This window comes from Marinobacterium sediminicola, assembly GCF_022343685.1.
Lineage (GTDB): Bacteria > Pseudomonadota > Gammaproteobacteria > Pseudomonadales > Balneatricaceae > Marinobacterium > Marinobacterium sediminicola.
In genome coordinates this window covers 2,304,315-2,418,406 of the sequence record NZ_CP092123.1, presented here as the reverse complement: position 1 = coordinate 2,418,406, position 114,092 = coordinate 2,304,315, and the positions used below count along the sequence as shown (strand labels likewise).

At 56.0% G+C, this 114,092-nt stretch carries 106 protein-coding genes and 1 other RNA gene (2 of these 107 cut by a window edge); 62 read left to right on the top strand and 45 right to left on the bottom strand.

Going from position 1 to position 114,092, the window contains the following annotated elements:
• The 6 genes from LN244_RS11140 to LN244_RS11115 form a co-directional block, all read left to right on the top strand.
• On the top strand, positions 1-147 hold the 3' portion of the coding sequence (locus tag LN244_RS11140) for a TonB-dependent receptor (protein ID WP_239039859.1). Its footprint begins 1,695 nt before the window's first position; 147 of the gene's 1,842 nt are visible here — the last part of the coding sequence; its start codon lies beyond the left edge, outside the window; its stop codon occupies positions 145-147.
• A gap of 83 nt (positions 148-230) precedes the next feature.
• The gene (locus tag LN244_RS11135; RefSeq protein ID WP_239039858.1) at positions 231-2,453 is read left to right on the top strand and encodes a heavy metal translocating P-type ATPase; all 2,223 of its coding nucleotides are present in this window, start codon (positions 231-233) and stop codon (positions 2,451-2,453) included.
• A gap of 98 nt (positions 2,454-2,551) precedes the next feature.
• The gene (locus LN244_RS11130) at positions 2,552-4,225 is read left to right on the top strand and encodes a methyl-accepting chemotaxis protein (RefSeq protein WP_239039857.1); all 1,674 of its coding nucleotides are present in this window, start codon (positions 2,552-2,554) and stop codon (positions 4,223-4,225) included.
• 75 nt (positions 4,226-4,300) lie between these two features.
• A complete protein-coding gene (locus LN244_RS11125) occupies positions 4,301-5,005 on the top strand; it encodes a DUF6134 family protein (RefSeq protein WP_239039856.1) in 705 nt (234 codons plus the stop codon).
• A complete protein-coding gene (locus tag LN244_RS11120; RefSeq protein ID WP_239039855.1) occupies positions 5,002-5,781 on the top strand; it encodes an SDR family NAD(P)-dependent oxidoreductase in 780 nt (259 codons plus the stop codon). The genes LN244_RS11125 and LN244_RS11120 overlap by 4 nt, the downstream gene beginning before the upstream one ends.
• Complete coding sequence (locus tag LN244_RS11115) at positions 5,778-6,221, top strand: nuclear transport factor 2 family protein (RefSeq protein WP_239039854.1); 444 nt, start codon at positions 5,778-5,780, stop codon at positions 6,219-6,221. Before LN244_RS11120 ends, LN244_RS11115 begins: the two co-directional genes overlap by 4 nt.
• 52 nt (positions 6,222-6,273) lie before the next feature.
• On the opposite strand, the gene LN244_RS11110 is transcribed toward LN244_RS11115, so the two are convergent.
• From LN244_RS11110 to LN244_RS11090, 5 genes are read right to left on the bottom strand one after another with little or no spacing between them, the layout of a single operon-like run.
• Positions 6,274-6,831 (bottom strand): DUF3833 domain-containing protein, encoded by a 558-nt coding sequence (locus LN244_RS11110; RefSeq protein ID WP_239039853.1) that lies wholly within the window; start codon positions 6,829-6,831, stop codon positions 6,274-6,276.
• A gap of 21 nt (positions 6,832-6,852) precedes the next feature.
• Complete coding sequence (locus tag LN244_RS11105) at positions 6,853-8,127, bottom strand: MFS transporter (RefSeq protein WP_239039852.1); 1,275 nt, start codon at positions 8,125-8,127, stop codon at positions 6,853-6,855.
• Positions 8,127-9,392 carry an SAM-dependent methyltransferase gene (locus LN244_RS11100; protein WP_239039851.1) on the bottom strand — a complete coding sequence of 422 codons (1,266 nt, stop codon included), beginning with the start codon at positions 9,390-9,392 and terminating at the stop codon, positions 8,127-8,129. The genes LN244_RS11105 and LN244_RS11100 overlap by 1 nt, the downstream gene beginning before the upstream one ends.
• Complete coding sequence (locus tag LN244_RS11095; protein ID WP_239039850.1) at positions 9,379-10,176, bottom strand: DUF1365 domain-containing protein; 798 nt, start codon at positions 10,174-10,176, stop codon at positions 9,379-9,381. Before LN244_RS11095 ends, LN244_RS11100 begins: the two co-directional genes overlap by 14 nt.
• On the bottom strand, positions 10,173-11,549 hold the full coding sequence (locus LN244_RS11090) for an NAD(P)/FAD-dependent oxidoreductase (RefSeq protein ID WP_239039849.1): 1,377 nt from the start codon (positions 11,547-11,549) through the stop codon (positions 10,173-10,175). The genes LN244_RS11095 and LN244_RS11090 overlap by 4 nt, the downstream gene beginning before the upstream one ends.
• Before the next feature lie 145 nt (positions 11,550-11,694).
• On the opposite strand from LN244_RS11090, the gene LN244_RS11085 reads away from it, so the two are divergent.
• From LN244_RS11085 to LN244_RS11070, 4 genes are all read left to right on the top strand, one after another.
• Entirely contained in the window at positions 11,695-12,315 is a 621-nt protein-coding gene (locus tag LN244_RS11085; protein ID WP_239039848.1) for a sigma-70 family RNA polymerase sigma factor, read from the top strand.
• Positions 12,312-12,962 (top strand): ChrR family anti-sigma-E factor, encoded by a 651-nt coding sequence (locus LN244_RS11080; protein WP_239039847.1) that lies wholly within the window; start codon positions 12,312-12,314, stop codon positions 12,960-12,962. The genes LN244_RS11085 and LN244_RS11080 overlap by 4 nt, the downstream gene beginning before the upstream one ends.
• Before the next feature lie 13 nt (positions 12,963-12,975).
• A complete protein-coding gene (locus LN244_RS11075) occupies positions 12,976-13,944 on the top strand; it encodes a YbgA family protein (protein ID WP_239039846.1) in 969 nt (322 codons plus the stop codon).
• A gap of 115 nt (positions 13,945-14,059) precedes the next feature.
• The gene (locus LN244_RS11070; RefSeq protein ID WP_239039845.1) at positions 14,060-15,478 is read left to right on the top strand and encodes a cryptochrome/photolyase family protein; all 1,419 of its coding nucleotides are present in this window, start codon (positions 14,060-14,062) and stop codon (positions 15,476-15,478) included.
• A gap of 71 nt (positions 15,479-15,549) precedes the next feature.
• Here the strand turns inward: LN244_RS11070 and LN244_RS11065 are convergent, their stop codons facing one another.
• The 5 genes from LN244_RS11065 to pilB are packed head-to-tail and all read right to left on the bottom strand — an operon-like array spanning position 15,550 to position 20,192.
• Positions 15,550-15,774: a DNA gyrase inhibitor YacG gene (locus LN244_RS11065; RefSeq protein ID WP_239039844.1), complete on the bottom strand. Its 225-nt coding sequence runs from the start codon at positions 15,772-15,774 to the stop codon at positions 15,550-15,552.
• A complete protein-coding gene (coaE, locus tag LN244_RS11060) occupies positions 15,767-16,390 on the bottom strand; it encodes a dephospho-CoA kinase (protein ID WP_239039843.1) in 624 nt (207 codons plus the stop codon). The genes LN244_RS11065 and coaE overlap by 8 nt, the downstream gene beginning before the upstream one ends.
• Positions 16,390-17,244 carry a prepilin peptidase gene (locus tag LN244_RS11055; protein ID WP_239039842.1) on the bottom strand — a complete coding sequence of 285 codons (855 nt, stop codon included), beginning with the start codon at positions 17,242-17,244 and terminating at the stop codon, positions 16,390-16,392. The genes coaE and LN244_RS11055 overlap by 1 nt, the downstream gene beginning before the upstream one ends.
• Positions 17,245-17,246: 2 nt before the next feature.
• Entirely contained in the window at positions 17,247-18,479 is a 1,233-nt protein-coding gene (locus LN244_RS11050; protein ID WP_239039841.1) for a type II secretion system F family protein, read from the bottom strand.
• Positions 18,480-18,491: 12 nt separating this feature from the next.
• On the bottom strand, positions 18,492-20,192 hold the full coding sequence (gene pilB / locus LN244_RS11045) for a type IV-A pilus assembly ATPase PilB (RefSeq protein WP_239039840.1): 1,701 nt from the start codon (positions 20,190-20,192) through the stop codon (positions 18,492-18,494).
• 299 nt (positions 20,193-20,491) lie between these two features.
• On the opposite strand from pilB, the gene LN244_RS16510 reads away from it, so the two are divergent.
• Together LN244_RS16510 and LN244_RS16440 are read left to right on the top strand one after the other, a co-directional pair.
• Positions 20,492-20,872: a pilin gene (locus LN244_RS16510; RefSeq protein WP_275424723.1), complete on the top strand. Its 381-nt coding sequence runs from the start codon at positions 20,492-20,494 to the stop codon at positions 20,870-20,872.
• A 109-nt stretch (positions 20,873-20,981) separates the two neighbouring features.
• Complete coding sequence (locus LN244_RS16440) at positions 20,982-21,356, top strand: type IV pilin protein (protein ID WP_275424680.1); 375 nt, start codon at positions 20,982-20,984, stop codon at positions 21,354-21,356.
• 397 nt (positions 21,357-21,753) lie between these two features.
• Here LN244_RS16440 and LN244_RS11030 read toward each other — a convergent pair whose 3' ends face one another.
• Genes LN244_RS11030 through LN244_RS11005 form a run of 5 tightly spaced genes read right to left on the bottom strand, consistent with a single transcriptional unit; the run spans position 21,754 to position 25,182 of the window.
• Positions 21,754-22,230: a type IV pilus modification PilV family protein gene (locus LN244_RS11030; RefSeq protein ID WP_239039839.1), complete on the bottom strand. Its 477-nt coding sequence runs from the start codon at positions 22,228-22,230 to the stop codon at positions 21,754-21,756.
• Positions 22,223-23,479, bottom strand: coding sequence for a pilus assembly PilX family protein (locus LN244_RS11025; RefSeq protein ID WP_239039838.1), 1,257 nt, complete (start codon positions 23,477-23,479; stop codon positions 22,223-22,225). Before LN244_RS11025 ends, LN244_RS11030 begins: the two co-directional genes overlap by 8 nt.
• 19 nt (positions 23,480-23,498) lie before the next feature.
• Positions 23,499-24,254, bottom strand: a complete 756-nt coding sequence (locus LN244_RS11020) for a PilW family protein (protein ID WP_239039837.1) — start codon at positions 24,252-24,254, stop codon at positions 23,499-23,501.
• Positions 24,245-24,763 (bottom strand): GspH/FimT family pseudopilin, encoded by a 519-nt coding sequence (locus LN244_RS16435; RefSeq protein ID WP_275424679.1) that lies wholly within the window; start codon positions 24,761-24,763, stop codon positions 24,245-24,247. Before LN244_RS16435 ends, LN244_RS11020 begins: the two co-directional genes overlap by 10 nt.
• Before the next feature lie 2 nt (positions 24,764-24,765).
• Positions 24,766-25,182: a type IV pilin protein gene (locus LN244_RS11005; RefSeq protein WP_239039836.1), complete on the bottom strand. Its 417-nt coding sequence runs from the start codon at positions 25,180-25,182 to the stop codon at positions 24,766-24,768.
• 423 nt (positions 25,183-25,605) lie between these two features.
• Between LN244_RS11005 and LN244_RS11000 the strand changes: the two genes are divergently transcribed.
• From LN244_RS11000 to LN244_RS10990, 3 genes are all read left to right on the top strand, one after another.
• Complete coding sequence (locus tag LN244_RS11000) at positions 25,606-26,952, top strand: deoxyguanosinetriphosphate triphosphohydrolase (protein ID WP_239039835.1); 1,347 nt, start codon at positions 25,606-25,608, stop codon at positions 26,950-26,952.
• Between the two features lie 76 nt (positions 26,953-27,028).
• On the top strand, positions 27,029-27,403 hold the full coding sequence (locus tag LN244_RS10995) for a translation initiation factor Sui1 (RefSeq protein WP_239039834.1): 375 nt from the start codon (positions 27,029-27,031) through the stop codon (positions 27,401-27,403).
• Between the two features lie 19 nt (positions 27,404-27,422).
• Positions 27,423-28,166 carry a retropepsin-like aspartic protease gene (locus LN244_RS10990; protein ID WP_239039833.1) on the top strand — a complete coding sequence of 248 codons (744 nt, stop codon included), beginning with the start codon at positions 27,423-27,425 and terminating at the stop codon, positions 28,164-28,166.
• On the opposite strand, the gene LN244_RS10985 is transcribed toward LN244_RS10990, so the two are convergent.
• On the bottom strand, positions 28,157-29,119 hold the full coding sequence (locus tag LN244_RS10985; RefSeq protein WP_239039832.1) for a methylenetetrahydrofolate reductase: 963 nt from the start codon (positions 29,117-29,119) through the stop codon (positions 28,157-28,159). The two genes, LN244_RS10990 and LN244_RS10985, sit on opposite strands and share 10 nt — an antisense overlap.
• Before the next feature lie 135 nt (positions 29,120-29,254).
• Between LN244_RS10985 and LN244_RS10980 the strand changes: the two genes are divergently transcribed.
• Positions 29,255-29,812: a DUF1285 domain-containing protein gene (locus LN244_RS10980; RefSeq protein WP_239039831.1), complete on the top strand. Its 558-nt coding sequence runs from the start codon at positions 29,255-29,257 to the stop codon at positions 29,810-29,812.
• Here the strand turns inward: LN244_RS10980 and LN244_RS10975 are convergent, their stop codons facing one another.
• On the bottom strand, positions 29,813-31,150 hold the full coding sequence (locus tag LN244_RS10975) for a magnesium transporter (protein ID WP_239039830.1): 1,338 nt from the start codon (positions 31,148-31,150) through the stop codon (positions 29,813-29,815).
• A 235-nt stretch (positions 31,151-31,385) separates the two neighbouring features.
• Between LN244_RS10975 and LN244_RS10970 the strand changes: the two genes are divergently transcribed.
• Genes LN244_RS10970 through LN244_RS10960 form a run of 3 tightly spaced genes read left to right on the top strand, consistent with a single transcriptional unit; the run spans position 31,386 to position 34,662 of the window.
• The gene (locus LN244_RS10970; RefSeq protein ID WP_239039829.1) at positions 31,386-33,002 is read left to right on the top strand and encodes a TolC family protein; all 1,617 of its coding nucleotides are present in this window, start codon (positions 31,386-31,388) and stop codon (positions 33,000-33,002) included.
• Positions 33,002-33,730 carry an efflux RND transporter periplasmic adaptor subunit gene (locus tag LN244_RS10965; RefSeq protein ID WP_239039828.1) on the top strand — a complete coding sequence of 243 codons (729 nt, stop codon included), beginning with the start codon at positions 33,002-33,004 and terminating at the stop codon, positions 33,728-33,730. The genes LN244_RS10970 and LN244_RS10965 overlap by 1 nt, the downstream gene beginning before the upstream one ends.
• A 53-nt stretch (positions 33,731-33,783) precedes the next feature.
• On the top strand, positions 33,784-34,662 hold the full coding sequence (locus LN244_RS10960) for a DUF4347 domain-containing protein (protein WP_239039827.1): 879 nt from the start codon (positions 33,784-33,786) through the stop codon (positions 34,660-34,662).
• Between the two features lie 34 nt (positions 34,663-34,696).
• Here LN244_RS10960 and LN244_RS10955 read toward each other — a convergent pair.
• A protein-coding gene (locus tag LN244_RS10955) for an IS3 family transposase (RefSeq protein ID WP_239039826.1) occupies positions 34,697-35,772 on the bottom strand; the annotation gives its coding sequence in 2 pieces (ribosomal slippage) (positions 34,697-35,523 and positions 35,523-35,772; 1,077 coding nt in all).
• Between the two features lie 221 nt (positions 35,773-35,993).
• On the opposite strand from LN244_RS10955, the gene LN244_RS10950 reads away from it, so the two are divergent.
• From LN244_RS10950 to LN244_RS10925, 6 genes are all read left to right on the top strand, one after another.
• The gene (locus LN244_RS10950; protein ID WP_239039825.1) at positions 35,994-39,653 is read left to right on the top strand and encodes a VCBS domain-containing protein; all 3,660 of its coding nucleotides are present in this window, start codon (positions 35,994-35,996) and stop codon (positions 39,651-39,653) included.
• A gap of 9 nt (positions 39,654-39,662) precedes the next feature.
• Positions 39,663-41,003 (top strand): efflux RND transporter periplasmic adaptor subunit, encoded by a 1,341-nt coding sequence (locus LN244_RS10945; RefSeq protein ID WP_239039824.1) that lies wholly within the window; start codon positions 39,663-39,665, stop codon positions 41,001-41,003.
• Complete coding sequence (locus tag LN244_RS10940) at positions 40,997-43,108, top strand: HlyD family efflux transporter periplasmic adaptor subunit (RefSeq protein WP_239039823.1); 2,112 nt, start codon at positions 40,997-40,999, stop codon at positions 43,106-43,108. The genes LN244_RS10945 and LN244_RS10940 overlap by 7 nt, the downstream gene beginning before the upstream one ends.
• An 8-nt stretch (positions 43,109-43,116) precedes the next feature.
• Positions 43,117-45,048: a sensor histidine kinase gene (locus tag LN244_RS10935; RefSeq protein ID WP_239039822.1), complete on the top strand. Its 1,932-nt coding sequence runs from the start codon at positions 43,117-43,119 to the stop codon at positions 45,046-45,048.
• A complete protein-coding gene (locus LN244_RS10930) occupies positions 45,045-45,758 on the top strand; it encodes a response regulator transcription factor (RefSeq protein ID WP_239039821.1) in 714 nt (237 codons plus the stop codon). The genes LN244_RS10935 and LN244_RS10930 overlap by 4 nt, the downstream gene beginning before the upstream one ends.
• 73 nt (positions 45,759-45,831) lie before the next feature.
• Positions 45,832-46,380 carry a YaeQ family protein gene (locus LN244_RS10925; protein WP_239039820.1) on the top strand — a complete coding sequence of 183 codons (549 nt, stop codon included), beginning with the start codon at positions 45,832-45,834 and terminating at the stop codon, positions 46,378-46,380.
• A 1-nt stretch (position 46,381) separates the two neighbouring features.
• On the opposite strand, the gene rfaH is transcribed toward LN244_RS10925, so the two are convergent.
• A complete protein-coding gene (gene rfaH / locus LN244_RS10920) occupies positions 46,382-46,876 on the bottom strand; it encodes a transcription/translation regulatory transformer protein RfaH (protein WP_239039819.1) in 495 nt (164 codons plus the stop codon).
• 290 nt (positions 46,877-47,166) lie between these two features.
• Here rfaH and LN244_RS10915 point away from each other — a divergent pair, with 290 nt between their 5' ends.
• Positions 47,167-48,357, top strand: coding sequence for an SPOR domain-containing protein (locus LN244_RS10915; RefSeq protein WP_239039818.1), 1,191 nt, complete (start codon positions 47,167-47,169; stop codon positions 48,355-48,357).
• A 65-nt stretch (positions 48,358-48,422) separates the two neighbouring features.
• Here LN244_RS10915 and gcvP read toward each other — a convergent pair whose 3' ends face one another.
• Positions 48,423-51,329, bottom strand: a complete 2,907-nt coding sequence (gene gcvP / locus LN244_RS10910) for an aminomethyl-transferring glycine dehydrogenase (protein WP_239039817.1) — start codon at positions 51,327-51,329, stop codon at positions 48,423-48,425.
• Between the two features lie 233 nt (positions 51,330-51,562).
• Here gcvP and LN244_RS10905 point away from each other — a divergent pair, with 233 nt between their 5' ends.
• The 11 genes from LN244_RS10905 (at position 51,563) to LN244_RS10855 (ending at position 63,342) form a co-directional block, all read left to right on the top strand.
• Positions 51,563-52,750, top strand: coding sequence for a methyl-accepting chemotaxis protein (locus LN244_RS10905; RefSeq protein WP_239039816.1), 1,188 nt, complete (start codon positions 51,563-51,565; stop codon positions 52,748-52,750).
• 31 nt (positions 52,751-52,781) lie between these two features.
• A complete protein-coding gene (locus LN244_RS10900; protein ID WP_239039815.1) occupies positions 52,782-53,147 on the top strand; it encodes a response regulator in 366 nt (121 codons plus the stop codon).
• A 30-nt stretch (positions 53,148-53,177) separates the two neighbouring features.
• Entirely contained in the window at positions 53,178-53,513 is a 336-nt protein-coding gene (locus LN244_RS10895) for an STAS domain-containing protein (RefSeq protein WP_239039814.1), read from the top strand.
• Complete coding sequence (locus tag LN244_RS10890) at positions 53,506-55,650, top strand: chemotaxis protein CheA (protein WP_239039813.1); 2,145 nt, start codon at positions 53,506-53,508, stop codon at positions 55,648-55,650. The genes LN244_RS10895 and LN244_RS10890 overlap by 8 nt, the downstream gene beginning before the upstream one ends.
• 13 nt (positions 55,651-55,663) lie before the next feature.
• On the top strand, positions 55,664-56,200 hold the full coding sequence (locus tag LN244_RS10885; protein ID WP_239039812.1) for a chemotaxis protein CheW: 537 nt from the start codon (positions 55,664-55,666) through the stop codon (positions 56,198-56,200).
• Between the two features lie 32 nt (positions 56,201-56,232).
• A complete protein-coding gene (locus LN244_RS10880; RefSeq protein ID WP_239039811.1) occupies positions 56,233-58,188 on the top strand; it encodes a methyl-accepting chemotaxis protein in 1,956 nt (651 codons plus the stop codon).
• Between the two features lie 11 nt (positions 58,189-58,199).
• The gene (locus tag LN244_RS10875) at positions 58,200-58,730 is read left to right on the top strand and encodes a chemotaxis protein CheW (protein WP_239039810.1); all 531 of its coding nucleotides are present in this window, start codon (positions 58,200-58,202) and stop codon (positions 58,728-58,730) included.
• Positions 58,731-59,540 (top strand): CheR family methyltransferase, encoded by an 810-nt coding sequence (locus LN244_RS10870; RefSeq protein ID WP_239039809.1) that lies wholly within the window; start codon positions 58,731-58,733, stop codon positions 59,538-59,540.
• Between the two features lies 1 nt (position 59,541).
• A complete protein-coding gene (locus tag LN244_RS10865; RefSeq protein ID WP_239039808.1) occupies positions 59,542-60,120 on the top strand; it encodes a chemotaxis protein CheD in 579 nt (192 codons plus the stop codon).
• A gap of 27 nt (positions 60,121-60,147) precedes the next feature.
• Positions 60,148-61,224, top strand: coding sequence for a protein-glutamate methylesterase/protein-glutamine glutaminase (locus tag LN244_RS10860; protein ID WP_239039807.1), 1,077 nt, complete (start codon positions 60,148-60,150; stop codon positions 61,222-61,224).
• A gap of 111 nt (positions 61,225-61,335) precedes the next feature.
• On the top strand, positions 61,336-63,342 hold the full coding sequence (locus LN244_RS10855; protein WP_239039806.1) for a TonB-dependent copper receptor: 2,007 nt from the start codon (positions 61,336-61,338) through the stop codon (positions 63,340-63,342).
• 85 nt (positions 63,343-63,427) lie between these two features.
• On the opposite strand, the gene LN244_RS10850 is transcribed toward LN244_RS10855, so the two are convergent.
• From LN244_RS10850 to LN244_RS10815, 8 genes are all read right to left on the bottom strand, one after another.
• On the bottom strand, positions 63,428-64,888 hold the full coding sequence (locus LN244_RS10850) for a diguanylate cyclase domain-containing protein (protein ID WP_239039805.1): 1,461 nt from the start codon (positions 64,886-64,888) through the stop codon (positions 63,428-63,430).
• Positions 64,872-65,495, bottom strand: coding sequence for a hypothetical protein (locus LN244_RS10845; protein ID WP_239039804.1), 624 nt, complete (start codon positions 65,493-65,495; stop codon positions 64,872-64,874). The genes LN244_RS10850 and LN244_RS10845 overlap by 17 nt, the downstream gene beginning before the upstream one ends.
• A gap of 1 nt (position 65,496) precedes the next feature.
• A complete protein-coding gene (locus LN244_RS10840; RefSeq protein ID WP_239039803.1) occupies positions 65,497-65,865 on the bottom strand; it encodes a response regulator transcription factor in 369 nt (122 codons plus the stop codon).
• Between the two features lie 80 nt (positions 65,866-65,945).
• Positions 65,946-66,995, bottom strand: coding sequence for a lipid A deacylase LpxR family protein (locus LN244_RS10835; protein WP_239039802.1), 1,050 nt, complete (start codon positions 66,993-66,995; stop codon positions 65,946-65,948).
• On the bottom strand, positions 66,992-67,330 hold the full coding sequence (locus tag LN244_RS10830) for a YdbL family protein (protein WP_239039801.1): 339 nt from the start codon (positions 67,328-67,330) through the stop codon (positions 66,992-66,994). Before LN244_RS10830 ends, LN244_RS10835 begins: the two co-directional genes overlap by 4 nt.
• A gap of 9 nt (positions 67,331-67,339) precedes the next feature.
• The gene (locus LN244_RS10825) at positions 67,340-67,534 is read right to left on the bottom strand and encodes a YnbE family lipoprotein (RefSeq protein ID WP_239039800.1); all 195 of its coding nucleotides are present in this window, start codon (positions 67,532-67,534) and stop codon (positions 67,340-67,342) included.
• Positions 67,535-67,666: 132 nt separating this feature from the next.
• Positions 67,667-69,985, bottom strand: a complete 2,319-nt coding sequence (locus LN244_RS10820) for an intermembrane phospholipid transport protein YdbH family protein (RefSeq protein ID WP_239039799.1) — start codon at positions 69,983-69,985, stop codon at positions 67,667-67,669.
• Positions 69,986-70,026: 41 nt separating this feature from the next.
• Positions 70,027-70,668: an O-methyltransferase gene (locus LN244_RS10815; RefSeq protein WP_239039798.1), complete on the bottom strand. Its 642-nt coding sequence runs from the start codon at positions 70,666-70,668 to the stop codon at positions 70,027-70,029.
• Between the two features lie 202 nt (positions 70,669-70,870).
• Between LN244_RS10815 and LN244_RS10810 the strand changes: the two genes are divergently transcribed.
• From LN244_RS10810 to LN244_RS10785, 6 genes are all read left to right on the top strand, one after another.
• The gene (locus LN244_RS10810) at positions 70,871-71,224 is read left to right on the top strand and encodes a hypothetical protein (RefSeq protein WP_239039797.1); all 354 of its coding nucleotides are present in this window, start codon (positions 70,871-70,873) and stop codon (positions 71,222-71,224) included.
• A gap of 4 nt (positions 71,225-71,228) precedes the next feature.
• Positions 71,229-71,855: a gamma-glutamylcyclotransferase gene (locus tag LN244_RS10805; RefSeq protein WP_239039796.1), complete on the top strand. Its 627-nt coding sequence runs from the start codon at positions 71,229-71,231 to the stop codon at positions 71,853-71,855.
• 143 nt (positions 71,856-71,998) lie between these two features.
• Entirely contained in the window at positions 71,999-73,801 is a 1,803-nt protein-coding gene (locus LN244_RS10800) for a methyl-accepting chemotaxis protein (protein ID WP_239039795.1), read from the top strand.
• 64 nt (positions 73,802-73,865) lie between these two features.
• On the top strand, positions 73,866-74,312 hold the full coding sequence (locus LN244_RS10795) for a phosphatase PAP2 family protein (RefSeq protein WP_239039794.1): 447 nt from the start codon (positions 73,866-73,868) through the stop codon (positions 74,310-74,312).
• On the top strand, positions 74,309-74,998 hold the full coding sequence (locus LN244_RS10790) for a response regulator transcription factor (protein ID WP_239039793.1): 690 nt from the start codon (positions 74,309-74,311) through the stop codon (positions 74,996-74,998). The genes LN244_RS10795 and LN244_RS10790 overlap by 4 nt, the downstream gene beginning before the upstream one ends.
• Entirely contained in the window at positions 74,995-76,197 is a 1,203-nt protein-coding gene (locus LN244_RS10785; RefSeq protein WP_239039792.1) for a sensor histidine kinase, read from the top strand. Before LN244_RS10790 ends, LN244_RS10785 begins: the two co-directional genes overlap by 4 nt.
• Here the strand turns inward: LN244_RS10785 and LN244_RS10780 are convergent.
• Positions 76,194-77,891 (bottom strand): phosphoethanolamine transferase, encoded by a 1,698-nt coding sequence (locus LN244_RS10780; protein WP_275424678.1) that lies wholly within the window; start codon positions 77,889-77,891, stop codon positions 76,194-76,196. The genes LN244_RS10785 and LN244_RS10780 overlap by 4 nt on opposite strands.
• A 463-nt stretch (positions 77,892-78,354) precedes the next feature.
• Between LN244_RS10780 and ftsA the strand changes: the two genes are divergently transcribed.
• On the top strand, positions 78,355-79,593 hold the full coding sequence (gene ftsA, locus LN244_RS10775) for a cell division protein FtsA (RefSeq protein WP_239042408.1): 1,239 nt from the start codon (positions 78,355-78,357) through the stop codon (positions 79,591-79,593).
• Between the two features lie 56 nt (positions 79,594-79,649).
• Positions 79,650-80,864, top strand: a complete 1,215-nt coding sequence (gene ftsZ, locus LN244_RS10770) for a cell division protein FtsZ (RefSeq protein ID WP_239039790.1) — start codon at positions 79,650-79,652, stop codon at positions 80,862-80,864.
• A 135-nt stretch (positions 80,865-80,999) separates the two neighbouring features.
• Here ftsZ and LN244_RS10765 read toward each other — a convergent pair whose 3' ends face one another.
• The 3 genes from LN244_RS10765 to folE2 all read right to left on the bottom strand — a co-directional run bounded on the left by LN244_RS10765 (position 81,000) and on the right by folE2 (position 84,361).
• Positions 81,000-82,529, bottom strand: a complete 1,530-nt coding sequence (locus LN244_RS10765; protein WP_239039789.1) for a carbon-nitrogen hydrolase family protein — start codon at positions 82,527-82,529, stop codon at positions 81,000-81,002.
• A 79-nt stretch (positions 82,530-82,608) separates the two neighbouring features.
• On the bottom strand, positions 82,609-83,364 hold the full coding sequence (locus tag LN244_RS10760) for a TlyA family RNA methyltransferase (protein ID WP_239039788.1): 756 nt from the start codon (positions 83,362-83,364) through the stop codon (positions 82,609-82,611).
• A gap of 55 nt (positions 83,365-83,419) precedes the next feature.
• Positions 83,420-84,361: a GTP cyclohydrolase FolE2 gene (folE2, locus tag LN244_RS10755; RefSeq protein ID WP_239039787.1), complete on the bottom strand. Its 942-nt coding sequence runs from the start codon at positions 84,359-84,361 to the stop codon at positions 83,420-83,422.
• Between the two features lie 157 nt (positions 84,362-84,518).
• Here folE2 and LN244_RS10750 point away from each other — a divergent pair, with 157 nt between their 5' ends.
• The 4 genes from LN244_RS10750 to alr all read left to right on the top strand — a co-directional run bounded on the left by LN244_RS10750 (position 84,519) and on the right by alr (position 88,514).
• Positions 84,519-85,217 carry a response regulator gene (locus tag LN244_RS10750; protein ID WP_239039786.1) on the top strand — a complete coding sequence of 233 codons (699 nt, stop codon included), beginning with the start codon at positions 84,519-84,521 and terminating at the stop codon, positions 85,215-85,217.
• A gap of 468 nt (positions 85,218-85,685) precedes the next feature.
• Positions 85,686-86,942 carry a D-amino acid dehydrogenase gene (locus LN244_RS10745; protein ID WP_239039785.1) on the top strand — a complete coding sequence of 419 codons (1,257 nt, stop codon included), beginning with the start codon at positions 85,686-85,688 and terminating at the stop codon, positions 86,940-86,942.
• 83 nt (positions 86,943-87,025) lie between these two features.
• Entirely contained in the window at positions 87,026-87,415 is a 390-nt protein-coding gene (locus LN244_RS10740) for a RidA family protein (RefSeq protein ID WP_239039784.1), read from the top strand.
• A gap of 22 nt (positions 87,416-87,437) precedes the next feature.
• Positions 87,438-88,514, top strand: a complete 1,077-nt coding sequence (gene alr, locus LN244_RS10735; RefSeq protein WP_239039783.1) for an alanine racemase — start codon at positions 87,438-87,440, stop codon at positions 88,512-88,514.
• Here the strand turns inward: alr and LN244_RS10730 are convergent.
• Together LN244_RS10730 and LN244_RS10725 are read right to left on the bottom strand one after the other, a co-directional pair.
• The gene (locus LN244_RS10730; protein ID WP_239039782.1) at positions 88,505-89,305 is read right to left on the bottom strand and encodes a response regulator; all 801 of its coding nucleotides are present in this window, start codon (positions 89,303-89,305) and stop codon (positions 88,505-88,507) included. The two genes, alr and LN244_RS10730, sit on opposite strands and share 10 nt — an antisense overlap.
• A 94-nt stretch (positions 89,306-89,399) precedes the next feature.
• Complete coding sequence (locus LN244_RS10725) at positions 89,400-89,942, bottom strand: DUF2058 domain-containing protein (RefSeq protein WP_239039781.1); 543 nt, start codon at positions 89,940-89,942, stop codon at positions 89,400-89,402.
• A 109-nt stretch (positions 89,943-90,051) separates the two neighbouring features.
• On the opposite strand from LN244_RS10725, the gene LN244_RS10720 reads away from it, so the two are divergent.
• Positions 90,052-90,654 carry a LysE family translocator gene (locus LN244_RS10720; RefSeq protein ID WP_338037893.1) on the top strand — a complete coding sequence of 201 codons (603 nt, stop codon included), beginning with the start codon at positions 90,052-90,054 and terminating at the stop codon, positions 90,652-90,654.
• Positions 90,655-90,738: 84 nt separating this feature from the next.
• Positions 90,739-90,835: signal recognition particle sRNA small type (gene ffs, locus LN244_RS10715), an RNA gene on the top strand.
• Positions 90,836-90,870: 35 nt separating this feature from the next.
• On the opposite strand, the gene LN244_RS10710 is transcribed toward ffs, so the two are convergent.
• The 4 genes from LN244_RS10710 to LN244_RS10695 all read right to left on the bottom strand — a co-directional run bounded on the left by LN244_RS10710 (position 90,871) and on the right by LN244_RS10695 (position 96,083).
• Positions 90,871-92,163 carry an MFS transporter gene (locus tag LN244_RS10710; RefSeq protein WP_239039779.1) on the bottom strand — a complete coding sequence of 431 codons (1,293 nt, stop codon included), beginning with the start codon at positions 92,161-92,163 and terminating at the stop codon, positions 90,871-90,873.
• Between the two features lie 165 nt (positions 92,164-92,328).
• Positions 92,329-93,639, bottom strand: coding sequence for an MFS transporter (locus LN244_RS10705; protein ID WP_239039778.1), 1,311 nt, complete (start codon positions 93,637-93,639; stop codon positions 92,329-92,331).
• Between the two features lie 128 nt (positions 93,640-93,767).
• Positions 93,768-95,117 (bottom strand): alanine/glycine:cation symporter family protein, encoded by a 1,350-nt coding sequence (locus tag LN244_RS10700; RefSeq protein ID WP_239039777.1) that lies wholly within the window; start codon positions 95,115-95,117, stop codon positions 93,768-93,770.
• A gap of 477 nt (positions 95,118-95,594) precedes the next feature.
• Positions 95,595-96,083, bottom strand: a complete 489-nt coding sequence (locus tag LN244_RS10695) for an Lrp/AsnC ligand binding domain-containing protein (RefSeq protein WP_239039776.1) — start codon at positions 96,081-96,083, stop codon at positions 95,595-95,597.
• A gap of 175 nt (positions 96,084-96,258) precedes the next feature.
• On the opposite strand from LN244_RS10695, the gene dnaX reads away from it, so the two are divergent.
• The 6 genes from dnaX to LN244_RS10665 are packed head-to-tail and all read left to right on the top strand — an operon-like array spanning position 96,259 to position 101,033.
• Positions 96,259-98,142 carry a DNA polymerase III subunit gamma/tau gene (dnaX, locus tag LN244_RS10690; RefSeq protein WP_239039775.1) on the top strand — a complete coding sequence of 628 codons (1,884 nt, stop codon included), beginning with the start codon at positions 96,259-96,261 and terminating at the stop codon, positions 98,140-98,142.
• Between the two features lie 30 nt (positions 98,143-98,172).
• Positions 98,173-98,499, top strand: coding sequence for a YbaB/EbfC family nucleoid-associated protein (locus tag LN244_RS10685; protein ID WP_239039774.1), 327 nt, complete (start codon positions 98,173-98,175; stop codon positions 98,497-98,499).
• A gap of 2 nt (positions 98,500-98,501) precedes the next feature.
• Positions 98,502-99,116, top strand: a complete 615-nt coding sequence (recR, locus tag LN244_RS10680) for a recombination mediator RecR (RefSeq protein WP_239039773.1) — start codon at positions 98,502-98,504, stop codon at positions 99,114-99,116.
• The gene (gene rnd, locus LN244_RS10675; protein ID WP_239039772.1) at positions 99,109-100,290 is read left to right on the top strand and encodes a ribonuclease D; all 1,182 of its coding nucleotides are present in this window, start codon (positions 99,109-99,111) and stop codon (positions 100,288-100,290) included. Before recR ends, rnd begins: the two co-directional genes overlap by 8 nt.
• Before the next feature lie 3 nt (positions 100,291-100,293).
• Positions 100,294-100,584, top strand: coding sequence for a YcgL domain-containing protein (locus LN244_RS10670; protein ID WP_239042407.1), 291 nt, complete (start codon positions 100,294-100,296; stop codon positions 100,582-100,584).
• Positions 100,585-100,586: 2 nt separating this feature from the next.
• Positions 100,587-101,033, top strand: coding sequence for a YcgN family cysteine cluster protein (locus LN244_RS10665; protein WP_239039771.1), 447 nt, complete (start codon positions 100,587-100,589; stop codon positions 101,031-101,033).
• A gap of 29 nt (positions 101,034-101,062) precedes the next feature.
• On the opposite strand, the gene LN244_RS10660 is transcribed toward LN244_RS10665, so the two are convergent.
• A complete protein-coding gene (locus LN244_RS10660) occupies positions 101,063-102,010 on the bottom strand; it encodes a LysR family transcriptional regulator (protein ID WP_239039770.1) in 948 nt (315 codons plus the stop codon).
• Positions 102,011-102,160: 150 nt separating this feature from the next.
• On the opposite strand from LN244_RS10660, the gene LN244_RS10655 reads away from it, so the two are divergent.
• Both LN244_RS10655 and oadA read left to right on the top strand, forming a co-directional pair.
• The gene (locus LN244_RS10655; RefSeq protein WP_239039769.1) at positions 102,161-103,576 is read left to right on the top strand and encodes an acetyl-CoA carboxylase biotin carboxylase subunit; all 1,416 of its coding nucleotides are present in this window, start codon (positions 102,161-102,163) and stop codon (positions 103,574-103,576) included.
• Between the two features lie 24 nt (positions 103,577-103,600).
• On the top strand, positions 103,601-105,394 hold the full coding sequence (gene oadA, locus LN244_RS10650) for a sodium-extruding oxaloacetate decarboxylase subunit alpha (protein WP_239039768.1): 1,794 nt from the start codon (positions 103,601-103,603) through the stop codon (positions 105,392-105,394).
• 241 nt (positions 105,395-105,635) lie between these two features.
• On the opposite strand, the gene rpsA is transcribed toward oadA, so the two are convergent.
• A complete protein-coding gene (gene rpsA / locus LN244_RS10645; protein WP_239039767.1) occupies positions 105,636-107,318 on the bottom strand; it encodes a 30S ribosomal protein S1 in 1,683 nt (560 codons plus the stop codon).
• On the opposite strand from rpsA, the gene LN244_RS10640 reads away from it, so the two are divergent.
• Positions 107,317-107,457, top strand: a complete 141-nt coding sequence (locus tag LN244_RS10640) for a hypothetical protein (RefSeq protein WP_239039766.1) — start codon at positions 107,317-107,319, stop codon at positions 107,455-107,457. The two genes, rpsA and LN244_RS10640, sit on opposite strands and share 2 nt — an antisense overlap.
• Positions 107,458-107,512: 55 nt before the next feature.
• On the opposite strand, the gene LN244_RS10635 is transcribed toward LN244_RS10640, so the two are convergent.
• On the bottom strand, positions 107,513-108,304 hold the full coding sequence (locus tag LN244_RS10635; RefSeq protein WP_239039765.1) for a hypothetical protein: 792 nt from the start codon (positions 108,302-108,304) through the stop codon (positions 107,513-107,515).
• A 3-nt stretch (positions 108,305-108,307) separates the two neighbouring features.
• The gene (locus tag LN244_RS10630) at positions 108,308-110,404 is read right to left on the bottom strand and encodes a carboxy terminal-processing peptidase (RefSeq protein ID WP_239039764.1); all 2,097 of its coding nucleotides are present in this window, start codon (positions 110,402-110,404) and stop codon (positions 108,308-108,310) included.
• 194 nt (positions 110,405-110,598) lie between these two features.
• Here LN244_RS10630 and LN244_RS10625 point away from each other — a divergent pair, with 194 nt between their 5' ends.
• A complete protein-coding gene (locus tag LN244_RS10625; protein WP_239039763.1) occupies positions 110,599-111,123 on the top strand; it encodes an FKBP-type peptidyl-prolyl cis-trans isomerase in 525 nt (174 codons plus the stop codon).
• Positions 111,123-112,430, top strand: coding sequence for a M18 family aminopeptidase (locus LN244_RS10620; protein WP_408904442.1), 1,308 nt, complete (start codon positions 111,123-111,125; stop codon positions 112,428-112,430). Before LN244_RS10625 ends, LN244_RS10620 begins: the two co-directional genes overlap by 1 nt.
• On the opposite strand, the gene LN244_RS10615 is transcribed toward LN244_RS10620, so the two are convergent.
• The 3 genes in view from LN244_RS10615 to LN244_RS10605 are tightly spaced (at most 28 nt apart) and all read right to left on the bottom strand, a layout consistent with a single transcriptional unit that may run on beyond the window.
• Complete coding sequence (locus tag LN244_RS10615) at positions 112,421-112,816, bottom strand: DUF3429 domain-containing protein (RefSeq protein WP_239039762.1); 396 nt, start codon at positions 112,814-112,816, stop codon at positions 112,421-112,423. The two genes, LN244_RS10620 and LN244_RS10615, sit on opposite strands and share 10 nt — an antisense overlap.
• Positions 112,813-112,968, bottom strand: a complete 156-nt coding sequence (locus tag LN244_RS10610) for a DUF2256 domain-containing protein (RefSeq protein ID WP_239042405.1) — start codon at positions 112,966-112,968, stop codon at positions 112,813-112,815. Before LN244_RS10610 ends, LN244_RS10615 begins: the two co-directional genes overlap by 4 nt.
• Positions 112,969-112,996: 28 nt before the next feature.
• Positions 112,997-114,092 carry the 3' portion of an FAD-binding domain-containing protein gene (locus LN244_RS10605; protein ID WP_239039761.1) on the bottom strand. 419 nt of this gene lie beyond the right edge of the window, so the window shows 1,096 of its 1,515 coding nt (coding positions 420-1,515); its start codon lies beyond the right edge, outside the window; its stop codon occupies positions 112,997-112,999.

Below are 114,092 nucleotides of genomic sequence, written 5' to 3'. Positions count from 1 at the left end.
AGCTGGCAGCTGTCACGCGATACAAGGCTGATGGCCTCAATCGAGAATGTAACCGATGAGCAGTACGTCAATTATGTTGCGGCCGCCGACTTTGTGCGCTTTGGTGCTCCGCGGAACCTGATGCTGGGGTTGCGTCATCACTGGTAAGTCGGAACCTCTTGACCCTGTATCCGACTTCAGGGTTTATCATTCAGTTATAGAAAACCTCGAAACAGTATTAGAGGGTCGTTATGGCTATTTATCAATTCGCTTTGCACAACGTACGCTGCGCTGGCTGTGTACGCAGTGTGGAAAAGTCCCTGAGACAAACTGAGGGGATTGACGACTTTGCGATCAATTTTGCTGATCGCACCGCATCGGTACAAACCGATGCTGATCCTCAGGTCGTGATTGAGGCGGTAGAAGCGGCTGGATATGGTGCTTCGCTGATGCAGGATCAGGATGATTACGAGCAGCGAGCTGAGCAGGAGCGACAGGCGTTCAAGACAACGCTGCGTAAAAGTCTCGTGGCACTGTTGGTGGGAGCGGTATTGATGCTGGCGATGCTGGCTGGGTGGATGCCGGACCTTCATAGCGGCAGTGGCATGTTTCAGGGCGTGACGCTTGGTGTGATTACCCTGGCGATCATGGCGTACAGTGCCGGGCACATCTACAAAGGCGCCTGGAAGGGACTCTTTCATGGTGACCTCAACATGGACACCCTGATTGCCCTGGGAACAGGGACCGCTTGGGTCTACTCCTCAGGCTTGTTAGTGGTGACGGCGGTGTCACCGGGTATCCTGCCTGATGCGGCCATGCATCTCTACTATGAAGCGGCGGTAATGATCCTGGGCTTCATTCTGTTGGGACAAGCGTTGGAAAGCCGCGCGCGGGGCAATACCAATGATGCGTTACGCAAACTGCTGGATCTCCAGCCACGGGAAGCCTTGCGTATACGTGATGGTGAAAGCAAATTGGTTCCGGTGGCAATGTTGCTGCCCGGTGATCGGGTACGCATCCGCCCCGGCGAGCGGGTACCGGTGGATGGTCAGGTCATCGAAGGCAGCAGTCATCTGGATGAGTCGATGCTGACGGGGGAGCCTTTGCCTGTGAAGCGCAAGGCGGGTGATCAGGTCACCGGCGGTACTGTCAACGGTCAGGGCAGCTTGTTGATCGAGGTGCTGGCAGTGGGCCAGAAAACTGTTTTGGCTCAGATTGTGGCGACCGTTCGAGAAGCACAAAACGCGAAACCTGCATTGGGACGTCTGGCGGATCGCATTGCCGCCATTTTTGTTCCCGTGGTGATAATCATCGCAATTTTAACTGCTATTCTGTGGTTATGGCTTGCACCGGCTCCGGCCTGGCCCTTCGCCATCGTCGCAGCGTTAACCGTGCTGATCGTCGCCTGCCCCTGTGCTCTCGGATTGGCGACCCCCATGTCAGTGATGGTCGGCGTTGGTCGAGCTGCCGAGCAGGGGGTATTGATCCGAAATGGGGATGCGCTGCAGCAGGCACAGGCGATTACGACGGTTGTGGTCGACAAGACCGGCACCTTGACCGAAGGTAAGCCGGTTGTGGTTGACCTGCATGCAGAGGGAGAAGTGGATCAATGGCTGCAACTGGCGGCCAGCGTTGAACAGCACTCGGAACACCCTCTGGCACAATCAGTGCTGAACTACACGCGTGAGCAAGGGCTGTCCCCTGTCGATGGTGAAGACTTTGATGCCACGGCTGGCAGCGGGGTGCGCGCACGTGTCGCTGAGAAGCTGGTGTTGCTGGGCAATCGGGACTGGATGCAGCAAAATTCTGTTGATACTGCCGACTTTGATCAGAAGGCCGACCACTTTAGTCGTGCAGGCCGGTCATTGATCTGGATGGCGGTGGACGGGCAGTTGAAATTGCTGATGGCCATCGCCGACCCGCTGCGCGAAGACAGTGCTGCAGCAGTGGCCAGATTGCATCGGCAGGGGCTTGAAGTCGTCATGTTGTCCGGGGATAACCGGGAAACAGCCAATGCCATTGCACGTGAGGCAGGTATCGATCGGGTGATTGCTGAAGTAAAACCCGAGGAGAAGCAGGCCGTGATTCGTGATCTTCAGGCTGAGGGCAAGGTGGTTGCAATGGTCGGTGACGGTATCAACGATGCACCGGCGCTGGCTCAGGCGGATATCGGTTATGCCATGGGGTCCGGAACGGACGTGGCAATCAGTTCAGCCGATGTCACCCTGATGCGTTCCAGCCTGACGTCGGTGGTGGATGCCATTGCGGTTTCCCGTGCGACGGTTCGCAATATCAAGCAGAACCTGTTCGGGGCGTTTATCTACAACAGTCTGGCAATCCCTGTAGCCGCCGGTTTGTTGTATCCCTGGACCGGCTTGTTGCTGAATCCGGCTATTGCCGGTGCCGCTATGGCGCTTTCTTCGGTGACTGTTGTGAGTAATGCTCGACGCTTGAAACGAGTGACGCTAAATTGAAACAACTGTTTCTCTATTGTTGTTAACAAAGGAGCTTTGTTTTACATAGAATATGCATTCTTCCTTGTATACAAGAAGGTAACGGACCCATGTCGGGAATGAAACTTAAAAGCAAACTGCTGCTTTTGTCATTGCTGCCGATGGCACTGGTGGTGGTTGCTATCATGCTAATCGTGCGCACCCAGATGGAAGCGATGGGTGACTCGGAGGTCCAGCGTATAAGGGAGAGCATGCTGGCCGCCAAACAGGCGGAACTCAAGAACTATGTCGAGCAGGCTGTAACCGCTATCAAGCCGGTTCAGGCGCGTGCCGACCTGACGACGACCGAACAAGAGCAGCAGGCCGTCGAAATCCTCAATGCCATGCGATTCGGCACAGACGGGTATATTTTCGGTTATAGCCCCGAAGGTGAAACCCTGGCCCATGGTGCCAAGCCCTCCCTGATCGGCAAGAACATGATCAGCCTGAAGGACGCCAACGGTGTACCTTTGGTGCAGGATCTGATCTCGGCGGGCCAGAACGGTGGTGGCTACGTCGAGTATGAGTGGGAAAAGCCGGGAACCGGTCAGTTGGCCCCGAAACTCAGCTATGCGGCTCAGGTGCCCCAGTGGGGCTGGATTCTGGGAACGGGGTTCTATATCGATGATATCGACACTGAAGTCGCCAAGGTTGAAGCCAGTATCCGTGATTCGGTAACGGCGACCCTGACACTGATTGCGATTTCCTCACTCGTGTTGTTGGGTGTTGTCAGTGCCATCAGTTTGGTAGCTTCCGGCAAAATCATCCGCCCGCTGCAGCAGATTGCTTCGGCGCTGCGTGATATTTCGCAAGGAGAGGGAGACCTCACTCGCCGTCTGCCGGTCGAGTCCAGAGATGAAGTCGGCGATGTGGCGCGCTGCTTCAACGAATTTGTCGAGAAAATCCAGTCGCTGGTCAGGGAAGTACACGTTGCCGTGAGCTCACTGAGTGCTTCGACGGAGTCGATGAAGCAGGTAGTCAGTCGCGCCCATGAGGACGCCCACGTTCAGAAGGGCGAAACCTCTCAGGCCGCAGCGGCCATTCATGAAATGGCAGCAGCTGTTCAGCAGGTGGCTGGCAGTGCCTCTCAGGCAGCTGAAGCGGCACGTGAGGCTGACAAGGAATCCGTCAATGGTGAGGGTGTTGTTGAGCAGACCATCGACTCGATCAACCGCTTGGCTGATGATGTGAACCGCTCTGCGGAAGTGATTGCCAGTCTGGATTCCGATGCCGACCAGATCGGAACCGTGATCAACGTGATTCGTGAAATTGCCGAACAGACGAACCTGTTGGCGTTGAACGCAGCGATTGAGGCGGCGCGTGCCGGTGAGCAGGGCCGAGGCTTCTCCGTGGTGGCCGACGAGGTGCGAACACTGGCTACAAGAACGCAGCAGAGTACTGATGAGATTCAGCGCATGATCGAAAGCCTGCAGAGCGGCGCTCGCCGTGCGGTGACCGAAATGCAGAACTCTCAGGCGCAGAGTCAGCAGACCATCGTTCAAGCGGATACTGCGCGGAGTTCGCTGCAGCAGATTACGCACTCGGTCAGCACCATCACCGAGATGAACACCCAGATCGCCAGTGCTGCCGAAGAGCAAACGGCCGTTGCCGACGAGATCAGCAAGAGCGTTCAGCAGATCGCCGACATTGCGGACAAGGCAACCCACAATGCCGAAGAGCTGGCCGGTACGGCAACCCGGATGAGCGAACTGGAGCGTCAGTTGAACGAACTGGTATCCCGCTTCAAGATCTGAGCCTTAAAGGCTTGAAATCCCCCTTGGTTGAACCAGCTCGGCTTGAGCTGCGTAAACAGCCAAGGGGGATTTTTTATGTCCAGATGGTTGCGTTTTCTCAGCGTTCATTCAGCCTTGTGCAGTCTGTTGATTGCACTGCCCGTCAACGCCGTTGAGCCACTTAAACTCTACGGTACCGAGTCCGTCTACCGCGTAGAGCGCAAGGGCGATCCTATCGGAGAGTATCGGCTTAGATTTCGGCCCAAGCCTGATGGCAGTTTTGCTGTTGAAGCATCCATGCAGCTTGAGCTTAAAGTATTGGGACTTTTCCGCTATGCCTTCAGCTATCGTGCCGAAGAGCTTTGGCAGGAGGCAAACCGGCTGAAGGCCATGACGGTGTTCATCGATGATGATGGTGATACGCGTGAGTGGCGTGTTGAACGGCGTGAGGATGGCCTCTACCGTTTGGAGGGCGATAAACAGGCCTTGCGCCTTGGCGATCAGCTTTTGACCACCAACCACTGGCACCCCGGTATGCCGCACCAGACCAGTGTGCTCAATACGCTGACCGGTGATGTGAGTCGTCTTGATGTCCAGTCGTTAGGTGAAGAGATGATACAGGTCGGGGAACGCAAGCTGACGGCTTTGGGTTACCGGCTGGGAGGCGATCTGGAGGATACGCTGACCTGGTATGACTCGACAGGTCGTTGGCTGGGCATGGAATTTACGGCACGTGATGGTAGCCGTATCCGTGTGCAGCTGCAGGCAGCGAATGAGTTGGCAGAGCGGGGAGCTTTATGAGCAGCGTTATGCCTCGTTTTCCCCTGGTCTGGATTACCGGAGCCGGTACCGGCATTGGACGTGCAACGGCCCTGTCTCTGGCTGCCAAGGGATCAGACGTCATTGTCAGTGGCCGCCGCGCCGATGTGTTGGAAGAGGTTAGTGCGCAGGCAGTTGGGGACTGTCTGGAGGGGCGCATTTTGCCTCTGGTGATGGACGTCACCCAGCCTGGGGCCTATCAACAGGCACTGGAACATATTGAGCAGCAGTGGAAATTGCCCGATCTGGTGATCCTGAATGCCGGTAACCATCAGCCAATGCCGTTGGCCAGTCTCAACCTCGATACCTGCCGTACGTTGATGGAGGTTAACTATTTTGCCGTGATGGCTGGCCTTGAGGTGCTGCTGCCCAGAATGAAAGCGCGGGGTTCGGGGCAAATTGCATGTACCGCATCCTTGGCCTCATACAGGGGGCTGCCTACAGCCGCTGCCTACGGAGCCAGCAAGGCTGCTTTGGTTAACGCCTGTGAAGCACTTCAGGTGGAACTTCAAGGCAGTGGTGTACGCTTGCAGGTCATTAACCCGGGGTTCGTCAAAACCCCGCTGACAGATCGCAACACCTTTGCCATGCCGCAGTTGATCTCGCCGGAAGAGGCTGCTGAAGCCTTGGTGAGGGGGCTCCACTCCAGCGGCTTCGAAATTCGCTTTCCTCGTGGATTCGCCTGGACGCTGGCACTGCTGCGGCGCTTGCCGTACCGTATCTATTTTAAATGGGTCAAAAAGGGGACAGGTTTTTGACTGTTCATCATCACGAGCTGGCCCTGCGTGAATACGCAGACGCTTTTGCCAGTTTAACCCCACATCGAATCGATGCCCTGTGCAAGCGCGTCAGCGTCGACATTCACTTCCGTGATCCGTTTAACGATCTCTATGGCCGAGATGCCTTGCGCGACCTGTTGGTCGATATGTTCGAGCGCGCAGGTCGTCCCGGTTTCAGTGTTGACGAGATCTGCTGGCATGCCGAAACCGGTGTTGGCTGGTTGCGTTGGCGTTTCGTGGCACTGCTGCCTGTTATTGGTGAACTGAAAGTCGAGGGAGCCAGCCGAGTGGTCATCGGTGAGGATGGACTGGTCAGCGAACATCTGGATTTTTGGGACAGTGCTCCGATCTATCTCAAGTTGCCATTCATAGGTGCCTTGCTGAGAAAGGTACGTCGGAAAATCTCAGTCCAGGAGTAATGGCCTCTGACATAGGCACAATCAGAGGCACGTGAATGATTTTTCACTTGGATCAGAGTGAAAAGGGCGGTTGCTTCAGTTGGTCGGCATGGATGAAAAACAGCGTCACGACGCCGAGTTGAACCCCCCACTTGCGTACCTCTGCCTTATTAACCAGCACATTTCCCGGTTGCAGGTACATCCAGTCGTCAAAGGTAACCCGCCAGCTGCCATCGCCGACCTTCAGGTCCATGCGGTAACGCCAGTTCAGTCGGTTGCCCTCACTGATACCTTCTGCGGTCCCGACAATGTCATCTGCCCGGCCTTCATATTGCCCGGGACCGGTCGGTCTAATGGTCCAGACTCGGTGATCTCTTTCACCGTCGCCGTACAGAAAGCGCTCGTCAAGAATCAGTCGCTCACCATTCCAGTCGCCGTCAATCTCAACCTGAAACTGGCGGCGCAGGTTGCCAAAACGGTCCTCGAAAATGCCCCAGGCATATACCTTGCCCTGAAAGAACTCTTCGATCTTGAGTGTTGGGCCTTGTTGGCTCAGAGATTCGGTCTTCATCGGCGAACATCCGGTTAGCAGAACAGCAAAGAACAGCAATAGAACCTGTTTAATCCGCATGGGGAGCTCCATCGGTGTTGATCAGGTGAGCAGTTTGATGGCTGGCGGCTGCCTGATTGGGTATGCGCGCAGCCAGATCACCGCTATGACCTTCAATACGCAGGGAACGCCGGCATAGATCAGAGCCAGCCATAGGTCACTGTGTTGCTCAAACAGGTAGTCGGTAAGTTCGAGCAAGCCCAGTCCCAACAGTGCCGACACTGCCAATGCCAGCTTGTTGGCTGCGTTCCAGCAGGCAAATAACAGCCCGCGTCGCTGCAGTCCGGTTTGCTGGTAATCCCAATCGCATACGTCAGCCTGAAGGGCGTGTGGCAGTGCAAGGTCTGCCCCCAGGGCAAGCCCGGTCAAAATGCACACAGGTATAAACAGCAGCATGTCACCCGGTCCCAGCAGTGTGGCGGGCAAAAAAGCGGCCACGGCAAACAGCATCGCCCCGCGCCAGATGGCAACTTTGGAGAAGTGGCGGCTTAACTGAAGCCACAGGGGCAGCGAGAGTACCGCTGCGCCAAAGTAGACAAGGATCAACAGGCCGCGGTCGCTTTCCTCTCCTCCCAGAGTACGGCTGATATACAGGGGGAAGAGCACGGCAGGCACGCCGTTGGCGATGCCGTTAAAAAACCAACTGCCCAGTAATTGGCGAACGGGCTGCTGTCGCAGCAGTTGTCGCCAATAACCCGTTGTGCCGGCGTCAGCCAGCTCGGGCAAGGGGGTTCGGTGAATCAGTACAAACAGGGCCGGAGCTCCCAGCAACAGTGTGCTCAGGGCGATCCAAAGCAAGACCTCAGAAGTGGTGGCGCCAAACCAGAGACCCAGAGCAGGCAGTAGTGCTGAAATCAGTAATCCGATCAGCCCAAGTCCTTCTCGCCAGCTGGCCGCACGGGCACGCTGGTGACTGTCGTGACTCAGGGCTGACAGCCAGGTTAAATAGGGCACCTGAACCAGTGTCCAGCCCAGATAGAGGATCATTGAACCGGCGAGTAATGACAGTGCTGGCGCCTCTCCAAGAGGACGTACCAATAGTGCCAGGCCGGGCAGGCAAAGCAGTGCTCCGATGATCATAAACCGGCGAAAACGCTGTGGCTTGCCTCTATCCAGCCAGATTCCAATGAGTGGATCGGTGATCAGGTCACTGAGTCGGGCCAGCATCAGCAGCAGACCGGTGAGCCACAGTGCCAGTCCCCACTCTTCGACATACCAGCTTGGCAAGAGTACGTAGAAGCCGACCGTTGGCAGTGCCAAGGGCAGGGCTGGCAGCGCGTACGCCAACAGCCGGGACTGAGGCAGGGAGGAAGACATCACTTCAGGCGGTAGAGGCCTACATCGATACTGCCGTTGCGGAAGCCCGCTTCGCAGTAGGCCAGATAGTAAAGCCACATGCGGCGAAACCGCTCGTCAAAGCCCTTATCGCCTGAAGCCAGTGCCTGGACTCTGGGCCACTGAGCGATAAAACTGTGTCGCCACTCGCGCAGGGTATCGGCATATCCGAGTGCAAAGGTCTGCTCCAGATCCAGTGTCAGCCCGGCGTCACTGATTGCGCTACGAAGGCGTTCGGGGCTGGGTAGCATGCCGCCCGGGAAAATATAGGTCTGGATGAAGTCGGCGCCGTTGCGGTAGCGTTCGAAACGCGCTTCCTCGATACTGATGATCTGGAGCACTGCCTGTCCACCGGGCTTGAGACAACGTTTGACCTGGTCAAAATAGGTGGGCCAGTGTTCTTCGCCGACCGCCTCGAACATCTCGATGGAAACGATGTGGTCGTAGCGGTCATCCAGATCGCGGTAATCGGTGAGGGTAAAGCGACAGAGTTCGTTCAGACCGGCAGCTTCGATCCGCTCACGGGCGTATTTCAACTGTTCGACCGAAAGAGTGACCCCGTGCACCTGGGCGCCGAACTCACGTGCCGCGACCTCGGCAAAGCCTCCCCAGCCACAACCGATTTCCAGAACGGTCTGTCCGGGCTGAAGCTCAAGCAGTTCACAAATACGGCGGTACTTGTTCAGCTGGGCCGCGTGCAGGGCTTCGGGGCCGTGATTCTCGGCCCCTTCAGGGTAGAGTGCGGCCGAATAGGTCATGCTCGGGTCGAGCCAGAGTGCGTAGAAATCGTTTCCCAGATCATAATGATAGGCGATGTTGCGCTTTGAACCGCGACGAGTGTTTGCCCTTAACAGGTGGCGCAAGCGGTTTAATCCGCGCAGCAGAGCGTTCCCCTTGGCCAGCGCCTCCAACTGTTGCTCGTTACCCAGCGCCCAGTCGAACAGCGATACGAGGTCCGGGCTGTCCCAGTCTCCTTCCATCCAGCCTTCGGCCCAACCGATGGCTCCGCCCCTTAGAAGGCGGCGCAGGGAACGATAGTGGCGCAGACGGACTTCGGCTCTGGGCTCGCCATCACGGGCGTGGCCAAACTGGAGTAACTGGCCCGAGGGTAGCTGCAGGTCGAGGGTGCCATATTTCAGTTCTGGCAGGTGAGCGAGCAGGGTGTTCAGACACCAGCGGTTGAACCAGCCGGTGGTCTGCGGCAGGTTGTCCAGCCGGGACAGTTGGCGATATTCAGACGGTTTCATGGCGTTTGTTCCCTTGGTCTAGCACCAATGTTGTTCGATGGACCGGCGGTGCCGGGCGAGGCTGTAGAGGCACCTTCTTGCGCCAGATCTGCAGGGCTTCCCAATGGATGCCGGCAATCACTTTTAAGGTCATCAGCGGGTAGCCGAAGAAGGTTCTTAAAAGACTGCGATCATTCAGTTCACGCCGTTGGCCGGTAAAGGTGGCATGAAGAACGGGGCCTTCTGCATCGGTCTGGCGGATGCAAACGGCGACCTGATTGGCAGGCGGCTGCATGCGAAAATGGTAACGGGTGGCCATGCTGATGAAAGGCGAGACATAGAATTCCTTGTCGCAGCTCTGGCGGATCTGCCCGGAATAGCCGTCCAGCACCGGTATCAGGTAGTTGTGCTTCTGATTAAAGGTATTGCTGACCTCGTAAAGAATGGCGGCCAGCTGGTCATCCTCGTTATAGCAGTAGAACACGCTGAGCGGGTTGAACACGTAACCTAGGATTCTCGGGTAGCAGAGCAGCTCGACGCGACCCTTGCCGAGGTCGAACCCCTGCTGGCTGAGGGTCTCGCGTACCTGTTCGACAAGTGGTCGGTCACTGCCGTCGCCGTGATCACGTTCATGGAAAGAGAACAGGTTGAATCGATTCAACGAGAACAGTTTCAATCTTTCTGCCAATGAGGGCAGCTCGTCAAGGTCGACCAGCATGGACGTGACCCGGTAGATAAACCGGTGACGCCGAGGCTTCATGCGGTGATGCATGACGTTGCCGGCATACAGGCAGGACTGATTCATGCCACTGCCCCCGGCAGCCAGACGACACGGGGGCGACTGTTCTCCTGAACGTGGATGCGGCTGCTGGGCTCATCGAGTGTCCAGGGGCGCTGTTGACCGCCCAGCTGCTCAGCAACCGCCAGACCGGCCTGCAAGCCATCTTCATGGAAGCCGTAACCGAAGTAGGCGCCACAGAACCAGGTATTCTGGCGACCCTGCAACGACCAGATCTCTTTCTGGGCGGCAATGGATTCAAGGCTGAACACCGGGTGGTCATACAGGAAGCTGCGCAGAATCTTGCCATCGGCGGGCTCTTCCAGCGGGTTCAAGGTCACGAATACGGGATGCTCATGTGGCAGGTGCTGAAGGTTGTTCATCCAGTAGGTCACCGAGATTGCGTCCGGGTGTTGTCCGGATGTGCCGCGGCTATCGGTCAGGTAGTTCCAGCTTGCCCAGGCGGCACGGCGGCGCGGCATGAGGCGCTCATCCGTGTGCAGCAGCGCACGGTTTCGCTGGTAGGGAAATGCACTTAGAAGGCGCTGCTCTTCAGCGGTGGGCTCGGCCAGAAGCCCGAGTGCCTGATCCGCATGACAGGCGAGAACGACATGATCGAAAGTCTCGCTGCCACCATGCAGGAATTCAACGATGACCTTGCCCTTGTTGCGATGGATCTTGTGGATACGACTGTTGAGGCGCACGCCATCACCAAGCTCGGAGCAGATTCGATTGACATACTCCCTGCTACCGCCGGTCACGGTGCGCCACTGAGGGCGGTCTTTCAACTGAACCAGACCGTGGTTCTGACAGAAACGCAGGAAAGTCACCGCCGGATAGTCCAGCATCTGATCGGCAGGCGTGGACCAGATTGCAGCCCCCATGGGGATCAGATGGCGATGAATGAACGCCTGGCCATATCCGCGGCTGGCCAGCATTTCCCCCAGGGTCTGAGTTTGAACTTCCGGAGCCGTAATCAGAGACGGCGCTTCCCGATAGAAGCGCAGCAAGTCAGTAATCATCTGCCAGTGGCCAAAGCGGAACAGATTGAGCTTCTGTGCAAACAAACCACCCAGACCGCAGCCGCTGTATTCAATCTGGCCCTGGTTTATGGAAACGCCGAAGGACATATCCGTTTTCTGGCTGGGGACACCCAGTGCGTGAAAAAACTCGACCAGATTGGGGTAATTGACAGGGTTGTATACGATAAATCCCGTGTCGACAGCCATCTCACCGTGAGGTGTGGAGACATTAACGGTGTTGGAGTGGCCACCGGGACGATCGTCTTTTTCGAACAGGGTTACCTGGTGCTGTTTATTCAACAGCCAGGCTGCGGAGAGCCCGGAAATACCGGATCCGATAACGGCAATTTTCAATGGCCTGATCACGTTGATGCTCATGAGGGGGCTATCCTGTATTCAGTCTGGTTGAACGTTGTTACGTCAGCAACGTTCCGGCTAGATCATCAGCATCAATAGTGTAATCTAATTGGAAATTGGGTGATCCAACTGATCCTTTGTCGCTTCAGATGCGTATGGAGAGCAAATGCAGGAAAACGATGCCGAAGGAGGCGATGTGAACGCTGCCGCCGTCACCCCGCAAGAGATGACAGCCGAGGAGAGGAGAAAGCAGGTGCGCGATGACTGGAGTGCCTGTCTCTCGGCCCTGGCCGAGACACGGGACAAGTCTGAATTTGCCCGTTTGTTTGCCTATTTCGCCCCTCGGGTCAAAGCCTACATACTGCGTCTGGGCATGCCGGAAGCCACTGCCGAGGAGGTCGCTCAGGAAGCGATGCTGCTGGTCTGGCGCAAGGCTCACCTGTTCAACGCAGCCAAAGCCAGTGCCAGTACCTGGATTTTTACGCTGGCTCGAAACCAGAGTATCGATCGTATGCGGCGGGACAAAATGCCGCTGTACGAGTTACCGGAGGAAGAGCCCGATCCGGAGCACCGTGATCTGGGCGAACACTCGGTGATCGAAGTGCGTATGAAAGAAGCGATTGCCACATTGCCGGAAAGCCAGGCTCAGGTGCTGCATCTTTCTTATTATGAAGGCAAAAGCCATTCGGAAATTGCTGACCAGCTGGGAATTCCGCTGGGCAGTGTCAAGTCGCGATTGAGGTTAGCATTCAGTAAGCTCAAGGCTTATTGGGGGGAAGATTCGTGAAGATCAGCCATCACTTTGACGATGCCACCCTGATGGCTTACTCGGCTGGAAGCCTGCCACAGGGTATGGCGCTATTGGTCGCCTGCCATTTGCACTGGTGCGAGCAGTGTCGTGAGCGTACCCGTGAAACGGATGCGGTTGGCGGTGCCATGCTGGACAGCCTGACACCGGCGATGCTGACAGATGATGCTTTGAATGCGGTTCTCGCCTGTCTGGATGAACCAGAGCAGGAGTTCAGTTTGAGCAAGGCGGAACCTTTGGCCGATGATCATCTGCCGGCCCCGCTTGCGCAAGTGCTTGGCAAGCCCATTGATGACCTGCCGTGGAAACGCATCGGTTACGGTGTTCGACAGCTTGACCTGGAGCTGGATGGGCCCGGAGCGACCCGTCTGCTGCGTATATCCCCCGGGGTATCGGTGCCGCATCATACCCACAGCGGAAATGAATTGACCCTGATCCTGCAAGGGTCCTACAGTGATGAGATGGGTCGCTTCTGCCGTGGTGATGTCGCAGATCTGGATGGTGAGGTGAGTCACCAGCCAATTGTCGATACCGACGAAGATTGCATCTGCCTTATCGCCACCGATGCACCGTTGAAATTTTCCGGCCTGATGGGGCGGCTGGTGCAGCCGTTCATTGGTCTCTGACAGGAGTCATTTCATGCCCGATCAAGTTCCGCTTGAACGCAAGATACCGGTTGGGATCAGTGCCTGCTTGACCGGGCAAAAGGTACGCTATAACGGCGGACACAAGCAGTCGCGTTACTGCCTCAATGTGCTGGAAGACTGCTTTGCATTCGAGCCGTTCTGCCCAGAGGTTGCCATTGGACTGGGCATTCCGCGTGATCCCATCCGTCTGGTCGGTATGGAGGGCGAGCACCCGCGTGCGGTCGGTACAACCGATCCGGATATGGATGTAACCGATGACTTGATGCGGGTGGGAGAGGAGTTCGTGTCTCGCCATCGCCATCTGCGCGGCTTTATTCTGATGAAAGGGTCACCCAGCTGCGGCATGGAAAGGGTTAAGGTCTATCACCCCAATGGGATTCCTCATCACGCTGATCGGGGGGTGTTCGTTCGTGCACTGCGTGAGTTCTATCCGGAACTTCCTCTGGAAGAAGAAGCTCGGATGAACGATGCCGTGCTGCGGGAGAATTTCATCGCGCGTGTCTTTGCCTATGATGACTGGATGACCAGCGTCGAGGTGGAGCCGTCTTATCACGCGATCCTGCAATTTCACAGTCGCCAGAAGTACCTGCTGATGGCACATCATTATGAAGGCTATCGTGAACTGGGGCGCTACCTCGCCGATGCACACGATTTGCCTCTCGATGAAGTCAAACAGCACTATCTGAGTCGTTTCATGGAGCATATGGCTCATAAGGCGACGCGCAAGACCCATACCAATGTGCTGCAGCACATTCTGGGTTACCTGAAGCGTGAGATCGACAGCGACTGCAAACAGGAGATGCTGGACAGTATCGAGCAATACCGGCTGGGGCATGTCCATCTTGTGGTGCCCCTGACGTTGCTCAAGCATTACGTCAAACGCTTCGGCAATGACTATGTCCGGCAGCAGACCTACCTGAACCCTCATCCGCATGAACTCGGACTGCGAAATTATATCTGATCAAGAGTCGTCTCCGGCTTGAGGGCACTGCGTCCCTCAAGCCGGACTCAATGGACGGGTGTTCTCCTCCTGTTGTTCGATATTCACCATTATTCGCAAAAGGTAGTCAGCGACGATGCAACTGGTTTGGTTTCGTAATGACCTGAGACTGGCAGACAATCCGGCCCTCAGTGCAGCCTGTGCGGCGGGGGAGCGGGTCAAGGCGCTGGTGTGCCTGACACCGGAACAGTGGACTGAGCATAACGAGTCCGAGGCTCGACAGAGGTATTGGCATGCTCGCCTTGACTGGCTGGAGCAGGCGTTGCTGAAAGGCGGTATTGAGCTGATCCGTTTGCCATTGCAACGCTTTTCCGATTGCCCTGACGCCATCCTGCAGGTGGCACAGCAGCAGGGAGCCTCAAAGTTGCATTTCAACTATGAATACCCATTGAACGAGCGCAACCGAGACCGTCTGACCTGCGAACGGCTGGAGAGCGAGGGGATTGCCGTTCAAGGTCATCATGGCGATCTGATTGTGCCTCCCGGGCAAGTCGTCACCGGGCAGGGAACAGCATTCAAGGTGTTTACCCCTTTCAGTAAGGCATGGCTACGCTGTTTGTTAAGGCTGGAACATGAGCCTTTGCCTTCACCGGTTCAGGGGGATGAATGCGCCCGTGATCAGAAAAGAGACACCGACAAGCCGTATCGAGCCGGTAAAAGAATTCAGCGTTTAGGGTCAAGGTACGCACCAGAGCCGGATACGGGTTACCCGGTCAATGACGATGACCTCCATGAAGTGCTGCAGCGTTTTGTCCATGAGCAGGAGCCTGACTATCAGCGGTTGCGTGACTTTCCTGCTCGCCATGCTACCTCCGGCCTTTCACCGGCGCTGACCATTGGTGCCCTGTCGGCGAGGCAGTGTCTGGCGAGACTCAAGCAGGCTCATGACGGCGACGGCTGGCAACAGAGTACCTGGTTGAATGAGTTGGTGTGGCGAGAGTTTTATCGCCATCTGCTGGTGAGCTTTCCTGAGCTCAACAGGCTGACCCCTTTCCGACCCGATGTGGAAGCCCGGATCACCTGGTTGGACAACGAAAAGGCTTTTGAAGCCTGGAAGGCAGGGGAAACCGGCTTTCCAATTGTTGATGCAGCGATGAAGCAGTTATTGGCCACCGGCTGGATGCATAACCGATTGCGCATGATTGTGGCGTCGTTCCTCACCAAACTGTTGCGCATCGACTGGCGGCGTGGAGAAGCCTTTTTCATGTCAAAGCTGATCGATGGGGACTTCGCGTCCAATCTGGGGGGCTGGCAGTGGAGCGCTTCAGTCGGTGCGGATGCGGCGCCTTACTTCCGTATCTTTAATCCACAGTTGCAGAGTGAAAAGTTCGACCCCAATGGCGAGTTTATCGCCGAGTGGTTGCCTGAACTTCGCCATCTGGAACCCAAGGCACGGCATAAACCGGGCGCGGGACAAGAATACGGGCGTCCGGGGCCAATCATCGACTATAAACAGGCGCGTCAGTCGGCACTGGATGACTACAACGGCGGCTAAATTGAATAGATTATGAGAGGGTGCAAGGTGATCATGCACCCATACGCAGAATGGCTACAGGGATAGCGGACTCAGTGGCGGGTCGGTGTGAACCCCATTTCGTCAGGTGTCATCCCTGAGCTGAAATCGTCCAGTGAGGGCTCGGCAGCAATCTGGTAGCTTTCACTGGCCCATTCGCCCAGATCAATCAGCCGGCAGCGTTCCGAGCAGAAGGGGCGCCATTTGTTGTTTTCGGTGTAGGGTGCAGGCTCACCGCACTGGGGGCATTTGACCATCTTGACGGGTGTATCATTCATCCTGCGCATCCTCCTCGGCAGCCAATGTCAGCAGCTGCGGGTGCAGAGCGCTTACGGCGTCGGCCAGGGCTTCTTCGTTGCCACTGTTGTCGAGGATGAAGTCAGCATGACTCAGGCGTTCATCACGATTCATCTGGGCAGCCAGAATCTGGCGGACCTGAGGTTCTTCGATGCCGTCGCGCTGCATGGTGCGTTCGATCTGAAGCGATTCAGGAACATCCACCACAATCACCTTACTGACCAGCAGGTGCTGATCCGTCTCCAGCAACAGTGGAGACGCCAGAACGGCATAAGCGTGACCGTCGGCATCGAACTGCTCAAGCGTATCCAGGATAGACTCACGAATCAGCGGGTGTAGCAGGGCTTCCAGCCAGTTGCGTTCGCGTTCCTTGTCGAACACGATACGACGCAGGGCTGCACGATCAAGATTGCCATCGGTCTTGATGACATCCTGGCCAAAGTGGGCCGCAATTTTTATCAGTGCTTCACTGCCCGGTTCTACGACCTGGCGGGCCACCAGGTCTGCATCGATGACCGGCACACCCAAAGCTGTAAAACATGCGGACGCAGCGCTTTTTCCACTGCCAATACCACCTGTAAGACCTGCAACCAGCATCAGAAACTCCCAAGATATGCAGAGATAATCGGTTCACCCCAGATCAAAGCGATCCAGCCAGCAATGGCCAGATAGGGGCCGAACGGCAAAGGATTCTGCGCCTGATGGCGGCGAAAAGCAATTAGCACAACCGCCAGCACGACACCCACGACAGAGGATAGCAGGACGACAAGCGGCAACACCTTGACGCCCCCCCAGGCACCGATTGCGGCCAGCAGTTTGAAATCACCATAGCCCATGCCTTCCTTGCCGGTCAGCAGTTTGAAGACCCAGTAGACGCTCCACAGAATCAGGTAACCGGCCGCTGCACCATAGACGGCGCTTTCCAGCGACGTGAAGACGCCCTGAGTATTGATCAGCAGACCCAGCCAGAGCAGGGGCAGGGTGATGGAATCCGGCAGCAGGTGATGATCCAGGTCGATAAACGTCAGGGTGATCAGCGCCCAGGTCAGTAACACCAGTGCTCCACCGGTCAGGGTCAAGCCAAATTGCCAGATAATCCAGGCAGAGGTCAGGCTGGTCAAAAGTTCCACAAAGGGATAGCGGAAGGCAATACGGGTGCCGCAACCGCTGCAGCGACCACGCAGTACCAGCCAGCTGATGACCGGAATATTTTCGAACCAGCGGATCTGGTGGCCGCATTCACCACAACGGGAGCGGGGAGTCATCAAATTGAAGGTCGGAAGCTGCTCAACCTGCTCGCCCGCTTCGGACTTCAGCATCGCATCCCACTCGCGCTGCATCATGACCGGCAATCGCAGGATGACCACATTCAGAAAGCTGCCCACGAGCAGGGACAGTACCAATGCAAAAAGAGCCGCCAGCAGCGGCTCTGCAACTAATAATTCAATCATGCTTAACCAACCACATTACCCAGCTGGAAGATTGGCAGGTACATGGCGATCACCAGGCCCCCGACGAGGACACCCAATATCGACATGATCATCGGTTCGATCAGGCTGGAGAGGTTGTCGACCGCGTTATCCACTTCTTCCTCATAAAAGCTGGCGACCTTGTCCAGCATCATGTCGAGTGAACCGGCTTCTTCACCAATTGAAACCATTTGAACAGCCATCGCAGGGAAGACGCCGGTCATATTAATCGCATTCTGTAGCGATTGGCCGGTTGAAACACCGTTTCGAATCTGAAGAATGGCGTCTTCGTATACCACGTTGCCTGCAGCCCCGGCAGCAGAGTCAAGTGCTTCAACTAATGGTACGCCAGCTGCGAATGTAGTCGCCAATGTGCGAGTAAAACGTGCAATGGCGGCTTTGTGTAAAATGGGGCCGAATATCGGCATTCGAAGAACCGCGCGGTCGACAAAGTCGGAAAATTGTTTTGAATTCGCACGCGCTTTAGTGAAGCCGAAGCCAATGGCCGCCATGCCGACCATCCCTACGAACCACCATTCCTGCATCCATTCCGATAGGCCTATGACCCATTGTGTAAATGCCGGCAGATCGGCACCAAAGCCTTGGAAAACGTGCTCAAACTGAGGGACGACCTTAACCAGCAGAATGGCTGAAACGATAATACCTACGATGATTACTGCTATGGGGTAGGTTAGGGCTTTCTTGATTTTTTTCTTAAGGGATTCCACTTTTTCTTTGTAAGTGGCAATACGGTCAAGAATGGTTTCCAAGGCACCTGACTGCTCCCCCGCATGAACCAGTGAACAGACCAGGTCGTCAAAGTGCTCGGGATGACGCTCGAGTGATTGTGACAGGTCTGAGCCGCTGTTGACGTCATCACGAATGGTGTAAATCATCTTCTTGAGTTTGTCTTTCTCTGTACCATTGGCCACGATCTCCATGGCCTGAAGCAGAGGAACACCGGCTTTCATCATGGTCGCAAGCTGGCGTATAAAGTAGCCAATATCCACGGGCTTGATCGGTTTGTTCTTGGCGCTGAAAAGACTGCTGCGCTCTTTTTGTACCTTGTTTGGCTTTATACCTTGCTTACGCAGCAGAGCTTTAGCAGTGGCCAAGCTATCTGCATCGATTTTGCCCTTGCTGGTATTACCGCTTTTGTCTTTACCTTGCCAGACAAAAGTAAACTTATTGGGTGTCTTTTTTGCTGCCGTAGCCATTTTCTATCCCTGTCAGGTTTTAATAACCCGGTTCAATTCTTCAAGACTGGTCACGCCCGCCGCCACTTTAAGCAGCCCTGATTGGCGCAGAGTCCTGAACCCTTGCTGCTGTGCTTCACGCAGGATATCAATGGAGTTACCGTTCTCCATGATGCACTGTGCGATTTCACCTGACATCTTCAACATTTCATAAATACCGACCCGTCCCTTGTAGCCTCGGTTGCAGTGGCCGCAGCCTTCATGGTTGGCTTCATACAGCTGCAGGCCAGGTATCTGCTCCGGGGTAAAGCCTTCTTCCAGCAAAGTGGCTTCCGGCAGGTCGGCCGGTTGTTTGCAATTCTCGCAAAGTCTTCGTCCCAAACGTTGTGCAATGATCAAGCTGACCGAGGTTGCGATATTGAAAGCCGGGACCCCCATGTTGCGTAAACGGGTCAGGGTCTCGGGGGCACTGTTGGTATGCAGGGTGGAGAGCACCATGTGACCTGTTTGTGCTGCCTTGATTGCAATCTCCGCCGTCTCCAGGTCTCGAATCTCACCCACCATCACCACGTCGGGGTCCTGACGCAGGAACGCACGTAGTGCTTCTGCAAAGGTCAAACCCACCTTGGGGTTCACATGGACCTGGTTGATCCCTTCAAGGTTGATTTCTACCGGGTCCTCAGCCGTCGAGATATTACGCTCTTCGGTATTGAGAATATTAAGACCGGTATAAAGCGAGACTGTCTTACCGGAGCCGGTGGGGCCGGTCACCAGAATCATTCCCTGTGGTTGCTGTAGTGTAGTGAGGTAGGCTTCCTTCTGATCCGGTTCAAAGCCGAGTGCTTCAACTCCCATCTTGGCACTACTGGGATCAAGGATACGTAACACGATCTTCTCGCCCCAAAGAGTCGGCAGGGTATTGACGCGGAAATCGATGGCACGCTTGGCCGAGACTTTCAGCTTGATACGGCCATCCTGGGGTACGCGCCGCTCGGAAATATCCATGCGCGACATCACCTTCAAACGTGCGGTCAGGCGGCTGGCGAGATTCAAGGGCGGCTTGTGGAATTCCTGCAGCATGCCGTCGATACGGCAGCGCACGCGATAACTTTTTTCGTAGGGCTCAAAGTGGATATCCGAGGCCCCTTTCTTGATCGCATCCAGCAGCACCTTGTTGATAAAACGAACGATGGGTGTCTCGTTGGCTGCATCTTCAGCGTCATCTTTTTCATCGACCGGCTTGTCTTCACCGAGTTCGATATTATCCAGGTCAGTATCTTCCAGCTCCTCCATGGCATCATTGGCATTGTCGAGAAAATGCTCAAGCTTTCGAGCAAGCTTATCCTCTTCAACGATGACCGCTTCGGTGGTTTTGCCGGTGCTGAACTTGATTTCATCCAGAGCCTGTATATTGGTGGGGTCTGCCAGTGCGACATAGAGACGATTTTCCCGCAGCATCAACGGCAGGGTCTGGTGCTTGGTAATCAGCGCTTCCGAAATGACGTCCCTGGGCAGGGCGTCATCGTTGATGGCGTCCAGATCGAACAATGGCAAGCCAAACTCTTCAGAAGCTGCCGTAGCCGCCCGGTGGGCGCTAACCAACCGATGACTGATGATGTAATGAATAAAGGGCTGGTTGGCTTCGCGGGCCTGGGTCACAGCATCCTGCGCGACCTCGGCTGAAAACACACCATCGTTGACCAGCCGTTTGGCCAGACCTGTAAGGGGTTGCATTCCTTGAGACACCGGAGCTCCTGTCGCCGTATCTATACAGATTACAGAGTGGATCTAAATCTGATTTATGGTACTGCAATCAAAGCACAGGCGCAGCCAAAGTGTAAACGGTGACTGGCAAAACACCGCTTTGTTGATCAGGCTCAACTGAATTTTACGTTCAGTTTCGGTTCAGGCTAGACAGCAGGGAGGTTCGCTGTCTACTATGTGAGGCAGCTGGTAGCCACAGGACGTCGGTCTGCTGGCTATTTACTAGGAAAGTTAACTCGCTGGAGAGATAACCCATGAAAAGCGAAATGATGAAGCATAACCAGCAGGGTTTCACCCTGATCGAATTGATGATCGTTGTGGCGATTATCGGTATTCTGGCCGCTATTGCGCTGCCTGCATACAATGACTACACGCAGCGTTCTGCCAACAGTGCTTGCCTGGCTGAAGCTAAAGCCTACATGAGCACGGCTGTAGCTGATGCGGCGAACAACATTGATCCGATTGCATTTGCTCCATCTGCTTGTGATGCTGCTACTGCGGTAGATATGTCAATTGACAACTACAACACCGGTGCACAGCTGACATTCAATGCCGCTGCACGTGGTAATGCTGCAATACTGCAGAACACTACCTGTAACGCAAACACTGGTAGCTGCGCATTGGTTGCTGCTGGTGCTGGTGGTGGTTAATAGCCAATTGATGATCAGAGTGGTAACAGTCTGATTTTTCGTAGAAGGGGAGAGCTTTTTGGCTCTCCCTTTTTATTTGCGCAAATGTCCGCAAAAGCCGGGGGTGGCTATGAACAGGGCAAAAGGATTTACATTGATCGAGATGATGATCGTGGTTGCGATCATTGGCATAGTGTCTTCAATCGCGCTGCCAGCTTACTTGGATTACACTCGCAGAGCCGCGAATAATGCATGTATGGGCGAAGTCAGGGGCTATGTTATGGCGGCACTGGCTGTCATGTCTGATCGCAATGGATCAATGCCTGCTCCGGTGGCTTCTGCCTGTTTATGGATAACCGATCTGACGGCTGATCCCAATCCATCTTTTAATACCCAAATACTCGCGTATCCGCAAAGTCCGGGTAATACCGGAATTCGGTGTAATTTGAATGCAGACATGGCCTGTCGGCTTGATACTACTGGTCAGATCGGCGCAACGCCTTAGGGTGGTCAATATAAAACGTATATGATTTTTCTTGGGTTAAAATATTATGGCTTGCCATGTATGAATACTTCCTCTTTTAGGGATGTGTGAAAAGCCGGTTTGGTCTAACGGTTTTAATTCAAGCACCCTTCCAAAGATTACCTGAAAGTCTTTTTATCTCTTCTTATTCTTAATGCTTTTTGCGGGTATGTGGAATATTCCTTTTACTCCGTTCGATCTTTGCCTGGATCTTTTGGCCTTGATCAGGCGAGGTAAATATTTTTACATTTTTGATGTGGATTAATCGAAGTGTGATGGGAAAAGCAGGTGTTATACCACCGCTATCCTGTTGTGTTGTTTAATACACTTTAAGGAAACGGTGGTTTGGGTATCGGGTTTGTCAGGCGGGGTGTGGCGCTTAATATAATGACAACAAATAAGCCGCCCTGACGGCATCTTGCTGCGCGATATAACTGGTCAGCTGTACTGTTTGCGTATCACCGTTGGTATCACTCCAGGTCACGGTAACCTGAACCTGTTTGCACATTTTGGGTATGGGTGTAGCGCCCGTGGGTGGATTATTGATATCGGGGCAGGCGGCAGGCTCGCTGACCTCCCACTTGCGCGTTAAGGTGGTATTGGTCGAGGCTGTCGTATCGGTGCCATTGCTGAAGTTACTGAACGCATCCTGTGTGCTGTAGGTGCGAAGTTCGTCTATTTTGTCGTTGGCATAATTTGACGCGTGAGTGAAGATTCTGCTTTCAGCGCTTTCTTTCAATACGCCGGTGAGTACTTGCATGATGGCAGAGATTGCCACGGCAAGAATCAGCGCCGAGATAATCACTTCAATCAAGAATACGCCATCCTGTCTTTTCAGGCTGGAATATTTATTCATAGTCCCTCCAGGTGCCAGGAATTGCATTGGCGTAATCAACGGGCAGGTTCAGCGTATTGCCGACAGAGTCTCCCCAGTCCATCTCGATGAACTCTGTACCGGATGTCAGCTTGGTGACTGGGCCTTCAAAAATCGCCGAGCCGTAGACCTTGGCGCCACCCCAGCCGGAAGCGTCGCATGCCGTTTCATTCTCGATGTAGAAGTAACCGTATATACTCAGACCGCCTGAAAAGGGGGGGCAGCCATAGCTCTCGGGAACGATGATGGCAACCGGTGCAGTCAAGGAGCCAATGATCTTAGAATCCTTGCACCCCGGGTTGCTGAGGTCAGCCGAACCAATGGGTCCAGTGTTCTTAAGAATATAAATCGCGGGCTTTGAGGGGTCGGGTGGGCCACAGGGCATATCATTGGTGAATACATTGCCGGCGGCTGTTGCATATTCAACAGCATCCTCAAAAGGCAGTTCGCCCTGGAAGGTGTGGTTCCAGGCGCAGTGAGAGGAATAGCTGCTGCAGTCAAAATCTCCCTTTTTGAAAGGTTCGACTTTGACTTTTATTTCCATGTTGTCGACTTCGCCATCACCGTCAAGGTCGGTCCAAATGCGCTGTTCCAGGTGGCCTTCGTTAATCTCGTCCGCACCTGCGCTGCTGGCAATCGCGGTGCTGGTGGAGGTGATAGTGAGTATGTCACCGCCACCCACGATCTCATCGCCGAAGGCTCCATCGACTACGACCGGAGTCGTTTCAGGTGAGCCCTGGCCCAGGGGGACTTGCTGCAAATAAACCTCAGCGTGTGCCACCGTACTTGCGTCAGCGGTGCTGTAGGCATCTGATTCGATCCTGACCAGCTTGGTGCCGGCTCCAGTGGTGACGGTGTAGGTCAGGGTGTACTGGTAAGTCTCATTGGTTGTTGAGCCTGTAATGGTGGTCAGGCTGGGAGGACAGCCATAGGGGTCATCGGTACCGCCATCGCATGTCAGCTGAGTGCTGCCAGGGACGCCAGGCAGTACCGGAACGTCCGGAATGCGGATGCTGTTGGCCCAGGCTACGGCATACTCCAGCCCCGCTTCGGCAGCTTCATGGGCCTCTCGTGCGCGTATGTCACTGCCGGTCGTGCGCTGATCCATGATGCCGCTGTTGGCAACGGTCAAGGCCATCACTGCCATGATGATGATCAGCGAAATCACCACAACGAGGGTGGCGACCCCTCTTTGTTTGTGTGTCACCGAGTGCTTATCGTCTCTGAACATCTTGTGCTCCGTGCCTTGCTTAAAATGCATCGATGTATTTGTCGTTACGTATGCGTACCGTGCGCTTCATGGATTGGGTCACCGTGTGATCGGCTGCCAGTCGAGCAGTCAGGGTAATGTCGACACTCCTGATCTGAATGCAGGGCTCTCCTGAGGTGCAGCTGGCGCAGGCGCTGCCGGCGGTGCAGCTGTTTTCCCCGGTCAGCACGCCTTCGCTGTCCAGTAAGGAGGTGGGGTTGACCCCGGATGTGCTGATACTGAATTTCAGTTCGGTGATGTCGACTTCAGGTTCGGTGATGGTTTCCCAGCTGCCGTCTGTGCAATTGCTGTTGTTGTCAGCCGACTTGCGCATCATGATTTTGCCTGATTCTCCATCGGCAGTAACGAGCTTGAATCCAAAACGGTCCGAGGTTGAAACGGAAACGGGATCAGTATCATGGCGGTTATAGGCGTACAAAAAGCACGTATTGTCGATTGCTTTGATGTCATTATCCGTACTGAAGAAAGGGTTTTGCTTCAGGTGTGTCGAGTTGCTGCTGAGATGGGGCTTGGAGGTCAAAAAACCACTGCGGCGTATGTCCTTGCTCATGATGTCCAGCAGGGTCCGCATATCCTGGTTGAGCCGGGTGAGCTGGAGGTTTTCGGTCTGGGTGTTCATCGCGCTGATGAAGGCGGCCCCTCCTGCGCCGAGCAGGAAGATGCCAATCGCCATCGCCACCATTACCTCTACCAGCGTCAGGCCTTGCTGGGACTTCCATGTATGGGTTAGCTGCATGCCGGATACCCTCCAAATCCACAAATTCGGACTCTGCCCAAAGCGCTTACGGTGACCGTGGCGGTGTTTCCGCGGCTGGTTTTAAAAACTACGCTGCCGTTATCGCCCACGGTTCCTCGGATGTAGTCAATTTCAAAGTCGTTTGAACCAAAGGTGGTTTGATTGACCGAGACGTTAACAAAATCGACGTTATTCACTGTGCGGAGTGTCTCTTTAGTACCATCCGCTTTGTTCGCCTGGATGGTGTAAGACCAGGAAGCACCGGTGGTAAAGGTGACAGTGATATTGGTGTTGCGTCTGGAGGATTCGGCTTTTGCCCAGCGCAAGTCTGCCGCCAGGGTTTCAGCGGCAGACTTGATGCGCTGACGGTCAATACTGTCAGAGTACGAAGGGATTGCGATCATCGCCAGAATGCCGATGATCGCAATCACGACCAGAACTTCGACAAGTGTAAAGCCCGACTGAATACACTTGCCCGCTTCCTGCTGTTGAGACAAAGTCTGTTCCATAACTATTTTTTCCAGCATGTCGAGGGTGACTTGGTCACGTCGCCTTTATCAACCTTTAAGGTGATATTCGTGCAGGCAGTGTCCGATGCCTGAGTGCCTGTTGCGGTCGCCGTTAGCGTGTAGCCGGTACTCGTTGCACCTGAGACTGACAGGGTGTAATGACCTTCTGAGGAGCTGCTGCCGACTCCCATGGCCGAAGCCGTACTCGCATAGGTTGCATTCGTCATTCGGTGCTTTTCTTGTGCGGCTTGCGCATTCAGGAGCGCATTGGTCGCGTCGAGACGTCGGCTTTCTCTGACGTAGTCAAGGTAGGAAGGGTAAGCGATAGATGCCAGAATCCCCAAAATGGCGACAACAATCAAAATCTCAATGATCGTAAAGCCTTTTTGTCCGCTGATGAGCTTGGTTTTTGTCTCCATCGGTTACTTTCCTTTTATCTGCCATAGTGTGTTGGATGATCCGAGGATCATCACGGTAAGCCCTGCCATCCATGATGAGGCGCTGACCGAAAATAGGCAATGCTGTTGGTTGATGTTGCTTTTTCGAGACGCTATTATTTCCGTGAGAAAATCTTCACCTCTCTCGGATATGCATTCTAATTTACTCTAGTCGGTGTCTCGAAGTTAAGCATTAGTGCGCATTTAAACTAGAAGCCGACTCTTTGTCTTGTGTCAATCGCTGCGTGATTTGTTGATCGCCGATCTGTTCTTAATGTTTACGTCTGTGCGTAATACACTCAAAAAGCATCGACTCGCACTTCCGGGCTGAATCTGGATTCGGGGCAAGCCCTGTACTGGCCGGTGGGCTGGGCCTTGGCTGCGTCGCCCTGTTATAGTCGGGAGATGTCAGCTTCAACGCAGGTAGATGTTCAGATGCACTGGCCCCAACTGCTCACCACTCACCGCTACGGACATGAGTCACTGACCCCTGATGAAGTGGGACGCAGTCACTTTCACAAGGATCACGATCGTATCGTCTTCTCCAGCGCTTTTCGTCGCCTTGGGCGCAAGACTCAGGTGCATCCTTTTGCGCTCAATGATCATATCCATACGCGTCTGACGCACTCCATGGAGGTTGGCAGCGTCGGTCGCAGCCTGGGTATCCGGGTTGGCGAGTTGATCGCCGACGAGTTGCCTGCCTGGGTAACACCCCATGATCTGGGGACGATCGTGCAGTCGGCCTGTCTGGCGCATGATATCGGTAACCCGCCTTTCGGTCATGCCGGTGAGTACGCCGTACGTGACTGGTTTGCCTGTCATGCCGATGACGTCCGCCTGGCATCCCTGTCGGAGCTTGAGCGACTGGATCTGCAGACCTTTGAAGGGAATGCGCAGGGGTTTCGTGTCGTGACCCGGATCGAGAATCACCTGTTCGATGGTGGCTTGCGCCTGACTTACCCGACACTGGGCACCTTATTGAAATATCCCTGGGGAGTGAAGCAGGCGGGGGTGAAAGGCAAGTTCAGCGCTTTTCAGTCCGAACTGGGGATTCTCAATGCACTGGGGCGTGATCTGGGCCTGGTGGCTCAGGGGCAGGACCACTGGTGTCGGCACCCGTTGGCCTTCCTGCTGGAGGCGGCAGACGACATCTGCTACGCCATTCTCGACCTTGAGGATGCCATCGAGCTGCAGATCCTGAGTTTTGATGACGTCAAGGTGATTCTGTTGCAACTCTGTGGTGACCTTGCATTTGATGATGCCATCTTTGCGACTCAGGCTTCGGCCCGGCGCAAGATATCGGCCCTCAGAGGCAAGGCGATGGAGAACATGGTTGACTCTGCCGTGGGCGTCTTCATGAAGCACTACCGCGAGATCATGTCGGGTGCCTACAGCGGCGAGTTGCTGCTGGATGGCGATCAGATGGTGCGAGAGGGCATACTGACCGCCAAGCGGGTCGCCAGAGAGCGGGTGTTTCCCAATACCCGCAAGGCCGAGCTGGAAGTCGGTGCTTACACCACCATCGGGGTACTGATGGAGGCCTTTTGTTACGCCGTTCATGAACAGCACTGCAAAGGTGCAGAAGGTGTCGGCTACCGTTCGGAAAAGATTCTGCGTTTGATGGGGATTCATGCCCCGGTGGCTGAAGAGCCTCTGTATAATGGCTATCGCCGTATGCTGGACTTCATCTCAGGCATGACCGATAACTATGCGTCCTACCTGGCGCGGCAAATTGGTGGTGTGGGGCTTTAGCTTCTGCGATGAAGCTCCTTTTAACGCATGCGGTGTCTTGAGCAGTGATTGACGCCCGATAAAGAGTGTTAGCAGTATGGCAAGTTTACGTGACCAGCTCAGTGGGCTGGTATATTCGACTGAATCCGGGCGGCATTGTCCGGACTGTGGCCAGGCGCTGGATGCCTGCCGTTGTGAGGAGCAGGCCGAGGCTGCCCGCGTGGCGGCGCTGGATGGCGTAGTGCGAATCCGCCGTGAGACCAGCGGTCGCAAGGGTAAGGGAGTGACCACTATCACGGGCGTACCGCTGATGGAAAAAGAGCTGAAGCAGCTTGCCAAAAAGCTTAAACAGCGTTGCGGAACCGGTGGGGCAGTCAAGGAGGGGGTGATCGAGATTCAGGGCGATCATCGTGACACGTTGAAAACAGCGTTGGAAGCGGAAGGCTACAAAGTCAAGCTGGCCGGCGGCTAAGCATCATAAGGAGACAGGGATGAGCAGGAATACTCTGGTGGCGGGTTTGTCGTTAGTGGTGTCGTTGGCAGGGGTGATGCCTGCCTCGGCAGAGGTGTACCACTATATCGATCATAAGGGCCGCAAGATCTATGTGGACCGTCAAAGTCAGATTCCGCCTGAGTTTCGCGGTCAGACAAAGCGACTTAAGGAAGAGTCTGAAACGCTGAGTCAGACAGAACGCGCCCGTCGCGCGCAGATTCTGCAGCGCCTGGAAGCCGAAAAGGGCGTACAGGGCGAGATCGCCGCGATTGAGGCCGAAATGGCAAGCCTGGAGCAGCGCGCCAAGGTTCAGGGGAACAGCGTGCAGATTCCGGTGGAGTTGCGCTATATCGGCAAACGCAAGACGGTCAACCTGATCGTGGATACGGGCGCTACACGAACGCTGCTGCACAAGTCAACGGTGACCAGTCTTGGCGCGATGCTGCGACCGGCAGGGTTCGCCCAGGTCGTCGGTGGTGCGCGGATTCCGACCAATCTGATGCCGGTGGACGGTATTTCCTTTGGTCCCGTGGATCAGGGGAAATCGGAGGTGCTGGTCATTGAACCGAGCCAGAACCCCGGTTTTGACGGTCTGCTGGGAATGGATATTCTGGGCAAGCTGAAATACGAAATCGACATGGACCGCCAGGTTGTCATCTGGCATGCGGATCGTTACCGGGAGCTGGCACGAACCAGGCAGGAACTGCTGGCCCGTGCCGACGGTAATCAGGCTCAGCCCTGATTCAGGTGTCGCTCTGCCAGGCGCAGGTCGAGGGTGGCCTTCAGCAGCTGATACAGCTGGATGGAGGCATCAATCTCGGCCTTGCGGTTGGTCAGGCTTTCGATATTAAGACCGATCGGCAGGCCCAGCGGCAGGCAGGCATCCAGAATCTGCTCCAGATTGCTCTGGCAGATACGGATTGACTCGGCCAGCGGCTTTTCCGCATCCAGAATGCGGTAGCGGGTGCCTTCCGGAACGGAGATGCCCAGCCACTGCATGAACTCCAGTGTTTTGGCGCTGCCGCAAGGGGTAAACGTCAGAATGACCCGCTTGGGCGTGACGCCCATCTCGCGGCAGCTGCGGGCATAGGACGTCAGCAGGTCGATGGTGGCCTGTGCGTTATACACCGCCTGAGACACAAAAAACTCACAGCCGTTTTCGACTTTGCTGATCAGGCGCTGGTGCTCATTGCCCTTTACCGCATGACGCTCGGCGATGGTGACGCCGCCGAGGTGGAAGGGTTGATGGTGCTCTTTCAGCGCGTTGTAGGCCTCATTCAGAGACAGCTTGATCTCGCCCTCGGACGATGGGTTGCCCACCAGCACCAGATTACGTACGCCATAGTCGTTCCAGGCCTCATCCAGCCAATGCTCAAAGTCGGCACGATCACGCTGGGCTACACTCTTGTAAGTGATGATCGGGCGCTGGCTGCGTTCGCTGAGCAGCTTGGAGTACTCGCGCGGGTCACGGGTTTCCATGTAAGGGAAGGGGCGAGGCGCGTCGATACGGCTGCTTTCGTCCTGAATGTCATAGACGATCAGGCCGTCGTACTCCAGTGTTTCCAGGCGCGCCAGAAGACGGTCGGCAATCTCTTGCATCTGCATATCCTCGGTGCTGGCCTTGGGCGGAGTAGTCCCGACAAAGCAGACGCTGCGGTGAGGATCGGCAAATTTTTGCTGCAGAGATTCACTCATGATGATATCCATCTTCTTTCATTGGTGTTTTGTTATGAGTGAATTATATTCATTTATCGAAGCAGCATGATGAAATCTTCTGTAGCCATTGTGAGGGCTACTCATGGTTGTTCAAAAGGATTCAAGGAGCCAGACATGAGCGGTAGTTTCGACCCGGCAGCACTGGGGCAGCAGTTAAAGGGACAGGAAGGCATTCCACCGCTGGAAAAATGGAACCCTGAGTTCTGTGGCGACATCGACATGCGGATTGCACGCGACGGGCGCTGGTACTACCAGGGGTCTCCGATTGGCCGCGAGGCGATGGTCAAAATGTTTTCCCGGGTGCTGTGGAAGGAGGGCGACCAATACTTTCTGAAAACGCCCGTGGAGAAAGTGGGTATTCAGGTGGATGATGTGCCCTTTCAGGTGGTCGATGTCGAGCATGCAAAGGGAGAGCAGGGGGTAGAGCTGATATTTACCACCTCAACCGGTGATCGGGTCCGTGCTGACGCGGAGCATCCGATCAGAGTTGAAATAGACCCTGAAACCAAAGAGCCCTCACCCTACCTGATGATTCGCTTTGGTATGGAAGGGCTGATTGGCCGCAACCTGTTCTATCAGCTGGTGGAGCTGGCGCGGATGGTCAAGCACAAGCATGGTACCGAGCTGGTGGTTGATAGCGCAGGGGAAACATTCAGTCTGGGCGAACTCTGACTAAACCAGCAGCAGCGTCCCCAGTCCCAAAAAGGCGACGAAGCCGACCACGTCGGTGACAGTGGTCAGAATCACCGACCCAGACAGTGCCGGGTCAATCTTCAGCCGCTCCAGCAGCACGGGTATCAGTACGCCGGACAGGGCGGCAGCGGCAATGTTGATCACAATCGCCATGCCAATCACCAGACCGATGGCGACGCTGTCGAACCACAGTGATGCGACAACCCCGATCACCAGCGCCCAGAGCACGCCATTAAGCCCGCCCACGCTGAGTTCCTTTTTCAGCAGTGGCATGATGTTGGCCGTCGTGATCTGGCCCAGTGCCAACCCGCGGATGATCAAGGTCAGCGTCTGGCTGCCGGCAATGCCTCCCATGGACGCCACGACCGGCATCAACACGGCCAGTGCCACGACCTGTTGCAGCGTGGCTTCAAACAGCCCTATGGCCCAGGATGCGAGAAAAGCGGTCAACAGGTTGATTCCCAGCCAGGTGGCGCGGCGCTGAGAGCTGCGCATCACCGGGGCAAAGAGGTCTTCGTCCTCGTCAAGGCCGGCGCTGGCCATCAGTTGGGATTCGTACTGTTCGTGCACCAGCTCGAAGGCCAGGCGCTGGCTCATGCGGCCCAGCAGGCGTCCCTCCGATGTGATCACCGGCAGAGCGGCCACTTCTGCCATCTCGAATTGTTCACAGGCGTCCTTCAACGTCAGCTCGGCACTGAGTGCCTCCAGCTCTTCGTCATAGAGTTCAGCCAGTGGCTGGTGCGATGCTGCGCCGAACAGGCGGTTGATCGCCACGGCGCCGGTGTACCGTCCGGTGCGATCCACCAGCCAGAGGTGCTCGCTGTATTCGGGCACCTTGCGACGCATCAGACGTTCGGCATCACGGACGCGACTGTTATGCGGCAGTACCAGCAGTTCGTGGTCAACGTAGCGGCCGAGCAGGTCCTCGGCGTAACTGGCGCTTTGCTCGTAGTGGGTGCGCTGGCGATCATCCATGCGCGCAAGCGCAATATCCACCACCTCATCCGGCAGGGAGTCGGCCAGCTCGATCAGGGTTTCGGCATCAAGGTCAGAGGTCAGCTGGTCCAGGGTTTGGCTGTCGAACTGACGCAGCAGGCTCTCTCGTGCCTCGGTGCGCATCGCCACCAAAACGTCGGCGTAGAGTTCCGCCGGTACCCGGCTCCAGGCATGACGACGCGCATCGAGCGGTAACGATTCAAGCAGCAGGGCGATCTGCTCAGGTTCCAGCTCGTCAAAGCTGTCAGGCAGGGAGTCGGGTGACTCGTCCTCGTCATGGCGGATCATCTGGTCGATATGCTGGCTGATCTCTTCGCTCATCGGTCTCGGGGGGCCTTGGTTTGTGTCGGTTGGAATAGCATGTTCAGTTTACACCCGATAGCGTGGAATTGAGATGTATTGAGGTTGCGACATAAAAATTGATCTGAAACAGGTGTTTTTTGTTCATCACCTGAGATATCAGCAAATGTCAGCTTTCAGGAACAGCTGTTTGATATAAGGGAATCCATTAATACCCGTTTGTGTTTATAACCGTTCCCCGTCAGAGAGTTGTCTCATGTACAAGAAGCCCCTACTTGCAACAGCTATCGCTGCCATCATCAGTGGCTGTTCCGTTACTCCTCAGACCATTACACAACAGTACATCAGTGCCGCCGCCCAGGCCGATATCCAGCTGTTGGCTCAGGAGCAGGCTCTTGAGTCTGCCGTTTCGCTGGACGAGGCCATTGCACGTGCTGTGCTGAACAACCGCGACAAGAAGCTCAAAGCGCTGGAAGCTGCGTTGGCGCAGGGACAGGTTGAGCTGGCTCAGCATGAGATGCTGCCCAATCTGACCGCTTCAGCCGGGTATTCCAAGCGTAGTGAGTATGCGGCTTCTGCCAGTGTAAGCTTTACCGATGGCGAGCCGGATGCTCTACCGCTGAATCCCTCTTACTCGGTGTCTCAGGACAAGGAACGTGATACCCAGGATATCGCGTTTACCTGGAATATCCTCGACTTTGGCCTCTCATACGTGCGTGCCAAACAGCATGCCGACCGCTACCTGATCACCAAGGAACGTGAGCGCAAGGTGGTGCACAACATCACTCAGGATGTGCGCGCGGCCTACTGGCGTGCCGTGTCGGCCGAGCGTTTGCTGACCAAAATCAATCCGCTGATCGACCAGGCGAGTGATGCGCTGAAAGACTCGCGTCAGGTTGAAACCAAGCGTCTGCAGTCACCACTGGAGGCTCTGTACTATCAGCGTGAGTTGCTGGATATTCTGCGTGCCTTGCAATCACTGCGTCAGGATCTGATGGGTGCCAAGACCGAGCTGGCGGCGCTGATGGGGCTTAAGCCGGGTACGGTATTTGCCCTGGCCGATGTCGATAGCCCTGCCTTCACCGTGCCGGAACTCTCCGTTGAGCTGGAACAGATGGAAGAGCTGGCGCTGCAGCAGCGCCCGGAACTGGTTGAAACCCATTACCAGAAGCGTATCTCTGCAGCCGAAACCAAAGCCGCAATGCTCGGACTGCTGCCGGGCATCAACCTGACGGCGGGCGCATACGAAGACAGCAATGAGTACCTGCTGAATCAGGACTGGACCAGCATGGGAGCCCAGATCAGCTGGAACCTGTTCGATGTATTTAAAATCGGTGCCGAGCGTCGCATGGCGAAAACCCGTGAGGTGCTGGCCAATGAACAGCGTCTGGCAGCCTCCATGGCAGTGCTGACGCAGGTGCACCTGTCCCGCATCCGCTACGAACAGGCCCGTAAAAGCTTTGATCTGGCCGGGGAATACCTGAGTGTGGCCGAGCGTATCAGCGAACAGACGCGCAACAGTGCCCGTCTCAAGCGGACTTCCAAGCTGGACTTGATCCGCGAGTCACTCAACACCGTGCTGGCCGAGCTGCGCCGCGATGTGGCCTATGCAGATTTGCAGAACAGCTATGGCCGCATTTACGTGACCATGGGCATGGATCTGCTGCCTGAAGACTACAACCAGGTCTCTCTGCAAGAGTTGAGTGAACGCATTGGTGAGCGCTTTGCTCAGTGGCAGAGCGGCCAGATGGAACAGGTGACTCAGCAGCAGGAAGAGCTGGAAACCGAACAGGCAGCCGCCGAAGCTGAAGTTGCAGCCGAAGCCGAGGTTGAAGGCGCTGTCGAAGCTGACGCCGAAGGTGAGGTCAGCTGATGTCCCGTCGGCTCCTGAGTTCGCTGGCAGTGGCGTTGCTGCTGCCGGCAACGGCTCTGGCTGAGTATGAAGCCAGAGCCGTCATCAAGGCGTTGGACCGGGCCGTCCTGTCCGGTGAGTTGGCTGCCAGGGTTGAACGTCTGCCGGTTCGTGCCGGTGAGGCCTTTGCCAAGGGGGACCCACTGGTCGAGCTTGATTGTGCGCTCTACAAGGCTCAGGCCGAGAAGGTATCAGCCGAAGTTCGTGCCGCCAAAATCAAGCGGGACAACGCACGAGAGCTTCGCTCCTTCAACTCCATCGGTGAGGTTGATGTGGCGCTGGCCCAGTCGGAATATGCCCAGTCCCTGGCAGAATTGAATATTGCCAGACTCAACACACAGCGTTGCACGATCAAGGCGCCCTGGGATGGCCGCGTAGTCGGCGTCAGAGTCAATGCGCATGAAAATATCCGTCAGCAACAGGAGCTGATCGAGATTGTCGGCGACCGCCAGCTTGAAGCTGAAATTGTGGTGCCTGCCGGCTGGTTGAGCTGGCTTGAAACTGGTCAGTCGTTGCAACTGCAAGTGGATGGGCACGATGAGGCAGCTGTCGCTCAGGTTAGTGCCATTATTCCGGCAATCGACGCTGTCAGCCAGACCGTCCTGCTGCGGGCAAGTTTGTCTCAGGATACACAACTGATACCCGGCATGAGCGCAACAGCGGTTTTTAACGCGCCCAATGCTCAGTAAACCTGCACCTTGTTCAGGGCTCAGGCCCCCGGTGTCTTAAAGGGATAAAAATGATGAAAAAACCGACCCCCACCTCCCCGATTCGTTTTCGTCGCAAGCCGCTGATTACGGCGTTGGAACCCCGTATCCTGCTGGATGGTGCCGCTGTTGCCACCACCGCTGAGATGACCACCGATGTGGCCTATCAGGATGAAGCGGTGCATACCGAGTCCGCGGATCAGAGCGTTCACTTTGCCGCGCCTGCGCCGACCGGAAACGAACCCGGCAACCGCCGCGAGGTTGCCTTTGTCGATACCTCGGTTGACGACTATCAGAGCCTGATCGATGGGCTGGGTGACAACGTCGAAGTCATCCTGATTGATGGCAGCGAAAACGGTCTGGAGCAGATCGTCGCAGCCTTGCAGGGGCAGACCGGCATTGATGCGATCCACCTGTTTTCGCATGGGGATGTGGGTGAGTTGAAGCTGGGTAGCCTGACGCTGAATGGTCAAAACCTGGATGCCAATGCTCAACTTTTGTCCGCGCTGGGTGAATCCCTGACGGAAGACGGCGACCTGATGCTCTACGGCTGCTACGTGGGGGCAGACAGTGAAGGCCAGAGTTTTATCGACTCTGTGGCTGAACTGACCCAGGCCGATGTGGCGGCTTCGGAAGACCTCACCGGTTCGGCGGGTCTGGGCGGTGACTGGGAGCTGGAGGCCGAAAGTGGCTTGATTGAGACCGATGAGCTGGCGGCGGTTAGTTTTGAAGGGGTGTTGGCAATAACGGTGAACGCATCCGTTTCAGAGGTGACCTATGTTGAAAATGGTCAGCCAATAGTGATCGACTCTGGTATCACCTTTTCTGGCGGTAATGACTATCGTGAAGGGTATATTAAGTTTGATGTGAGCGGCCGTACCTCGGCCGATAATTTCTTTCTCCAAGATGGGTAATCCTCCCCTTTTTAGCTGATGCCAAAAGTAGAGGCTAAGCCACTTTTAGTGGTGGCTGGCCACCATTGGCTTTGTGCGGCCGCTCATGATTGTAAAACCAGAGCCACTGCGTTGCATAATCCTGAACGTCCTCCAGTGTTTCGAATAGATGCTTACTGACCCAGCTGTAGCGGAGCGTTCGATTGTGACGCTCGATGTAAGCGTTCTGTTGAGGCTTGCCGGGTTGAATATACTCAATCCGGATGTCATGTTTACGAGCCCAGTTGGTGAATTCGTGACTGATGAATTCTGGGCCGTTGTCACAGCGAATGTGCGATGGTTTTCCCCTCCACTCAATCAACTGAGACAGGGTGCGTATCACTCGCATGGATGGCAGAGAGAAGCCTGCTTCTATTGCCAGTCCTTCTCGCCGGTAGTCATCGATCACATTGAGCAGCCGGTAGCTTCTGCCATCCGACAGCTGATCGTGCATGAAGTCGATCGACCACACCTGGTTGCGTCGCAGGGGCTGTTTCAACGGCTCCGGCTTATGGCGCTTTAGGCGCCGCCGAGGCCGTATGCGCAGATTCAATGCAAGTTCACAGTAGATACGGTATACGCGCTTATGGTTCCAGCCGAAGCCTTTCACATTACGCAGGTAGTCAAAGCAAATACCAAAGCCCCAGTCTGAATCCTGTTCAGTCAGGCGGATCAACCAATCTGCAATCTCAGCATTCTCCGATGACAGCTTGGGTTGGTACCGGTAGCAGGATTCGCTGATACCAAAGGCAGCACAGGCAAGCCGGATACTGACGCCACGGGAAGCAACATAGGTCTGTGCCATCTCCTTGCGCCGAGACGGCTTCACCACTTTTTTTGCAGTGCTTCCTGGACGATCTCGGCCTTCAGCCGCTCTTCAGCATACATTTTCTTCAGGCGGCGGTTTTCATCTTCAAGCTCTTTCAGCCGAGCCATCAACGAAGCATCCATGCCGCCGTATTTCGCCCGCCACTTATAAAATGTGGCGCTGCTCATCCCATGTTCACGACATAGTTCGGGAACTGGGGTACCTGCTTCCGCTTGTTTCAGTATCGCCATGATCTGGCTGTCGGTGTATCGGGACTTCTTCATGCAGAACCTCCTGCGTATACATTACGAGAAAATTCTACTTTTGAGCACTGCTACTTTTCGGGGGGATTACCGTTGGGTTGGTTGAGTTAGGGTCGTTTTATGACTTCACAACCTGGGATATGGATTCAGGTGGGGTGAAGTTTATCCCGAATGAGAATTTCAATGGCGAGGTTACGGTCAAATTTTTTGTAGACGATCGAAGTGTTTCTGGTCTTAGTTATATGCTCAGACCAGAGGAGTGGTGGCACTATGATCTGGCCAATCACTACCCGGAGAGTTTTTATGAACTGACCTTTCGGGTGACACCCGTCAATGATGCTCCTGAGCTGCTGGTTACCGCCGATGCCGGTGCCTCCATTGCCATGGACGAGGCCGCAAGCGGGGTGAGCAGCAGCGGAAAAATCAGCTTCAATGATGTCGATTTTGACTACGCTTCCGGCGATACCCTGTCGTTACAACGCTCTTCATCCAATGTTGTTTGGAGTGGTGGATCGTTGGACAGCGTTCAGGCCGCTCATTTGCTTAGCGGCTTCACCACCACTCTGCCGACGTCAGCGACGGCCGCTGGCACTGCCAACTGGCAGTACAATATGCAGGGGGCTGACCTCGATTTCCTTGCGGAGGGTGAGACCCTAACCCTCTCGTACGAGATCAGTGCAACAGACCTTGCCGGTGCCTCGACCTCCAAATTCCTCACCCTGACCATCACCGGCACCAACGATGCGCCGATTCTGGCGCTGGAGGCCGCCGACGGGATCACCGAAGTGGAGGGCGACTCCAGTGGCCAGGCCTTGAGTGACAGCGGCGTGGTGGTTTTCAACGACCTCGACACGACCGACCGCATTGACATCACCTTTGCCAGCGATGGCGCGGTGGACTGGAGCGGCGCCACTGCCGAGGAGCCGCTGAGCGGGGCGATTAACGACGCGCTGATTGCGGGTTTCTCCATTCCCGAAACGATTGATGCGCTGCCGGGCAGCAGTCTGGAGTGGTCCTTCGACGTGGCCAGTATCAATCTCGACTTTCTGGCCGCGGGCGAAACTCTCACCTTCGGCTACACCGTGACGGCTACCGACAGTGCCGACGCCACCGCCACCCAGCAGGTGACCTTCACCATCACCGGCACTAACGATGCACCGACCATCAGCGTTGAAGCCGCCGAGGCGTTGAGCGAAGTGGTCGGTGACTCCAGTGCACAGCCCCTGACAGAGAGTGGCACGGTTGAATTTGCGGATCTGGACACGACCGATCTGATCGATATCACGTTTGTGAGCAATGAGGATATCGACTGGAGTGGCGGTACTCTGGACACGGATCTCGCCGCCGCTCTGGTAGCGGGGCTATCGATTCCGACCACCAGCAGTGCGGCGGCACCGGGCACAATTGCCTGGAGTTACAGTGTCACCGATGCGAACCTCGATTTCCTGGCCAAGGGTGAGACCATCACCTTCAGCTACACCTTCACCCTGACCGACGAGCAGGGTGTTGAGAGCACGGATACCCTCCGCGTTACCCTCACCGGCACCAACGATGCGCCGACCCTCTCGGTAGAGGCCGCCGAGGCGATCACCGAAGTGGCGGGTGACTCCAGCACACAGGTGTTGAGTGACAGTGGTGTGGTCAACTTTGGGGATCTCGATACCAACGACCGGATCGATATCACCTTTGCCGATAACGGCGATATTAGCTGGAGTGGTGCCACCACTGCCGAGCCGCTGGATACGGGTGTAGCGGCCGCGCTGATCAATGGCTTCACCATTGCGGATACTCTTAACGCTGAGGCACCGGGAAGTGTGGATTGGTCTTACGATGTGGCCGGTATCGACCTCGACTTCCTCGCCAGCGGTGAAACCCTCACCTTCAGCTACACCGTTACCGCCACCGACAGTGCTGACGTCCCCGTGACTCAGCAGGTCCTGTTCACTATTACTGGCACTAATGATGCACCGACCATCACCGTAGAGGCCGCCGAAGCGTTGAGCGAAGTGGCGGGTGACTCCAGCGCGCAGGCGCTGACTGAAACCGGCGTGGTGGCGTTCCGAGATCTCGACACCACCGATCTGGTCGATATCACCTTTGCCTCAAATTCGGATATGGCGTGGAGTGGCGGCACTCTGGATGCAGCACTGGTCACCTTATTGGAGAGCGGTTTCTCGATTGCGACCACCCAGGATGCGGCGGCACCGAGCAGCGTCGATTGGCGTTACAACGTCACCGGAGCGGATCTCGACTTCCTCGCCAAGGGCGAGACCCTCACCTTCAGCTACACCGTCACCGCACGGGACAGTCAGGATGCCGCCGCAGATGCAGTGATCACCTTTACCATCAATGGCAGCAACGATACCCCAACGATTGCGGTCACGGCCGCGGAGCCGTTCAGTGAGGCGGTCGATGCGGCGGCGCAGAGTCTGGTGCAGATCGGCGTGGTGAGCTTTACCGATCACGACCTCAACAATACCCAGCAGATCACCTTTAGCGTCAATCAGGATCCGGTCTGGCGGCGCAACGACAACAGTGTCGTCGATGGCTTGGATGCGGGGCTGGCCAGTCGTCTGGTCGCGGCGTTCACGACCAGTGGTGCTGACTTGCCGCACAACGGGCAGGTGGCCTGGCACTATCAACTCGATGCTGCGGATCTCGACTTCCTCAACGCCGGCGACACCGTCACCTTCAGCTACACGGTCACGGTAGAGGACACCGATGGTGCCACCGCCTCCGAAGTGGTCACCATCACCTTGATTGGCAGCAACGATGCGCCGGAGGCGACCTCGGTCCAGCTCACCGATGACGAGACAATCACTCTGATGAGCAGCGACTATCGGCTGGATGTGTCGCCGCTGTTCAGCGATAAAGACAGCGTGTTGAGTCGGGAAGACCTCGACTTCACCATCACCGGCCTGCCCAAAGGGCTGATCTATGACCCTGAAACCGGCGTGATTGAAGGCAAGCCGTCTGAACCGGGCCGGTTTACGGTGACCCTCACCGCCACGGACAGCGAGGGTGCCAGTGTCACCCGCAGCTTCGTGCTGACGGTCAATGCGATGGTACAGGAAGAGGCCAACCCCGGTGGCGATACACCACCGCCCCCCCAGCCCCCCAGCAATGATCCCGGTACCGTCTCTGATGAGGGTGGCGGCGAGCTGCCGGAGGGGGTGATCGATGAAGGTGGCACCGGTGACCCCACCGATGGCAGTGGCTATATGGATGATGGCGGTGACGACAGCGGCACTGAAATCGACACCAGCGGCAGCGGTGTTGAGAGTGAGAGCGACGGCGATACGGGCGGCAGCACGGGCGGCGATGAGATCATCATCATGGCCGAGCCGGGCGCGCTGGTGGTGCAGTCGGTCAACACCGATGGCAACACCACCACCCGCGCCTCGGTGGATGTGCAGGTCAACAGCGATGGCCAGGTACTGTTCAGTGACGACCAGCAGCAGGCGTTCAGCACGGTGTCGTTGCAGGTGGTAGGGATCGACCGAGTGGCGGCGGGCGAGGTGCTGGTAGTGGTGCAAGACACCAGCCTTGATGCCAATTCGCAGTTCTACACCGCCAGCCTTGGCAACGGTGAAGCACTGCCGGAGTGGATCACGCTCGATCCGGCCACCGGTTCGGTAAAACTGATCGAACCCCCGGCGGGTGAGCAGGAAGTGGTGATCCGCATCACCGCAATTGGCAGCGATGGCACTGTGCGCGTCCTTGAACTGAAACTTGATCTGCCCCAGCTGTTTAATCCGCAGACCGGTGATAACCTTAGCGATAACAATGCTCTGCAGCTGAAAGAGTCCGGGTTCAGACCTTTCGCGGAGCAGCTGGAGAACGAGTTGGCGAATCGCGACCAATATGGAACACGTCTGATGGCGATGTTGAAGTCCGCATAAGGAGTTTTTGTGAGCGAAACCGTTGCGGCCCTTTTGGGGCTGGAGCAACAACTGCGCAAGGCATCCAGCCTTGCGCAGTTGTTTTATACCCTGGTTAACCAGACACACAAGTGTCTGCCGTACACTCAGGCAATCCTCCTGGAAGGTGAAGCCCTCAATCAACTCAATGTGGTCGCCGTTTCCGACCTGCCGACGGTGGATTACACCTCTCCCTTCATCAGCTGGGCCGAACGGCTGGGCAAGGCAGTGGTTGCCGCAGACAATGCCGGCCAGCAATGCATAGGACCGGCCGACCTGCCCGCCGAGGTGGCGGCCGAGTGGCGAGCCCTGGAACTGCCCGACCAGCTGCTGTGGCAGCCTTTGGTGGTGGAAGCGCGTGATAACGAGGCAGTGGGCGTTCTGCTACTGCTTCGGGACAAGGCCTGGAGCGAGGCAGAGCGCGGCATTGCCCAGCACCTGTCGGCAACGGCCGGTCATGCCCTGTTTGCGTTGCGCAGGCATCAGCCGTTCAAGGGGCTGTGGTCGCGGCTCAGGCAGCGCAGAGTCCTGTGGGCGGCACTTGCGGCGCTGGTGGTGTTGATGGCATGGCCTGTTCGTCTGAGCACACTGGCTCCGGTGGAGGTCGTTGCCAAAAATCCGTTGGTGATTGCGGCGCCATTGGAGGGCGCGATCAAGCGCGTGGCGGTGCAGCCCAATGAAACCGTCAAGCCCGGCGATCCCCTGGCGTATCTTGAGGATAGTGAGCTGGCCAGCCGTGAAGCGGTGGCCCGGCAGATGCTGTCGGTGGCTCAGGCCGAATTGAAAACCGTGCAGCAGAGCGGTTTCATGGACCCCAAGCAAAAGGCGCGACTGGCCGAGCTGGAGGCACAGGTCAGGCTCAAGGAGGCTGAATGGCAACTGGCCCGTGAGCGTCTCGAACGGTCAACAATCAAGGCAGAACAGCCGGGAGTGGCCGTGCTGGACAACCCGGATGACTGGAAGGGGCGACCCGTGCGGGTCGGGGAGCGGATCATGCTGGTTGCCAACCCCGAGCAGGTGGAGTTCGAGGTGATGTTGCCGGTTAAGGACTCGATAACGCTATTGCCCGGTGCCGAGGTGAGGGTGTTTTTGGATAACGATCCCTTGAACGCCTGGTCGGCTATTCTCAGCCATGCAGGCTATACCCCAAGACCCACACCGGATCAGCAGTTCGCCTATCGGCTGATCGCCCAGCTGGACGAGCCCGGTGAACGGCTGTCGCCACGTATCGGCTTGCGGGGTACGGCAAAGGTGTATGGTGACCGGGTGAGCCTGTTCTTTTATCTGTTCCGTCGCCCGATCACGTCACTGAGGCAGTGGCTGGGATGGTAGAGGTTCGCTTACCGGCCATCCGTCAGGATCTGAAGCTGCTGCCGGGCTCGCATGATGAAGACGGCGCGCCACGGTGGCTGCTGCATGACCGCGTGCGCAATCGCTATTTTACCCTGGCCGAGGATGCGCTGGCTCTCATCCGTCATTGGCAGCCAGGGCACACACTGGAAGAGATGCAGGCCCATCTGGCGGGCCGGGATCTGGCGTACGAGGAGGCTGAGATCAAGGCTTTCATCGACTTTCTGATCGCCAACAACCTGGTACTGGCGCGATCAAAAGGGGCCTGTGATCACTTCCTGAGTCAACGCAAAGGGCAGCAAAAAAGCGTCTGGCAGTGGTTGCTGCACAACTATCTGTTCATTCGAATCCCGTTGTTACGCCCGGACCCCTGGCTGCAACGTGTCGGCCCGCGCCTGAACTGGTTGTTCAGCAACAGTGTGCATCGGTTGTTACTGCTGATGGGGCTGCTGGGTGGCGTGCTGGTCCTGCGGCAGTGGGACACGTTCAGCAGTACTTTTCTCTACTTTTTCAGTCTCGAAGGGATGTTGCTGTACGGCCTGACACTGGTGCTGGTGAAAAGCGCCCATGAGCTGGGCCACGCCCTGGTTTCACAGCGGTTGGGGTGCCGTGTTGCCTCAATGGGGGTCGCGTTTCTTGTCATGTTTCCGGTGCTCTACACGGATACAACGGATGCCTGGAAGCTGCGCTCGCGTCGGCAGCGTTTGCAGATCGTCACGGCCGGGGTAAAGACCGAGCTGTACCTTGCACTGGTGGCTACTTTTCTGTGGGGCATCCTGCCGGATGGCGCGCTGCGCAGTGCGGCGTTCTTTGTCGCCACGACCAGTTGGGTGACGTCGGTACTGGTCAATATCAGCCCCTTTCTGCGTTTTGACGGCTATTACGCCTTTTCCGACCTGTTGGGCGTCGAGAACCTGCAGCAGCGTGCATTTGCCCTGGGACGCTGGCGTTTGCGGCGTTGGCTATGGGGGTTGGATGATCCGCTGCCTGAACCCATGCCCCGCCGCCGAGCGCGTCTGTTGACGCTCTATGCCTGGGGCACCTGGCTGTACCGCTTTTTCCTGTTTCTGGGGATTGCGTTGCTGGTCTATCACCTGTTCTTCAAGGTGCTGGGCATTATTCTTTTTGTGGTTGAAATACTCTGGTTCATTGTGATGCCGATTTTCAAGGAACTGCAGGTCTGGCGAGAGCGCCGGGCTGATTTTAATTGGACACCTGCGCGTATTGCCTGCTGGTCTTTACCGGTGCTGGTTCTGCTTGGGTTGCTGTTGCCCTTTTCGACCAGCGTTCAAGTGCCTGCCGTCCTGCGGGCAGAATCCAGCCAGACGCTGTTTGCAACCGAAGACGGCCGCATCAAGGCCGTCTACGTACAGGCCGGCGACAGCGTGGAGGCCGGTCAGGTTCTGCTGGAGATGGCGTCGCCGGACCTGGAACAACAGCTGACACAGACCCGTGACCAGCTGCAGTTGGTCGAGCTGAAGTTGTCACGTCAGAGCGCGTCTCTGGAAGAAAAGGCCGCCCAGGCGGTGAACCAGGAGCGCAGACGACAGCTCAATGAGCAGTTACAGGGGCTGGAAAAACGTGCGCGCATGCTGGCCGTTCGAGCGCCATTCAGTGGCCGGGTCAGTGATCGTGAACTCCTGGCATCGGGGCAATGGATCGGCCGTGATCAGGCGTTGATGACATTGATCGCGCCCGAGCGAATGCTTTTTGAGGGGCTGGTGAACGAGCGCGACTTGAACCTGCTGGCCGTGGGGCAGCAGGGGATGTTCATTGCCATCAATGGCGAACATTCGGCTATTCCGGCCAGTGTTTCGCGAATCGACATCACCGCGGTGCCGGTATTGCCCTATCCCGAACTGGGCTCCGAGGCCGGCGGACCCGTGGCGGTCAGGCGTCAGGATGAACGGCTGGTTCCCGAGGCCGCTCACTACCGCATACAGCTGATGCCTGAGGAGCCGATCAGCGACTCACTGCAAGGAACACGCATGACGGGCATGATGGTGGTTGAAGGGGATTCCCGCAGCGCGCTGCTCTATCAGCTTGAGCGAGTGGTAGCACTGTTCATACGAGAGTCAGGGTTTTGATCGTCTCAGTGAAAAAAGCCGGCATCGGGCTGGTTGCCGTGCTGCTGTTGTTGATGGGGTCGCTTTCTGCTGCCGCAGCCACTCCGGTGTTATTGGATCAGAAGATGTTGGCTCTGGATAAAGGCCAGCTGAGCATACTGGAAGACCCCAATCATGAACTGACATGGGAAGAAGCGTTGGATGCGCAACGGGCCGGACGTTTCAAGCAGCTGTCCTATGGTGTGGGTGAGGGCTATTCAACTTCGGTGTTCTGGGTGTATGTGCAGCTGGAGCGTAGCCCGGCATCACCTGAGTTATGGGGTTTCTTCAGCAGTCCGGTCTATCTCGATCGTGTTGAGTATCACGTGATTCAGCAGGGTGAGCTGTTGCAGGTGTTGTCAGCCGGTGACCTGGTGGCAGATCCCGAGCATGACTTGCACCACCGCTTGCCTTTTGTGGGCACCCGTTTGCCGGAAGGCCCAGTCGAACTGCTGGTGAGGCTGGAGACCAGCAGTACCTCCGTGCTGTTGATACAGGCGGTCCCGGGGGACCGAATCGATGCCGCGATCGAGGGCCGTGTCATGAGCGAGGGTATTCTGATCGGAATCCTGCTCATGGTGTTGCTGATCAATCTGCTCAACGGTGTCTGGTTAAGGCGGTCGTTGTTCATATACTTCGTGACCTATGAAGCCTCCATGCTGGTGACGATATTGTTCAGCAATGGCTTCATGCGTGACCTGGTGCCCGGGATGACTGAGGCCGAGCAAAATCTGCTGATGCAGTTCAGCGTGCTGTTCACCGGCCTGTTGGCGTTTGTGTTTTTCCAGCGGATGTTGAACTTTCAATACATTGGATCGCGTTGGGTCAATGGGTTGTTTCTGATCGGGATCGGCCTGGCATTAACGGGGATGATATTTGCCTATCAGAACCAATATGCCGTTGCCATGTCGGTGGTTAACACCTATGTGTCGTCATTCCCGCTGGTTGTGTCAGTACCCCTGCTGTTGAGCTGGCGCCAGATGGATTCGGAACAGCGATTTCGTGCGGGAGGTTTCTTCATCTTCGGTATTTTTGTGGCGGTAAACTGCCTCTACACGATCGGCTATATGCCTGTTACGGTCGGAACGACCTATATTGCCCCCTTGATGATCCTGTCTTTTCAGTTGTCTCTCCACTTCATCCTGATGTTTTCCGTTCGTAAGTCCGAGGCACTCATACGGGCTGCAAAACGAGCGGCAGAGGAATCCAGAAAGGAGGCGGGTCTGGAACGGTCGTTACGTTTATCCCATGAGCTATTCATGGACATGTTCTCACACGAAGTGCGGACCCCTCTGGCGGTGATCGATACCTCGGCGCAGTCGCTGCAAAAGCTGGAGAGCAAACGCACGGATGGTGAGCAGCATGGCAAGCGTTATCAGCGCATTCGAGATGCCGTCACTCGAATCAATCTGCTGTTGCAGATGAGTATTTTGCGAAGCAGTGGTGAGTTTGAGTCATCCGGCACCAAGCCCCAGCAGTACGACGTGATTCCAGTGCTCGTTGACGTGTTGAACGAGTTTCCCTCAGCTGCACGTGAGCGTATCAAGATCCACGGGAGTGATCAGCCACTTGTCTTTAACGGTTTGATGCCGGCTGAGTTTCTGGGTGTGTTGATGCGCAACCTGATCGACAACGCACTCAAATACAGCCCGGGTGATACTGACGTTTCCGTTTACATATCCATAAGCGGGCATAATCTTGAACTAATAGTGCGAGACAAGGGGCCGGGAATGGATCAATATGTATGCGAACATATGTTTGATCGTCATTTCCGGGCGAATGAAAATGCCGCCGTTCCCGGCTTGGGTTTGGGGCTTTTTGTCGTTAAAGAAGCGGTAGAGCGTTTTAATGGCTGGATAGATGTTGAAACCGGCAAGTCCGGCACCGAGATTCGTGTTCGTTTGCAAGGATTTGGAAAATGAACAAATATCACCGCATCGCATTGGTGGAAGATAATGCGGATCTGCGAGAAGAGCTTAGCTTCCTGCTGGAAGAAGAAGGCTTCGAGCTGCAAGATTTCAGTGAAGCCGCACCTTTTCTCAATCAGCATAAACGCATACCTTTTGATGTCGTCATTCTTGATATCGGACTTCCGGACAGCGACGGCTTTAAGGTGGCGCAAGAGCTGGTGAGCGGTAAAAGCAACATAGGCATTATCATGCTGACCGCCAGGGCGAGTCTTGATAATCGTATCAATGGCCTCGACAAAGGGGCTGATGTATACCTGACGAAACCCTTTGAGTTTGCTGAGCTGCTTGCACACCTGAAGGCGTTGCTTCGAAGGCTCGATCTTTACAGTTCTGATAGAAGAGGCGAAAGCCAGACAGAGGATTATTGGCAGTTAGATCCCGTCAGGCAGCTGTTGCTGGTACCGGATGCCGATCACTCCATCCTGCTGACGCAGGCCGAGTGTAGTATTGTTCAACAACTCTTCCACTCTTATCCGGCCCATGCTCCGCGGAGCAGGCTGGTTGAAAGTTTGGGGGAGGACTACCTTCAGTATGATGAGCGTCGTCTTGAGCAGATCATGAGTCGCTTGCGCAAGAAAATCCAAAAGCACTCTCGTTCAAGCCCCATCAAGGCCGTGCGTGGCCGGGGCTATGTTTTTTGCGAACCGGCAGAAATGGCGTGACAAGCGGCTGGTGACGGCACGTCAATGATGAGATGATGCCGCACTTTGTCATTGTAATGTGAGCATTAACGACATGGCCCAAAACTCAACTGTCCATAAAGTGCATCTGCAATTGGCGGATATGGATCGTCATCATTACGCCGATTACAGCCACACCCTGGCGCAACATCCGTCTGAAACCGAAGAGCGGTTGATGATGCGTCTGCTGGCATTCATGCTGCGGGCAGACGAGCGGCTGGAGTTTACACGCGGGTTGTGTGTTGAGGATGAGCCGGACCTCTGGCTGAAAAACTATGGTGGCGAGATCGAGCTCTGGATTGATGTGGGCTTGCCCAGCGACAAGCGTATCCGCAAGGCCTGTGGTCGCTCAGAGCAAGTGTTGATCCTGGTGTATGGTTCCGAGCAGGCGGTAACGCCCTGGTGGGAAGGCATCAGGGGCCAGTTGCATCGTTTCAACAATCTGCAGGTGTTGCGGATTCCTGTCGATCAGAGTCAGCAGCTTACGGAACTGGTTAAACGCGGCATGCATTTTCAATGCACCATTGAAGATGGTCAGGTGTGGGTCAGCGATGCCGAAAATTCGCTGATGATCGAGCCGCAGTCTTTGTGGCCGGAGCACTGACTCAGTCGATTTTTTTCACCGCGCTGAGCGGCAGCGATAACCGTTGCCATTGCCCCAGCAATTCCAATAGCAGAAAGGCTCTTTTTTCGCCGTCGTATTCGGCGAATACCGCATTGAGGTTGGCGAAGGGGCCTTCTGTGATCCTGACCGGCTCGTTGGGTTTGAGCGATTGGAGCTCCCCCCTTTGACGGAGGTTGTCACGCAGCTGTTCAACCACATCGTCGGGTACTACGGCGGGTTTGTCACCAAAGGTGATCATCCTCGCGACTCCACGTGTGGAACGGATGGGGCGCCAGTTGCTGGCAACTTCAGACAGTTCGATAAACAGATAGCCTGGAAACAGGGGCTCTTCCAGCTCAACGCGCTTGCCACGTCTGAGCTTCTCCACCCGAACCTGGGGCAGAAACACTTCAAATCCCTGATTCTGTAACTCATGGGCAGCCTTTTCGGCCTGACCAGGCTTGGACTGCACTACATACCATCTGAAATCGGTCATACGGCTGACATGCTCTTGCTTGGGCGCGCAGTATAGCAGGGAAGGGGCAAGCGAACACGGCCCCGCATTGAGACGACAGACTAAGGGGCGTTGCCGCATCTGTCCATCCGGTACGGATGATGGGCTATAGGCGCAATTGTCACATTGCCGTTGCCCAGGCCTCTATAGTTGCTTTATTGTGATGACTGGGCGGTAAGAGCCTGAAGGAAAAGCATTTTCAGTAGCAGTTTTCGGGGGATGGCTTGGTTAGGAATAAGGTTCTGAGAGCAGGATGCGGACTCTTTTTTGGGATGGGTTTGATCTTTGCCGAGCCGCCTTTGGCGGGTGCGTCGGATGAACCGCACGTTACCCAGCTTGAGAGCTTGAGTCAGCGCGCCGAGCAGGGAGATGCTGAGGCGATGTTTCGTCTGGCTCAGGCTTACGCCAAGGGAACCGGCGTCGATAAGGATATGCAGCGCGCCGGCAAGTACTACCTCGAAGCGGCTGAACTGGGACACGCGCAGGCACAGCTGAAGCTGGGAACCCTGAAATATCTGGAAGCAGGTGGGCCTGACGCCACTCAAAGTGCTCACTGGTGGCTTCAGGCCGCACGTCAGGGGCTACCGGAAGCGCAGTATCGCCTGGCGATTCTCTATTTGAAGCAACAGGAACCCAATCCGCTGGATGCTCAGGCATGGATGTCGCTGGCTGCCCGTAGCGGTCATGCTCCTGCCATCAAGGCAGAAGCGCTGTTATCTGAAGAGATCGAACCGGTGAGCCCCGCTCGATTGGCTGAACGCATGCGCCAACTCATGTCGAGCGGCAATGCCGCCGCAGTCAGTGTCCTTCGCCCGGCTCCTGTTCCGTCTTCGGATGGTGACGCAGCCTCCTTGCCTCCGAGCAGTACTGAGCCTGAGGTATCCACTGCAGACAACCCCGAGCCGGTCGCTGACATGAATTCCGGGATTCAGTCCGAGCCTGAACCCGTTGCTACAGTTGAGCCTTCGCCTGAACCCATACCTGAGGTCGAGCAGGAGCCAATGCCTGCGGCTTCTCAGGAACCTGAAGCGCCAGTCGCATCGGAACCCGCCAGTGAGCCTGAATCTGAACCAACCTCAGAGCCTAAGGTTGAGCCGGGCCTGACTGAAGTCTCTGAGCCGGCCGCAGAGTCGAAGGTACAGGCACAGGATCAGCCTGAACTGCAACGTTCTCTTGCGACCCCAAAGTCGGATACGAGTGAACCGGTACAGCAGGATATAACCCTGCCTTCGCCTTTCAGCGTACAGATGGCATCGGTGCTGGAGGAAAACGCAGCGCAGGCACTGGCCTTACGCTTAGTGCGCAAGCATGAGTCTGTGCTGGATGGTCATAGTGTTGAGGTCAAACACCTGAGGGGAGCCTACAAGATACTGGCAACCGGGTTTGCCGATCGAGGGGCGGCCATTGAACTGTGCGAACAGCTTAAAGCACGGCAGCAGGGGTGTTTCGTCGTTAAACGCTGAGGTTTACAGCGTGAAAATTAAGGGAGTGCGCTTCATCTGAAGGCACTCCCGTTGCAAGCGTATGCTCAGTCTTCCGCGTAGGCGTCGACCGGAATGCAGCTGCAGAACAGGTTGCGGTCACCGTAGACGTTATCGATGCGGTTCACCGTTGGCCAAAGCTTGGACTGCTTCAGCCAGCTGGCCGGGAATGCCGCCTGCTCACGGCTGTAGGGACGGTTCCACTCCGGATCGATGATATCGGCCTGGGTGTGTGGTGCATTTTTCAGCGGGTTGTTGTCCGCATCCAGTTCACCCGCTTCTACCAGTGCGATCTCCTCGCGAATCTTCACCATCGCTTCGATGAAGCGATCCAGCTCGGCCTTGGACTCGGACTCGGTCGGTTCGATCATCAGCGTGCCCGGTACCGGGAAGGACATGGTCGGCGCATGGAAACCGAAATCCATCAGCCGCTTGGCCACGTCTTCCTCGGAAATGCCCGAGGCTTCCTTCAGCGGACGCAGGTCGATGATGCATTCATGTGCGACGCGGCCGTTACGGCCTGAGTAGAGCACCGGGTAGTGAGCGCCCAGCTTCTTGGCCAGGTAGTTGGCATTCAGGATCGCATGGCGAGTCGCCTGACGCAGACCTTCGCCGCCCATCAGGGCGATATACACCCAGCTGATTGGCAGAATGCTGGCGCTGCCCCAGGGCGCTGCGGAAACGGCGCCGTTTTCGGCGTTGGGTCCTTCAATACCGACCACCGGGTGGTTGGCGACGAACGGCGCCAGGTGTGCCTTGACGCCGATGGGGCCCATGCCCGGACCACCACCGCCGTGCGGGATGCAGAAGGTCTTGTGCAGGTTCATGTGCGACACGTCAGCACCGATATCGGCCGGACGCGTCAGCGCCACCTGAGCGTTCAGGTTGGCCCCGTCCATGTATACCTGACCACCATTGGCATGGACGATGTCGCAGATTTCGCGGATGCCTTCCTCGTACACACCGTGGGTGGACGGATACGTGATCATCAGGCAGGACAGGTCGTCGGCATGGGCTTCGGCCTTGCTGCGCAGGTCGGCGATATCCACGTTGCCCTGATCGTCACAGCCGACCAGTACGACTTTCATCCCGGCCAGGGCGGCTGACGCCGGGTTGGTGCCGTGTGCCGAAGTCGGGATCAGGCAGATGTTGCGGTGACCCTGGCCCTGAGACTGGTGGTAGTAGCGGATCGCCAGCAGGCCGGCGTATTCACCCTGAGCACCGGAGTTGGGCTGCATGCAGATGGCATCGAAGCCGGTGACCGCTTTCAGCATCGTCTCCAGTGAGTCGATCATCACCTTGTAGCCCTGTGCCTGTTCAACGGGCGCGAAGGGGTGCAGGGCACCGAACTCGGGCCAGGTGACCGGGATCATCTCGGCGGTGGCGTTGAGTTTCATGGTGCAGGAACCCAGCGCGATCATGCTGTGCGCCAGTGACAGGTCCTTGTTTTCCAGGCGCTTGAGGTAGCGCAGCATCTCGGTTTCGCTGTGGTACTCGTTGAACACCGGATGGGTCAGGAACGCGGACGTGCGTTTCAGCTCGGCCGGAATGCTGGTTGAACCCTTGGCGACAAGCTCGGCATCCAGAGCGGCAAGGTCGAGGCCGTGATCGGCGCCCAGCAGGGCAGTCCAGAGGGTTTCGATTTCGGCACGGTCGCTGCGCTCATCCAGGCTGATACCCAGTTGCTCGTCACCCAGCTTGCGCAGGTTGAAACCTGCATCCTGAGCCGCCTGGTAGAGGCGATCACGGTCGGCACCGGCATTCACGGTGAGGGTGTCAAACCAGGTGTCGTGCGCCAGTGTCAGGCCTTTCTGTTGCAGGCCCGCGGCCAGCAGGTCGGTCAGGCGGTGAATGCGACCGGCGATGGTCTTCAGACCTTCGGGGCCATGATAGATGGCATAGAACGCCGCCATGTTGGCGAGCAGGACCTGCGCGGTACAGATGTTGGAGGTCGCTTTCTCACGGCGGATGTGTTGCTCACGGGTCTGCATCGCCATGCGCAGGGCCGGGTTGCCGCGGGTATCGACGGAGACGCCGATGATTCGGCCCGGCACAGAGCGTTTGTAATCGTCACGGGTAGCGAAGAAGGCGGCGTGGGGGCCACCGTATCCCATGGGAACACCGAAGCGCTGGGCAGAACCGAACACGACGTCGGCGCCCATCTCGCCCGGAGACTTGAGCAGCACCAGACTGAGCAGGTCGGCCGCGGCACAGACCAGTGCTTTCTGCGCGTGGGCTTTTTCGATCAGCGGAGCGAAGTTGCGCAGCTCTCCACGGGTGCCGGGGTACTGAACAACAACACCGAAGGCTTCGTGCTGATCCAGCAGGGCGTCGACATCGCCAACGATGACGTCATACCCCAGCGGCTCGGCGCGTGTCTGGATGACGTTGATGGTTTGCGGGTGCAGCTGCTCATCCACCAGGAAAGCGTTCGCTTTCTTGGCCTTGCTCATGCGCTTGCACAGGGTCATGGCCTCAGCAGCGGCAGTTGCTTCGTCCAGCAATGAGGCGTTGGCCAGATCCAGACCGGTCAAATCGAGGACCATCTGCTGGTAATTCAGGATGGCCTCCAGGCGCCCCTGAGACACTTCCGGCTGGTAGGGGGTGTAGGCGGTGTACCAGCCCGGGTTTTCAAAAACGTTGCGCAGGATGACATTGGGTGTCAGGGTGTCGCTGTAGCCCATGCCGATCAGCGAGCGCTTGACCTGGTTCTGCTGAGCAATTGCTTTCAGCTCGGCCAGTACCTGTGCTTCGGTTTTGGGGGCGGCCAACGGGATCGGCTGCTCCACGCGGATGCTGCCCGGTACGGTTTCGTCGATCAGGGCATCAAGGCTGTCTACGCCCAGTTCTGCCAGCATGGCGCTGGCTTCCTCAGCAGAGGGGCCGATATGGCGACCGATAAAGGCGTCCTGCTGTTCCAGGGCATTCAGCGGGGGCAGGGTCTGTTCACTCATGGCGGATGGTCCCGGTTGTTCATCAAATGGCCGCTATGTTACCAGAATTGCCAGTCGGTGGTGATCAGCGAATGGTTGAAAAATAGCGGTACAGAGGGTCTGTTTTAAGCCTGACAGGGGTGGTGAAATTAATCCATGTCATTAATTTGATACATTTTAGTGCTTATGTTCGACTTTGAAGGGTAATTTTCCTTACACTTGTTTGTGGCCACTTTAAATCAGGGAGAGATTCAATGTCCCGCTCTATTCCATGGATCGCCTCTTTGCCCTTTCTGGCATCCATTCTCGTTCTTCTGCTTCTGTTGCTTGAACCCACTCTGACATTCTTCGGCGTTGCGGGCCTTGCTCTGTTGCTCGGAACCCTGTTTTCCTGGTTGCTGTGGCGTCACATCCAGCAAAATGAAGCAAAGCACGATGAACTTAAGGGACAGCTGGAGCAGCAGCAGTTTCAGGCGGAGCGTCATCTGAACAATCTGGATGGCATGCTGTCGATCTGGCTGCGCCTGGTGCCGGTCTGGAATCGACATATCACCTCATGCCGCGAGATCGGCAACGATGCGATCAATGCGCTTTCCGGTCGTTTTGCCGAACTGGTGCAGCTGATTGCCGAAACCCGTTCCTCATCTCAGTCCAGCTACGAGCACAGTGACCTGGATGCCATGTCTGAGGACAAGGCGCGGCTGCAGCTGCTGTTCGACAGGCTGAAAAGTTACGACCAGACCACCGATCTGCTGTTCGATCAAATTCAGCAGCTGGACGAGTTCGCCAATGATCTGGATCAGATGGCGGGTGCCGTGGGCGCCATTGCCGAACAGACCAACATGCTGGCGCTCAATGCCGCCATCGAAGCGGCGCGAGCCGGTGATGCCGGACGCGGCTTTGCGGTAGTGGCTCAGGAGGTACGTGCGCTGTCCACTCAGTCGGGAGAAACCGGTCGCCATATCGCCGAGAAAATCGCTATGGTCAAGGAAGCGATGCAGACCATTACCCGTTCGGCCGGTGAGACCCGCGAGCAGGAAGATCACACCCTGGATGAGGGTGAGCAGTATATCGGCGAGGTCGTACAGCATCTGGAGGCTCGGGCGATGCAGCTGGTCAATGAGGGTGAGCAGTTGCTGGCGACCAACCTTGAGGTCAGCAGCCAGATCGAGCAGGTTCTGATAGAGCTCCAGTTCCAGGACAGGGTCAGCCAGATTCTGGAACAGGTCGAAGGCAGCATGGGGCAGATGACTTCAGTGCTTCAGGCCGACGAGAGTGCTTACCGCAGCGGCGAGCGTCGTCTGTCGCTTGATATCGATCAGTTGCTGCAGGAGATGAAAACAACCTATACCACTGTGGAACAGCACCGGCAGCACCAGGTTGACCGTCGTAATGAAGACGAAGGCGAGACGGCAGAAGCCGGGTCTATCAGTTTCTTTTGACCATATTGATCGTTCGGGAAAGTAAGCAGAGATGGAAAAAACAATCATGGTAGTGGACGACTCGGCGTCAATTCGCCAGGTCGTTGGAATTGCGCTCAAGGGTGCCGGATATAAGGTGATTGAAGCCTGTGACGGGCGAGATGCTCTGTCCAAGCTGAACGGCGACAAGATTCATCTCGTGATCAGTGATGTGAACATGCCCAACATGGATGGCATCACCTTCGTCAAGGAGCTCAAGCAGAATCCGCGTTACAAGTTTACGCCGGTGATCATGCTGACCACGGAAGCCGGACGCGACAAGATGGCCGAAGGCAAGGCTGCAGGGGCCAAAGCATGGGTCGTCAAACCCTTTCAGCCGCCTCAGATGCTGGATGCAGTGGCCAAACTGATTATGTAAACGGGAACCTTCCAGTGGTGCGAGGGCGATATGGGATTAGAGATTAAGCAGGACGAGACCAGGGCCGTGGTCGATGTGCAGGACGAAATGACCATCTATACCGCCGCTCTGCACTGGGATGAGCTCAAGCCGCTGCTGGCCAAGGTCAAGGCGATCGAGATAAACCTGTCTGCGGTGTCCGAAATCGACAGTGCCGGTGTTCAGCTGTTGCTGGCGTTGATGCAGGAGTCCGAGCGCTTGCATAACCAGTTCCTGTTGCGAGACCCGGCCGATGAGGTACAGGCGCTGTTGAAGTTGCTGCACCTGGACCAGCAGCTGTTGCCTGCCAGACCCGATGCCACTCAGGAGGGGGTTCAGCATGGATGATATGACACAGACATTCATTCAGGAGTCAGAAGAGCTGTTGACCCAAATGGAGGACGCTCTGCTGGCACTGGAAGCCGAGCCGGGTGACAGCGAACAGATCAACAGCCTGTTCCGTGCCATGCACACCATCAAGGGGGCTGCCGGCATCTTCGGCTTTGACCCGGTCGTCGAGTTTACCCATCCGGTCGAGACCGTGCTCGATCAGGTGCGCAGTGGCGGGCGAGAGCTGGACGAAGCACTGGCCGGGCTGCTGCTGGAGTGCAAGGACCACACCGCCCGTTTGGTGGAGCAGGTAACCGGTGGCGACGGCGTTGACCCCGAGCTGGTTTCGGCCGGGCAGCAACTGCTGGAGCGGATGACCGGCCGGTCATTCGCCCGGGAAACCACAGAACCCGAGGCCGAGCCGGTAACGGAAGCCTCTGGTTCTCCTTTCTGGTTGATTACCCTGCAGTTTGGCAGTGATGCCCTGCGCAACGGTATCGACCCTGCATCTTTCATTCGTTATCTGGGCAATATTGGCGAGATTGTCGATCTGATGACTCACCATGACCACCTGCCCAAAGCCGATGGCTTCGATCCTGAAACCTGCTACCTCGGGTTCGATATCCTGTTCCGCAGTGATGCCAGCAAGCAGGAGATACAGGCTGTTTTCGAGTTCGCCGAAGATGACTGTGATATTCGGATTCTGCCGCCTGCGGAAATCGAATCGACCTTTGAAGCGATGATGGAAGAGCTCCCGGAAGATCATACCCAGCGTTTGGGCGAGATGTTGTTGGCGGTGGGCGCGATTACCGAGCATGAACTGTCGACTTCGCTGCAGCGACAGGTCGAGCAGGCCGCTTCACCGGAGGGCGACGCGGTGGTGCCGCCAGTGGGCGAGATTCTGGTGGAGCAGAAAGCGGTCAGCCGTGGCCTGGTAGACAAGGCGCTGGACAAGCAGCAGCGTGCCAAACAAAAGGCCAGCCAGGAAGCCAGTCTGATTCGGGTCGATTCTGCCAAGCTGGGGCGTCTGATCAACCTCGTCGGTGAGTTGGTCATCTCCAACGCCGCCGTCAAGCTGCGGGTTGAGCAACAGGGGCTGGGGGAGCTGAGCGAGCTGGTTGCGGCCAGTGAGCACCTGGTGGAAGAGATTCGCGACAATGCCCTGCAACTGCGAATGGTTCAGATCGGTGATACCTTTTCACGTTTTCGTCGTGTGGTGCGTGACGTCAGCCGGGAGCTGGAAAAGGAGATCGACCTGGTCATCACCGGCGGCGAGACCGAACTGGACAAGACGGTGGTCGAGAAAATGACCGATCCGCTGACCCATCTGGTCCGCAATTCCCTGGATCATGGTATTGAATTGCCGCAGCAGCGCCTCAGAGCAGGCAAGCCGGCCAAGGGAACGCTGAGTCTGAACGCCTTCCATGATTCCGGTCACATTGTCATTCAGATTCGCGATGACGGAGCGGGGCTGGATGCCGACAAGATTCGTGCAAAAGCCGAGGCTATCGGTCTGGTCAGGCCTGATCAGGTGATGACCGAAAAAGAGATCTATCAGCTGATTTTCGCGCCCGGGCTCAGCACCAAGGAAAAGGCCAGCAATTTGTCAGGACGAGGCGTTGGTATGGATGTCGTCCGACGCAATATCGATGCGCTGCGCGGGATTATCGATATCGACAGCGAATCCGGTGTGGGCACCACAGTAACTATTCATTTACCCCTCACGCTGGCCATTATTGACGGTTTCATGGTGGGCGCTTCCGGCGAGCGTTATGTCATTCCTTTATCCATGGTCGAGGAATGCGTGGAGATGGACAGCTCGGACTGGGAGCTGGATGAGGAGCGGCGCTATGTGAACTTGCGTGGTGAAGTCATGCCCTATCTGCGTTTGTCCGAGTTTCTGCAGATTCCCGATGATGGCGGACATAATCGGCGCGAAAGCCTGGTTATCGTGCGCATTGGGCAGCATAAGGCCGGTTTTGTCGTAGACACGCTGTATGGCGAACTGCAAACCGTGATTAAACCATTGGGGCGCATCTTCAGTGGTTTCAGGGGAATCAGTGGTTCTACCGTGCTGGGCAGTGGTGAAGTTGCGCTGATTCTGGATGTTCAGGGGCTGATCAATGCGGCCACCGTTCAGATGCAGTTGCACTGAGATGGGAGGCAAAGTGTTGGCACAACAGGCAATCCTGACCGATCACATGGGTGGTCAATTCCTGACGTTCATGTCAGGCAATGAGCTATACGCGGTCGATATCATGCGAGTCAGCGAAATCATTGAAATCAGTGCGTTGACGCGTGTTCCCAAGGCTCCCGAATTTATCCGGGGGGTAATCAACCTGCGCGGTGGTGTGGTACCTGTCATCGACTTGACCGCAAAGCTGGGAGCCGGGCTCAGTGATCTGACCAAACGCAGTTGTGTGGTACTGGTGACGATCGAACAGCCCGCGGGTGAGCAAACCCTTGGGCTGCTGGTTGATGAAGTGCGCGAGATCATCGATATCGCGCCCAGCGATATCAAACCGCCTCCTGCACTGGGTGACCAGGCGGATACGGGGTTTATACAGGGTATGGCGCAGGTAGAGGATCTGTTCATCATTCTGCTGGAGGTTTCAGAGGTGCTGACGCACCACGAGATCCAGCAGGCCGGTGCCATCAGCGAGCAATTGACCGGCAGTCTGCCGGATTCGGAACATATTCAATAATCGATTTAACCTCAGGGAAACAGGGCAAGACTATGTTCAATAAACTGAAACTGAGCATGCAGATCAGCATCGGCTATGCCGCCGTGCTGGCGCTTCTGCTGATCGTCTCCATCACTGCCTATCTGGGGCTTAGCGGTGCCGTGGGCGGCTTCAGCGAGTATCGAGGTTTGGCGCGGGACGCCAACCTGGCGGGCCGTGTACAGGCCAATATGCTCATGGTAGAGCTTGAGGCCAACCGTTTTATGGTTGAGCAGACGGAAGAAGCCATTGAGCTCTTTAATGAGCGTTTTGAATTGTTGCAGGAGCTGTCTGCAGAGGCTCAGCGAGAAATTCAGAAGCCGGAGCGTGCCAGCAAAGTGGCACTGGTGGCCAAGGAGCTGGGAAATTACGAAAAGGCGTTCGAGACTGTTGAACGTACGGTTGATAAGCGTAACGAGCTGCTGAACACGATCCTGAATGTCCACGGGCTCAAGATGCGCCAGCTGATGACCGAGTTTACCCAGCAAGCGGAGCAGAAAGGTGATGCCCGTGCCGTTTATCTGGCGGGCCGCGCTCAGGAGGCTCTTTTGCTGGCACGTCTGTCGGCGGTCAAGTACCTGAATACAGATGATCGCAAGGAAATCGAACGCGCTCACAAGGAACTGGATGAAAACGTTGTCTCCAGCCTGAATCAGCTTGAACGTTTGACGCTGGACAGCATGCAGCGTTCAGAACTGCGTGAATTCCGAGCTTCGCTTGAAGTATACGCCAGTGCCCTGGACGAGATCGACCGTGTAACCGAAGCGCGCAACGAAGCGCTGGGTGAGATGCGTCGTATCGGCCCGGTCATTGCTGATGCGACCGAAGAGGTGAAGTTGTCAGTTATTGCCGATCAGGATGCTCTGGGCCCACGCTTGCAGGCTGAGAATGAGCGCACCGTGCAAATGGTGATCTGGATCTCACTGGCAGCCGTCATTGCCGGTGTCTTCCTCTCCTGGTTGCTGGTGCGTGTCGTCAAGCGTCCGTTGGGTGGTGAGCCCGCCGAAATGGAAGTGATCGCCCAGCGTATTGCAAACGGTGATCTGCAGATCCAGTTCAACAATCCGGAGCAGGCGACCGGTGTGTACCGCGCCATGATCAACATGGTTGAAAACCTGACCAACACCATCGAACAGGTGCGTGGCGGTGCCGACAGCCTGGCCAGTGCTTCCAACGAGCTTAACGCTTCAGCTCAGTCGATCAGTCAGGCGGCTACCGAGCAGGCGGCCAGCGTAGAGGAAACCACGTCTTCGGTTGAGCAGCTGCATGCTTCTGTTCAGCAGAATACCGAAAATGCCCGCGTCACCGACCAGATGGCGACTCAGGCTTCCGGTGAAGCCGAACGGGGTGGCGAAGCGGTACAGCGTACTGTTGCCGCGATGAAAGAGATCGCCAACAAGATCGGCCTGATCGAAGACATTGCCTACAAGACCAACCTGCTGTCACTGAACGCGGCGATTGAGGCTGCCCGTGCCGGTGAGCATGGCAAGGGCTTTACTGTGGTGGCGGCTGAGGTACGCAAGCTGGCCGAGAACAGTCGCGTGACGGCTCAGGAGATCAACGAGCTGGCGACCAACAGCGTGTCCATCGCTGAAGATGCGGGCAAGTTGCTGGAACAGATCGTGCCGAGCATTCAGAAAACAGCGGATCTGGTGCAGGAAATTACGGCGTCCTCTGAAGAGCAGGCGGCCGGTATCGACCAGATCAACAGCGCCATGTCTCAGCTGGACAGTGTGACTCAGCAGAATGCTTCTTCCTCCGAGGAATTGGCCGCAACGGCTGAGGAACTGAGCAGTCAGGCAGAAGCTCTGCTGGATGCGGTTGCCTTCTTCCAGCTGGATTCTCAGGCACGCAAGCGTGGCGCTGCTGCAAGCCGCAAGCCACACGCAGTGAGTCATCGCAAAAGCGAGAGTCATTCAACTGTAGTGGATGACGAAGACTACAACGACAGCGAGTTCAAGCGTTACTGATGGTGATAGCGATGGACAACGCGGAACAGGCGGCTGATACAGCCGCCGGCAACGACCAGTACCTGACCTTTCGGGTGCTGGGCGAGCAGTACGCCGTCAATATCCTCGACATCAAGGAGATTATCGAGGTGACTCAGATGACGCGGGTGCCGATGGCGCTCGCGGCCGTCAGGGGTGTGATGAACCTGAGGGGTAACGTGGCACCAGTGATCGATCTGGCCGAACGTTTTCATGCTACGTCAACGCAAGTGGATCGTCGTACGGTGATCCTGGTCGTTCAGCTTGAGGTTGAAGGTGAGCGGCAGGTGATGGGCATGCTGGCAGAAGAGGTCAACGAGATTGTCGAGATCGAGGCTGATCACTTTCAGCCTGCGCCCGAGTTTGGTGCCGGAATTCGTCAGTCCTTCATCCGCAGCATGGCGCAGGTTGATGGCAAGTTCATTGTTCTGCTCGACCTGTCGCAGGTGCTGAACATCGATGAACTGTCGACGCATCATGAGGATGTCGAGTCGGCGACTGTTATGGAAGTGAGCGTTGACTGAATGGCATCCATTTCCGATGTCGAGTTTCAGCGTTTTGCTCGCCTGCTGTACGAACAGGCCGGCATCCATCTGAGCGAACGCAAGAAGGTGATGCTGGCAACGCGGTTGAATCGGCGTCTCCAGCATTACGGTCTGCGCAGTTTCGGCCAGTATTTCAAACTGGTGACAGGGGACGAGCACCCTGAAGAGATGCAGGTGATGATCGATCACCTGACCACCAATGAAACGCATTTTTTCCGAGAGCCGGCGCACTTCGACTTTCTGGCTGATTTGATCAAGCGAGAGGGGTATGACTTCTGCCGTGTCTGGTGTGCGGCTTCCTCATCCGGTGAAGAGGTGTACACACTGGCGATGGTACTGGACGATGCGCTGGGCATGGATGGCTGGGCGGTGCTGGGCTCGGATATCAGCAGTCGCATGCTCAAACAGGCCCGCCGAGGCGTCTACCCTGAGACGGACAATGTTTCGATTCCCGAGCGTTTGTTGCGGCGTTACTGCCTGCAGGGAGTTGGAGCACAGGCGGGCAACTTTGCCATTGATCGACGTCTGAAACGAAATATTGAACTGCGGCAGATTAATTTGACGACTCAACTGCCTTCGATTGGCAGCTTTGATCTTATCTTTATCCGCAACGTGATGATCTATTTTGATCAACCGACCAAACACCAGGTGGTCAAGCGCGCGATTGGGCACCTGAAGCCCGGCGGGTATATTCTGACCAGCCATTCGGAAACCCTGCATGGTATTACGCCTGAGCTGGAGATGATCAGACCTTCCATCTATCGCAAACTTGGCCATCGGGAGCGCTGAAATGAAGCGCATCAATCTGATGCCGGGTGGTGTGCAAGTCAGCCGTGACCCGGAGACGGTCATTTCGACGTTGCTGGGGTCCTGTGTGGCGGCCTGTCTGTACGACCCTGTTTCCGGCGCCTTTGGCATGAATCATTTTCTGCTGGCCAGCCGTAGCCTGCGCCATCAGTCACAGCCTCTGCTTAGCGAAGCCGGGCGCTATGGTGTTCATGCGATGGAATTGCTGATTAACAGCCTGCTCAAGCAGGGAGCCGAGCGCCATCGACTCAGGGCTAAAGTGTTTGGTGGCGCCAATGTATTGTCTACCCATGCTGGCGGGCAGTTTGCGGTTGGCGATGTGAACGCCCGATTTGTTCAGGAGTTCCTCGGCAACGAAGGCATTCCGCTGGTGGCATCGGATCTGGGAGGGCGGCTGGGTCGGCAGGTGCATTTCCATGGTGGCAGCTTTGCTGTCTATGTGAAAATGCTCGAGGGCAGCCAGAAGCGTGAGGTCCTGGCGAAAGAAGAGCGCTATCTGGACCGCAGGTTGAGCGAGCAGGCCCGAACAGAAGAGAGCAGCATCACGTTTTTCGATGACTGATGTGGTGGTACAGGAGAAGCGGTGGTTATGCCGATTAATGTTTTGATTGTTGACGACTCGGCAGTGGTGCGTCAGGTACTGGTATCCCAGCTGGATGGCGTGTCCGGTATCCGTGTGATCGGCACAGCATCAGACCCTATATTTGCCCGCCGCAAGATGGAACAGCAGTGGCCTGACGTCATTGTTCTGGATATCGAAATGCCTCGCATGGATGGAATCACCTTTCTCAAGCAGCTGATGGCAGAACGGCCCACACCGGTAGTGATCTGTTCCACTCTGACGGAGAGAGGGGCCGAAACCACCATGCAGGCGATGGCGGCCGGTGCGGTCGAGATTATTACCAAGCCCAAGGCCGGACTGAAACAGTTCCTGCAGGACTCACGCAGTCAGATGGTCGAGGCGATCAAGGCGGCCTCGGTCGCGCGGCTTTCGCACAGCAAAGTCAGCACAAAAGCCTCCGCAGCCCAGCCGCAGCCCAAGCTCAGTGCGGATTCGATATTGCCTAAAACACAAGCGGGCAAACTCTTTGCGACCACTGACCGGGTCGTGGCCATTGGTACTTCTACCGGCGGAACCCAGGCGCTGGAGCAGGTACTGACGCGACTTCCGGTGGATGCGCCCGGCATCATCGTGGTGCAACACATGCCGGCGCAGTTTACGCGTGCCTTTGCGGAACGTCTCGATTCTGTCTGCCGGATCAAGGTCAAGGAAGCGCAGAACAACGACCGGGTGATGCCCGGTCAGGCCCTGATCGCGCCTGGAGGCCTGCACATGATGCTCAGGCGAAGCGGCGCTCAGTATCGGGTTGAGGTGCGTGACGGGCCTGTTGTCAGCCGGCACAAGCCCTCGGTGGATGTGCTCTTTCGGTCCGTGGCGGGGGCCGCCGGCCCGAATGCACTGGGCATCATCATGACCGGTATGGGCGATGATGGTGCGCGCGGACTGCTGGAGATGCATCAGGCAGGGGCGTCCACCCTGGGGCAGAACGAAGCCAGCTGCGTGGTCTATGGCATGCCAAAGGAAGCGTTCAAGCTGGGGGGCGTTGAGCGCGAAGTTGACCTGCTTGATATTCCGCAACTGATCGTTCAGTCCACAAAAGCCTGAGCATGTCGCCCCCTTCTCAGGGCAGTCTGCGACATCATGTCACATTATCCCGGTTGGCCTTCCTCCCTAAAATGAGCGGCAAATGTTTTGCAGCTCATACAGGGAGAACGCATGAAGTTCAGCTATTCAGGATTGTCACTGGCGGTTGCTGCCGCACTTTCAACCTGTGCAATGGCGCAGGATATCCTCGAAGTGACCCGCCCGTTGCCGATATCGGCCGTAATCAGCTCGGATGATACCGAAGCACTGCAGGCTGCTCCCGCCAGTGACGGCGGTGATCTTTTGCGGACCATCACCGGTGTGTCAGGCTCCCGCATGGGAGGCCGTGGCATTGATCCGGTGGTTCGGGGACAAAAACAGAACCAGCTGAACATTATTCTCGATGGCGCCTATCTGTACGGTGGCTGCCCCAATCGCATGGACCCGCCGACCACTTATACCGCTGCCGAGAGTTATGATCGGGTGACTGTCATCAAGGGCAACCGCAGTGTGATCCATGGTCCGGGGGGGAGCGGTGGCACCCTGCTGTTTGAACGTGAACGCCCGGTATTCGATTCAGACAAGCCCTATCGAGGCCAGATATCAGCCGCCTATATCGGCAACAGTGATACTGCCAACCTGTCAGCAGATCTGGCGACCGGCAGTGAGCGAGGGTATGTACGCTTCATAACAGAGACAAGCGACGCCGGTAACTATGACGACGGTAATGGTGATGTAGTGCGTTCCTCCTACCAAACTGAAAGCAATGCTTTGCTGGCGGGCTTCAGACTGGCTGACCGAACCTGGCTGGAGGCGAGTTACGATCAGGTGAGCGAGGACGATGTGCTCTTCCCGGGCGCCGGCATGGACTCTCCCTACAGTGATTCCGATACCTGGCGTTTGAAACTCGATCACAGCACCAGCGGTGGCTTTGTCGAGCGAGTACGTGCAGAGGTATACCGCAGTGACGTGAATCACTTGATGGATAACTACTCCCTGCGGACGCCATCCATGATGATGATGGCAGCACCGACCAGTTCTGATACGACTGGGGGGCGTCTCTTGCTCGACAGCCGTATTACCGGTCATGAGCTGCAGTGGGGCATGGATCATCAGGAAAACAGCCGTGATGCATCGGCCATGATTGCCGGTGGCATGATGGCTGGTACAGTGGGCGGTATCCAGTGGCCGGATGTCACTATCAAGCAGACGGGATTGTTTGGAGAAATCAGCCATTACATGGCGAGCGGTGATCGTCTCAAGGTCGGAGCGCGCTATGACCTTGTGCGTGTGGATGCCGGGCGGACGGATGAGGTGTTCACGGGTGGGGGGCTGGCGGGTCAGACGCCCAACGATCGTTATGGTGCCAATGCCGATGACAGCACCCGCGAGCATAACCTGAGTGGCTTTGTCAGCTGGACTCATCGGATCAGCCCGCAGTATCGTCTTGAGTCTACGGTTTCCCGCAGTGTGCGCACGGCTGATGCGACCGAACGTTACATGGCCACCAGCACCTGGATTGGCAACCCCTCGCTGGATCCGGAACAACATCATCAGCTTGAACTTGTGTTGGCCTCTGAAACAGCTGATCTAAGCTGGTCTTTGGCTGGCTACTACAACCGGGTCGATGACTACATTAACCGTACAGCCAGCCTCAACGCCACGGGCAGTCATTACGAGAACATCGATGCTGACCTTTATGGCCTGGATTTTGAGTTGGTCTGGCAGATTAACGAGAACCTGCAGCTGAGTAACGGCATCGCCTGGGTCAAGGGCAGAAATCGCGATGATAATACTCATCTGTCACAGATTCCGCCGCTGACGGCAACGCTGGCACTGGATTATCGACGGGCAGCATTCAAGGCCGGTGTGGACTGGGAGATTGCGGCACAACAGAATGAGGTGTGCCTGGCAGGCGGCTGTAACGGGCTGGATGTTCGCAAAACGCCGGGCTACGGTGTGCTCAACCTGAATGCCGGCTACGACTTTAACGCGTCCGTATCCTTAGCCGCCGGCGTGAATAACCTGTTCGACAAGGCATATGCCTATCATCTGAACCGTGAAGATGCGCTGGGTAACAGTGCACAGGTCAACGAACCGGGACGAACCGGCTGGATGCGCCTGACCGCACGTTTCTGAGCCTGTGGCAGCCATGACTGACTCGGGGCCATCATGGCCCCGATTTTGTTTCCGGATTCATCGGAAAAGCCCGTCATCCGGGAATTCAGGTTACCCGGCTCCAGCAGTTTTTGCCGTTGGCCTTGGCCTGATACATGGCATCATCCGCGTGCGTCAAAAGGGCATCGGCGCTGGTACCGTCATGGGGGTAGAGGGCGATACCGATGGAGGCCGAGACCTGAAGGGTTTGCTGACCTCGCTGTACCGGTGTGCTCAGGCAGCGGAGGATTTTGGTCGCAACCAGACCTGCACTTTCGGGATTCTGGACGGTTTCCAGCATTACGACGAACTCGTCACCACCAATACGGGCACAGGTATCCGTTCCTCTCAGCTGCTGGGTCATGCGTCCCGCCAGCACCGACAGCAGGTCGTCCCCGGCATCGTGTCCATGTTGATCATTGATCTGTTTGAATCCATCCAGATCAATGAACATAAGTGCAAACTGCTGGCCTTCACGTTGAGCGCGGCGCAGGTTGCGGCCCAGGTGCTCGTTCAACAGGCTGCGGTTAGGCAGGCCGGTAAGGGGGTCATGCATGGCCAGAAAGCGAATTCGTTCCATGCGTCGGTGACGTTCAAGGGCAATGGCTGCCAGGTGCGCCATGCGTTGCAGCAGTTGACGGTCGGACTCGCTGGGAGAGCCGGGTGTCTGAGGGTAGCAGGCAAAAACCCCGACGACTTCGTCGTAGGCGGCAATGATCGGCTGCGCCCAGCAGGCGGCAATGTGCAACTCTCTGGCGGTATCGGACCAGTACTGCCAGCTGTCATCCTGTTGGACATCGGGTGTGACCGCCAGGCTTCGCAGCTGAACGGCTTGAGTGCAGGTGGTCGGTGTGCCGCTGAGCATCAAGCCTTTTTCTCGGCCATTGAAACTGGCCGGTAGACTGGGGGCACTCTTGATGGTCAGCAGGTTGCGCGTTTCATCCAGCAGCATGACGGCGGTTGCCGTATGAGGAATCAATTGCTCGACTGTACTGCAGATTTCGTCCAGTGCCATATCGAGCGAATCACCGGTCGCGATCAGCTCCAGAACGCGACGCTCCAGTTTCAAGATTCGTTCGCCAGCGCGCAGGTGCTGCTCTCGCTTGACCGCATTGGTGATATCCAGACACTGCACCAGCGTTAATTCGCTTTGGCTCAACGGCTTGATCAAAATGGATTGTCGCAGAGGCTGTAATTCACCACTGGGCGTACGCCGGTGCAAGGGCAGCAGGCGCTTGTGCAGCTGGTAGGACAGGATACGTCCCATCCGCTGATAACAGGCTGTTTCTATTGCGTCCAGAAGAGGAGCAGGCAGCTGTCCGGGGAACAACTGATTCAGGGTTTGCCCCAGCATCGAGCTTTCGGCAAAGCCTGTGTGGCGCGAGAACCAGCGGTTACAGAAAATGATACGGCACTCGGCATCAAGCAGCAGAACACCTCCATCGAGGCTGTGCAGCAGCTCTGTGCAGTCCAGGTTATCAAGGATTTCGGTCAGGCAGAAACCGGATGATTCAGAGGAGCTCAGCAAGATAGGACCTCAGGGCACTCACAAAGGTGTCGGCAGAATGCAAGTCGATGATAAAGGCAAGGTAGCCTCGCAGCGCACTGTTACGCAGGCTGAAGTCGATTTGTACCAGCATGACCAGGGTGTTTTCGGGATTTCCCTGGTTCAGGTTCAATGTGCCGGACAACTCTTCAGCACTGATGCTGAAGGCTCGGGGTATATCGGTCCTGATCTGCTCGTGCAGCTGGTTGGCCAGTGTCGCCAGGCAGTGGTTGAGCAGGATGTTGCCCAGCTCGGCGAGGGTTTCGTGTTCCAGTTCGGTGATTTCGTCAGCGGTAAGTTCTTCGCCGATCATGGCGTTGACCAGCTCCAGACTACGCGCTTCGGGAAACAGCAGCGCAGCTCGACCATTAATGAAGCCTTCAAAGCTTTGCATTACGCCGGCCAGAAACGGCGGCAAATCCTTGTGGAAAGCCTTCTGCGCCTCGGGTACCGAGATGAACTCCAATCTGGGTACTGAAAGCAGCACCTCGTCACTGACCAGCTGGGAGAGGGCATGGGCGGCGCGGCCGACACCCAGATTCATTAATTCGACAATCAGGTCGTGTTCGTCAGCGCTGAAAAGATCCATATTAATCCTGCTGAATAAAGGTGCCCAGCTGTTCGGCAGTGGTGGGTTTGGGCAGAAAGGCAAGCCCCATCTCTTTGGCGCGCTGGGCCAGTGCATCCTGGATATTGGCGGTAACCAGCGCCATGCGGACTTGCGGATAGCTCTGCTTGATACGTTCGGCCAGCTCAAGTCCATCACGGCCTGGCATGTTGAAGTCGATCAGGGCAAAGTCGGGCGTGTCATTGGATGCCAGCAACGCCTCTGCCGAGTCGGCCGAGTCCGCTTCCAGCAGCGTGATATCCAGTGCAAGTGACTGAATTTGGCGCTTGAGGCTCAAACGGGCGATACGGCTGTCATCAACCAGCAGCAGACTGAGGGAAGTCTTGATCATGGGATACAAGTAAAGTCGCAGATTTAAAACAGAAGTTTAGCAACCTGCGCTGCCGGCGTCAGCCGATTTTCGCGAAAAGCTTACATAGTGTATGAGATTGTCAGGGAACCGAACGTATGGCTGCCATCCTGCTGCTGGAATTGGCGAGTACGATAGATGCGAGCGTAAGACAGCTTCCAGCGGTCCCAGGTGGCGGCGACACCGAATGCGGCGTCTGCAACCCAGGGATTGCGGTCAACGCTGTGGCTGTCGCGAAAGGTGTTGCCGTCCAGAAAAATATCCTGCATGACATAGCGACCGTCGAGCGAAACAAAAGCATGGATGCCCCATTGGTGGCTGAAACGCGGGTCGCCTCTGCCAGGAACGCTGTTGTCGCCACCGGGTCTTAGCGCCGAGGTGCCAAAGTCCTGGGGCAGGTGTTTGCCGATGCGGTATTCGATGCCGGCGTTCAGGTAAGTGGCGACGTTCCCGAGGCTGCCACCGCCGTGCAAAATCGAGTCGTGTTCCCAGCCATGGATCAAGGGCTGGTTCATCCAGCGGTACTTGTGTTCATACACCAGTTGCAGGCCAAGCTCGTTTTCGAGCTGATTGTCCCAGCCCTTGAATTTCTCAAAACCGCGCAGATCATGAATAAAATCCTGCGCTTCTTGAGCCAGCGAGGCGGGTCCGATTACGCCCAGGTTGACCTCAAATGAGTTCATTCTGGAACGGGTCTGTGTATGGTAACCGAAACCGGCATACAGCCAGCCGGCATAGGGGCGGTCATTTGGGTCAAGTGTCGTACGGTCACGGTCATCGGGCGTCAGCATCTGCTGTCCCAGAGTGAAGATCAGTCGCCGACTGACGTCGTCGCCCAGGCTGACAGGTTCGGGGTCCAGTGGAGAGAGCAGACGGTTGGCCGAGCGAAGCCAGTCAGGCAGTAATGGGTCATCGATGAAGCTGTCAATCTCTGGCGATACCCAGGAAAGACGGATGCCGTTGGTGTACTGCTGGTCGGTATCACTGAACAGGTCGTTCTCAAAATAGAAGTTGGCGGTCCAGCTTTTATCGATCTCTTCCGCCTGTGCGGCAGGTGCCAGAGCCACCAGCAGCAACAGGCTGAGATAACCTGGAAGAGATCCTGGCTTCACTTGCGGACCCAGCGACCGTTGGCATCCTGAATGTATTCACCCGCAGGCGTCATTTGCTGCAGACGTTCACCGGTACGCAGTTCCATGATTTCCAGAGAAACTCCGGCCTTACCGGCTTTCTGCTGATAGAGCGCGCGGCGTTTGTTATTGACTTGCTGGACCAGTTGCTTGACGTCAGCGGAGGGTGAAGCGGTAACAATGCCAAGATATCCGGTGCTTCGTTCACCGACCAAACCCTGCGACTTGGCATCGTCCAGAGAGATCGCGTATGCAGGAAGGCTGAGCAGCAGTGTGAAAAGTGTTGCGACCAGAGTGCGAGAGGTCTTGAAAGTCATGTCGGGGCCTCAGAAAAGTTCGCTGTTTTCGTCAAGCATGTCGTCGATTTCCTTGTCGACCTTGACCAGGATCTCATGCTTGATTTTGACATTCAGATTGATGGTGATCGGCTCTGAGGGAGCCGCCACCTGAACCGTTGGAGTGCATCCGGCTGCCAGCAATGCCAGCGCACAGAGCAATGGAGAAAGTTGACGAGCGCGCATCGTTCTTCCTTATTCGGTTATGAGGTGAAATTCCAGCCTGTATTATTAGGACGCTGGCCAGGAGTCCAGGTTCCATTCAACCTCAGCTTAGCTGAACGCCAGTCGAACCAACAGTCCTGCGACAGCAAGCTGTCAGCGCTTGAAGCGGCGGTCAATGGCATCGGTAACATTATCCGTCAGGCGCAGCGTTCTCAGCAGATCGAGCAGGTTTTCTTCGATATTGAGGTTCAGGTCGACCGGGCGTCCCTGCTGCCATTCGGGGTTATAGCCCTTGAGCCTTGCCCGCATGATGGCATCTCCGCTGGGAGCATAGTCCAGTGTCAGGTCCAGCAGTTCGAAGCGGAGGTCGGTCAGTGCGTCCAGCGCCAGCTGAATGCCCGGATTCTGTTGCCCCATCAGGGTGACTTCCGGAGTGGGTTGATAGCGGATAACACCGCCTTCACCGCCACTGATCAGCTGGCCGTTGCGAATGGTCAAGCGGTTGCCTTCGATCTGGATCGGCAGAGCGCCGCCGAGCACGCCGCTGCCATAGAGCCCTTCCTGCGGATAGAGCTCAAGCATACGCTCGAGTTCCAGCGCGGATACGGCGATGCGAGCCTGGATCTCCGGGTGGAGTGGATTAAAGCTCAGCGGTGGCACCGCGATGATGCCATCCAGAGCCGAAAGACTGAATGAGGAAAGGCTGAGCCTGGGAGAGCCTTTGGTGGGAAGGCTAAAGTCGAAGTCGAGCCGAGGACCGAATACCCTGATGCCGCTGTCCGTATGATCGACCTCCAGTCGGCCGTTGCTGCGCAGTTGGCCTGTGGAACTCAGCCTCAGGTGCTGACTCAGGTCGACATCAATGACCCGGGTATGTTCATCCCAGATGAGATTCAACCGTCGAATGGCGGGTTTCGCCTCCAGCGACCAGCCGTTGTCAGAGAACTGTATGTTACCCCGGCCGCTGAGTGTCCCTTGCTGTATGCTCAAGGGAGAAAGGTCGCCGGGTAACCAGGGCTGAAGGGCCTTGTACAGTGCAGGTACTCGGGTTGTGGGCAGCTGAAACTCCATGCGCCCGGTCAAGTCGCGCTCGACTGAACCCTCCAGCGTCATGTGCAGCGGGAGCTGAAGACTATCCACACGGGCCTCTCCGCTGATCCGGTTCGCTGTTCGATCAAGCTTCAGCTCAGCCTGAAGTGCAAGGTCGAGAGCCGGTTGCTGCTCCGGCTTCAGGCTGATCCGGGGCAGGTTGACGTTGAACGGGTAGACGGGGCGAGCAACGTCGCCGCCGTCGATGCGGACCTGAAAGGGGGCCAGGTTCACGGCTGAAGGGGTAGGCAACGCTAATCCGTCGGGAGTCATCTCCAACGCCATTGCCGAGAATTTCCATGTGGCGGGAGTAAGCCAGTGGCCCTCAACCAGTAGTGGCTGAGTCAGACGAAGTGCCAGACTGTTCACTGACAGATTGGATGTCTCTATACCTGTGACTTTGATCTGGCTGTCTTTGTCAGCCATCAGAGAGACGATGCCGCTGTTCAAATGTGCTGATACCTGCAGCCGGCTTGTGCTGCTGGCAAATCCGGGACCGCTGGCTGTGTTCAGGCTGGCTTCGCCCTCCAGCTCGAGTTCCAGCGCATTTAACAGTGCTGACGGTTCAGTGGGCAGCGGGTTGGGCAGGTTAAGGCGAGTGCTGAGCCGCACTTGCCCCGAGGGCTCTGCTACCGGGTGATGCAGCTCGGGTGTCATCAGCTCCAGCCATTCCGGGAGATATTCCGTATCCACCAAGAGGTCCGAGCGCAGCCGCCAGGGCTGCAGCGGTGAAGGTGTAAGCCGGTGGGCGCTGCGCAACAGATAGCGATTGTCCCGGCTCAGGCTCAGGGCCAGATTAAGATCAGGGTCCAAACTCAGGTCAAGGTAGCCCAGTGTTGTTTGGTTGCGCTGCAGTTGCAGGCGTCCCTGCAGCAGCTCCGGCTCAAGGTCCAGGTTTCCCCGCGCTTGCCATTGCGGCTGTCCAGGGGCGCTGTAGCCTAACAACAATTGTGCAATGACCAGTCGCTTAGAGGGCGCATAATTGAACAGTTGAGCAGGCTGAAAGTGCTTCAGCGCAACAGGAGATGTCTGCTGAAGGGGGGGGCTGGGAGCCTGCCCAGAGGCGTTGGCCTCAATGCCCAGCTCTGCCTGCTCGATCCTGAGTTCTTCGATCTGGCCTCTCAACAGCGCGAGGGGATGGAAGCGGATCTCGATATTGTGTGCTTCAAGTTGCAGGCGGTGTCCGTCATTGCGCTGGCCGACACTGATATGATCGATGTGGAGTCTCTGCCAGGACGGGTATTGAATGACCAGCTGAGGGCGCTCGAAACCTTGCTGCTGCAGCCATTGCTGCAGCAGGTATTGAGCGGTCCAGGGCAAGGTGAGCCAGAGCACTACCGGCACAAGCAGCAGGAACAGCAGCCCGATCAGTCCCTTTCGCATTCAGCCTCCTCGAACTCGGCCCTGAGTCCCGGCTTCTTCCGCTAGCCGAGCTTGCGAACGACGTTAAGGCCGTCCCGAACGGTCAGGAACACATTCTCTACGTCAGGATCGGCGGCGATACGGCGGTTGGTTTCGACCAGGATATCATCGATTTCAGACTCGGGCTGAACCACTTTGCCGGACCAGAGCACATTGTCGAGCACAATCAAACCGCCAGGGCGGGTCATCTCTTTCACCCGTTCATAGTAGTTCAGGTAGTTACGCTTGTCGGCGTCGATGAATGTGAAGTCAAGCTCCATATCGAGGCTCTCGATCGTGTCGAGTGCTCGCCCGAAAATTACCTCGATCTTGTGGCCGTGCTCACTGCGATCGAAAAAGCCCTTGGCAAACTCGATTGCACGTGGATTGGTTTCGCAGCAGATCAGTTTTCCGTCTTCAGGCATGCCTTCCGCGATGGAGAGTGCCGAATAACCGGTGAACATGCCAATCTCGAGCGCATTTTTGGGCTGAGCCAGCGCCGTCAGCATTTTCAGTGTACGTCCAACCAGTCGGCCTGACAGTTTCTGCGGCCAGCCCATATTCTGGTTGGTCTGATCGATCAGCTCCTGCAGCAGCGGTGGTTCAGCACTGGTGTTTACGAATGCGTAGTCTTCAATGGTCTCGTCGACGAGAAATTCGGGCATTTGGGTACGACCTGAAACAAGCAATAAAAGACTGCATTCTACCACTTAAGGAGGTGTCTTTACCTCCCTGCCGTTGAGGTGTCGGTGTCTGGACCGACCAGAGAGGAATCTTTATGCGCTCCGAGAACATGGGTTCAGATTTGTGGATAACGAAACCACGGCGGATCTAGTACAATCGCGTTTCAGTCAACGGAGGGTAAGCATGTACGAAGCCTTGTATCTGTTTCTGGCCACAGGCCTGGTGTCAATGTCTGCAGCGCTGAGTGCCGGGGCACTGAATAAGCTGCCGGAAGATCAGCGTCCAGCTTTCATGAACAGTCGCAATGGTCTGGTGGCGGTGATCATGGCGGGTAACCTTGGGGCCTTGACCCTGATTGGGGCGTTGGCTTTCGGGGTGCGTCATCTGGACTGGTGGATTCCGGTCAGTTGTCTGTTCATTACCTTCCCGCTGATACATGTGGTTTTGTTTCAACGACTGTTGGGTGATTTCAAAACGCTGGTGCTGATGATGCCGCTGGTGATAGCCGCCATTGCCGCTCTTTACTACTACTGGTGACGCCATGATTTCTGTTGTCGGGTTCGGTTCGCTACTGTCGGAAGTTTCAGCCCGGGAGACGGTACCGGCACTGGAAAACTATCGTCTGGTGCGAGTGCCTGGCTATCGCCGGGTCTTCGACAAGGTGGGGATTGTTTTTATCAGCCGGCATGGCGAATCGCCTGACAGCCTTGAATTGGCATCCTGTTCAACAGAGCCTGACCCGGCCTGTGAGATTGTCGCTGCTCAGTTCGAGTGCTCTGAGGAGGATTTCCTTCAGTTGTATGAGCGTGAGCATCGCTATCGTTGGGTGGAAGTGGAAACCCGGCATTATCTCAACGGCGAGGTAACGGTCGGTCGAATGTGTACCGGCTACGCCGATCTGGACTATCGCCTCAACAAATGCGTCACCGAAGCCGAATATCATCGTCGGGTCGGGCAATACTATCAGGGGCCACTCTGGCGCAAGGATATTTTGCCCAACCCGCGATACCTCGGATTTTGTCTGCAGGCGGCCGCCAGCCAGGGGGCGGATGTACTCGACAACTTTCTCGACAGCAGCTTTACCGCCGATGGGCGCTCTCTGCGTGACTACCTTGCAGCCCGCCCAGAGCTGATGACAGAGTCGCCGGTCAGTTATTCCTATCGCTGATACAAGCCTTTACAAAACGTTACACCTTTAATCAGAAACTGTGTCACTTTTGGGTTGTCAGTGATCGTAATCAGCATTACTCTTTTTTGCTCAAGCATGGGCGACAGACCCGTTGCACGATAACAATAAAAGAGTGTGCCTTTATGACTCTCTACCGGCGTATTGAAAAAACCTTCTTTAATACACTGACCCGCAAAATACTCGGAAATGTCCTTTTCCTGATCTTTCCCAGCCTCGTGCTGATCGGGTTGAACTACTGGCTGTTCAGTTCAATGCAGGAACTCAACCGCCTGTTGAATACTATTCCTGAAGCGGAATTGCGCCTGACTGAGCTGGCAACGACCACGGGTTGGTTATCGGCCGTGATGCTGGTGATTACGCTTGCGGCGGCGTTATTCGCGCTCTTCTTTATGCGCCACCTGTTCCTTAAGCCAATCGACAGCATGACCCAGGTGCTCAGTGCTGTTAAGGACAAGGATGGTGACATCTCCGCCACTCTGCCGGCGCAAACCTATGATGAAATTGCTCAGATGGCACATAGCTACAACCACTTCTCCGGCAGTCTGAAGCAGATGATCGCCGATACCCGTCAGCGCAGTGTGCAGGTGTCATTGAATGCGAGCCGGTTGCAGCAGGTCGTGTTGAAAGCCGAGAACTCGGCCAAGGAACAGGTAGCCAAGGCGCAGGCGGTCTTCCAGGCGAGTCAGGAGTCCACGACCGCCATTGATGATATCGCCGGCCATACCCAGAACATCGCTGAGCGTAACTCACATAACCTGGATGAGATCCGCGAGTCCACGGCTGAATTGCAACGGGTCAGTGAGCAAGTGGCGACGATGGAAGCTCGCGTACGTGAGTTTCAGCAGGTGGTGGAACAGCTGGCAGACAACTCGGCCAGTATCATCAATATCCTGTCTCTGGTGCAGGGGTTCTCTGAACAGACCAACCTGCTGGCATTGAATGCTTCCGTTGAAGCGGCCCGTGCGGGTGAAGCCGGCCGAGGTTTTGCGGTTGTGGCCGATGAGGTGCGGAATCTGTCGCAGAAGGTCAGCACGGCAACGGTGGAGATCGATAACCGGGTCAATGAGATGGTGTCGCTGGTTGACAGTACTCGCACCGGCGCCGACGTTATCCTGCAGAATGTCAGCGACACGGATCGCTTCATTGCCGAAACCAGCAACCGCTTCAATACTCTGGTCACGGATTTCGAGGCACTCAATGGTCAGCTGAATGAAATCAGTGCGGCGATCGAGGAGCTTTCCTGTACCAACCAAAGCAGTCATGAACAGGTTTCTGACATCACGCGACTGGCCGATGATATTCGTGAAGAGATGGTTGTATCGACCGGCTACTCTCAGGAACTGGATAGTGCAACCGAAGAGATGCAGGAGCTGCTGTCTCGCTTCACGATCGGATATGGCGGCTTTGAACAGCTGATTCATGCAACCCAGGAGTGGGCCAAGCGTACGGAAACGGAACTTGAAGCCCTCGCCGCTGAGGGTGTGGACCTGTTTGACACTAAGTATGTGCGTACAAACCCGGGGCAGTTACCGGAAAAATATGATACTCGCTATGTAGACCGCTTCGAGCGTCGGTTGCAGCCTCTGTTTGATCGTTGTGAACAGGAGAACGAACCTTTCCTCTTTGCCTCGGCGTTTGACCTGAACAGCTATTGCCCGGCACACATCAGCCGTCTGTCCCGACCGATGACAGGGGAGTTCGCAACCGATAACGCAGTCAGCCGACATCGCCGCATTTATGATGGTACCCGGGCCGAGAAACGTCGTGCCAACCATGATTCGCCTTTCCTGCTGCAAACCTTTATCAGGGATACCGGTGAAATTCTGAATTCCCTGTCGGTACCGCTATTCGTCAACGGACGTCGCTGGGGAAGTTTTTGTGTCGCCTTTACGCCCGATCATCTGATGAAAGCCTCCAAGGACTGATTGGCTTTCACGCTGAACTCACGCCGCTGATGCCAGATTCGGGCTTTGCGTCCAGGGAGTTCAGATGTCAGATAATACTTGTGCCCCGTCAATTGGCGGGGCTCGCTCAATTATCCCTGTCCTGATAGCCGCTCTGCTCCTGCAGTGGCTGCTCGCCAGCTACCAGCTCGATTACCGGTGGGCAAAATGGCTGTTTAATCAGCAGGGTGGCCAATGGCTGCTGAAGGAGCATTGGCTGACGGCAGACCTGATACACACGGGAGGAAGGCGTTTCAGTATCCTGCTGGTGTCTGTCTTTATCCTGCTGTATCTCGTCAGTTTCTGGCTGCAGCGGCTGTTGTGCTGGAGGCGAGAGCTGGCCTATCTGTCGCTTGCACCTCTGCTGGCCAGTGCTGTGGTTCTGGTCAGTTTGTGCCTGGCTGGCAAGCTTGATGCTAAACCCTCATCCTGTGTTGCGGTTGAAGGCCAGGATATGATCGGGCACGAGTACCTCCGAGGAGAAAGTAGATGACAGCGCTGACCGTTCTTCTGGCAGAAGATGACCCTGGTGTTCAGGAAGGTATCGCTGACTTCCTTCAGTGGCGCGGGATTGAGGTAGATTGTGCCCGTGATGGCATTCAGGCTCTCAACCTGTGTCGTCAGCATCATTACGATGTGCTGGTGCTTGATATCATGATGCCGCGAATGAGTGGGTTGAATCTCTGTGAGCAACTGCGTCGAGAGGGCGTGACAACACCGGTCCTGATGCTGACGGCACTGGATACCCTGGATGATAAAATTCGGGGGTTTCAAGCCGGTACCGACGATTATCTGGTCAAGCCGTTTGCCATGGACGAACTGGTGTGTCGCGTTAAGGCGTTAAGTCAGAGAGTCTCTCGCCAACACGTCCGCCTGCTGCGTCACGGACCGGTTGAGCTCGACGTAGAATTGCAGCAGGCCCACCGTGATGGTCAGTTGTTGAACTTGACTCCGCAGGCCTTTCAATTGTTGCGCTACTTGTTGGCGCGAGCCCCGAGAGTGGTCAGCCGGAGTGAGTTGGAGCAGGCGATTTGGGGGGATGCTCTTCCCGACAGTGATGCTCTGAGAACACTGATATATCAGCTGAGGACGCAGCTGGATAAGCCCTTTTCTTCTGCACTGATACATACCCGCCGCGGGCAGGGGATCTGTCTGGCCCTGCCTGAGGAGCTGCAATGACGTTTTCCAGTCGAATAATCCTGACGGTCGATTTTTCCACTCTTGTACTCACCAGCCTCTATTGGCTGGTGGGTTGGCACTATGTCGAACAGATCGAAGATCAGCAGAGTGAGGCGTTACAGGGCTTTATAGGGCAACGTGCTGACCTTGTTGTGTCTGGCCAGCTGGATGCGGAGGTACTTCAGTTGATACCCGGCGTGGAGCTATATCGCGGAAATGTCTTGCCTGTTGAAGGTTGGCAAATACCGGATGCTCCTGGTGCTTACAGGGTGGGGCAGGGAGGAACGGTACTGGTGCGTGTTCAGCCGGAAACAGGTGAACGGTACGCGCTATATCTGCCAGTCCTGGAGCGGCTTGTGGCACCTGAAGAATCAGAGGCGGTTGAAGCCTTGGTGGTCGTCGGTGGTGTGCTGCTGTTTACGTTTGGTGCGATGGGATTGACGCTCTGGTTGATCTGGAAACAGACGGTGCCGGTTCGCCAATTGATGCAGGCCGTTGTCGGAGTCAGCCCCGAGTCGCCTCAATTGGAGCCGTTAGAGCGTAGCGATGAGTTGGGTGAGTTAAGTCGGCAGTTTGCAGCGCTTTTGCAACGGACTCAAAATTTCATCCAGCGTGAACAAAGCTTCACCCGTTTTGCCAGCCATGAGTTACGTACCCCTTTGATGACCTTGCGCAGCTCTCTGGGACTGCTGCAGGAAATGGGGGCATCTGATGCAGAACCAATGCAGCAGCGAGCCCTGGACCGAATGGCATACGCTCTGGAGCGTATGGAGAAACTGACGGACTCCTTCCTCTGGTTATCGAGAGAACAGAAGGCTGAGCATGGTGGGGTCAATCGGGCAGAGCTGGAACGGTTACTGCAACAGCAGAAAATACTGACGCCGGCGTTGGGTGATCAGCTGGTGCTGAGTATGGAGGGTGACTGGTTTTGGCCGATTCATCCTTTTGTGCTTTCGGTCGTACTGGATAACCTGGTGCGGAATGCGCAGGACCATGGGCAGGGAGCCATTGAGGTTCGAGCCTCGGGAAAGGGGCTGTCGGTGCGAAACCAGTTGCCGGAAAAAGAAGGAGCAGACGACTTCGATACTGACCACTTCGGTTATGGTCTGTCCATTGTTGAGCACTTGTGTACAAAAGCAGGTGCCCGTTTCCAGTCAGAGACGGCGAACGGGCATTTTCTGGCCGAAATCCGGTTTTAGCTGCCTTGGGTCGTGAGAGTCCCGGCATGTCCTGCCAGCCGGTTCTTGCCGGCTCTGCAATCTGCGAACAGATCCAGTTCCCGTTTATAAACGCTGGTGTTGACGTTCAGCAGCCCGAGCAGTGAGTGTGGCAGGTAGTCATGACTCAGCGGTTGTTCCTTATGCGACTGCAGGCAACTCACCGGTAGCTGATGTGACTGTTGGAAGTCATCCGACAGCCAGGTTATCAAGGGGATTTTTTTCTGCTCTTCCGGGGCAATCAACCAGGGCATGCCGTGCAGGTAAAGGTTGTTTTCACCCAGCGACTCTCCGTGATCCGAGATATACACCATCGCTGTGGTGTAGCGCTCCCCCTGATCCTGCAGCAAGTCGATGATCTGACTCAACAGGTGGTCGGTGTAACGGATACTGTTGTCATAAGCGTTGGTAATGGTTTCCTTCGAACAGCTTTGCAACTGATTACTGGTGCACACGGGAGTAAAGGTCTCATAACCCTTGGGTATGCGTTTGTAATAGGAAGGCCCGTGACTTCCTTTCTGGTGCAACACGACCATCGTGGAACCTGATTGCTGATCAAGCCACTTGTCGAGGCCTTCAAGAAGTTGTTCGTCGAAGCATTCTTCAGTATCACAGTCATGTTCGGGAATGAGTTGTTGGGTGCTTTCATGGGGGACCCGCTCACAAACGCCCTTGCAGCCGGAATTGTTGTCTCGCCAAAGCACGTTGATGCCCGCTTGCTGAAGTACATCCAGTACGTTGCTCTGATGGCTGGCCGTTTGTGCTTCATAGTGCGCGCGGCCCAGCAGTGAAAACATGCAGGGAACGGAGATGGCTGTGCTGGTGCCGCAGGCTTCGACGTTTCGGAAGCTGACCACGGAGCGCGCTTCCAGCTCCGGGTTGGTGGGGCGGGCATAACCGTTCAGGGAAAAGTTTTGGCTTCGAGCGGTTTCTCCCAGTACCACAATCAGCAGGTCGGGCTTCTGACGGCCTGTCTCAACGCGTTGGACGGCATCCATTCCCAGCGGCTGAAATGGTCGGCTAACAGGGTCATAAGCACCGGCGAGATAACGTGCGCTGTAATAAAGGTAGTTCGATGGTACTGCCAGGTTGCGAATTTCCCGATGGTTGCGAAACAGGGATGAGTAATCCTTGTACAGCAGAGCAGTATTGAGACCGATCAACGTGATGCAAAACAGCAGACTCAGGCCCTGAGCGGTGAGCTGGGATTTGAGGGTGGTTCGTCTGATCGGAACCAGCATTACGATCACGGCTGGCAAGAGTCCTTTGAACAGCAGATGGCTGACAAGCTCAGTGCTGATTAGATCAGAGGCTTCAGCAGCGTCGGTTTCGAACAGATTTTGTACCATGCTCTTGTCAATCAGGATGCCGTAGCTTTCCATGAAGTAATTGACAGCGGCAGCACTGAGCAGCAGAAAAATGGCCAGAGGTTTGACCAGCCTTGGCCAGGCCATAGACCCGATAAAAAGCTGTATCACGGCTGCGAGAAAGCTCAGGAAGGCAGTCGCAAAGAGCCAGCGGTCTGTTACCGATTCGTACGGTTGATCAAGGATCAACTGCCAGAGAGGCTCATTGTAGAACAGACAAAGCATCAAGGTGATGCAGACACTCATTGAAACAGGGTGCAGAGCAGTAGGCCATATACGGAGTGCGGGTGCTGAACATTTTTTTGTCATGGTTTTGTCCCGAAAAGCACGATCTGTACAGTTTCGGCCAGCCTGTGTGAGCGCAACGTGAAAGTTCAGAAAAACTAAAATCGATCGTTAAAATCAATATCTAATTTTGATTTATTCGCGTCTAATCAAAATAAAAAAATGATCAATCATCGTTATTCAGGATCTGGTCTTGCAGCATGAAAATGTACGGGACTGATTCTTTTGCTGCCGTGGGCGGCAAAAACATGCAGTCCTTGGCAAAATATCTGACTGAAAATTAAAGAAAAAAGCTAAATTGCGGCAAAAGGTTGCCGATATATACGGGTAATTGATTGTTGATTTTTTGACCATGTAGCGGCGATACTTAGTATTAATCAATATGCATTCCGGTGGGGAAATAATCTGGCCCGGTTTTTGCGTATAATCTGCATGGTATTTGCCCTTTTGCAGGCTCAGACAGGGATAACCGGTGACAACACATAACATGATCGTCGCACTCGATATCGGCACCTCTAAAGTGGTGTGCCTGGTCGGTGAACAGACGCCGCAGGGTACGATCGAAATAATCGGTGTCGGTTCTCACCCGTCGCGCGGGCTGAAGCGAGGGGTGGTGGTCAATATTGAGTCTACGGTGACCTCGATCCAGAGAGCGGTAGAAGAGGCCGAACTCATGGCCGGGTGCAAGATCCACGGTGTGACCGTGGGTATCGCCGGCAGTCACATCGGCAGCTACAACTCCCACGGCATTGTTGCGGTGCGTGATCGCGAAGTCTCTGACTATGACCTGGAGCGAGTGATTGATGCTGCGCGTGCTGTGGCCATTCCGGCTGACCAGAAAATACTGCACATTCTGCCTCAGGAATATGTGATCGATAATCAGGAGGGGATCAAGGAACCTCTTGGAATGTCCTGCGTTCGTCTCGAGGCACGCGCTCATCTGGTGACGGGAGCAACGAACGCGATCCAGAACCTGGAAAAATGTGTGCGTCGCTGCGGTTTGGAGGTCGATGCTGTTGTGCTTGAGCAGTTGGCATCAAGCTACGCCGTGCTGACTGAGGATGAAAAGGACCTGGGCGTCTGCATGGTCGATATCGGCGGCGGTACGACCGATATCGCCGTATTTACGGGTGGGGCGATTCGGCATACCGCGGTGATCCCGATTGCCGGTGATCAGGTGACCAGTGATATTGCGATGGCGTTGCGTACGCCTACGCAGCATGCCGAACAAATCAAGATGAAATACGCTTGCGCACTGGCCCAGCTTGCTCATGCGGATGAAATGATCAAGGTGCCCAGTGTGGGCGACCGTCCGGCGCGAAACCTGTCCCGCCAGGCGCTTGCTGAGGTGGTGGAGCCGCGTTACGAGGAACTGTTCTCTTTGGTGCAGGCCGAGTTGCGTCGAAGCGGTTTTGAGGACCTCGTGGCGGCGGGTATCGTGCTGACCGGTGGAACCTCCAAGATGGAAGGGGCGGTCGAGCTGGCCGAAGAGATCTTCCATATGCCGGTTCGCCTGGCCCGACCGCAGGGGGTGCGTGGCATGGAAGAACAGCTGAGTAATCCAATTTATGCGACCGGTATAGGGTTGCTGCATTATGCTCGGCAGGATCTTGAGCCTGTTGGATCAATCACTGAACGAAATGACTTTGTCGAGGCTGCGCCGGTAGCGGTGAGCCGAGATAACCTGCTGGTCAGATTCAAAAACTGGCTGCAGGGTAACTATTGAGTATTAAAGGATACCTGCCACCCAAGAGTGGGATCCTTGCAGGAGAGGGGCTAAAAATGTTTGAACTCGTCGATAGTGTACCGCAGAGCGCTGTAATTAAAGTCGTGGGTGTTGGTGGTGGCGGTGGTAATGCCGTTAATCACATGGTGAGCACGGATCTGGAGGGAGTCGAGTTCATCTGCGCCAATACGGACGCTCAGGCGCTTAACAACATGGTGGCCAAGACAGCTCTGCACATCGGTGGTGAGCTGACCAAAGGGCTGGGAGCAGGTGCCAATCCGGAAATTGGTCGTCAGGCGGCGATCGAGGACCGTGAGCGTATCGCTTCGGCGCTGTCGGGTGCTGATATGGTCTTCATTACTGCAGGCATGGGTGGTGGTACCGGTACAGGTGCGGCGCCTATCGTTGCAGAAGTGGCCAAGGAGCTGGGTATCCTGACCGTAGCGGTGGTGACCAAGCCGTTCCCGTTCGAAGGCCGTCGCCGCAAGAAGGTGGCTGAAGAGGGGATTCGTGAGCTGCAGGAGCATGTGGATTCGCTGATCATCATCCCGAACGAAAAACTGCTGCCCGTACTGGGCAAAAACTGCAGTCTGGTAAGTGCTTTCGGTACTGCCAATGACGTGCTTAAGGGTGCTGTTCAGGGTATCGCTGACCTGATTATCCGCCCGGGTATGATCAACGTTGACTTTGCTGACGTGCGTACCGTGATGTCCGAGATGGGCATGGCGATGATGGGCACAGGTGTTGCTCGTGGTGAGAACCGTGCTCGTGAAGCGGCCGAGGCGGCGATCAACAGCCCGCTGCTGGAAGACATCGATCTCAAGGGTGCCAGTGGTGTGCTGGTCAACATCACGGCAGGCCTGGACCTGAGCCTTGGTGAGTTCTCTGAAGTGGGTGATCTGGTTGAAGAGTATGCCCACGAAGATGCCACTGTGGTCGTGGGTACCGTTATTGATCCGGAACTGACCGATGAGCTGAAGGTGACCGTGGTCGCCACCGGTCTGGCACGTGCACATGCTGCCGAGTCTCGTGTGGTCAACGGTGGTACGACAGCTTCTGCTTCTCCGCGTCAGTCGGCTCCAACTACTGACTTCAGCCAGCTGGAACTGCCGACAGTACTGCGTAATCGTCAGCCTGAAGACAAGCCGCGTGCGGTTGCGGTAGAAGGTAAATCCGAACCGGTGGCCGAAGCCGCGGTGGTCAAGAAAACCGGAACCGATGATATGGACTTTCTGGACATCCCGGCGTTCCTGCGCCGTCAGGCCGACTGATATTTGCCCCGGGGTGACCGGGGACAACCTCCTGCTTTTTACCCGCCCGGCCTATGGCCCGGCGGGTTTTTTGCTGACCGCTCTAGAGTATTCCTGGTGGGGGCACAGCCCGGGAATGTCCCGATAAAGTTTGTTTCATAGCTCGTGACGCCATTTGAGCCGATACAGGTCTTTGCGTCGGTCCTTGAGGTTGGTGACAGAGCCTTCGTTCCGGATCACGCGGATTTGGTCCAGATCCAGGTCCGAGAACATGATCATCTCGGTGTTGGGTGTGGTTTCCGACATTACGGCGTCGTGCGGAAAGGCGAAGTCCGAAGGCGAAAAGACCGCGGACTGAGCATACTGTACATCCAGGCTCTCGACCGAAGGCAGGTTGCCGACGCTGCCGCAAATGACCGTGTAGCATTCATTTTCGATAGCGCGTGCCTGCGCGCAGTGACGCACTCGGAGGTAGCCGTTCTTGGTGTCTGTCCAGAACGGTACAAACAGAATGTCCATGTCCTGATCCGACAGCAGGCGTGCAAGTTCTGGAAATTCAACGTCGTAGCAGATCAGGATGCCGACTCGGCCAGCATCGGTTTCGAACACTCTAAGCTGGTTGCCTCCCTTGATCACCCAGTCGCGCCGTTCATGCGGAGTGATGTGGAGTTTTCGCTGCTCTTCAACCGTGCCATCGCGGCGGCACAGATAGCTGACGTTGAAGAGGTTATCGCCTTCGAGCAGCGGCATGGAACCGGTGACGATGTTGATGTTGTAGCTGACCGCAAAGTGGGACATTTCATTGCGGAAGCGCTCGGTAAAGCCGGCGAGGAAACGAATAGCACTGGTCTGGTTGGTCTGGTCGGTGAGCCCCATCAGTGGCGCGTTGAAAAACTCGGGGAAGAGGGCGAAGTCGCTCTGGTATTCAGACAGGGTGTCAACGAAGTACTCCACTTGCTTCAGAAGCTCTTCAACTGATTCTACTTCGCGCATTTGCCATTGAATGGCGCCTATTCTGACTCGGCTCGGGCGGCTGCTGATCACCGTTTCCTCAGGCTCGAACAGAATGTTGTTCCATTCCAGCAGGGTGGCGTAGCCCTTGGATTTAGCGTCTTCAGGGAGGTAGCTGCCCAGCAGGCGCTTAACCTGAAAGTTATTGGATAACTGGAAAGTCAGAATGGGGTCGTAGATTTCACGCTGGCGGACCTTGCCGATATATTCACTGGCGGTCAGCTCCTTGGCGTGCTTGTAGTAGTTGGGAATGCGTCCACCGGCCAGTATGGCTCTGAGGTTGTACTGTCGACACAGCTCCTTGCGGGCTTCGTACAGGCGGCGTCCCAAGCGGAAGCCACGGTAGTCCGGGTGAATGAGCACATCCAGGCCGTAGAGGGCATCGCCCTCGGGGTCATTAAGGATGGTCATGCGTTTGCCGATCAGGTCGTCGTAAGAGTGGGGGTTGCTGAAACGGTCATAGCGAACCTGGACGGTCAAGGCGATACCGGCCAGCTCTTCGCCGTCGAAGACGCAGATCTGACCTTCGGGGAAATCGTCAATCAGCTTGCTGACTGTGTGTTCTGGCCAGGCGCCACCGATGTCCTCGTAAACCTGATCCATCAATGCCTGGAGCCTTGGGTAATCATTATGCTCGAGGTTGCGGGTGACCAGATGCATATCTTCGATGCGCATTCTCAATCCTCTTCAAGAGATTCCGCTTTTCAGTGTGCTGGAGCAAAGAGTTTGGCGCAAGAAGATTACTGCGAGAGTATCAGGGTTGGCGTGCCCCCAGGAGAAATTCTCGGTTGCCGTCACCTCCCTTGATCGGGCTTTCGTCCCAGTAGAGTGGTTGTAGCCCCTGTTCCAGGCAGCAGGCTTCTATCGCTGTTCGAACCTGCTGATACAGCGCTTCATCGCGAACAATGCCTCCTTTGCCGATATGTTGCGGGCCGACCTCAAACTGGGGCTTGACCAGCGTCAGCAGCCAGCCGCCAGAGCGGATCAGTGGAGCCAGTGAGGGCAGAATAAGGCGCTGGGAGATAAAAGATACATCCATTACTGCCAGGTCAAAGCCTTGAGAATCAGGTGTGTAGTCTCGCAAATCGGCACCGAGCTCGCGAGCGTTGTAGCCCTCCAGGCAGATAACGCGCTCATTGCTTCGCAGAGAGGGGTGTAGCTGGTCATGGCCCACCTCTATGCCGACGACTCGTGAAGCGCCGGATTGCAGCAGACAGTCGGTGAAGCCGCCGGTGGACTGGCCGACATCAATGGCGGTCAGCCCTTCAGCGTTCAAGGACAGGGCCTTGATGATGTGCTGGAGTTTGAGGGCGCCACGAGAAACAAAGTGATCTTCTTCGCGAGATTCCACTTTTAATGGGGTGTCTTCAGCCAGCTTGAAGCCAGGTTTGTTGAGCGTTTGCCACTGACCGAGCCTGGCCTGAACGCGGCCATCCTTGATCAGTCGCTGGGCGCGTGTACGTGTATCGGCCAAACCCAGTTCGACCAGAAGAATATCCAAACGCTGCATCTGTCTTTCCCCGATGAATCCAGCGTCATTATACAGGACTGGCGCCATGCGCATATCAGCGCAACAAAAGCGGTGTAAACCCGTCTGGCAGTCCTTTGGTGCAAATGGCAACCGCATCATGAGCGTGAAGGCTTTCATGGTGCTCAACCCGAACCCAGAAGTCGTACCAATACTCATCGGCCAGCAGTGACTGCTTGAGGCGTCTGGCCGCATCCTCGCAGAACATCTGGTTGCTTCCGTTCAGAGCGGCAAATGCCTGTTCATCCTCGCGCTTTACAGCAGTTTGCACCGCGGTCTGTAAAGCGGTTTCGGCACTGTCGATCAGACTTTTCAGAGGAAGCTCAAGCCAGTTCTGAGGTTGCAGTCTGACCCTGATCCTTGCAGTGCTGCGCTGGCTGTGAGGAGTGGCCAGACTGCCATGCTGTTCAAGCCATTGACTTATCTGTTCAACAGAGAGCTCTGCCAGTGATGAGAAATCCTGCCTGAAGGCCTGTTGCAGCAACTGGCGTGAAAGTGCCGAAGAACAGGGGCAGGTCGAGGAGTAAGGAATGTCGACTGCCAGCTCAACAGTCAGCTGCTGTGAACGAAGTCGGGCATCAATAATGACGGGGTAAGACTTCCAGCCAGTGAAGCTGCTCTTAAGGGCGCGTCGCTGTATGGGAAGGTCAAATTGGATCCTGACAGCGGCGGTTCGGCTCGTGTCCTTGTGGCTGGTCAGTGCCTGGGTGAGAACCTTTTCAAGGCTCAAACGGTTGAGCAGGGCGCTGGAGAGCGTGTCCTGAAGTGCAAGATAGAGACGAGACATGTGAATGCCACGGTGATGGGGTTCACACAAATCCACATGAATATCGACCTTTGCAGTCACTGAGTGCAGTGTGTCAGTCTGGAACTGTAACGGCAGGTCGATGCCGCTCATGCCGACCCAGTCCAGTGTATGTGCTTGATCGGATTGGGTTTGATGGGCAATGTCAGGCAGGGTGTGGGCAGCGGTATTCATGATGTATGTAGACTCCTTTTGTTATTTTATAACATAATTAATATTATTCTGCCCCGTTGATTTCACTGGATTTTTCTTATTTACTGGTGGATTTGTCTTTTGCAAAAGTTGAGCGAAGGATTAACATAAGTGGCTGGAGCCAAGGAGAGTGTCGCAGGTGTCGAATCAAGATCTTTGTACCAGTCGCAAGGCCGCTGAGCTGTTGGGGGTGACGCCTCGTACCGTGCAGTTATGGGCTGACTCGGGCATTTTGCAAAGCTGGAAAACACCTGGTGGGCATCGTCGTTTCAGTCAGAGTGCCATTGAAGCCTTGGCTGCTGATATTCGAAGTGGCTCCTTGCGTCCGGGAGAACTCAAGAATCGCGATAACGTCTCATCCGGGGAGCGCATGCGCAGCTCCGATTCCGTGCTGGGGCTGACTCAGTCCTCTGAGGGTGTTGGTCAGCAGGCTGGAGTGGACGATACCCGTGTACGGGTGCAGGTGATTGAAGATGAGGCCAGTTTGCAGCGCCTCTATGCCATGACGTTTCGCAACTGGGGATTGCCCATTGAACTGAAGCAGGCAACGGACGGTTACCAGGGGTTGCTGGAACTGGGGCAGTTCGATCCGGAGCTGTTGGTGCTGGATATCAATCTCCCCAATATCGATGGTTTCAATATTGTTAAAGCACTGGAGCAGCAGGGTATGTTGGACCAGATGCATCTGATCGTTGTGACTGCCCTGAATCGGGACCAGGTGCAGCGCAGGCTTGATGGGTTCAGCTCCGGCATTGAGGTCTTGCCCAAACCAATTCCTTTCCAGCGCATCCGTGAGAGGATCGAAGAGATTCTGGTAGGAAGGGAAGTTTTTTCTTGATTTTCGATTTCCGGTTCCCTATATTCGGAAAAAGCGGAACTGATTGATTCCGTTTCTATGGCCTGAACGGCTATGTCAGTAAGGTGGGGGCCATCTGATGTAGCTTAATAGGGCCACTCCCTCCACGCTTTCTCTGTTCTCTGTTCTCTGTTCTCTGTTCTCTGTTCTCTGTTCTCTGTTCTCTGTTCTCTGTTCTCTGTTCTCTGTTCTCTGTTCTCTGTTCTCTGTTCCTGAATGCCTTCTCGCTCAGTCATGGCGCTGTTATGACGTCTGAATTCGTTTTGCGATTGGCGCGGTTTTCCGTCTAAAGACTATTTAATGCTTGCGGCAATCGTGCGCGGAGCTTCTGGTGTTTTCTGAAAATAAACAGAAATAATTACTAAATAAATATAAAAATACAGTAATTAATTTTGCATTTTTTGCATAAGAATAGCGTTATCTTTTGGATATGTCATGCAAGGTGCTGTTATGCGTATTGTCATTCTTGGAAGTGGTGTGATCGGGGTAACCTCCGCCTGGTACCTGGCGCAAGAGGGGCATGAAGTGGTGGTGGTTGATCGCCAGCCTGAGCCTGCGATGGAAACTAGTTTTGCGAATGCCGGTCAGATATCTCCGGGGTATTCTGCGCCCTGGGCTGCGCCAGGAGTGCCATTGAAAGCGATCAAGTGGATGATGCAGGATTTGGCTCCTTTGCGAGTGGCACCGAGACTGGATCCGGTCATGCTGGGCTGGTTGAGCAAGATGCTGGGTAACTGCACTCAAAAAGCCTATGCGCGCAATAAGTCACGCATGCTGCGAATCGCCGAATACAGCCGTGACTGCCTGATTGAGCTGCGTAAGGAAACCGGGATTGAATATGACAATCGTGCCAAAGGGCTGATTCAGCTGTTTCGTTCTGAAAAACAGTTGGAAGCATCGGCCGATGATATCCGTATCCTTGAGTCCTGCGGTGTTCGCTATGAATCGCTCAGTGTTGAGGAAATCATTCAGCATGAACCGGCGCTTCAGCATGTGCGCGATAAGCTGGTGGGTGGTTTGCGCCTGCCGGGGGATGAAACCGGTGACTGCTTCATGTTTACCCAGAGCCTGGCTGAGCGCTGTCGCAACCTGGGGGTGGAATTCCGTTTCAATACCGAAATTCGCAAGCTGAACGTTGAGCAGGACAGGATTGTTGGTGTCGAGACCGATACGGGGCTGATTCGCGGTGACGCCTACCTCGTTGCCCTTGGCAGCTACAGTCCTGAACTGCTGTCGCCTCTCGGTATCAAGGCCCCGATCTATCCGGTTAAAGGATTCTCTCTGACGATACCGATTACAGATGCCAGTCGTGCACCTGAGTCCACGGTCATGGACGAGACCTACAAGGTTGCGGTAAGCCGTCTGGGCGATCGTATACGTGTTGGTGGCACTGCCGAGCTGACCGGCTTTGATCTGTCGACACCGGAGAGTCGTCGTGCCAATGTGGAATTTGTGGTCAATGACCTGTTTCCCGGCAGCGGTGACCCCTCTGCAGTTGAACTGTGGACCGGTTTGCGCCCCATGACACCGGATGGTACGCCGATCCTGGGCGCTACGTCCTATAAGGGCCTGTACTTGAATACCGGTCACGGCACATTGGGCTGGACCATGTCGATGGGCTCAGCGCGCTACATCAGCGACATCATCTGTGGCAAGACACCTGCGATTGATACCGAAGGTCTGGCGATAAGCCGTTATAATCGCTGAGCAATATAGCGTTTTCTTGGCAAGGTGGTGGCACTGCACCATAGTGTGTCACCCAACATAAATTTGAGATCAGGAATAACAGAATGTCCAATCGAAGCATCATCAAAACCGACAAGGCTCCAGCGGCTATCGGTACCTACTCCCAGGCGGTCAAGGCTGGCAACACTGTATACATCTCTGGCCAGATTCCGCTGGACCCTGCCACCATGGAGATGGTAACCGTGTCCTTTGAAGCTCAGGCGGTGCGTGTTTTCGAAAACCTCAAGGCAATTGCCGAAGAAGCAGGCGGTTCTTTGGGTGAGTGCGTCAAGTTGACCATCCTGCTGTCTGACATGGGGTTCTTCCCGCAGGTCAACGAAGTGATGGCACGCTACTTTGATGAGCCCTATCCGGCACGTGCGGCCTTCGCAGTCAAGGAGTTGCCCAAGGCCGCGGATATTGAAATTGACGCCATCATGGTCCTCAAGGACTGAGTACAGAGGTTAGTGCAACGCTATGAGTCGCAAGGTCCGTGCTGACATCCATCTGGATGCGATTGTTCATAACTACCGTCTGGCAAAAGCGCAGGCACCCGGTGCTCGGGCTGTTGCTGTCGTCAAGGCCAACGCCTATGGACATGGTGCTGTCCCCGTTGCGCGGAGACTTGCGGCTGAAGTCGATGCCTTTGGTGTGGCCTGTATCGAGGAAGCACTCGAGCTGCGCGCGGCGGGAATTACCCAGCCGGTTGTATTGCTTGAGGGTTTCTTCGATGCCGATGAGCTGCCGGTGATTGCCCGTGAGGGCTTTTGGCCGGCGCTGCATTCGGAGCATCAGCTCGAGTGGCTGGAACAGGCTTCTTTGCCTCAGGCGATTCCTGTCTGGCTGAAAGTAGATACCGGGATGCATCGACTGGGCTTTGAGCCGGAGGTCGTGCCGGCAATGGTGGCGCGATTGCGTGACTGCTCTTCGGTATCCGATGTGTTGCTAATGACTCATTTTGCCTGTTCCGATGAGCCGGAGCATGGCATGACCGAAGTCCAGTTGGCACGTTTCAGCAAGTTGATAGATGAACTGGGTCTGGCAGCAAGTTTGTCCAACTCTGCCGCGGTTATGGCCTGGCCAGAAGCTTATCGGCAGTGGCTGCGCCCGGGAGTCATGCTTTATGGTGCGACACCTTTCGAACAGTCGAACGCTGTGGCGGACCAGCTGCAACCGGCAATGACGTTAAGTTCAGAGATCATTGCTGTCCGTGAAGTGCCTGCTGGAGAAACCGTCGGCTATGGGGCGACCTATCGCTGCGATAAACCCAGCCGTATCGGCACCGTTGCCATGGGGTATGGAGACGGTTATCCACGTCACGCCCGTACGGGGACGCCCGTGGTGGTTGAAGGGCAGAGGACCGCTTTGGTCGGCCGTGTGTCCATGGATATGTTGACCGTGGACTTGACCGACTTGCCCCAGGCGGGTGTTGGCTCCCGGGTGGAACTCTGGGGAGGTCAGCTGCCTGTGTCCGACGTTGCTCGCTGGTGCGACACCATTCCGTACACGCTGCTGACGTGTCTGACCCCTCGCGTGCCTCGTTTCTATGACTGATCCAGCAGCTGGATCAGGATGCGTTTTACCGATTCCGGTTCGAAAGGTTTATCCGTCAGTGCGTTAACACCGGCATGAGCAACCTGGCTCAGGTGGGCTTCGTTGGCTTCCGATGTGACCATCAGGACCGGCAGGTGGGCGTGCAGCTCCGAATGGCGGATAAACTCGGTGAGCTCCAAGCCGTTGACCTCGGGCATATTATAATCGGTGATGACCAGGTCAACCGTTTCCTTTGCCAGTACCTGCATGGCATCTTTTCCGTCTTCTGCTTCCAGTACGTGGCGGATGCCCAGGTTCTCGATGACACGTCTTATCAGGTTTCGTGCCATCCGGCTGTCATCTACAATCAGGATTCTCAGGCTCTCGACATCATAATGCTCGAGTTCCAGATGGTCCTGATCAAGGATGTCCAGGGTAGCATTGAGTGCTGAGCCAAGGTGTTGGCGGTTGAAGGGTTTCGGCAGGATGGCAATGACCCCAGACTGCTTGAAAACCTCGAGCTGCTTCTTGCGTGTTTCGCTCGAAACCAGCATGAACGGGATCTCTGCCAGCTGTGGCAGGCGGCGCATGGCGCCCAGTAACTCAACTGCACTTCCATCGTCGAAATGAAGAGCACTGATGACAAGGTCCGGAGTAACTTTCAGCATTCTGTCCAGCGCTTCATGAATCGAGTCAGCGGTGTCGATGGCGGTAACCTGCTCATCGCGAAGCTGTTGAATCATGATCTTGCGCTGCAGTGCAGAGGGTTCCACAAGCAGTATATTGAGTTCGCTGATGCAGAGAGTACTCATGCGCTATCCTTGTAACCGAGAGTAGGGGCAGAGACTAGCAGGTGTCGGGTAGTGAGGACAGTCTCGGACCTGATCAGGATCAGGTCCGAGTGTTTTACCACATGAGGTCGTCTGGAATGACGTAGTCGGCGTAGGGATCGTCCTCGGCAGGAGTATCATCTTTCGGGCGTGGAAGGATCACATCGGCCTGACGCTGCTCGACACGCTCTACAATCTCTGTGGGCACAAGATGGTAGCTGCCATCAAGAAAAGCGATGCGTACCTGCCCGCGCGCGAGGCGATCGATCAGCTTCTGATCAAGATAGAGATGATGGATCTTGCTGCCATGCGCAAAGTTGTAACGCAGCTCAGCATCTTTAGGCAGTTCAATACGGTGAGCCTCAACCAGCTGACGTACTTCTGCCTGAGCTGCCTTTTGGGCTTGCTCCTGCTGTCGCTTCTGATTCAGTTCGCGGTCGCGTTCGGCTTTTTCCTTGCGGGCCGCTTCCAGGGCGATCTGTTGCTGCTGCTGTTCATCGACCGCCTGACCGGAACGTTTCTGTTTTGTCGTTTTACGTTTATGCTCTTTGGCTTGTTTGGCCTGTTTTTTGTTGGCCAGACCTGCCTTTAGAAGCTGGTCCTGCAGTGAGCCTGCCATCGTGGTTCCTCGAATCTGGTGCTCGGTATTTCGGAGCAGGACTATAGCACAATGCCTGCGGGTGAGCAGTGGGCCGATATTGAGCTGAAAGGAGTTGCCTGTGTCATTTATGTTGTGGATGTCGCTGTTACTGATATGTGTACTCGGAGCCATGTCGCCGGGGCCCAGCTTGGCGGTGGTCTTGAGGCAGACGGTCAGTAACGGCAGGGGGCATGGCATTCTTGCAGGCTGTGCTCATGCCTTGGGCGTAGGGCTTTGGGCTGCAATGACAGTTTGGGGGCTCGGTGTCCTGGTGAATGAGTACCATCTGCTCTATCAGGTGATCACCTGGCTGGGGGCTGCCTATCTCATTTGGCTGGGCATCAATGCCCTGCGCTTTGCGGCAGCGCCTGAGCTTGAGGCCGATGCGCGCACGAAGGAGACGCTTTGGCAGGCGGCTCGCTCGGGTGCGTTGATATCCCTGCTTAACCCAAAGCTGGCCGTGTTCTTTACTGCGCTGTTTTCCCAGTTTGTCACGGCCGGTCAGACGCTGAGTGATCAGATGATTCTGGTCTTGACCGCCACGCTGGTGGATGGTGCCTGGTATAGCCTGGTGGCCATACTGTTCTCTCAGCCGCGACTGCTGATATGGCTTCGTCGTCATCTCAAACGGGTGGAGCAATTGACCGGAGTGGTTTTGATCGGACTTGCGCTCAGGGTCGCAATGCCTTGATCCTGTTTGCATTTCACCAAGGCTATGCTTATACTGCGCGCCTGTCTTGTTGAGACAGGGCGCAATGCCACTTTATGGTGGCCCTGTTGGTCCTCTCGCAACGATAACTCGTGAACCTGGTCAGGCCCGGAAGGGAGCAGCCACAGCGAGCGACTCGTGTGCCGGGATGTGGCTGGCGGGGCTGCCTCCAATTTACTCACCCTCTAATCCATCTTTTTATCCCTTGCTGCTATCAGTTATTCGGTACGCTTTGGCTTGTGCCTGGCCTTTCAGAATGTCGACTCTCAGCAGAATGTAGCCGCCGGCAATAAACAGAACCAGCAGTGACAGGATGCCGACTCGATTGCTTTCCGACAGTATTGCAACCGCACCAATCAGTGCTGGGCCCAATACGGCCGCAAATTTCCCCATCATGTTGTAAAAACCGAAAAACTCGGCTGTGTACCCGGGGGGAACCAGGCGTGCGTACAGGGAGCGGCTTAATGCCTGTACTCCGCCCTGGACGAGGCCGATTACGATTGCCAGTACGTAGAATTGCCAGGCTGAATCCATAAAGGCACTGAAAATGGTCACCAAAATATAGGTGACAAGCGCGATCAGGATGCCGAGTCTGGCGCCCAGTCTGTTCCCTATACGACCGAACTGAATGGCCGCCGGGAAGCCGATGAATTGAGTAATCAGGAGTGCCAAAATCAGGTCTTTTGTGTCCAGTCCTATGGATAAGCCGTAGTCCAGAGCCATTCTGACGATGGAATCCACACCGTCGATGTAGAGCCAGTAGGCCAGCAGAAACTGAAAGGTCTGTGGCAGGAGAGATATCTTTTTCAGGGTCTGTCGCAGCTGATTAAAACTTGATTTCACCACACGAGAAAAGTGGATGCTTCGCGGCGTGGGTTCCCGTACATACAGCACCAGTGGCAGGGTGAAAATGATCCACCATAGTGCGGTCAATATAAACGCCAGCCTGATGGCAGAAGTGCTGTCGCTCAGCCCAAAGGATTCGGGGTGCAGGGTCATCCAGACGTTCAGGCTGAATAACAAGCCGCCGCCAAGATAACCCAGTGCAAACCCCAGAGCCGATACCCTGTCCAGATCCTTTTCGGGTGAGACAACGGTCAACAGGGCATCATAAAAAAGATTACCGCCTGAAAAACCGATGACAGCGGCTATATACAGGCAAGCGGCTTGTAGCCAGAAGCCCTGTTCGACCCAGTAAAGTCCGGCTGTCGAGATTGAGCCGAAACTGGCAAAGATGAGCAGCAGCCCCTTGCGCCGCCCCAATTGATCGGCGATGGCACCCAGAACCGGTGAGAGCAGGACAACGATGATGCTGGCGATGGAGTTTATGACGCCCAGGTAGAGGGTGCTATCAGTGGCGGCGGCTCCCGCTGCGTAGAACTCCTTGAAAAACAGTGGAAAAAAACCGGCCATCACGACAGTGGAAAATGCACTGTTGGCCCAGTCATAGAATGCCCACCCCCAGATTGATTTTTTGTTATCAGGGATCATTGTTGTCCTTTTGGCCCTTGTTCAACGGGACGGGAGCGCTTTGCCTTTCCTGGCATGCTTTCCTCTCGATATTGTGGTCCAAAGGGGCTTGTCTCGCTACCAGCCTGCAAAGGGGGCTTTGGGTCAGGTCCATCCGACCTCAATGTTGAACAGGTGTCTTCACACTCAGTCTTCGACCTCAGACAAAAAGTAGGCCGATACCGCACCCAGCATCCCCAGTAGTGAGAGTACGAGAATCAGAGCCGGTGCTGTCAGTCCACTCAGGGCACAGCCCAGCCCGATCAGCAGTAATACGACGCCAATAAAGGTATTACTGACTGATACATAGTCTGTGCGCCTGTTGCCCGTTGCCATGTTGACCAGATAGGTTTTTCGGCCGATGCGCACGCCTTCGTGTGAGATTGTGAGCAGAAAATAAAAGGCCGGAAGCAGCCACAGGCTTGATAGAAGCTCGGGAGTCCGGGCGGCGATCAGGTTGATTGTCAGTCCCAAGGTGGCTGCGATCAGCGCTGAAACGATCATGACCTGTCGGCTGGAACGGTCGGCAAACAGTCCCCAGAAGGGGCCGGATATCAGGCCGGCCAGTCCGCTGGTGATCACAAAAATGCCCAGTGTCAGAGTGACCGACTGGTAGTCACCTGACAGGATCACATAGTAGGGGGCGGAGAGTGCCGTACACAGCAGCAGTGAGCGGGTCAGTACAAAGTGGCGAAAGGGACGGTCTTCCTTCAACAGCTTCAACTTGCTGAAGGCATGCAGTAAACCGTTGATGCCCCCATCGGTTTCGCCGGGGCTCTCTTCAACACGTGCGAAAAGAGCAGATGCCATCAGCCAAAAGGTGCCACCCAGTGCAATGAAGGCAGCATAGAAGAGTGCGTCGGTATCGGTCTGACTGCTTTGGCCTCGAAGGTAAAGCATGAGTCCAGTCATCAGCGTAATGGCTCCGGCAAGGCTGGAGGCCAGGCCGCTGAGTCGGCCGCGTTTGGGTTTGGGGATGGTTTTGCCGATCACGTCCTTGGACGCTACCGAACACAGGCCTCTTGCCAGGCTGAAAGCGATCAGTAACACAATCACCGTCCAGCCGGCTGCAGCACCTTGGAGCCAGAACAGGCTCAAAGCGATAGCGAGCATGCAAACTGCTTGCACGACGGAGCCCAGTACCCAGACATGTTTGCGAATTGCCAGACGGCGGACATGGTTGGCGATCAGAAGCTGAGGGATCAGCGAGCCTGACTCACGGATCGGGACCAGAAAGCCGATCAGGTACAATGGGGCGCCTGCCTGCTGCAGTAGTGCCGGCAGAACGACTTTTGGGTTGGCAAAGGCATCGCCCAGCTTGGTCAGGAACTGACTGAACAGGATACGGGCAAAATTACCCGGAACCTCACGGCAGGCCTCAGGGCTTATATCCTTACAGGCGCGGGCATCTTCTTCATTGGCCAGTTTTGTATAGAGATTATCGACCAGCTTTTCCATCACGCGTCCTTGAGTCGTGCTAACGAACATCTATCCATACATTAACACAGACACCAGAAAAGCCTTTTACAGAAAGAAAAACGCCCCGGGAGAGTCACTTGCCGGGGCGTTTGTTTGTGGCGTTATGCTTAATGTTTGTTGAAGTATTCTCTGGTCAGTTTGAACACGACCGGGCTCAGCAGCGCCAGTGCAATCAGGTTGGGAATCGCCATCATGGCGTTCAGGGTGTCGGCGACCAGCCAGACAAAATCCAGGCTCAGTGTCGCGCCCAGCGGGATTGCGATGATCCAGAGGACACGATAGGGCGTCACGGCCTTGATGCCGAACAGGAACTCCACGCAACGCTCACCGTAGAAGGACCAGCCGATGATGGTGGTAAAGGCGAAGATGGCCAGGGCGATGGCGACAAGGTAGTTACCGACGGACGGCAGTGCGGTCGAGAACGCCTGACTGGTCAGGGCTGCACCGGACTCACCGCCGGTCCAGGCGCCTGAGCTGACGATGACCAGACCGGTGATGGTGCAGATGACCAGTGTATCCAGGAAGGTACCCAGCATGGCAACCAGGCCCTGACGAACAGGGTCGTGGGTCTGAGCGGCTGCGTGGGCGATCGGCGCTGAACCAAGGCCCGCTTCATTGGAGAAAACGCCGCGTGCTACACCGAAGCGAATGGCAGCCCATACGGCTGCGCCGGCAAAGCCGCCCTGGGCAGCAATCGGTGAGAAGGCGTGAGTGAAGATCAGGTCAAGCGCCTGAGGCAGCAGGTGTGCATTGATGCCCAGTACGACCAGGCCGGCGACCAGGTAGGAGATCGCCATGAAGGGAACCAGAGCGCCTGCGACGTGACCAATGCGCTTGATGCCGCCGATCAGCACAGCGCCGACGAGTACCGCCATGACCACGCCGCTGACCCATGTGGGAATTTCGAAGTTGGCATGCAATACATCGGCAACCGAGTTGGACTGCACGGTGTTACCGATGCCGAAGCCGGCGATGGCGCCAAAAATGGCAAAGAGTACCCCCATCCAGGCCCAGTTTTTGCCAAGGCCGTTCTTGATGTAATACATGGGGCCACCGACATGCTGGCCTTTCTCGTCGGTTTCACGGTAACGAACCGCCAGTACAGCCTCCGAATATTTGGTGGCCATGCCGATCAAGGCCGTAATCCACATCCAGAACAGGGCGCCGGGGCCGCCCAGGAAAATGGCGGTGGCCACGCCTGCGATATTGCCGGTACCTACAGTCGCCGACATGGCGGTCATCAAGGCTTGAAATGGCGGAATTTCACCTTCCTTCTCATCGCCGGATTCGGCGGTGCGACCGCTCCAAAGCAGTCTGAAGCCTGTGCCGATCTTGAGTATCGGCATCAGTTTGAGACCGATCGACAGGAACAGCCCGACGCCGAGTATCAAAACCAGCATCATCGGACCCCAGACAATTCCGTTGATCGCGCCAATCGCGGATTCAAGGGCTTCCATCAGTGTGTACCTCCATCAGGTGTTCTTGTTTACCGAACGCGAAGTTCGAGGCAGCGCCGGGTGCGTGCATCGAAAGGGAGCATATTCGCGTCGTATGGTTGACAGGGTTGTCGACCAGTATGCAGCAGAAAATATGCCAGCGAACGGTTTGTTGTTATTTTTTCCTGAATCGTTAGTGAAAAACAGGATTAAAGTCTATTCAAACAAAAAAAACAGATAAAAGAACCGATTGAAATCTCAATGTGTCTTTTACCGTGGGTGTGGCAGGGCCTTCAGGAATCCCGTATGGGTTCCGTATGGCGGCAACGAGCAGAATATGCACTAAAGCTGGGCATTGAGAGAGGCCAGAGCGGATGGGTCGTCATTAGCTTTATCCTCGTGTTTTTATTATGGGCTAGCCAGACCTTGCCTATACTAACGAGCATGACCCTGAGGTCAAAGTGGATATCTCTGTAATGAGTGTGAAATTTGGTTGATTTATCTGGTTATATCAACTGGTAGTACGCTTTCTTCTTTAACTTCTTCCATGACGATATAGGATTTCGAGTTTTTCACGCCGGGTAGGGTCAGCAGCATGTCCCCGAGCAGTTCTCGGTACTGTGACATGTCGTGAAGGCGAGCTTTCAGGAGATAATCGGCATCCCCGGACACCAGGTGACATTCCAGAATATAGGGCAACGTACGGACCGCACGGCTGAATCGCTCGAACGCATCCGGTGACTGGTAAGACAGTGCAATCTCCACGAAGACGAGCAAATTGTAATTCAACATTTCAGGATCGACGGTGGCGCGGTAGCCGGTGATGATGCCGTCACGCTCCAGGCGCTTGACGCGCTCCATGCAGGGGGTAGTGGACAGTCCGACCCGGTCGGCCAGCTCGGTATAGGAGATGCGACCTTCCTGCTGAAGAATGGTCAATATATTACGGTCAATACGATCGATCTTTTTGACTTTGTTGGTTTTCATCAACACTGCTTGCCTTGAAAATGCGCCTGCGTTCTAGTTTTAATCGAATTATGGGATAAAGCAATGAATCCGCTGACAGGGGGCGCAAGGTTGCTGTCAGCTGGTGCGGCGTCAGCGTACAAAGCATGTTAATATTCGCGCCCATGAACTGGTTCAGATTCGGCAACGAGGCAGCATGAGCTATCAGGTACTGGCACGAAAATGGCGGCCCAAACGCTTTGCGGAGATGGTCGGGCAGGAGCACGTCCTCAAGGCACTGGTTAACGCGTTGGATGACGACCGTCTACATCATGCCTATTTATTTACCGGTACCCGAGGGGTGGGCAAGACCTCTATTGCTCGCTTGTTTGCCAAGTCCTTGAATTGTGAGCAGGGCGTATCATCCGAGCCCTGTGGTCAGTGCAGTGCCTGCGTTGAAATCGCGGAAGGGCGTTTCGTCGATCTGATTGAAGTCGATGCGGCTTCACGCACCAAGGTTGAAGATACCCGAGAACTGCTTGAAAACGTTCAGTATGCGCCGACGCACGGACGGTTCAAGGTATACCTCATCGACGAGGTTCATATGCTCTCCAACAGCTCGTTCAACGCGCTGTTGAAGACCCTCGAAGAGCCGCCACCCCATGTGAAATTCCTGTTGGCAACAACGGATCCGCAGAAGTTGCCGATGACGGTGCTGTCACGCTGTCTGCAGTTCAATTTGAAAAACCTGACGGCCGAACGCATCCAGCAGCATCTTGATCATGTGCTTCAGGCAGAGTCCATTCCGTTTGAAACGGCAGCGCTCTGGTTGCTTGCACGCTCTGCCGACGGTTCCATGCGTGATGCGCTCAGCTTGACTGACCAGGCGATCGCCTTTGGTGCGGGTGCCGTTAACGAAGCTGACGTTCGTGCCATGCTGGGCACCATTGATCATCATCTGGTATACCGGATTGTCGAACAGGTGGCCTCTCAACAGCCGCAGGCAGTGCTGGAAGCCGTGCAGTCGCTGTCTGAGTTCTCGCCGGATTATCAGAGCGTGCTGGGGGATATTGTCAGCCTGCTGCATCGAATCGCACTGGCTCAGGTCGTGCCGGCAGCCGTTGACAACAGTCTGGGTGACCGTGATCAGGTGCTGGCGCTGGCGCAGCAGATGCGAGCAGAAGAAGTCCAGCTCTACTACCAGGTAGCGCTGATGGGACGTAAGGACCTGCCACTGGTGCCTGAACCTCGTGAAGGGCTGGAGATGACGCTGTTGCGTATGCTCGCCTTTCGTCCGGCGGGGCACTCTGCGGCGGGCGCCAAGCCGCTTGCGGCTCAAGCGCCGGTTGCGTCTGAGCAGCAGGCTCATGCAGTCACTGCAACGACAGCGGTTGCCCCGGCCTCTGTCGTGCCGGAGCCGACTGAGCCTGAACCTCAGGTCCAGGCACTTGATGCCCCCCGAGTTTCCATGCCGGAGCCACCGCCAGCACCTGTTCAGCCGGAAGAAGTCCCTCCGTGGGAAGACTTGCCTCCGGATCTGGCAGCCATGGGGGAAACAGAGTCAAAAAAGCCCCGTCCGGCTGACATGAACTCGGTGCAGCCGGTCGCGAAACCTCCCCAACAAAGCAGGACATTTGCAGATCGACCGGTTTTGGTGGCTGCCCATGATAATGGGGAGGCAGAGGTATCCCGACCCGAGATGCCAGCGCCTGTTGCGCCAGAGAACGAATCCTGGGCTGAACTTTTTGCCAGCCTCGGTTTGACCGGAATGGCCGAAAGCCTTGCACGAAATCTGTCGCTGGAGGTCGAAGAGGCACAACGGCTGTGCTTTCATTACACCCCGGAGCAGGAAGCGCTGCTCAGTGGCGAGCGTCGTGAGCGGATCATTGAAGCGATCCGGCAGGTGCGCGGGGCTGAGTGTGTGGTGGAGTTTGTCCAGGCGGCCCAAACCCTTGAAACCCCGGCACAGCGAGCCGAGCGCAAGCGTGCCGAGAGGCTGGCCGAGGCGGTTGTCGCGATTGAAACCGACGCGACCGTCCATTCGCTAATGGAACATTTTGGTGCCAGCATCGATTATGACTCGGTGCGGCCGATTGATTGATTTGACCGTTTTGAAAAGAGGAAAGACACCATGATGAAAGGTGGCATGGGGAACCTGATGAAACAGGCCCAGAAAATGCAGGAAGAGATGCAGAAAGCGCAGGAAGAGATTCAGCGCGCTGAAGTCACCGGTGAGTCCGGTGCAGGCCTGATCAAGATCACGATGAATGGCCGTCATGATGTCAAGGCTGTTCAGATCGATGAGAGCCTGATGGAAGAAGACAAGGAAATCCTGGAAGACCTGATCGCGGCAGCGGTTAATGATGCTGTACGCAAGGTCGAGCACAACACTCAGGAGCGCATGGCCAAGGTCACCAGCGGTATGGGTATGCCGCCGGGCTTTAAGATGCCGTTCTGATAATGAACCTGAGTCCTCTATTACAAGAACTGATCAGCGCGCTTCGCGCGCTGCCGGGCGTGGGGCCGAAGTCGGCTCAGCGCATGGCGTTGCATCTGCTTGAGCGAGATAGAACAGGCGCACTAACGCTGGCGTCTGCGCTTGAGCAGGCAGTAGAGCGGATCGGTGAGTGTCGGGTCTGTCGCAACCTCTCCGAGCATGAAGTGTGTGTCATTTGTGAGGATGGTACCCGTGACGCCAGCGTGGTCTGTGTGTTGGAGTCACCGGTTGATCTGATGGCCGTAGAACAAACCGGCGGATTTAATGGCGTCTACTTTGTGCTTAAGGGGCATCTCTCACCCATCGATGGCATTGGGCCGGACGAGCTTGGGCTGGAGCTGCTCTTCGAAAAGGTCGATCGTGGAGAGGTCAGTGAGCTGATTCTGGCCACCAATCCGACGGTTGAAGGCGAGGCAACGGCGCATTATATCGCCGAGCAGTTGCAAGCGAGCCCGGTGAGTATTACCCGTATCGCTCACGGTGTGCCTGTTGGCGGTGAGCTGGAATTTGTCGATGGCGGTACTCTTGCACATGCGTTTGCTGGGCGTCGTTCATTGAAACGGAGTGCCGATGACTGATCTGAGCCAACGATATGACTGGCGTCACCTTGAGCAACAGGCCGCGACACCGGTGCGGATCTGCGATGACGCCACTCTGGCGGAACATGCCCGGCGATGGTTGGAGCAGCCATTGCTTGCGCTGGATACTGAATTCATGCGCACTGAGACCTTCTATCCGATACCGGGTCTGATTCAGGTGGCTGACGAGCAGGGCTGTTACCTGATTGATCCGCTCAAAATTTCGGATATGTCGCCGTTGTCCCGTGTGCTGGCCTGCGCTGATGTGCTCAAAGTGGTCCATGCCGGGAGTGAGGATCTGGAACTGTTTCGCCACAGTTACGGCGTGATGCCCAGTCCCTTGTATGACACCCAGATTGGCGCCGCTTTCGTGGGCTGGGGCTTCAGCATGGGCTTGCAGCGTATGGTGTCGGAAATACTGGAAGTTGAACTCGGCAAGGGGGAAACAACTTCCGACTGGCTGCAGCGTCCGTTGACACCTGAACAGGAGCATTATGCGGCGCTGGATGTGGCCTACCTGCCGGCGTTGGCGTTGCTTCAGCGAGAGCAACTTGAAGAACAGGGGCGATTGAGCTGGGCAGAAGAGGAGTGTACGGCACTGACCGAAGCGGTTGCTGCCCAGGATGAGCAGGATCCTTTTGCCTATTTTCAACGATTCAGTCAGGCATGGCACTTTGATGAGCTTCATCGTGCTGCCCTGAGAGATCTGGCTGCCTGGCGAGAACGGACCTGTCGAGCGCGTGATTTGTCGCGCAATCGTCTGTTGCGAAACCAGGCGCTGTTGGAGATCGCCGAGAAATTGCCGACTACCGAAAACCAGCTGGACAAGATCATCCAGAGAGGTCGTGTAGTGCGAGAGTTCGGTGGCGAAATTCTGCAAGTGATTGCGCAAGCGGAAGTCTCTGCGCGGGAAACGCCTCCGGCTGAGATTGACCGTCCGCTCCATTATGTGTGGAACAAGCGGCTCAAGCAGTTGCGTGCCATTGGGCGGCAGACGGCTGAGCAGCACGACTTGATGCCGGAAGTGCTGTTGCGCAAGCGTGATCTGGATGCACTGATCCGTACCCGTGATGAATTTGGCCACTATTGTTTGCCGCCGAGCCTTTCCGGCTGGCGCAAGTCGCTGGTGGGAGATGCGCTGCTGGCGCGAATTGAACAGTTTGATAAGAGTTGAATGATGAAGATCATCAGTATTTTCAAGAGCTCCCGCAAGGACGAGATGTACCTCTACGTGGACAAGCGAGAGCAGCTGCAACGTGTGCCTGAGCAGTTGATGGAGCTGTTCGGCAATCCGATTCATGTGATGGATATGCCGCTAAAAGCGGATCGTAAACTGGCCCGTGTCGAGGATACTCAAAAGCTGATCGAGGATATCGAGAGTAAAGGCTATTACCTGCAAATGCCGCCGCCCAAGGAAGAGTACATGCTGGACCTGTTCAGGGACCGTCCTGAAACCGGAGTACGTTAAGCATGGCTCAGGAGGTGTTCTGGCGGCGCAAAACGCTGCGGGAGATGACGCGTGCCGAGTGGGAATCGCTCTGTGATGGCTGCGCTCTCTGTTGCCTTCACAAGGTGGAAGACGAAGACACTGAAGAAGTGTTCTACACGACGGTGGTTTGTCACCTCCTGGATATGGAGAACTGCCAGTGCACCGAATACGCGCGTCGCTGTGAGCTGGTGCCGACCTGCATTCGCCTGCAGCCGGAAGATGTCGAAAACTTCGACTGGCTGCCGCCAACCTGCAGCTATCGTCTTATTCACGAAGGTCAGGACCTGCCGGAATGGCATCCGCTGCTGACCGGGGATCGCAAGTCAGTGGTCGAAGCAAACGCCTCCGTTCTCAGTGTCTATGAAGTCAAGGATAACGAGATCAGCGAAGACCAGTTGATCGACTATGTGCTGGATGAAGATTACTGACCCGCCTCGGGTAAACCGGTGAGACTCTGTCAAAGAGTCTCGCCATAGACTTGCTGTTCCAGTCCTCCCATTGCCCTCTGAATATAATCCAGAAATGCCTGCATGACAGGTGTAGGGTGCTTGGCAGCCGGGTGCACCGTGCACCATGAGCGCCGCAGTGGAAAGCCTTCCAGGTCCAGACAGGCAAGCTCTCCCAGTTTCAGCTCGGCCCGAACGCTGAGCCTGGGAAGCACTGCGACTCCCAGCCCTGCCAGCACTCCATGCTTGATGGCTGCATTAGAGCCCAGCTCCATATGCGGGTTGAGAGAGAGTCTGTTTTGCTGACACCACTGTTCCAGAGCCTTTCGTGTACCAGAGCCGGGCTCACGGATCAGCAGCTTGGCGTCCAGAAACGTTTGCGCATCGAGCGATCGGCTATTCAGTAGCGGGTTGTCGACCCTGACTACCGGTATCATCACGTTGGTAAGAAAGGGGGTGCTGCGCAGTGCATTCGACTCCGGTGGCATCCCCATGATCACGAGGTCATCACGGTTCTCCGTGAGGCGCTGAGTCGCTCTGGCACGGTTAACGATTTCCAGTCGAACATCCACTTGCGGGAACTGTTCGAGAAAACCCTGCAGCAGGTAAGGAACGACATACTGGGCCGTACTGACCGCAGCGAGCCTGAGCTCGCCCCTGACCTGTCCCTCAATCTCGGCCAACTCCATTTGCAGCCGCTTCAAGTCCGAGAATATTGAAATGACCGCCTGTTCAAGTTGTTGGCCTGCCGCGGTGATATACAGTTGCTTGCCCACATACTCGAAAAGCGGTTGGCCAAGGGCATGCTCCAGCTGTCTAACCTGAGAGCTGACGGCAGGTTGGGTCAGGCCAAGCTCGTCAGCCGCGCGGCTATAACTCAGGTGCTGGCACACGGCATGGAATACCTGGAGCTGACGAAAAGAGAGGCGTGTCAGTAATCGGGCAAGTGAGTAGGGCATCTCGATTGGCTCTAAGTATCTGAAGTTTAGAAAGATGTCTAAGCTATAAGTAATAGCTTATGGCTGATAGAAAAAATATCAATTTTTTCTTCTTCTCTGTCTGTACTAGTTTGCAACGACTGATCGATGCACTCAGCAGGGAGAAGATCCATGCTCAAGAAAATTCTGATAGCCAACCGCGGCGAGATTGCGGTCCGTATCGTGCGGGCCTGTGCCGAAATGAATATTCGCTCCGTGGCTGTCTATACCGAACCGGATCGGCATGCCTTGCATGTGAAGCGTGCCGATGAAGCACACTGCCTCGGGGACGATCCCCTTGCGGGTTATCTGGATGCCCGTCGATTGGTGAATCTGGCGGTTGAAACCGGCTGCGATGCCATTCACCCGGGGTATGGTTTCCTGTCCGAAAACAGTGACTTTGCTCGCATCTGCGCTGAACGAGGGGTTACCTTCATCGGCCCCAAGGCTGATGTTATCGCCAAAATGGGTGACAAGACTGCCGCGCGTGCCAGCATGATTGCCGCCGGTGTGCCGGTGACACCCGGTTCCGATGGCAACCTGGTGAATCTGGATGAAGCGCTAAGAGTGGCCGGTGAGATCGGTTATCCGGTGATGCTCAAGGCCACTTCCGGTGGCGGTGGAAGAGGTATTCGTCGCTGTGATTCAGCTGATGAGCTCAAGGCACAGTACCCGCGCGTTATCTCGGAGGCGACCAAGGCATTCGGTTCTGCAGAAGTGTTTCTTGAGAAGTGCATCGTCGATCCCAAGCATATTGAAGTCCAGGTCCTGGCCGACAGTCAGGGCACAGCGATTCATCTGTATGAACGTGACTGTTCCATCCAGCGTCGTAACCAGAAGCTGATCGAAATTGCGCCCAGTCCGCAGTTGACACCAGAGCAGCGCAATCATGTTGGTGAGCTTGCTGTTCGTGCCGCCAAGGCTGTCGGTTATGAGAATGCCGGTACCGTTGAGTTTCTGGTGACGGGTAATGAAGTCTACTTCATGGAGATGAATACCCGCGTTCAGGTGGAGCATACCATTACCGAGCAGATCACCGGCGTTGATATCGTGCGTGAGCAGATTCGCATCGCTTCTGGGTTGCCGCTGAGTTACCGGCAGGACGATATCAGCTATCGAGGTTACGCGCTTCAGTTCCGCATCAATGCAGAGGACCCGAAGAACAACTTCCTGCCCAGCTTTGGGCGTATCACTCGCTACTATGCCCCGGGTGGACCCGGTGTTCGTACCGATACTGCGATTTACACCGGTTACACCATTCCCCCTTACTTCGACTCCATGTGTCTGAAGCTCGTGGTGTGGGCGCTCAACTGGGAGGACGCGCTGGATCGTGGTGCGCGTGCCCTTTCGGATATGCGGCTCCAGGGTGTGAAGACGACAGCGCGTTACTACCAGGAAATTCTGCAGAATCCTGACTTCCGCAGTGGCGAGTTCAATACCAGCTTCGTACCCAACCATCCCGAGCTGCTGAACTATTCGGACAAGCGAGACCCGAGTGAAGTCGCACTGGCGATTGCGACCGCGATAGCAGCTTATGCAGGCCTTTAATCGGCGGCAACGAGGAGAAATGAGATGAGCAAGATTAACGTGACCGATGTCGTACTGCGAGATGCCCACCAGTCGCTGATCGCGACCCGCATGCGCACCGAGGATATGCTGCCGATCTGTGACAAGCTAGATCGGGTCGGCTTCTGGTCGCTGGAGTGCTGGGGTGGCGCGACCTTTGATGCCTGTGTTCGTTTCCTGAAAGAGGATCCCTGGGAGCGTCTGCGCGCGCTGCGTAAGGCCTTGCCCAACACTCGTTTGCAGATGTTGCTGCGTGGCCAGAACCTGCTGGGTTACCGGCATTATGCCGACGATGTTGTGGAGGCTTTTGTTGCCAAGGCGGCCGAAAACGGAATTGACGTATTCCGCGTGTTCGATGCTCTCAATGACCTGCGCAACCTGGAAACCGCCATCAAGGCGGTGAAGAAGGCGGGCAAGCACGCTCAAGGTACCATTAGTTATACCACCAGTCCGGTGCATACGATCGATTTGTTCGTGGAGCAGGCAAGGGCCTTGCATCAGATGGGGGCTGACTCCATCGCAATCAAGGATATGGCGGGCTTGCTGACCCCTTACGCCACCTATGATCTGGTGAAGGCGATCAAGGAAGCGGTGATCCTGCCGGTGTTCATTCACAGCCACGCGACTGCCGGTCTGGCGGCGCAGTGTCAGCTGAAAGCGATTGAGGCGGGGGCTGAGCACATCGATACCGCGATTTCAGCCTTTGCCTGGGGTACCAGTCATCCAGCAACCGAGTCTCAGGTGGCGGCACTGCGGGGGACCGAATGGGATACGGGGCTGGATCTGGAGTTGCTCAACGAGATTGCCGATTACTTCCGTGAAGTACGGAAGAAATACCATCAATTTGAATCCGAGTTTACCCGCGAAGATGTATCGGTTCAGATCAATCAGGTACCTGGCGGCATGATGTCCAATCTGGCCAATCAGCTCAAGGAGCAAAATGCGCTTGGACGCATCCGCGAGGTGTTTGCCGAAATTCCACGCGTGCGCAAGGATCTGGGCTATCCGCCGCTGGTAACACCGACATCTCAGATTGTGGGTACTCAGGCCGTACTGAATGTACTGACCGGCGAGCGTTACAAGTCGATCACCAATGAGGTCAAACGTTATCTTCAGGGTGGTTACGGGCATCCACCCGCGGATGTGAATGCGGCTTTGCGGACTCAGGCAATTGGCCATGAGGCGTTGATCGAAGGCCGACCGGCTGATCTGTTGCAACCGGAGATGCAGCGGCTGCGTCAGGAGATCGGCGATCTTGCCAAGAGTGATGAGGACGTACTGACTTTCGCCATGTTCCAGGATGTGGGGCGTCAGTTCCTCGAAGAGCGCGAAGCCGGCACGCTGACGCCGGAGCTGCTGCTGCCTGTTGAAAAAGGTGGTCGTGCAGTGGATGAAGGCGTGGCAACCGAGTTCAAGATCGATGTTCACGGTGAAACCTATCAGGTAGCGATCACCGGCGTGGGTGGTCATGAAACTGGAAAGCGCCATATCTATCTGACGCTGGACGGTATGCCGGAAGAGGTGCTGTTTGAGCCTTTGAATGCCTATGTGGGCGCAGGGGCAAGCGGTCGCCGTCAGGCCAGTGCGCCGGGACATGTCACGACCAGTATGCCGGGGAACATTGTTGAAGTACTGGTCGCTGAAGGGGATCAGGTCAAGGCTGGTCAGCCAGTTCTGATCACTGAGGCAATGAAGATGGAAACCGAGGTTCAGGCATCAATTGCGGGTCGCGTGACGGGTGTGTATGTCGGCAAGGGTGACAGGGTAACCCCCGGGGAGGTGCTTATCGAAATCGAGTGACAAGGTTGCACAGTGTTTAATATGACGGATTGGCCGTCCATGTAAGTGGGCGGCTTTTTTTTGTGCCCTTTCTGGGGATGCTGGGAAATTGTTCGAGAGGTCGGCGCAAGCAACGAGGCCCAGGGGGAAGCCGGTGTGTCATTGGCTATTCAGGATGTCGGGCTGGGAAGGAGTTAAGGTGCAGGCGCATAAAAAAGGGGTGCCATCAGGCACCCCTTGGTAAAGCAACTGAAGAGGAAAATCAGTTGTTCTGGTTGGCCATCTGCTGCTTGATCAGATCGCCGATAGTGGTCGGACCCGGAACTTCGACTTCCTGGTTGCGAACCGCGTTCAGAGCCGCTTTTTCGTCAGCCTGGTCTTTCGCGCGGATAGACAGGTTGATGACGCGGTTGCGACGGTCAACACCAGTGATCTTGGCTTCAACGGACTCGCCCACTTTCAGAGCGGTGGTAGCGTCTTCGATGCGCTCAGCAGCGATCTCGGAAACCTTCAGAGTCGCTTCGATACCTTCAGCCAGCTCAATGATGGCGGCTTTCGGCTCAACGCTCTTAACGGTACCGGTTACGATGCTGCCCTTGTCGTTAGCGGCCAGGTATTCAGCGAACGGATCGCTTTCCAGCTGCTTGATGCCCAGAGAGATGCGCTCTTTCTCGGCGTCGATAGACAGGATAACGGCTTCAACTTCGTCGCCTTTCTTGAACTGACGCAGAGCGGTTTCCGGATCAGCGTCCCAAGAGATGTCGGACATGTGAACCAGGCCGTCCAGATCGTTGTCCAGACCTACGAAGATACCGAAGTCAGTGATGGTCTTGATAGTACCGCTGACTTTGTCGCCGGCAGCGTTCTGCTCGGAGAAGGATACCCACGGGTTGGCAGTGCACTGCTTGATACCCAGGGAGATACGACGACGCTCTTCGTCGACGTCCAGGATCATCACTTCCACTTCGTCGCCGATGTTTACAATCTTGGACGGGTGGATGTTCTTGTTGGTCCAGGACATTTCAGAAACGTGTACCAGACCTTCAACGCCATCTTCGATGGACGCGAAGCAGCCGTAGTCGGTCAGGTTAGTGACGCGAGCAGCGCACTTGGAGCCGGCCGGGTAACGATCTTTGATGTCATCCCACGGATCTTCGCTCAGCTGTTTCAGGCCGAGGGAGATGCGGTTGGTTTCTTTGTCGAACTTGATGATCTTGACGGAGATCTCGTCGCCCGGGTTCAGCATTTCGCTCGGGTGAGAGATGCGCTTCCACGCCATGTCAGTGATGTGCAGCAGGCCGTCAACGCCACCCAGATCGATGAACGCACCGTAGTTGGTGAGGTTCTTGACGTAGCCTTTAACAACCTGACCTTCTTCCAGAGTAGCCAGCAGCTCTTCACGCTGAGCGCTGTTAGCTTCCTGCAGGACGGCACGACGAGACACAACGATGTTGTTGCGCTTCGGATCCAGCTTGATCAGTTTGAAGTCAAGCTCTTTGCCTTCCAGGTGGTCAACGTCACGTACCGGACGTACATCAACCAGGGAACCCGGCAGGAAGCCCTGAATGTTGTTGATGCTGACGGTGAAACCGCCCTTGACCTTGCCAGAGATGTAGCCCTTGACAACTTCTTCAGCGTCGAATTTCGCCTGCAGAACTTCCCAGGCTTCAGCGCGCTTGGCTTTTTCACGGGACAGACGGGTTTCACCGAAACCGTCTTCTACCGCTTCCAGTGCGACCTTGACAGAATCACCAATCTGGATTTCCAGTTCGTTGTTGTCGTTCAGGAACTGAGAACGCGGGATAACCGCTTCAGATTTCAGGCCAGCATTGACGGTAACCCAGTCGCTGTCGATGTCGACAACTTCACCCATTACCAGGGTGCCCGGAGTCATGGCAATGTCTTGGAGGGATTCTTCAAACAGATCAGCAAAGCTTTCGCTCATGAAAGTATCCTATATTTTCGCCGATTTCCGAGTGGAAAGAGCGGCTTCCAGCCTGTATGCCAGCTATACAGGGTCGGTTGTCGATAACCACGGCTGCCTGCACTGGGCTGGCGATGTGCAGGCTGCGTGGGAAATATAAAGTTGCAAAATTATACAGGCGTATGCCGAACTGCGCCAGTGCGCAGGGTTGAAATTTAACCAGCAGCCATTGTAGGAAGGATTTTCTGCAACTGTTCTCTGAGGGGAAGCTGGCAGGCTGGGAGCAGCTTGTTCAAGTCCGTAGCCAGAGCCGCAGGCAGACGGGTTTTTTCCGGGTCTGTAAACCACTGGGTCAATAATTGTTCCTCAGACCGGGAATTGGCGGCCAGATCGACCGCATTGCCTACGCAAAACGCATAGACCGGGAGCAGTTCTTCGATGATTTGGGCACGATGAGGGCGGTCAAGCATCAATCGATTGGCACTGACAAATCGGCGATATTCATGTGTGCCGGCAGCAGCCATCACCTCAAGGCGCGTATTATCGAAAGGCTCTGATTCGGGCATGCGTGCCAGGGTGCTTTTGAGGACTGACTTGGTTTCGGCCAACTCCTCTTCAAAGGAGGCGGGTGCAAAATGCTGATTAAGTCGCTTGTAGTCTTCCAGTTCGGCAATCTGCTGCTCCAGCGCAGTAATCTGATCCTTGAGGGCTTGTTGCTCAGCCAGCAGATTTTCCTTGTCCTGCATCAGGCCCCGGATCACTCGTTCGGTGGGGGTCAGCTTTTTCTCACTGAACGTGGCGGGTAATTGCTCAGCACCCAGCTCTCCAACGGACTCGGTATACACATCGGTTGGCACCATTTGGTAGCCGAACTTTTCAAGCTCGGCCAGGTTCAGTTCGTGCTGCGATTGCATTTCCTTGTAGGCGAAAAAGCTGACAGTTCCACCGATGATCAGCAGTAGCGGGACAAGGACCAGGAGCAGAATCGCGACTTTTTTCAGCTTCACATGTTACTCCACTGGTAGAGGGGAGCGGCCAATAGGCTGAGCCGCGGCTGTGTGACTGATGGACAGGTCAATCAGGTCGATAAGGATCTGGCCGCTCTCGGCCAGAATCGCTTCAGCCTCAGGGTTGATCGGGCGCCCCTGTTCGTCCTTGGGCAAGTCGTCATCGGCCTCGCTGAGCTGGCTGACAGGTGGCAGGCCCAGACCGATACGACGCTCATTCTCAGCCTGCAGCATCCAGGCTTCATTCCGCTCCTGTTCTGCTCGCAATTTGGCTTCATTGAGCGTGAGCACGGAAGAGTCTTTCTGCTCGGCAAGGTGAGCGACCTGCTTGCGCATGAACACGAAATCCGGGTCTGCCTCTGTACGCTGCTGGTGACGTTCGATCAGCTGTTGCATGAATGGGCTGAGGCTGGGGAAGCGGCCGTGTCGAACCGGTCTGACCTGATCCCAGGGCAGTGCCTTGTCGAGAGCGCTCTCGCCAATCTCTTCAATGGTGTAGAGCGACGGGAAGTGGATGTCGGGCTCGACCCCGCGATGCTGGGTGCTGTCACCGGAAATGCGATAGAACTTGGCATGAGTCAGCTTTACCTGGCCATGATCAATCGGCTGCAGTGTCTGTACGGTTCCTTTGCCGAAGGTGCGATTGCCGACAATGATGCCACGGTTGTAGTCCTGAATCGCACCCGCAAAAATTTCGGATGCAGAAGCACTCAGGCGATTCACAATCACCGCCAGAGGTCCATCCCAGATAACCTTGGGATCGAAGTCGCCAAGGATATCCACGCGGCCTGAGGCATCGCGAATCTGTACGGTAGGACCGCGCTGAATAAACAGGCCGATCAGTTCGTTGGCCTCGCGCAGTGAGCCGCCGCCATTGTTGCGCAAGTCCATCACCAGGCCATCGATGTTTTCGCTGCGCAGCTCATTGATCAGGCGCTCAACATCGCGCGTTGTGCTTTTGTAGTTGGGGTCACCACTTTGCAGCGCGGTAAAGTCGATGTAAAAAGTAGGTACTTCGATGACACCCAAGCGGTAGGGCTTGCCGTCACGGGTGAGCTCCAGCACACGCTTGCGGGCTGCCTGCTCCTCAAGTTTCACCTTGTTGCGCTCGATGCTGATCACCTTGCGCTTCTGCCGGTCTGCGGCATCCGCAGGGATGATTTCCAGTCGAACAATGGTGCCCTTGGGGCCGCGAATCTTGCTGACGACGTCATCCAGACGCATGCCGACCACGTCTTCAATCGCACCTTCGGCTCCCTGGCCAACGCCTACGATGATATCGGCTGGCTGCAGTTGTCCACCCTTGTCGGCAGGTCCTGCCGGCACAAGGCGAACCACCTTGGTCTGGTCGTTTTCCGCTTGCAGTACCGCGCCGATGCCCTCAAGGGACAGGCTCATGTTGATTTCGAAGTTCTCTGAACCCTGGGGGGAAAAGTATTGGGTGTGCGGGTCAAACTCATGGGTCAGTGCGTTGACGAAGCTTTCAAAGACGTCATCGCCTTTGGCCTGTTCCATGCGTTGTTTCTGGTTCTGATAACGCTTGCGCAGGATGTCGCGAGCTTCGTCAATGGATTTGTCAGCCAACTTCAAACTGAGCACAGCGCTTTTCAGCCGTTTGCGCCAGAGTTCATTCATTTCTGCCTGATTGGCCGGCCAGGGGGCTTCACTGCGATCCCGGGACAGGCTTTCGTCCCGTGAAAAGTCCCACTCCGCGTGATCAAGCTGTGTCAGAATGTAGTCGATTCGCTCGCCCAAGCGTTGATGGTAGCGGTTGAATATGGTGAAAGCGGCCGCAGTTTTTCCATCCAGAATGTCATTGTCCAGCTGGTGGCGAAACGCTTCGAACTCGGCGATGTCACTGGCGTAGAAATAGCTGCGCTCCGGGTCCAGTGTCTCCAGATACTGATCAAGCACGGCGCTTGATAGGCTGTCATTGATCTCGACCTGGTTGTAATGCCCCTGCTGCAGTGCTGTAACCACATCCATCAATGTCTGGGAATGTACAGGGCTGGGGGCAAGAGTGGCATTGGCTACACTGATGCCCATTGACAGGGACAGGGTAATGGCAGCAACGAAGGGCTGGGCGAATCGCTTGGTCATGAGCAGCGGATCTCCGGATCGAATGGCTGGAGCTGATTTCCGTGGGTGTCAGGGTCCATTCCTGCTCCCGGTTCCTGTAATAGGACGGCGGTAAAAGGCATCAGTTCCATCAGCTATAGCCTTGTGAGTGTAGTCATCGGGCCTTGTAATGTAAAATCATCGGCTTATCACGGTAATCTACGGAGTCAACGACGATGCAGATCTGGAAAACAACTGCTCTGGCACTGGTCGCTGCGCTGCTGCTGGGCGGCTGCGGTGAAGACCCGGAACAGGAGCGCTTGCGTCTTGAACGTCTGGAGCGTGCGCTCAACGATGATACCCGCAAGGCAGGGGATGCCTTTCTGGCAGAAAATGCAAAAAGGGAAGGGGTTGAGGTGCTGGATAATGGTCTGCAGATCGAACATCTGGTCAAGGGGGCAGGTGCAAGCCCGACAGCTGCCGATACCGTCGTTGTTCACTACGAGGGCAAGCGTGTTGATGGTCATGTGTTTGACAGTTCCTATGAACGTGGCGAGCCGACACAATTTCCCCTTAAGCAGGTCGTGCGTGGCTGGCGTAATGGCCTGATTCGCATGCAGGAAGGTGGCACCGCCATGCTGTATTTGCCCCCGGAGCAGGCGTATGGCGCGACCAGCCCATCCCCGGAAATTCCGGCCAACTCCACACTGATCTTCAAGGTGGAGCTGGTTGAGGTGATCAAGAACGAGGACGCTCGATAATGATGAACACTAGTCTTGCACAGCCTGACTTCAACGAATCGCTAAAGGCATTTCTTGACGCCTCGCCAACCCCGTTTCATGCAGTAGTGTCCATGGCTCAGCGACTGGATGCAGCGGGCTACCGGGCGTTGCATGAGTCGGAAGACTGGGTGCTGGAACCGGGACAGGGGTATTACATCACCCGTAACGGCTCTTCCATCATCGCCTGGCGGCAACCGGCACTGGATGCGGCGGTCAATCTGGGCTGGCGGCTTATCGGTGCGCATACCGATTCACCCTGTCTGAAGGTCAAACCCAATCCCGAGCTGCACCGCCAGGGGTATTTCCAGCTGGGTGTCGAGGTGTATGGCGGGGTTTTGCTCAATCCCTGGTTTGACCGAGACCTGTCGCTGGCCGGGCGCGTCAGTTACCGTAACGAAGAAGGGCGCATTGTCAGTGCGCTGGTGGATTTCAAGCAGCCGGTAGCTGTCTTGCCCAGTCTGGCCATTCACCTGGATCGCGAGGCCAACTCCAGCCGTAGCATCAATGCTCAGACCTTTCTGCCAGTGGTGATGGGACAGACGGAAGAAAAACCGGATTTCCGGGCTCTGCTCAAGCAGCGTCTTCAGGCTCAGGGCACAGAGCAGATCGACAAGGTGCTCGATTACGAGCTGTGTTTCTACGACACCCAAGGGGCGGCGTTGGTTGGCCTGAATCAGGAGTTCCTTGCATCGGCACGACTGGACAACCTGCTGAGCTGCTTTATTGGTCTGCAGGCACTGATCGATGGTGGTGAAGCGGCTGCCGGGCAGGTATTAGTGTGCAACGACCATGAGGAAGTGGGTAGCATGAGTGCCTGTGGTGCTCAGGGTCCGATGCTGAGTCAGTGGCTGGAGCGTGTATTGCCTGATGTGGATCAGCGGAATCGGTCCCTGTCCCGTTCCATGCTGATCTCGGCAGACAATGCGCACGGCGTGCATCCCAATTTCAGTGACAAACACGATGGCAACCATGGCCCGCTGATCAATGGTGGGCCGGTGATCAAGATCAACGCCAACCAGCGTTATGCCAGCAACAGCGAAACCAGTGCGCTCTTCCGTCATTTGGCTGAACAGGCCGACGTGCCGGTGCAAAGCTTTGTCGTGCGGACCGATATGGCCTGCGGCAGCACCATCGGTCCGATTACGGCGGCTGAACTGGGGGTGAAAACGCTGGATATTGGTGTGCCACAGTTCGCCATGCATTCCATCCGTGAGTTGGCAGGCAGCCAGGATGCCCATGGGCTCTACAGGGTGCTGCAGCGTTTCTTGCAGACAGATCAGGTCTGAACCAACCAGACCAGATGACAGAGTACGACAACCGCCGTCAAGTGAAAGCGCAGACGGCGGTAGTCAGGTTGATCCAGCTGGCTTCGGTCCCACAACCACCAGCTCAGGTAACTGATCATCAGCACAATCAATGCGCCTTGCGTTGGCAGCAGCAGGGCCAGCCAGCCTAACAGGCTGGGCAGCATGCACAGGCCAATCCGTGTCGGGGTACTCCACTCGGGTCGGGTTAACGCGACACCCCAATGAATCCCGCCCAGAAATGACAGAATCACGGCACTGTAGGTGGTAAAGGCCACAGTGGTGAGCGGGTGCAGGTTCATGCCCAGGCTCAGAGCAACGAATGGGATCAGGCCAGCATAGCCCAGCCCCTGTGCGGTACGGGTCATAATGTTGTCTCTCCATGCGAACGGCGCTGACGACGGCAACGCTCGGAACAAAACCGAACCTCATCCCAGCAGTCGGCCCATTTGCGGCGCCAACTGAATGGACGCAGACAGGCAGGGCAGGTTTTTACGGGCAGGTCAGCTTTACGTCTCATACGTGGCATGGTGATTTCCGGATGCTGCTCAATTCCATAAACTCAGCTGAGGGGTGGAGGTCGTCGCTGCGTAGTCAGAATGACGGCGACTTCGACGACCTGCGCGACCGTTTCGTTTCCGACTCCCCAATTGCTGATATACCGCCCGGCTCAGCTCGTCAAAACGGGGATGGTGGTGAATGGCGGCCATTTTTTCTCGGGCGAGGCGGGCGGCAATCGTCAGGTCTGCCATCGGCCGCGGGTAGTCCGGGTGTCTGAGCATGCGCGGCTCATGCAGCGCAGACAGCGGTGCGCTGGCCAGTTCAGGTACCCAACGACGGATAAAGTGACCGTCCGAATCCAGGTCCAGCCCCTGCTTGAGCGGGTTGTAGATGCGGATGGCATTAATGCCGGTGGTACCGGACTGCATCTGAATCTGCGGCCAGTGTATGCCGGGCTCGTAGTCGATGAAGGCTCGAGCCAGCACCTGTCCGCTCGTTTGCCAGGGCAGCCAAAGATGATAACTGGCCACCGAAGTCAGCATGGCGCGCATGCGAAAGTTGATCCAGCCGCGAGCATTAAGTGCGCGCATGCAGGCGTCCACGAATGGCCACCCCGTCAGCCCATGGCTCCAGCGCTCCAGTCGCTCCTTGTCCAGGTGCCGGTCCAGGTCGGAAAAGAGCGGATGAATGGGCTCCCACTCCAGCGAAGGGCGATCTTCCAGCTTTTGCATGAAGTGACAGTGCCAGTACAGGCGGCTGATGAAACTGCGCAATGACCGTTTCCAACCGGTTGTCTCCGCATCTTCCAGTGCCTTATTGGCGGCCTGGTAAACCTCGCGTACCGACAGAGTTCCCCAGCAAAGGTGGGGGGATAGTCGTGAGCAGGCGGCATAAGCGGTGTTGGGACTGGACATGGCGAAACGATAGTCACGTCCTCGCTCGGTCAGGAACGTGTTCAGGCAGCGCAGGGCAGCGGTGCGCCCGCCTGGTTGCTGAGGCATAAAGGCGGGGAAATCACAGCCGTCAGGCACCTCGGGAATGCTCATCAAGGGCGGCAGTCGGGACGGTGAGCGCAACTGCGGGATGGGCAGCGGCTGGGCCTGCATGCGTCGTTGCCAGTGGTCAGTCCAGTGATCGCGGTTT

What these genes read in the sequence shown, in the direction of transcription:
- LN244_RS11135 (WP_239039858.1), top strand. Translation starts at nt 231, where the DNA reads ATGGCTATTTATCAATTCGCTTTGCACAACGTACGCTGCGCTGGCTGT.
- LN244_RS11130 (WP_239039857.1), top strand. Translation starts at nt 2,552, where the DNA reads ATGAAACTTAAAAGCAAACTGCTGCTTTTGTCATTGCTGCCGATGGCA.
- LN244_RS11125 (WP_239039856.1), top strand. Translation starts at nt 4,301, where the DNA reads ATGTCCAGATGGTTGCGTTTTCTCAGCGTTCATTCAGCCTTGTGCAGT.
- LN244_RS11120 (WP_239039855.1), top strand. Translation starts at nt 5,002, where the DNA reads ATGAGCAGCGTTATGCCTCGTTTTCCCCTGGTCTGGATTACCGGAGCC.
- LN244_RS11110 (WP_239039853.1), bottom strand. Translation starts at nt 6,831, where the DNA reads ATGCGGATTAAACAGGTTCTATTGCTGTTCTTTGCTGTTCTGCTAACC.
- LN244_RS11105 (WP_239039852.1), bottom strand. Translation starts at nt 8,127, where the DNA reads ATGTCTTCCTCCCTGCCTCAGTCCCGGCTGTTGGCGTACGCGCTGCCA.
- LN244_RS11100 (WP_239039851.1), bottom strand. Translation starts at nt 9,392, where the DNA reads ATGAAACCGTCTGAATATCGCCAACTGTCCCGGCTGGACAACCTGCCG.
- LN244_RS11095 (WP_239039850.1), bottom strand. Translation starts at nt 10,176, where the DNA reads ATGAATCAGTCCTGCCTGTATGCCGGCAACGTCATGCATCACCGCATG.
- LN244_RS11090 (WP_239039849.1), bottom strand. Translation starts at nt 11,549, where the DNA reads ATGAGCATCAACGTGATCAGGCCATTGAAAATTGCCGTTATCGGATCC.
- LN244_RS11085 (WP_239039848.1), top strand. Translation starts at nt 11,695, where the DNA reads ATGCAGGAAAACGATGCCGAAGGAGGCGATGTGAACGCTGCCGCCGTC.
- LN244_RS11075 (WP_239039846.1), top strand. Translation starts at nt 12,976, where the DNA reads ATGCCCGATCAAGTTCCGCTTGAACGCAAGATACCGGTTGGGATCAGT.
- LN244_RS11070 (WP_239039845.1), top strand. Translation starts at nt 14,060, where the DNA reads ATGCAACTGGTTTGGTTTCGTAATGACCTGAGACTGGCAGACAATCCG.
- LN244_RS11065 (WP_239039844.1), bottom strand. Translation starts at nt 15,774, where the DNA reads ATGAATGATACACCCGTCAAGATGGTCAAATGCCCCCAGTGCGGTGAG.
- coaE (WP_239039843.1), bottom strand. Translation starts at nt 16,390, where the DNA reads ATGCTGGTTGCAGGTCTTACAGGTGGTATTGGCAGTGGAAAAAGCGCT.
- LN244_RS11055 (WP_239039842.1), bottom strand. Translation starts at nt 17,244, where the DNA reads ATGATTGAATTATTAGTTGCAGAGCCGCTGCTGGCGGCTCTTTTTGCA.
- LN244_RS11050 (WP_239039841.1), bottom strand. Translation starts at nt 18,479, where the DNA reads ATGGCTACGGCAGCAAAAAAGACACCCAATAAGTTTACTTTTGTCTGG.
- pilB (WP_239039840.1), bottom strand. Translation starts at nt 20,192, where the DNA reads ATGCAACCCCTTACAGGTCTGGCCAAACGGCTGGTCAACGATGGTGTG.
- LN244_RS16510 (WP_275424723.1), top strand. Translation starts at nt 20,492, where the DNA reads ATGAAGCATAACCAGCAGGGTTTCACCCTGATCGAATTGATGATCGTT.
- LN244_RS16440 (WP_275424680.1), top strand. Translation starts at nt 20,982, where the DNA reads ATGAACAGGGCAAAAGGATTTACATTGATCGAGATGATGATCGTGGTT.
- LN244_RS11030 (WP_239039839.1), bottom strand. Translation starts at nt 22,230, where the DNA reads ATGAATAAATATTCCAGCCTGAAAAGACAGGATGGCGTATTCTTGATT.
- LN244_RS11025 (WP_239039838.1), bottom strand. Translation starts at nt 23,479, where the DNA reads ATGTTCAGAGACGATAAGCACTCGGTGACACACAAACAAAGAGGGGTC.
- LN244_RS11020 (WP_239039837.1), bottom strand. Translation starts at nt 24,254, where the DNA reads ATGCAGCTAACCCATACATGGAAGTCCCAGCAAGGCCTGACGCTGGTA.
- LN244_RS16435 (WP_275424679.1), bottom strand. Translation starts at nt 24,763, where the DNA reads ATGGAACAGACTTTGTCTCAACAGCAGGAAGCGGGCAAGTGTATTCAG.
- LN244_RS11005 (WP_239039836.1), bottom strand. Translation starts at nt 25,182, where the DNA reads ATGGAGACAAAAACCAAGCTCATCAGCGGACAAAAAGGCTTTACGATC.
- LN244_RS11000 (WP_239039835.1), top strand. Translation starts at nt 25,606, where the DNA reads ATGTCAGCTTCAACGCAGGTAGATGTTCAGATGCACTGGCCCCAACTG.
- LN244_RS10995 (WP_239039834.1), top strand. Translation starts at nt 27,029, where the DNA reads ATGGCAAGTTTACGTGACCAGCTCAGTGGGCTGGTATATTCGACTGAA.
- LN244_RS10990 (WP_239039833.1), top strand. Translation starts at nt 27,423, where the DNA reads ATGAGCAGGAATACTCTGGTGGCGGGTTTGTCGTTAGTGGTGTCGTTG.
- LN244_RS10985 (WP_239039832.1), bottom strand. Translation starts at nt 29,119, where the DNA reads ATGAGTGAATCTCTGCAGCAAAAATTTGCCGATCCTCACCGCAGCGTC.
- LN244_RS10980 (WP_239039831.1), top strand. Translation starts at nt 29,255, where the DNA reads ATGAGCGGTAGTTTCGACCCGGCAGCACTGGGGCAGCAGTTAAAGGGA.
- LN244_RS10975 (WP_239039830.1), bottom strand. Translation starts at nt 31,150, where the DNA reads ATGAGCGAAGAGATCAGCCAGCATATCGACCAGATGATCCGCCATGAC.
- LN244_RS10970 (WP_239039829.1), top strand. Translation starts at nt 31,386, where the DNA reads ATGTACAAGAAGCCCCTACTTGCAACAGCTATCGCTGCCATCATCAGT.
- LN244_RS10965 (WP_239039828.1), top strand. Translation starts at nt 33,002, where the DNA reads ATGTCCCGTCGGCTCCTGAGTTCGCTGGCAGTGGCGTTGCTGCTGCCG.
- LN244_RS10960 (WP_239039827.1), top strand. Translation starts at nt 33,784, where the DNA reads ATGAAAAAACCGACCCCCACCTCCCCGATTCGTTTTCGTCGCAAGCCG.
- LN244_RS10950 (WP_239039825.1), top strand. Translation starts at nt 35,994, where the DNA reads ATGCTCAGACCAGAGGAGTGGTGGCACTATGATCTGGCCAATCACTAC.
- LN244_RS10940 (WP_239039823.1), top strand. Translation starts at nt 40,997, where the DNA reads ATGGTAGAGGTTCGCTTACCGGCCATCCGTCAGGATCTGAAGCTGCTG.
- LN244_RS10930 (WP_239039821.1), top strand. Translation starts at nt 45,045, where the DNA reads ATGAACAAATATCACCGCATCGCATTGGTGGAAGATAATGCGGATCTG.
- LN244_RS10925 (WP_239039820.1), top strand. Translation starts at nt 45,832, where the DNA reads ATGGCCCAAAACTCAACTGTCCATAAAGTGCATCTGCAATTGGCGGAT.
- rfaH (WP_239039819.1), bottom strand. Translation starts at nt 46,876, where the DNA reads ATGACCGATTTCAGATGGTATGTAGTGCAGTCCAAGCCTGGTCAGGCC.
- LN244_RS10915 (WP_239039818.1), top strand. Translation starts at nt 47,167, where the DNA reads ATGGGTTTGATCTTTGCCGAGCCGCCTTTGGCGGGTGCGTCGGATGAA.
- gcvP (WP_239039817.1), bottom strand. Translation starts at nt 51,329, where the DNA reads ATGAGTGAACAGACCCTGCCCCCGCTGAATGCCCTGGAACAGCAGGAC.
- LN244_RS10905 (WP_239039816.1), top strand. Translation starts at nt 51,563, where the DNA reads ATGTCCCGCTCTATTCCATGGATCGCCTCTTTGCCCTTTCTGGCATCC.
- LN244_RS10900 (WP_239039815.1), top strand. Translation starts at nt 52,782, where the DNA reads ATGGAAAAAACAATCATGGTAGTGGACGACTCGGCGTCAATTCGCCAG.
- LN244_RS10895 (WP_239039814.1), top strand. Translation starts at nt 53,178, where the DNA reads ATGGGATTAGAGATTAAGCAGGACGAGACCAGGGCCGTGGTCGATGTG.
- LN244_RS10890 (WP_239039813.1), top strand. Translation starts at nt 53,506, where the DNA reads ATGGATGATATGACACAGACATTCATTCAGGAGTCAGAAGAGCTGTTG.
- LN244_RS10880 (WP_239039811.1), top strand. Translation starts at nt 56,233, where the DNA reads ATGTTCAATAAACTGAAACTGAGCATGCAGATCAGCATCGGCTATGCC.
- LN244_RS10875 (WP_239039810.1), top strand. Translation starts at nt 58,200, where the DNA reads ATGGACAACGCGGAACAGGCGGCTGATACAGCCGCCGGCAACGACCAG.
- LN244_RS10870 (WP_239039809.1), top strand. Translation starts at nt 58,731, where the DNA reads ATGGCATCCATTTCCGATGTCGAGTTTCAGCGTTTTGCTCGCCTGCTG.
- LN244_RS10865 (WP_239039808.1), top strand. Translation starts at nt 59,542, where the DNA reads ATGAAGCGCATCAATCTGATGCCGGGTGGTGTGCAAGTCAGCCGTGAC.
- LN244_RS10860 (WP_239039807.1), top strand. Translation starts at nt 60,148, where the DNA reads ATGCCGATTAATGTTTTGATTGTTGACGACTCGGCAGTGGTGCGTCAG.
- LN244_RS10855 (WP_239039806.1), top strand. Translation starts at nt 61,336, where the DNA reads ATGAAGTTCAGCTATTCAGGATTGTCACTGGCGGTTGCTGCCGCACTT.
- LN244_RS10845 (WP_239039804.1), bottom strand. Translation starts at nt 65,495, where the DNA reads ATGGATCTTTTCAGCGCTGACGAACACGACCTGATTGTCGAATTAATG.
- LN244_RS10840 (WP_239039803.1), bottom strand. Translation starts at nt 65,865, where the DNA reads ATGATCAAGACTTCCCTCAGTCTGCTGCTGGTTGATGACAGCCGTATC.
- LN244_RS10830 (WP_239039801.1), bottom strand. Translation starts at nt 67,330, where the DNA reads ATGACTTTCAAGACCTCTCGCACTCTGGTCGCAACACTTTTCACACTG.
- LN244_RS10825 (WP_239039800.1), bottom strand. Translation starts at nt 67,534, where the DNA reads ATGCGCGCTCGTCAACTTTCTCCATTGCTCTGTGCGCTGGCATTGCTG.
- LN244_RS10820 (WP_239039799.1), bottom strand. Translation starts at nt 69,985, where the DNA reads ATGCGAAAGGGACTGATCGGGCTGCTGTTCCTGCTGCTTGTGCCGGTA.
- LN244_RS10815 (WP_239039798.1), bottom strand. Translation starts at nt 70,668, where the DNA reads ATGCCCGAATTTCTCGTCGACGAGACCATTGAAGACTACGCATTCGTA.
- LN244_RS10810 (WP_239039797.1), top strand. Translation starts at nt 70,871, where the DNA reads ATGTACGAAGCCTTGTATCTGTTTCTGGCCACAGGCCTGGTGTCAATG.
- LN244_RS10805 (WP_239039796.1), top strand. Translation starts at nt 71,229, where the DNA reads ATGATTTCTGTTGTCGGGTTCGGTTCGCTACTGTCGGAAGTTTCAGCC.
- LN244_RS10800 (WP_239039795.1), top strand. Translation starts at nt 71,999, where the DNA reads ATGACTCTCTACCGGCGTATTGAAAAAACCTTCTTTAATACACTGACC.
- LN244_RS10795 (WP_239039794.1), top strand. Translation starts at nt 73,866, where the DNA reads ATGTCAGATAATACTTGTGCCCCGTCAATTGGCGGGGCTCGCTCAATT.
- LN244_RS10790 (WP_239039793.1), top strand. Translation starts at nt 74,309, where the DNA reads ATGACAGCGCTGACCGTTCTTCTGGCAGAAGATGACCCTGGTGTTCAG.
- LN244_RS10785 (WP_239039792.1), top strand. Translation starts at nt 74,995, where the DNA reads ATGACGTTTTCCAGTCGAATAATCCTGACGGTCGATTTTTCCACTCTT.
- LN244_RS10780 (WP_275424678.1), bottom strand. Translation starts at nt 77,891, where the DNA reads ATGACAAAAAAATGTTCAGCACCCGCACTCCGTATATGGCCTACTGCT.
- ftsA (WP_239042408.1), top strand. Translation starts at nt 78,355, where the DNA reads ATGATCGTCGCACTCGATATCGGCACCTCTAAAGTGGTGTGCCTGGTC.
- ftsZ (WP_239039790.1), top strand. Translation starts at nt 79,650, where the DNA reads ATGTTTGAACTCGTCGATAGTGTACCGCAGAGCGCTGTAATTAAAGTC.
- LN244_RS10765 (WP_239039789.1), bottom strand. Translation starts at nt 82,529, where the DNA reads ATGCGCATCGAAGATATGCATCTGGTCACCCGCAACCTCGAGCATAAT.
- LN244_RS10760 (WP_239039788.1), bottom strand. Translation starts at nt 83,364, where the DNA reads ATGCAGCGTTTGGATATTCTTCTGGTCGAACTGGGTTTGGCCGATACA.
- folE2 (WP_239039787.1), bottom strand. Translation starts at nt 84,361, where the DNA reads ATGAATACCGCTGCCCACACCCTGCCTGACATTGCCCATCAAACCCAA.
- LN244_RS10745 (WP_239039785.1), top strand. Translation starts at nt 85,686, where the DNA reads ATGCGTATTGTCATTCTTGGAAGTGGTGTGATCGGGGTAACCTCCGCC.
- LN244_RS10740 (WP_239039784.1), top strand. Translation starts at nt 87,026, where the DNA reads ATGTCCAATCGAAGCATCATCAAAACCGACAAGGCTCCAGCGGCTATC.
- alr (WP_239039783.1), top strand. Translation starts at nt 87,438, where the DNA reads ATGAGTCGCAAGGTCCGTGCTGACATCCATCTGGATGCGATTGTTCAT.
- LN244_RS10730 (WP_239039782.1), bottom strand. Translation starts at nt 89,305, where the DNA reads ATGAGTACTCTCTGCATCAGCGAACTCAATATACTGCTTGTGGAACCC.
- LN244_RS10725 (WP_239039781.1), bottom strand. Translation starts at nt 89,942, where the DNA reads ATGGCAGGCTCACTGCAGGACCAGCTTCTAAAGGCAGGTCTGGCCAAC.
- LN244_RS10720 (WP_338037893.1), top strand. Translation starts at nt 90,052, where the DNA reads ATGTTGTGGATGTCGCTGTTACTGATATGTGTACTCGGAGCCATGTCG.
- LN244_RS10710 (WP_239039779.1), bottom strand. Translation starts at nt 92,163, where the DNA reads ATGATCCCTGATAACAAAAAATCAATCTGGGGGTGGGCATTCTATGAC.
- LN244_RS10705 (WP_239039778.1), bottom strand. Translation starts at nt 93,639, where the DNA reads ATGGAAAAGCTGGTCGATAATCTCTATACAAAACTGGCCAATGAAGAA.
- LN244_RS10700 (WP_239039777.1), bottom strand. Translation starts at nt 95,117, where the DNA reads ATGGAAGCCCTTGAATCCGCGATTGGCGCGATCAACGGAATTGTCTGG.
- LN244_RS10695 (WP_239039776.1), bottom strand. Translation starts at nt 96,083, where the DNA reads ATGAAAACCAACAAAGTCAAAAAGATCGATCGTATTGACCGTAATATA.
- dnaX (WP_239039775.1), top strand. Translation starts at nt 96,259, where the DNA reads ATGAGCTATCAGGTACTGGCACGAAAATGGCGGCCCAAACGCTTTGCG.
- LN244_RS10685 (WP_239039774.1), top strand. Translation starts at nt 98,173, where the DNA reads ATGATGAAAGGTGGCATGGGGAACCTGATGAAACAGGCCCAGAAAATG.
- recR (WP_239039773.1), top strand. Translation starts at nt 98,502, where the DNA reads ATGAACCTGAGTCCTCTATTACAAGAACTGATCAGCGCGCTTCGCGCG.
- rnd (WP_239039772.1), top strand. Translation starts at nt 99,109, where the DNA reads ATGACTGATCTGAGCCAACGATATGACTGGCGTCACCTTGAGCAACAG.
- LN244_RS10670 (WP_239042407.1), top strand. Translation starts at nt 100,294, where the DNA reads ATGAAGATCATCAGTATTTTCAAGAGCTCCCGCAAGGACGAGATGTAC.
- LN244_RS10665 (WP_239039771.1), top strand. Translation starts at nt 100,587, where the DNA reads ATGGCTCAGGAGGTGTTCTGGCGGCGCAAAACGCTGCGGGAGATGACG.
- LN244_RS10660 (WP_239039770.1), bottom strand. Translation starts at nt 102,010, where the DNA reads ATGCCCTACTCACTTGCCCGATTACTGACACGCCTCTCTTTTCGTCAG.
- LN244_RS10655 (WP_239039769.1), top strand. Translation starts at nt 102,161, where the DNA reads ATGCTCAAGAAAATTCTGATAGCCAACCGCGGCGAGATTGCGGTCCGT.
- oadA (WP_239039768.1), top strand. Translation starts at nt 103,601, where the DNA reads ATGAGCAAGATTAACGTGACCGATGTCGTACTGCGAGATGCCCACCAG.
- LN244_RS10640 (WP_239039766.1), top strand. Translation starts at nt 107,317, where the DNA reads ATGAAAGTATCCTATATTTTCGCCGATTTCCGAGTGGAAAGAGCGGCT.
- rpsA (WP_239039767.1), bottom strand. Translation starts at nt 107,318, where the DNA reads ATGAGCGAAAGCTTTGCTGATCTGTTTGAAGAATCCCTCCAAGACATT.
- LN244_RS10630 (WP_239039764.1), bottom strand. Translation starts at nt 110,404, where the DNA reads ATGACCAAGCGATTCGCCCAGCCCTTCGTTGCTGCCATTACCCTGTCC.
- LN244_RS10625 (WP_239039763.1), top strand. Translation starts at nt 110,599, where the DNA reads ATGCAGATCTGGAAAACAACTGCTCTGGCACTGGTCGCTGCGCTGCTG.
- LN244_RS10620 (WP_408904442.1), top strand. Translation starts at nt 111,123, where the DNA reads ATGATGAACACTAGTCTTGCACAGCCTGACTTCAACGAATCGCTAAAG.
- LN244_RS10615 (WP_239039762.1), bottom strand. Translation starts at nt 112,816, where the DNA reads ATGACCCGTACCGCACAGGGGCTGGGCTATGCTGGCCTGATCCCATTC.
- LN244_RS10610 (WP_239042405.1), bottom strand. Translation starts at nt 112,968, where the DNA reads ATGAGACGTAAAGCTGACCTGCCCGTAAAAACCTGCCCTGCCTGTCTG.